105 protein-coding genes, 2 pseudogenes and 1 other annotated feature are annotated in these 115343 nt (G+C 43.8%); of the genes and pseudogenes, 68 read left to right on the forward strand and 39 right to left on the reverse strand.

Annotated features, from left to right (window positions below; translation table 11 throughout):
• Positions 1–132: 132 nt before the first annotated feature.
• Positions 133–303, reverse strand: coding sequence for a hypothetical protein (locus V7R55_RS10035; protein ID WP_334059341.1), 171 nt, complete (start codon positions 301–303; stop codon positions 133–135).
• A gap of 95 nt (positions 304–398) precedes the next feature.
• Here V7R55_RS10035 and V7R55_RS10040 point away from each other — a divergent pair, with 95 nt between their 5' ends.
• From V7R55_RS10040 to V7R55_RS10110, 15 genes are all read left to right on the forward strand, one after another.
• On the forward strand, positions 399–1139 hold the full coding sequence (locus V7R55_RS10040; RefSeq protein WP_334059342.1) for a transporter substrate-binding domain-containing protein: 741 nt from the start codon (positions 399–401) through the stop codon (positions 1137–1139).
• 198 nt (positions 1140–1337) lie between these two features.
• On the forward strand, positions 1338–1802 hold the full coding sequence (locus V7R55_RS10045; RefSeq protein WP_334059343.1) for an HvfA family oxazolone/thioamide-modified RiPP metallophore: 465 nt from the start codon (positions 1338–1340) through the stop codon (positions 1800–1802).
• Positions 1803–1951: 149 nt separating this feature from the next.
• Positions 1952–2803, forward strand: a complete 852-nt coding sequence (locus V7R55_RS10050) for an HvfB family MNIO-type RiPP peptide maturase (RefSeq protein WP_334059344.1) — start codon at positions 1952–1954, stop codon at positions 2801–2803.
• Positions 2800–3564: an HvfC family RiPP maturation protein gene (locus tag V7R55_RS10055; protein WP_334059345.1), complete on the forward strand. Its 765-nt coding sequence runs from the start codon at positions 2800–2802 to the stop codon at positions 3562–3564. The genes V7R55_RS10050 and V7R55_RS10055 overlap by 4 nt, the downstream gene beginning before the upstream one ends.
• A gap of 153 nt (positions 3565–3717) precedes the next feature.
• Positions 3718–3840, forward strand: a complete 123-nt coding sequence (locus V7R55_RS10060; RefSeq protein ID WP_256253717.1) for a hypothetical protein — start codon at positions 3718–3720, stop codon at positions 3838–3840.
• A gap of 22 nt (positions 3841–3862) precedes the next feature.
• Positions 3863–4399 carry an adenine phosphoribosyltransferase gene (apt, locus tag V7R55_RS10065; protein WP_014950051.1) on the forward strand — a complete coding sequence of 179 codons (537 nt, stop codon included), beginning with the start codon at positions 3863–3865 and terminating at the stop codon, positions 4397–4399.
• Between the two features lie 41 nt (positions 4400–4440).
• Positions 4441–7506 carry a DNA polymerase III subunit gamma/tau gene (gene dnaX, locus V7R55_RS10070; protein ID WP_334059346.1) on the forward strand — a complete coding sequence of 1022 codons (3066 nt, stop codon included), beginning with the start codon at positions 4441–4443 and terminating at the stop codon, positions 7504–7506.
• Between the two features lie 38 nt (positions 7507–7544).
• A complete protein-coding gene (locus tag V7R55_RS10075) occupies positions 7545–7874 on the forward strand; it encodes a YbaB/EbfC family nucleoid-associated protein (RefSeq protein WP_334059347.1) in 330 nt (109 codons plus the stop codon).
• Between the two features lie 396 nt (positions 7875–8270).
• Positions 8271–10832: an HWE histidine kinase domain-containing protein gene (locus tag V7R55_RS10080; RefSeq protein ID WP_334059348.1), complete on the forward strand. Its 2562-nt coding sequence runs from the start codon at positions 8271–8273 to the stop codon at positions 10830–10832.
• 4 nt (positions 10833–10836) lie between these two features.
• Positions 10837–13233, forward strand: coding sequence for an EAL domain-containing protein (locus tag V7R55_RS10085; RefSeq protein ID WP_334059349.1), 2397 nt, complete (start codon positions 10837–10839; stop codon positions 13231–13233).
• A 220-nt stretch (positions 13234–13453) separates the two neighbouring features.
• Positions 13454–14401, forward strand: a complete 948-nt coding sequence (locus V7R55_RS10090; protein ID WP_334059350.1) for a hypothetical protein — start codon at positions 13454–13456, stop codon at positions 14399–14401.
• A gap of 5 nt (positions 14402–14406) precedes the next feature.
• Positions 14407–15006 carry a recombination mediator RecR gene (recR, locus tag V7R55_RS10095; protein ID WP_039222833.1) on the forward strand — a complete coding sequence of 200 codons (600 nt, stop codon included), beginning with the start codon at positions 14407–14409 and terminating at the stop codon, positions 15004–15006.
• 235 nt (positions 15007–15241) lie between these two features.
• Positions 15242–17164, forward strand: a complete 1923-nt coding sequence (gene htpG, locus V7R55_RS10100) for a molecular chaperone HtpG (protein ID WP_334059351.1) — start codon at positions 15242–15244, stop codon at positions 17162–17164.
• Positions 17165–17511: 347 nt separating this feature from the next.
• Positions 17512–18156, forward strand: a complete 645-nt coding sequence (gene adk / locus V7R55_RS10105) for an adenylate kinase (RefSeq protein ID WP_334059352.1) — start codon at positions 17512–17514, stop codon at positions 18154–18156.
• A 149-nt stretch (positions 18157–18305) separates the two neighbouring features.
• Positions 18306–18701, forward strand: a complete 396-nt coding sequence (locus V7R55_RS10110) for an MAPEG family protein (protein ID WP_334059353.1) — start codon at positions 18306–18308, stop codon at positions 18699–18701.
• An 80-nt stretch (positions 18702–18781) separates the two neighbouring features.
• Here the strand turns inward: V7R55_RS10110 and V7R55_RS10115 are convergent, their stop codons facing one another.
• Positions 18782–21376 (reverse strand): TonB-dependent receptor, encoded by a 2595-nt coding sequence (locus tag V7R55_RS10115; protein WP_334059354.1) that lies wholly within the window; start codon positions 21374–21376, stop codon positions 18782–18784.
• 449 nt (positions 21377–21825) lie between these two features.
• Positions 21826–22500 (reverse strand): signal peptidase I, encoded by a 675-nt coding sequence (lepB, locus tag V7R55_RS10120; RefSeq protein ID WP_334059355.1) that lies wholly within the window; start codon positions 22498–22500, stop codon positions 21826–21828.
• 320 nt (positions 22501–22820) lie between these two features.
• Here lepB and V7R55_RS10125 point away from each other — a divergent pair, with 320 nt between their 5' ends.
• The gene (locus tag V7R55_RS10125; protein ID WP_334059356.1) at positions 22821–25718 is read left to right on the forward strand and encodes a M16 family metallopeptidase; all 2898 of its coding nucleotides are present in this window, start codon (positions 22821–22823) and stop codon (positions 25716–25718) included.
• Positions 25719–25787: 69 nt separating this feature from the next.
• Here the strand turns inward: V7R55_RS10125 and V7R55_RS10130 are convergent, their stop codons facing one another.
• The gene (locus V7R55_RS10130; RefSeq protein ID WP_334059357.1) at positions 25788–27923 is read right to left on the reverse strand and encodes a methyl-accepting chemotaxis protein; all 2136 of its coding nucleotides are present in this window, start codon (positions 27921–27923) and stop codon (positions 25788–25790) included.
• A 309-nt stretch (positions 27924–28232) separates the two neighbouring features.
• Between V7R55_RS10130 and V7R55_RS10135 the strand changes: the two genes are divergently transcribed.
• Entirely contained in the window at positions 28233–29078 is an 846-nt protein-coding gene (locus V7R55_RS10135; protein ID WP_334059358.1) for a formate/nitrite transporter family protein, read from the forward strand.
• A gap of 99 nt (positions 29079–29177) precedes the next feature.
• Here the strand turns inward: V7R55_RS10135 and hisIE are convergent, their stop codons facing one another.
• From hisIE to hisG, 8 genes are read right to left on the reverse strand one after another with little or no spacing between them, the layout of a single operon-like run.
• Positions 29178–29795: a bifunctional phosphoribosyl-AMP cyclohydrolase/phosphoribosyl-ATP diphosphatase HisIE gene (gene hisIE / locus V7R55_RS10140; protein WP_015067587.1), complete on the reverse strand. Its 618-nt coding sequence runs from the start codon at positions 29793–29795 to the stop codon at positions 29178–29180.
• Entirely contained in the window at positions 29792–30604 is an 813-nt protein-coding gene (hisF, locus tag V7R55_RS10145) for an imidazole glycerol phosphate synthase subunit HisF (protein ID WP_012518919.1), read from the reverse strand. Before hisF ends, hisIE begins: the two co-directional genes overlap by 4 nt.
• A complete protein-coding gene (gene hisA / locus V7R55_RS10150; RefSeq protein ID WP_334059359.1) occupies positions 30586–31323 on the reverse strand; it encodes a 1-(5-phosphoribosyl)-5-[(5-phosphoribosylamino)methylideneamino]imidazole-4-carboxamide isomerase in 738 nt (245 codons plus the stop codon). Before hisA ends, hisF begins: the two co-directional genes overlap by 19 nt.
• The gene (gene hisH, locus V7R55_RS10155; protein WP_334059360.1) at positions 31323–31952 is read right to left on the reverse strand and encodes an imidazole glycerol phosphate synthase subunit HisH; all 630 of its coding nucleotides are present in this window, start codon (positions 31950–31952) and stop codon (positions 31323–31325) included. Before hisH ends, hisA begins: the two co-directional genes overlap by 1 nt.
• Positions 31952–33022 (reverse strand): bifunctional histidinol-phosphatase/imidazoleglycerol-phosphate dehydratase HisB, encoded by a 1071-nt coding sequence (gene hisB / locus V7R55_RS10160; RefSeq protein WP_334059361.1) that lies wholly within the window; start codon positions 33020–33022, stop codon positions 31952–31954. Before hisB ends, hisH begins: the two co-directional genes overlap by 1 nt.
• Positions 33019–34098 carry a histidinol-phosphate transaminase gene (hisC, locus tag V7R55_RS10165; protein WP_334059362.1) on the reverse strand — a complete coding sequence of 360 codons (1080 nt, stop codon included), beginning with the start codon at positions 34096–34098 and terminating at the stop codon, positions 33019–33021. Before hisC ends, hisB begins: the two co-directional genes overlap by 4 nt.
• A complete protein-coding gene (hisD, locus tag V7R55_RS10170; RefSeq protein WP_334059363.1) occupies positions 34098–35402 on the reverse strand; it encodes a histidinol dehydrogenase in 1305 nt (434 codons plus the stop codon). The genes hisC and hisD overlap by 1 nt, the downstream gene beginning before the upstream one ends.
• 13 nt (positions 35403–35415) lie before the next feature.
• Positions 35416–36318, reverse strand: a complete 903-nt coding sequence (hisG, locus tag V7R55_RS10175) for an ATP phosphoribosyltransferase (RefSeq protein ID WP_334059364.1) — start codon at positions 36316–36318, stop codon at positions 35416–35418.
• A gap of 51 nt (positions 36319–36369) precedes the next feature.
• Positions 36370–36487: a sequence feature (His leader region), on the reverse strand.
• A 230-nt stretch (positions 36488–36717) separates the two neighbouring features.
• Here hisG and V7R55_RS10180 point away from each other — a divergent pair.
• Positions 36718–36957, forward strand: a complete 240-nt coding sequence (locus tag V7R55_RS10180; protein WP_334059365.1) for a hypothetical protein — start codon at positions 36718–36720, stop codon at positions 36955–36957.
• A gap of 15 nt (positions 36958–36972) precedes the next feature.
• Here V7R55_RS10180 and V7R55_RS10185 read toward each other — a convergent pair whose 3' ends face one another.
• A complete protein-coding gene (locus tag V7R55_RS10185; RefSeq protein WP_334059366.1) occupies positions 36973–37746 on the reverse strand; it encodes a ParA family protein in 774 nt (257 codons plus the stop codon).
• A 285-nt stretch (positions 37747–38031) separates the two neighbouring features.
• Between V7R55_RS10185 and V7R55_RS10190 the strand changes: the two genes are divergently transcribed.
• On the forward strand, positions 38032–39882 hold the full coding sequence (locus V7R55_RS10190; protein WP_334059367.1) for a TonB-dependent receptor domain-containing protein: 1851 nt from the start codon (positions 38032–38034) through the stop codon (positions 39880–39882).
• Complete coding sequence (locus V7R55_RS10195) at positions 39855–40904, forward strand: MBL fold metallo-hydrolase (protein ID WP_334059368.1); 1050 nt, start codon at positions 39855–39857, stop codon at positions 40902–40904. The genes V7R55_RS10190 and V7R55_RS10195 overlap by 28 nt, the downstream gene beginning before the upstream one ends.
• A 67-nt stretch (positions 40905–40971) precedes the next feature.
• On the opposite strand, the gene V7R55_RS10200 is transcribed toward V7R55_RS10195, so the two are convergent.
• From V7R55_RS10200 to V7R55_RS10215, 4 genes are all read right to left on the reverse strand, one after another.
• Positions 40972–41961 (reverse strand): hypothetical protein, encoded by a 990-nt coding sequence (locus V7R55_RS10200; protein ID WP_334059369.1) that lies wholly within the window; start codon positions 41959–41961, stop codon positions 40972–40974.
• 324 nt (positions 41962–42285) lie between these two features.
• A complete protein-coding gene (locus tag V7R55_RS10205) occupies positions 42286–42858 on the reverse strand; it encodes a YSC84-related protein (protein WP_334059370.1) in 573 nt (190 codons plus the stop codon).
• A gap of 182 nt (positions 42859–43040) precedes the next feature.
• Positions 43041–43286, reverse strand: a complete 246-nt coding sequence (locus V7R55_RS10210) for a DUF6482 family protein (RefSeq protein WP_334059371.1) — start codon at positions 43284–43286, stop codon at positions 43041–43043.
• Between the two features lie 178 nt (positions 43287–43464).
• Positions 43465–43947, reverse strand: a complete 483-nt coding sequence (locus V7R55_RS10215) for a DUF2244 domain-containing protein (protein ID WP_334059372.1) — start codon at positions 43945–43947, stop codon at positions 43465–43467.
• Between the two features lie 152 nt (positions 43948–44099).
• On the opposite strand from V7R55_RS10215, the gene V7R55_RS10220 reads away from it, so the two are divergent.
• The 3 genes from V7R55_RS10220 (at position 44100) to V7R55_RS10230 (ending at position 46726) form a co-directional block, all read left to right on the forward strand.
• The gene (locus tag V7R55_RS10220; RefSeq protein ID WP_334059373.1) at positions 44100–45008 is read left to right on the forward strand and encodes a sulfite exporter TauE/SafE family protein; all 909 of its coding nucleotides are present in this window, start codon (positions 44100–44102) and stop codon (positions 45006–45008) included.
• A 110-nt stretch (positions 45009–45118) separates the two neighbouring features.
• Positions 45119–46423 (forward strand): alpha-amylase family glycosyl hydrolase, encoded by a 1305-nt coding sequence (locus V7R55_RS10225; protein WP_334059374.1) that lies wholly within the window; start codon positions 45119–45121, stop codon positions 46421–46423.
• Between the two features lie 84 nt (positions 46424–46507).
• On the forward strand, positions 46508–46726 hold the full coding sequence (locus tag V7R55_RS10230) for a hypothetical protein (RefSeq protein WP_334059375.1): 219 nt from the start codon (positions 46508–46510) through the stop codon (positions 46724–46726).
• Between the two features lie 85 nt (positions 46727–46811).
• Here the strand turns inward: V7R55_RS10230 and V7R55_RS10235 are convergent, their stop codons facing one another.
• Positions 46812–47435, reverse strand: a complete 624-nt coding sequence (locus V7R55_RS10235) for a phosphatase PAP2 family protein (RefSeq protein WP_334059376.1) — start codon at positions 47433–47435, stop codon at positions 46812–46814.
• Between the two features lie 133 nt (positions 47436–47568).
• Positions 47569–48264: an EF-hand domain-containing protein gene (locus V7R55_RS10240; protein ID WP_334059377.1), complete on the reverse strand. Its 696-nt coding sequence runs from the start codon at positions 48262–48264 to the stop codon at positions 47569–47571.
• A 401-nt stretch (positions 48265–48665) separates the two neighbouring features.
• Here V7R55_RS10240 and V7R55_RS10245 point away from each other — a divergent pair, with 401 nt between their 5' ends.
• Together V7R55_RS10245 and V7R55_RS10250 are read left to right on the forward strand one after the other, a co-directional pair.
• Entirely contained in the window at positions 48666–49586 is a 921-nt protein-coding gene (locus V7R55_RS10245) for a cation diffusion facilitator family transporter (RefSeq protein WP_334059378.1), read from the forward strand.
• A gap of 103 nt (positions 49587–49689) precedes the next feature.
• Entirely contained in the window at positions 49690–50022 is a 333-nt protein-coding gene (locus V7R55_RS10250; protein WP_334059379.1) for a hypothetical protein, read from the forward strand.
• A gap of 194 nt (positions 50023–50216) precedes the next feature.
• Here the strand turns inward: V7R55_RS10250 and V7R55_RS10255 are convergent, their stop codons facing one another.
• The gene (locus V7R55_RS10255; protein WP_334059380.1) at positions 50217–50456 is read right to left on the reverse strand and encodes a hypothetical protein; all 240 of its coding nucleotides are present in this window, start codon (positions 50454–50456) and stop codon (positions 50217–50219) included.
• Between the two features lie 306 nt (positions 50457–50762).
• Here V7R55_RS10255 and V7R55_RS10260 point away from each other — a divergent pair, with 306 nt between their 5' ends.
• The 12 genes from V7R55_RS10260 to V7R55_RS10315 all read left to right on the forward strand — a co-directional run bounded on the left by V7R55_RS10260 (position 50763) and on the right by V7R55_RS10315 (position 62833).
• Positions 50763–52682, forward strand: a complete 1920-nt coding sequence (locus V7R55_RS10260) for an ATP-dependent DNA helicase (protein WP_334059381.1) — start codon at positions 50763–50765, stop codon at positions 52680–52682.
• Between the two features lie 78 nt (positions 52683–52760).
• On the forward strand, positions 52761–53477 hold the full coding sequence (gene tsaB / locus V7R55_RS10265) for a tRNA (adenosine(37)-N6)-threonylcarbamoyltransferase complex dimerization subunit type 1 TsaB (protein WP_334059382.1): 717 nt from the start codon (positions 52761–52763) through the stop codon (positions 53475–53477).
• A gap of 86 nt (positions 53478–53563) precedes the next feature.
• Positions 53564–53857 carry a hypothetical protein gene (locus tag V7R55_RS10270; RefSeq protein ID WP_334059383.1) on the forward strand — a complete coding sequence of 98 codons (294 nt, stop codon included), beginning with the start codon at positions 53564–53566 and terminating at the stop codon, positions 53855–53857.
• A gap of 349 nt (positions 53858–54206) precedes the next feature.
• A complete protein-coding gene (locus tag V7R55_RS10275; protein ID WP_334059384.1) occupies positions 54207–54854 on the forward strand; it encodes a Slp family lipoprotein in 648 nt (215 codons plus the stop codon).
• Positions 54855–54959: 105 nt separating this feature from the next.
• A complete protein-coding gene (locus tag V7R55_RS10280; protein WP_334059385.1) occupies positions 54960–55799 on the forward strand; it encodes an alpha/beta fold hydrolase in 840 nt (279 codons plus the stop codon).
• Positions 55800–55920: 121 nt separating this feature from the next.
• Positions 55921–57573, forward strand: a complete 1653-nt coding sequence (gene fadD, locus V7R55_RS10285; protein WP_334059386.1) for a long-chain-fatty-acid--CoA ligase FadD — start codon at positions 55921–55923, stop codon at positions 57571–57573.
• Positions 57574–57635: 62 nt separating this feature from the next.
• On the forward strand, positions 57636–58793 hold the full coding sequence (rnd, locus tag V7R55_RS10290; RefSeq protein ID WP_334059387.1) for a ribonuclease D: 1158 nt from the start codon (positions 57636–57638) through the stop codon (positions 58791–58793).
• Between the two features lie 76 nt (positions 58794–58869).
• Positions 58870–59166 (forward strand): YcgL domain-containing protein, encoded by a 297-nt coding sequence (locus V7R55_RS10295; RefSeq protein WP_334059388.1) that lies wholly within the window; start codon positions 58870–58872, stop codon positions 59164–59166.
• Between the two features lie 6 nt (positions 59167–59172).
• Entirely contained in the window at positions 59173–60255 is a 1083-nt protein-coding gene (locus V7R55_RS10300; RefSeq protein WP_334059389.1) for a lytic murein transglycosylase, read from the forward strand.
• Positions 60255–60923, forward strand: coding sequence for a fumarylacetoacetate hydrolase family protein (locus V7R55_RS10305; protein WP_334059390.1), 669 nt, complete (start codon positions 60255–60257; stop codon positions 60921–60923). The genes V7R55_RS10300 and V7R55_RS10305 overlap by 1 nt, the downstream gene beginning before the upstream one ends.
• Positions 60920–61414 (forward strand): YcgN family cysteine cluster protein, encoded by a 495-nt coding sequence (locus tag V7R55_RS10310; protein WP_334059391.1) that lies wholly within the window; start codon positions 60920–60922, stop codon positions 61412–61414. Before V7R55_RS10305 ends, V7R55_RS10310 begins: the two co-directional genes overlap by 4 nt.
• Positions 61415–61549: 135 nt before the next feature.
• Positions 61550–62833, forward strand: a complete 1284-nt coding sequence (locus tag V7R55_RS10315; RefSeq protein WP_334059392.1) for an alginate export family protein — start codon at positions 61550–61552, stop codon at positions 62831–62833.
• An 86-nt stretch (positions 62834–62919) separates the two neighbouring features.
• Here the strand turns inward: V7R55_RS10315 and V7R55_RS10320 are convergent, their stop codons facing one another.
• Genes V7R55_RS10320 through nhaB form a run of 3 tightly spaced genes read right to left on the reverse strand, consistent with a single transcriptional unit; the run spans position 62920 to position 65570 of the window.
• Positions 62920–63468 (reverse strand): GNAT family N-acetyltransferase, encoded by a 549-nt coding sequence (locus tag V7R55_RS10320; protein ID WP_334059393.1) that lies wholly within the window; start codon positions 63466–63468, stop codon positions 62920–62922.
• Entirely contained in the window at positions 63465–63992 is a 528-nt protein-coding gene (gene dsbB, locus V7R55_RS10325; RefSeq protein WP_334059394.1) for a disulfide bond formation protein DsbB, read from the reverse strand. The genes V7R55_RS10320 and dsbB overlap by 4 nt, the downstream gene beginning before the upstream one ends.
• 3 nt (positions 63993–63995) lie before the next feature.
• A complete protein-coding gene (gene nhaB / locus V7R55_RS10330; RefSeq protein ID WP_334059395.1) occupies positions 63996–65570 on the reverse strand; it encodes a sodium/proton antiporter NhaB in 1575 nt (524 codons plus the stop codon).
• 429 nt (positions 65571–65999) lie between these two features.
• On the opposite strand from nhaB, the gene fadR reads away from it, so the two are divergent.
• From fadR to V7R55_RS10350, 4 genes are all read left to right on the forward strand, one after another.
• Complete coding sequence (gene fadR / locus V7R55_RS10335) at positions 66000–66710, forward strand: fatty acid metabolism transcriptional regulator FadR (RefSeq protein WP_334059396.1); 711 nt, start codon at positions 66000–66002, stop codon at positions 66708–66710.
• A 313-nt stretch (positions 66711–67023) separates the two neighbouring features.
• A complete protein-coding gene (locus V7R55_RS10340) occupies positions 67024–69201 on the forward strand; it encodes a S9 family peptidase (protein WP_334059397.1) in 2178 nt (725 codons plus the stop codon).
• A gap of 170 nt (positions 69202–69371) precedes the next feature.
• Complete coding sequence (locus V7R55_RS10345) at positions 69372–69731, forward strand: phasin-related domain-containing protein (protein WP_025255732.1); 360 nt, start codon at positions 69372–69374, stop codon at positions 69729–69731.
• Positions 69732–69956: 225 nt separating this feature from the next.
• Entirely contained in the window at positions 69957–70709 is a 753-nt protein-coding gene (locus V7R55_RS10350; protein WP_334059398.1) for a hypothetical protein, read from the forward strand.
• 167 nt (positions 70710–70876) lie between these two features.
• Here the strand turns inward: V7R55_RS10350 and V7R55_RS10355 are convergent, their stop codons facing one another.
• From V7R55_RS10355 to V7R55_RS10370, 4 genes are all read right to left on the reverse strand, one after another.
• Complete coding sequence (locus V7R55_RS10355) at positions 70877–71266, reverse strand: hypothetical protein (protein WP_334059399.1); 390 nt, start codon at positions 71264–71266, stop codon at positions 70877–70879.
• A gap of 122 nt (positions 71267–71388) precedes the next feature.
• Complete coding sequence (locus V7R55_RS10360) at positions 71389–71925, reverse strand: DUF3592 domain-containing protein (RefSeq protein ID WP_334059400.1); 537 nt, start codon at positions 71923–71925, stop codon at positions 71389–71391.
• Between the two features lie 57 nt (positions 71926–71982).
• A complete protein-coding gene (locus V7R55_RS10365) occupies positions 71983–73416 on the reverse strand; it encodes a hypothetical protein (RefSeq protein WP_334059401.1) in 1434 nt (477 codons plus the stop codon).
• Positions 73417–73494: 78 nt separating this feature from the next.
• Positions 73495–74955 (reverse strand): DUF3336 domain-containing protein, encoded by a 1461-nt coding sequence (locus tag V7R55_RS10370; RefSeq protein WP_334059402.1) that lies wholly within the window; start codon positions 74953–74955, stop codon positions 73495–73497.
• Positions 74956–75368: 413 nt separating this feature from the next.
• Here V7R55_RS10370 and V7R55_RS10375 point away from each other — a divergent pair, with 413 nt between their 5' ends.
• Genes V7R55_RS10375 through V7R55_RS10385 form a run of 3 tightly spaced genes read left to right on the forward strand, consistent with a single transcriptional unit; the run spans position 75369 to position 78749 of the window.
• Positions 75369–76577, forward strand: coding sequence for a DUF445 domain-containing protein (locus V7R55_RS10375; RefSeq protein WP_334059403.1), 1209 nt, complete (start codon positions 75369–75371; stop codon positions 76575–76577).
• Positions 76578–76633: 56 nt separating this feature from the next.
• Positions 76634–77299: a TetR/AcrR family transcriptional regulator gene (locus tag V7R55_RS10380; protein ID WP_334059404.1), complete on the forward strand. Its 666-nt coding sequence runs from the start codon at positions 76634–76636 to the stop codon at positions 77297–77299.
• A gap of 10 nt (positions 77300–77309) precedes the next feature.
• Positions 77310–78749: a wax ester/triacylglycerol synthase domain-containing protein gene (locus V7R55_RS10385; protein WP_334059405.1), complete on the forward strand. Its 1440-nt coding sequence runs from the start codon at positions 77310–77312 to the stop codon at positions 78747–78749.
• Between the two features lie 24 nt (positions 78750–78773).
• Here the strand turns inward: V7R55_RS10385 and V7R55_RS10390 are convergent, their stop codons facing one another.
• Entirely contained in the window at positions 78774–79499 is a 726-nt protein-coding gene (locus V7R55_RS10390; RefSeq protein ID WP_334059406.1) for a DUF1439 domain-containing protein, read from the reverse strand.
• Between the two features lie 214 nt (positions 79500–79713).
• Between V7R55_RS10390 and V7R55_RS10395 the strand changes: the two genes are divergently transcribed.
• Positions 79714–81366: a GMC family oxidoreductase gene (locus tag V7R55_RS10395; protein WP_334059407.1), complete on the forward strand. Its 1653-nt coding sequence runs from the start codon at positions 79714–79716 to the stop codon at positions 81364–81366.
• A 194-nt stretch (positions 81367–81560) separates the two neighbouring features.
• Here the strand turns inward: V7R55_RS10395 and V7R55_RS10400 are convergent, their stop codons facing one another.
• Positions 81561–82166 (reverse strand): TetR/AcrR family transcriptional regulator, encoded by a 606-nt coding sequence (locus V7R55_RS10400; RefSeq protein WP_334059408.1) that lies wholly within the window; start codon positions 82164–82166, stop codon positions 81561–81563.
• 138 nt (positions 82167–82304) lie between these two features.
• Here V7R55_RS10400 and V7R55_RS10405 point away from each other — a divergent pair, with 138 nt between their 5' ends.
• The 3 genes from V7R55_RS10405 to V7R55_RS10415 all read left to right on the forward strand — a co-directional run bounded on the left by V7R55_RS10405 (position 82305) and on the right by V7R55_RS10415 (position 85808).
• Positions 82305–83144, forward strand: coding sequence for a crotonase/enoyl-CoA hydratase family protein (locus tag V7R55_RS10405; protein WP_334059409.1), 840 nt, complete (start codon positions 82305–82307; stop codon positions 83142–83144).
• 118 nt (positions 83145–83262) lie between these two features.
• Positions 83263–85305 carry an NADPH-dependent 2,4-dienoyl-CoA reductase gene (locus V7R55_RS10410; RefSeq protein WP_334059410.1) on the forward strand — a complete coding sequence of 681 codons (2043 nt, stop codon included), beginning with the start codon at positions 83263–83265 and terminating at the stop codon, positions 85303–85305.
• 143 nt (positions 85306–85448) lie between these two features.
• The gene (locus V7R55_RS10415) at positions 85449–85808 is read left to right on the forward strand and encodes a HopJ type III effector protein (protein WP_334059411.1); all 360 of its coding nucleotides are present in this window, start codon (positions 85449–85451) and stop codon (positions 85806–85808) included.
• Between the two features lie 64 nt (positions 85809–85872).
• On the opposite strand, the gene V7R55_RS10420 is transcribed toward V7R55_RS10415, so the two are convergent.
• The 3 genes from V7R55_RS10420 to V7R55_RS10430 all read right to left on the reverse strand — a co-directional run bounded on the left by V7R55_RS10420 (position 85873) and on the right by V7R55_RS10430 (position 88352).
• Positions 85873–87090 carry a retropepsin-like aspartic protease family protein gene (locus tag V7R55_RS10420; RefSeq protein WP_334059412.1) on the reverse strand — a complete coding sequence of 406 codons (1218 nt, stop codon included), beginning with the start codon at positions 87088–87090 and terminating at the stop codon, positions 85873–85875.
• Positions 87087–87536 carry an acyl-CoA thioesterase gene (locus tag V7R55_RS10425; RefSeq protein WP_334059413.1) on the reverse strand — a complete coding sequence of 150 codons (450 nt, stop codon included), beginning with the start codon at positions 87534–87536 and terminating at the stop codon, positions 87087–87089. The genes V7R55_RS10420 and V7R55_RS10425 overlap by 4 nt, the downstream gene beginning before the upstream one ends.
• A 105-nt stretch (positions 87537–87641) precedes the next feature.
• Entirely contained in the window at positions 87642–88352 is a 711-nt protein-coding gene (locus V7R55_RS10430; RefSeq protein WP_334059414.1) for an FFLEELY motif protein, read from the reverse strand.
• Positions 88353–88506: 154 nt separating this feature from the next.
• On the opposite strand from V7R55_RS10430, the gene V7R55_RS10435 reads away from it, so the two are divergent.
• The 3 genes from V7R55_RS10435 to V7R55_RS10445 all read left to right on the forward strand — a co-directional run bounded on the left by V7R55_RS10435 (position 88507) and on the right by V7R55_RS10445 (position 90694).
• Positions 88507–89121, forward strand: a complete 615-nt coding sequence (locus V7R55_RS10435) for an elongation factor P hydroxylase (protein WP_334059415.1) — start codon at positions 88507–88509, stop codon at positions 89119–89121.
• On the forward strand, positions 89118–90281 hold the full coding sequence (locus V7R55_RS10440) for an ATP-NAD kinase family protein (protein WP_334059416.1): 1164 nt from the start codon (positions 89118–89120) through the stop codon (positions 90279–90281). Before V7R55_RS10435 ends, V7R55_RS10440 begins: the two co-directional genes overlap by 4 nt.
• A gap of 119 nt (positions 90282–90400) precedes the next feature.
• Positions 90401–90694, forward strand: a complete 294-nt coding sequence (locus tag V7R55_RS10445) for a YfcL family protein (protein ID WP_334059417.1) — start codon at positions 90401–90403, stop codon at positions 90692–90694.
• A 456-nt stretch (positions 90695–91150) separates the two neighbouring features.
• On the opposite strand, the gene V7R55_RS10450 is transcribed toward V7R55_RS10445, so the two are convergent.
• Positions 91151–91492 (reverse strand): carboxymuconolactone decarboxylase family protein, encoded by a 342-nt coding sequence (locus tag V7R55_RS10450; protein WP_334059418.1) that lies wholly within the window; start codon positions 91490–91492, stop codon positions 91151–91153.
• A 376-nt stretch (positions 91493–91868) separates the two neighbouring features.
• Between V7R55_RS10450 and V7R55_RS10455 the strand changes: the two genes are divergently transcribed.
• Together V7R55_RS10455 and V7R55_RS10460 are read left to right on the forward strand one after the other, a co-directional pair.
• Positions 91869–96002, forward strand: a complete 4134-nt coding sequence (locus tag V7R55_RS10455; protein WP_334059419.1) for a hybrid sensor histidine kinase/response regulator — start codon at positions 91869–91871, stop codon at positions 96000–96002.
• Between the two features lie 67 nt (positions 96003–96069).
• Entirely contained in the window at positions 96070–97377 is a 1308-nt protein-coding gene (locus V7R55_RS10460) for a short-chain fatty acid transporter (RefSeq protein WP_334059420.1), read from the forward strand.
• Positions 97378–97538: 161 nt separating this feature from the next.
• Here V7R55_RS10460 and V7R55_RS10465 read toward each other — a convergent pair whose 3' ends face one another.
• Complete coding sequence (locus tag V7R55_RS10465) at positions 97539–98063, reverse strand: cysteine hydrolase family protein (RefSeq protein WP_039225252.1); 525 nt, start codon at positions 98061–98063, stop codon at positions 97539–97541.
• A gap of 125 nt (positions 98064–98188) precedes the next feature.
• Here V7R55_RS10465 and V7R55_RS10470 point away from each other — a divergent pair, with 125 nt between their 5' ends.
• The 3 genes from V7R55_RS10470 (at position 98189) to V7R55_RS10480 (ending at position 101114) form a co-directional block, all read left to right on the forward strand.
• Positions 98189–99145, forward strand: coding sequence for a GlxA family transcriptional regulator (locus V7R55_RS10470; RefSeq protein ID WP_334059421.1), 957 nt, complete (start codon positions 98189–98191; stop codon positions 99143–99145).
• A gap of 81 nt (positions 99146–99226) precedes the next feature.
• Complete coding sequence (gene zigA / locus V7R55_RS10475; protein ID WP_334059422.1) at positions 99227–100429, forward strand: zinc metallochaperone GTPase ZigA; 1203 nt, start codon at positions 99227–99229, stop codon at positions 100427–100429.
• Position 100430: 1 nt separating this feature from the next.
• Entirely contained in the window at positions 100431–101114 is a 684-nt protein-coding gene (locus V7R55_RS10480; protein WP_334059423.1) for a DUF1826 domain-containing protein, read from the forward strand.
• A gap of 134 nt (positions 101115–101248) precedes the next feature.
• Here the strand turns inward: V7R55_RS10480 and V7R55_RS10485 are convergent, their stop codons facing one another.
• The gene (locus V7R55_RS10485) at positions 101249–102775 is read right to left on the reverse strand and encodes an ATP-binding cassette domain-containing protein (RefSeq protein WP_334059424.1); all 1527 of its coding nucleotides are present in this window, start codon (positions 102773–102775) and stop codon (positions 101249–101251) included.
• Positions 102776–102899: 124 nt separating this feature from the next.
• Here V7R55_RS10485 and V7R55_RS10490 point away from each other — a divergent pair, with 124 nt between their 5' ends.
• The 6 genes from V7R55_RS10490 (at position 102900) to V7R55_RS10515 (ending at position 107163) form a co-directional block, all read left to right on the forward strand.
• Positions 102900–103388 (forward strand): GNAT family N-acetyltransferase, encoded by a 489-nt coding sequence (locus V7R55_RS10490; protein WP_334059488.1) that lies wholly within the window; start codon positions 102900–102902, stop codon positions 103386–103388.
• A 96-nt stretch (positions 103389–103484) separates the two neighbouring features.
• Positions 103485–103985, forward strand: coding sequence for a M23 family metallopeptidase (locus V7R55_RS10495; protein WP_334059489.1), 501 nt, complete (start codon positions 103485–103487; stop codon positions 103983–103985).
• 14 nt (positions 103986–103999) lie between these two features.
• Complete coding sequence (locus V7R55_RS10500; RefSeq protein WP_334059425.1) at positions 104000–104389, forward strand: hypothetical protein; 390 nt, start codon at positions 104000–104002, stop codon at positions 104387–104389.
• Between the two features lie 280 nt (positions 104390–104669).
• Positions 104670–105089, forward strand: coding sequence for a hypothetical protein (locus V7R55_RS10505; RefSeq protein WP_334059426.1), 420 nt, complete (start codon positions 104670–104672; stop codon positions 105087–105089).
• Positions 105090–105184: 95 nt separating this feature from the next.
• Complete coding sequence (locus V7R55_RS10510) at positions 105185–106057, forward strand: L,D-transpeptidase family protein (RefSeq protein WP_334059427.1); 873 nt, start codon at positions 105185–105187, stop codon at positions 106055–106057.
• Between the two features lie 41 nt (positions 106058–106098).
• The gene (locus V7R55_RS10515) at positions 106099–107163 is read left to right on the forward strand and encodes a YcbK family protein (protein ID WP_334059428.1); all 1065 of its coding nucleotides are present in this window, start codon (positions 106099–106101) and stop codon (positions 107161–107163) included.
• A gap of 86 nt (positions 107164–107249) precedes the next feature.
• Here V7R55_RS10515 and V7R55_RS10520 read toward each other — a convergent pair.
• Positions 107250–107471, reverse strand: a pseudogene (locus V7R55_RS10520) (glyoxalase); the annotation flags it as partial.
• Between V7R55_RS10520 and V7R55_RS10525 the strand changes: the two are divergent.
• Positions 107461–107619 (forward strand): annotated as a pseudogene (locus V7R55_RS10525) (DUF2938 family protein); the annotation flags it as partial. The pseudogenes V7R55_RS10520 and V7R55_RS10525 sit on opposite strands and share 11 nt — an antisense overlap.
• 50 nt (positions 107620–107669) lie before the next feature.
• On the opposite strand, the gene V7R55_RS10530 reads toward V7R55_RS10525, so the two are convergent.
• Complete coding sequence (locus V7R55_RS10530) at positions 107670–108281, reverse strand: chalcone isomerase family protein (RefSeq protein WP_334059429.1); 612 nt, start codon at positions 108279–108281, stop codon at positions 107670–107672.
• A 136-nt stretch (positions 108282–108417) separates the two neighbouring features.
• Between V7R55_RS10530 and V7R55_RS10535 the strand changes: the two genes are divergently transcribed.
• The 5 genes from V7R55_RS10535 (at position 108418) to V7R55_RS10555 (ending at position 111857) form a co-directional block, all read left to right on the forward strand.
• Positions 108418–109146 carry a hypothetical protein gene (locus V7R55_RS10535; protein ID WP_334059430.1) on the forward strand — a complete coding sequence of 243 codons (729 nt, stop codon included), beginning with the start codon at positions 108418–108420 and terminating at the stop codon, positions 109144–109146.
• 42 nt (positions 109147–109188) lie between these two features.
• Complete coding sequence (locus V7R55_RS10540; RefSeq protein ID WP_334059431.1) at positions 109189–109353, forward strand: hypothetical protein; 165 nt, start codon at positions 109189–109191, stop codon at positions 109351–109353.
• A 333-nt stretch (positions 109354–109686) separates the two neighbouring features.
• Positions 109687–110352, forward strand: coding sequence for a FlgO family outer membrane protein (locus V7R55_RS10545; RefSeq protein ID WP_334059432.1), 666 nt, complete (start codon positions 109687–109689; stop codon positions 110350–110352).
• A 4-nt stretch (positions 110353–110356) separates the two neighbouring features.
• On the forward strand, positions 110357–111121 hold the full coding sequence (locus V7R55_RS10550) for a FlgO family outer membrane protein (RefSeq protein WP_334059433.1): 765 nt from the start codon (positions 110357–110359) through the stop codon (positions 111119–111121).
• 10 nt (positions 111122–111131) lie between these two features.
• Positions 111132–111857 carry a FlgO family outer membrane protein gene (locus V7R55_RS10555; protein WP_334059434.1) on the forward strand — a complete coding sequence of 242 codons (726 nt, stop codon included), beginning with the start codon at positions 111132–111134 and terminating at the stop codon, positions 111855–111857.
• A 140-nt stretch (positions 111858–111997) separates the two neighbouring features.
• Here V7R55_RS10555 and mnmC read toward each other — a convergent pair whose 3' ends face one another.
• Positions 111998–114058 carry a bifunctional tRNA (5-methylaminomethyl-2-thiouridine)(34)-methyltransferase MnmD/FAD-dependent 5-carboxymethylaminomethyl-2-thiouridine(34) oxidoreductase MnmC gene (mnmC, locus tag V7R55_RS10560; RefSeq protein WP_334059435.1) on the reverse strand — a complete coding sequence of 687 codons (2061 nt, stop codon included), beginning with the start codon at positions 114056–114058 and terminating at the stop codon, positions 111998–112000.
• A 3-nt stretch (positions 114059–114061) separates the two neighbouring features.
• Positions 114062–115336 (reverse strand): Kelch repeat-containing protein, encoded by a 1275-nt coding sequence (locus V7R55_RS10565; RefSeq protein WP_334059491.1) that lies wholly within the window; start codon positions 115334–115336, stop codon positions 114062–114064.
• Between the last annotated feature and the right edge of the window lie 7 nt (positions 115337–115343).

Below are 115343 nucleotides of genomic sequence, written 5' to 3' on the forward strand. Positions count from 1 at the left end.
ATAAAAGAAACCCGCCTTACGGCGGGTTTTTTGCGTTTGGAAGAAACAAAAATAGTGGGGTCAGAGTACGTTATTCCCCTTTCTCCCAGCAACAAAACCTCAAATTAGGGTCAGAGTACTTTATTACCTAGGTTACCAGAACCGAGACAAAGTACCCATGCCTTCTGGTACAGCTAAATCAGAGAAAAGTACTCTGACCCCACTATTTGCTGGGGTTATGCTTCGGTTTGTGGGGCTTGCTTCTATAGCGCTTCTTTCAAGAGTTCGAAACTGCACCGTAAAGTAATTGATACCTGCTGACATGTATTGATTTCTTGCTCATCTATCTTTTATTCACTAGTTTTAATATAAAGAGTCTAACGATAGTAAACGCTTCGACTTTTAGAAAGTGGCTTCCAATGTTCTTGAAAATTAGTTTGGCTGTTGTCTTGTTGTTTTTGTCGAGTTTTGTAAATGGACAGGAAGCAAGCGAACCTCTCAGTAAAGATAATACCATCGTACTTGGGGTAGTTGAGTTCCCTCCGTTGGTTATTAAAAATAATGAAGGGTTTGGTTGTCACGGCGACGCTGTAACTATTTCTAGGACGATTCTTGAGTTAGTAGGGTATAAAGTAATAGTAGAGTGCCCGCCTCCCGCTCGTCTTTTTAAGCGAATTCGACAAGGTAAAGTAGACATAACCCTTAATGTTAAAAGCACCAAAGCATTAGAAGACCATGTAACTTTTGTTGAAAAGCCGTTTAGCTACCTATCGTTAGTGTTGTTGACAAATACACACCTAGAGGGTAGCAAAACTGTCGCTGCAATAAGAGGTTATGATTATGTTGGGTTGAGGCAAGAACTTGCAGATAGCGGCTATACATTTTTTGATATGCCTAATAGTACTGACGCTATTCAACTGTTTCAATTTGCTCGCACAACGCACCTAGTAAGTTATGAAGCGCCTTATCTCTATCACATAGAACGTGACCCCGATAATGTTAGTGGTTTAACGGTATCAATGCGTCGCGATATTCCAACTTTCTTTGCTGTATCTAACAAGAGTAAAAGGAAATCTGAGTTAATCGAAAAACTAACAGGTCTATTTAAGCTTTCTGAAAGTAATACGGTGATCGAACAAATTCAAACTATGAATAAGTAACAGAACCGTCACTTTATAAATGATGAAGTGCTAGTAAGCGCTTTTGTGTACCTTAATAAATTTAAACAAAATCATTGATATAGTGTTTACTTGGAAAAAAGTTAACTTTTATGAAATTTCGTTGCGGGTAGGAAGGTCTTCTTAAGTACACGTGCTTACTGTACGTCAAACATGACTAATATTATTGAGGGTAGAACAATGAAACAAATCAAAAAATCATCAGTAGCGACAGCGTTGGGTGCAGTTGTAATTGGCTCTTTGGCGTCAACGGTTGCAGTAGCAGATGTAAATCCATTTGGTATGCAAGCATTAGAATCTGGTTACAGCCAATTCGCTGCGGAAGGCAAGTGTGGCGAAGGAAAATGTGGCGGCGACAAAGCAGAGAAAGAAGGCAAGTGCGGCGGCGACAAGAAAGCTGAAAAAGAAGGCAAGTGTGGCGAAGGTAAATGTGGCGGCGACAAAGCAGAGAAAGAAGGCAAGTGCGGCGAAGGTAAATGCGGCGGCGACAAGAAAGCAGAGAAAGAAGGCAAGTGTGGCGAAGGTAAGTGCGGCGGAGACAAGAAAGCTGACAAAGAAGGCAAGTGCGGCGAAGGTAAATGTGGCGGCGACAAGAAAGCTGGTAAAGAAGGCAAGTGCGGCGAAGGCAAATGCGGTAGCATGTAACCGCCATTCAAAAAACATCGTGTAGCTTGAAAAAGAATGATGAAGGCTACACGAGTTACGCTTAGCAAAAAATGGCTGTCGAATGATGGCCTTTTTTGTCTAGTAACGTACGTTACTATTGTGCAATCCCATGCGGTAAAGGGGAAGATATGAAAAACATCTGTGGCGCAGGTCTTGGGTTTCGTCGGGAAATGCTAAAAGCGCTTTTACCTACATTGCCATCTGAAGTCGATTTTTGGGAAGTAGCCCCTGAAAATTGGATCCCACTTGGTGGGAAGTACCAAGAACAATTTCAGCAAGCGTCTTCGCAAGCTCCCTTTACAACTCATGGTTTATCTTTGTCTATCGGAAGTAGCGACAAACTAGATGTCGAGTTTGTAAAAACCGTTAAGCGATTTTTAGATGCAAACAATATTGCATTGTATAGCGAGCACTTAAGCTTTTGTTCTGGCAACGGTCATATGTACGATCTGATGCCAATTCCTTTTACTGAAGACGCAATTAAGCACGTAGTATCTCGAATTGTTCAAGTTCAAGATATCATTGAACGACCGCTGGTCTTAGAAAATGTCTCTTATTACATTGCGCCAGGCCAAGAGATGGATGAACTTGAATTTACCAAGAGCATACTAAATGAATCGGGTTGCAAAATGCTTCTCGACGTAAACAATGTTTACGTGAACAGTATCAACCATAAATACGATGCGAAAGCGTTTATTAACGGCTTGCCCTCAGACAAAATTGTGTATGGCCATATTGCTGGTCATTATGATGAAGCAGAGGATTTGAAAGTTGATACTCACGGGGCTGATGTCATTGAGCCAGTTTGGGCGCTGATGGAGCATGCTTACCTCACTCACGGCGTATTTCCGACTTTGCTAGAGCGTGATTTTAATATTCCCCCGTTAAGCGAATTATTAGCGGAAGTGAAGAAAATTAAGCAAATTCAAGCAAAATGCGAAGCTGTTCGAGCATCAAACGTTAAAGGAAGTGTCGCGTGACTCAGTCATTTCAAACCACTCAAAAAACATTCGTTGATGCGATCAAAGACCCACAGACATTTTGTGATACCGACGCTGATCACATTCGTCGGATGAAAATCTATCAATCCCTGTTTTTTAACAACATCGATAATTTCGTCAGTACCGGTTTTCCCGTTTTAAAATCTATTGTGGTAAAACAGTATGGTGAAAAAGGATGGGAGAGTATTGTGCGTCAGTTTTTTATTGAGCACGAATGCCGCTCTCCTTATTTTGCTGAAATAAGTAAAGAGTTCGTTGAGTACCTTTCAACAGAGCCAACCTTCGATATTACTCTGCCTGACTTTGCTGCGGAGCTTGCTCACTATGAGTGGCTAGAGCTTGACGTTAGTATCAGAAAAAATGAAGTTAATGTTGAGTTCTATCAGCAAGAAAACAATGTTTCCGCCATTAGGGTGTCACCGTATGCCTCGTTGGCGGCATATCAGTTTGAAGTCCATTTAATTGGTGAAGATTATATCCCAGAGCAACCTGCCCAAGAACAGCAGTTTTACGTTGTTTACAGAGACCGTGAGTTTGACGTTCAATTTACTCATGTTAATCCGGTGACGGCTATTTTAGTCAACACGCTGGAACAAAATGAACTGGGAATGGAAATAGAGCAATTAGCGGAGTCGTTGTGCCAACAACTTCCCCAAATTCCTTCAAACGTGCTTATAAATGGTATGAACCAGACCCTCACTGACATGTTACAAAAAGGAATACTGCTTCCAGTATCCTAAGTAACCATTACTATTTACCTGCTTTATATTAAACTTTCGCCAGGATCTGGTCTGAAAGTGAGCGATCGATCATATTAGCGCTGTCAATCGGGCTTGCTTTCGATTAACATTTAGCACCATTTTTTTGTTCACAAAATTGTTTAGGTAGTGCAAATGGCTGACAATTCAGATTTCAAAGAAGTCTATAACAAGTGGTACTTTCTAGCATCGCTAGTAACTCTAATCGCGTTCCCGTTGATGCATATCATCGCCGGCTGGTTCACCTTCTGGTTATAACGCAGACATTCAAGGCATAATTGTGACTGCAGAATATATTAAATCAGTAGTGAAAACCGTACCTGACTATCCAAAGCCAGGTATTTTATTTAGAGATGTGACTAGCGTTTTAGAAGATCACAAAGCATTTAGTAGCTGTATCTCGTTACTTGTAGAAAAGTATCAAGGTATGGGATTTACCAAGATAGCAGGTACTGAAGCACGCGGGTTCCTTTTTGGTGCGCCATTGGCCATCGAAATGGGCATTGGTTTTGTTCCAGTGAGAAAACCCAACAAACTTCCTCGTGAAGTAGTTAGCGAGAGCTACGAGCTTGAATATGGCATGGATACATTGGAAATCCATAAAGATGCCATTGAGCCAGGTGATAAAGTCCTTCTTATTGACGATTTACTTGCAACTGGTGGAACGATAGCCGCTTCTGCGAAACTAATTCGTTCACTAGGCGGTGAAGTAAATCATGCAGGTTTTGTTATTAACTTACCGGACCTAGGTGGCGAGAAAAAATTGAGTACGCTTGATATAGAAAGCTACTCTATTTGTGAGTTTGAAGGCGAATAATTGCTATAAAGCATAACTAGCAAAAGGCGAAATACGTAATAATGAGTTATCAGGTACTAGCAAGGAAGTGGCGACCGGGCAAGTTCAGTGAACTTGTGGGTCAGGAACATGTTGTCTCTGCCATTTCAAATGCTTTGGATAACGATCGTCTACACCACGCTTATCTGTTTACAGGTACGCGAGGCGTAGGTAAAACTACCATTGCACGTATTTTTTCGAAAAGCCTTAACTGCGAAGAAGGACAAGGGGCAAACCCTTGCGGTCAATGTAACACCTGTAAAGAGATAGAGCAGGGGAACTACGTTGATTTGTTAGAGATTGACGCTGCATCAAGAACCAAAGTTGAGGATACTCGTGAGCTTCTTGATAACGTGCAATATAAACCCACTCGCGGGCGTTACAAAGTGTACCTTATCGATGAGGTACACATGCTTTCAAAACACAGCTTTAATGCGCTGTTAAAAACGCTGGAAGAGCCACCTCCACACGTTAAGTTTTTACTGGCGACCACCGATCCTCAAAAGCTTCCGATAACCATCTTATCCCGTTGCTTGCAATTTAACTTGAAAGCTATGTCTCGGGAGCAGATTGTTGGACAGCTGCAGCATATTTTAGAGCATGAACAGCTACCTTTCGAGCCACAAGCGCTAGCGCTTTTGGCAAGAGCCGCCCAAGGCAGTATGCGTGATGCGCTGAGTTTAACTGACCAAGCGATTGCTCAGGGCGGGAATCAAGTGCTGGCATCGGTGGTAACCGATATGCTTGGTCTGATGGACAAGAACCAGTTGCTTAAAGTGGTTCATGCGGTAGTAAGTAAAAGTCCTGCTGATGTATTGCAGTTGGTCAATGACATCGCAGAGCAAGCCCCCGATTATGACAACGTACACAGCGAATTGGCTAGCCTGCTGCACCAAATAGCGTTAACCCAGTGGGTGCCTGAAGCATGTAAGCTAGAAACCACATCGGCTAAAGCGATATTTCAATTAGCGAAAACTATTCCAGCAGAGCAAGTGCAGTTGCTTTATCAAATCGCGCTGCAAGGAAGAAAAGACCTACCGTTTGCTGCGGATGGAAAAAGTGCGTTCGAAATGACATTGATGCGAATGATGGCATTTGCTCCAAACACCCCCATCGACGACACCGCAAGTGAAATTGAAAACGGGAGGAGTGAGCATAGTTTACCTGTAGATCATGCTTCTTCCAGTGGTGGCCCGGGAAACGTCGGTAAGCAGGAGGAAGCGCCGTTAAGCGAAACTTCTGCAACCAAGGTGCAGGAGGAGACGCCTTCACATCTATCAGTTGAATCTGCCTCTGCTCAGTCGTCAGAAAGTGCGCCATCTACCCCTGATTCACTCGCTGCATCAATAATTGAAAAAGAGAAGCAAGAACGGCCTCTATCGACGTCTCAATTTGAGCCACGGCAAGAGCAGGAATATGCCGTTGTTGATGAAAGCGAGTTGCGTGGTAGTGATACTCTGTCGGCGCTACCTCATTCAGAGTCAGGTGCAACGTCGATTCAAACAACAGCACTTGAGCGTGATGCTCCACATGATGATGAATCCGTAAAGCCAGCTCCAACTTCGTCTATTGAAGAACTACCCGTAGAAAACACCGCGGTACAAACAGAAAGCGTTGCCGCAGAGCTTAAACTATCGCCAAGTGAAGTCAGTGCGCCTCATAACGAAGCAGCACAACATTTCGATGGGCCTCCGTTAGATGCTTACATGGATGATATGCCACCTCCGTCAGAAGATGATGGCTCTTTAAGTATTGATGGTTTTCATGACGCTGAAGGCTCTTATGACGCTGAGGGCTCTTATGACGTTGAGGGCTCTCATAACGCTAAAGGCTCTGATAAAACCAGCGATTCGTTGGCGCACGAGAATGAAGCGTCCTCATTAACCGCCGAAGAGCAGCTTACTTCTACGGCTGATATGTTGGCACTTCGTCAGAAGTTAAAGCAAAGGAAAGTACAAGACGCAGAAGCAAAAAGTACCAGCGCAGCAAATGCTAAGACCGAAAGTGCAAGTGATATTCAAGCGCGTTTTACAAGAAGTAAAGCCGACGCTTTGAGCACAGCACAAGCTGCAAATGAAATTAGCAAGAGTGATGACAATAGTGCTGAGCAGGACAGTGCCGGTAACGAAATTGAGACTGATGATGTAGACCCTATTGGGTCTGGGGACAGCCCTTTGTCCTTAAATAGTGGCTCTGAGCTTCCAAGTCATAGACCTGAGCCTGCAGGCAAAAGCCCTGAGCCTATCGATGGTAATTCAGAGTACAAAGGCAATACCACTGCACACGATGAAGAGCCTCAACAAAGTGCAAATTCAGGCTTACCTTTAGACAGCTTTCAGGCTTACTCTTCTGACGCTTTGCAAACTGGTGAATCTGAAAGGAATCATGCTAGCGGAAACGACACGAGTGACTTTACTTTAGATGAATTTGAAGAGGATATGCCTTTTTCAAATGACGATGCTGAAGCGGAGCCAAGTCAAGTAAGGCCTAACGAAGATGTGCCTCTTTGGGCTACAGATTACGATAATCAGGCACCTCAACATGAGGCCCATTTAAATAGTCATGCAAATTACGACAATACTCCAGAACAAGCGAATAATGGCGGCGAGCGTTCTTTTGCACGGGATGCACTCAATTTTGACACGCCACTAAGCAGTACCTATGACGGGCAGTTAAAAGCCTACTTGAGTGATGGAAGCAAGTTAACTCACGCAAGCCAGATTGACGAGTGGAGCAATCTAGTTGAGCAAATGCCGGTTGCCGGTCTACTCAAACAATTGGTGCTGCACGCATCATTTTCTCGAGCGGGCAATCAAGTGTCCCTTGAAATTGACCACAGTCAGACGCATTTATTAAATGATAGTGCGAGAAAGCAATTGGTTGATGCAATTCATCATGGGGTGGGTGAAAACGTTGAAGTAAATATCACGTTAGGTGAACCAGCATCTACACCTTTTGCGTTACAACAAGAGATTCATGCCATGCGCCACGCGCATGCACACTCGGTGATTAAAACCGACGATACAATTCAAGCATTGCTATCGACTTTCGATGCGTCAGTGCTAACCGATTCGGTTAAAGCGCGATAGCAAAATTATTAACACCAAAACGAAGCGAGACAAAAATTATGTTTAAAGGTGGAATGGGCAATATCATGAAGCAGGCGCAGCAAATGCAAGAGCGCATGCAAAAAGCACAAGATGACCTAGCTAAAATTGAAGTAACCGGTGAAGCGGGTGCAGGCATGGTTAAAGTAACCATGACGTGTAATCATAATGTACGCCGTGTAGACATTGATGATTCATTGATGGACGATGACAAAGACATGGTTGAAGACTTGGTTGCCGCAGCCTTTAATGACGCGGTCCGTCGCGTTCAAGAGACGAGCAAAGAGAAGATGGGTGATGTAACTGGCGGTATGCCATTACCTCCTGGCTTCAAAATGCCGGGTTTCTAGACCTTAAACATTCATACGCGCTGGGCTTTAATGCATCAGCAAGTGGTAAGTTCTTATGAAGCTCTGGTTCTATACCGGAGCTTTTTAACATTCGCTCTTCATATTTGACGCACCTAATGATCTTCTAATTACACCCGGCGCTAAATCTAATTCGCCAGCATAGACTCGAGCAACGGCATTTCCATCCCATTATTCACGCTTTTCATCCTAAACACACACGTTTGTTTATATCTACACTAATATTAATAAAAGCGCATAAAAAGTTTAGGTTAACCAATTCCTAGTCTATATTTAAATTGCTTTGCTCTTAAAGTTTTTCTATGGAGTGTTTTCTAAAAATTGATAGAAGTTAGACTTTTGATAGAGTCGTCTAAAAAATGGGTTGGAACAAATATAATGCACAACAAAGCTAGCGAACTTTTATCATTAGTGAATCAATGCGATAAAGAACCGATTCATCTTTTAGGTAAGATACAGAAGCACGGTTTCATGATTATTGTTGATAAAGCGGGCGTGGTTACCCATTTATCCGAGAACCTAGAGCATTTCGCTAATGTGTCTCGTGATAACCTAATCGGTCAAAGTCTGTGGGACTTACTCGACCGCAAACTTGTGCATGCTATTCGAGGCGCGCAGAGCCAGGCGATGATTCTTAGTAAAGCAACCTACCTTCATTCAATTTCAATACCGTATTTTGAAGACAAATTCGACTTGTGTATTCATCAAAGTGCCGAACATTTAATTCTTGAATTTGAAAAGCTAGAAAGTGCTGGCAAATACGAGGGCGTTATCACTGCGCTTATGGCTCAAATGTCAATGTTTTCTGAGCTTGATGACCTTTATCAAGGTTTGGTTGAAAGTGTAAGAACAGCGACGGGCCATGATAGGGTAATGCTCTATCAATTTTTAGCAGACGGTTCAGGCGAGGTGATTGCTGAGTCTACCACTAGCGATATGACGCCTTTTCTGGGGTTGCGTTATCCTGCCTCTGATATCCCTCGCCAAGCAAGACAGCTTTATAAGAAAAACCTAATTAGAACCATATCTGATGTCAATGGCGAAACCTACAACATTGTAGGCAAAGGTAAAGAAAATACAGACTCTATCGACCTTTCACTTTCACGTCTAAGGGCGGTGTCCGAAGTGCATATTCAATATCTTAAGAATATGAAAGTTGGCGCTTCTATGTCGATATCGCTTATTGTTGAAGGCGAATTGTGGGGACTAATTGCTTGTCATCACAACAGTAAAAAAGTCATTCCTGGCCGGTTAGTCGCTCAGCTAGAGCTTTTTGCAGAAATGTTTTCACTAGAATTATCGAGAAGGCTTGTTAATGAACGCATAAGGGTTAGTGAAAAAGCGAATGCTACTTTTACCCGCGTACTTAGTAATCTTTCTTTGGGCAGGTCATTAAACAATGCCATTGCAGAACAACTTTCTTTGCTTAAGACGCTCATAGATATCGACGGCATAGGCTGTATTTTTAGCAGTGAATATACTAAATCGGGTGCCGCATTTAGCTCTCGGAAAATCAAGCGGCTCACAGCAATACTAGCCGAACTTCCCGATGAGGAAATTCACCAATTTGATAATTTGGCCGACATTGATGATTCGTTAGCAGATACTCAAGTGGCAGGGGTTTTAGCACTTAAAATCTCTAGTCAGCCAATGGACTATATTTTTCTTTTTAGAAACTCAGTGGTCAACCAAGTGTCTTGGGCGGGCAATCCTTCGAAGCGTGTTGAATTGAAGGACGGTGAAGAGGTACTTACTCCACGGGCGAGTTTTGAGAAATGGGTAGAGACTAATGAGTCAACCTCTACTCCTTGGACCACGCTCGATATTGAACGTGCTAAATCTATTAGACTCGGAGTGATGGAATTAACAATTCGCCATTTACACGAAAAAGAGCAATTGCAACGTGAGGCGAAAAAAAGGCTCGAGTTACTCATTGGTGAATTGAATCATCGAGTTCGCAATATCTTGAATTTAGTAAGCGCGATTATTGGACAGACATCTCAAAATAAGAAAGATATCGATGAATTTGTTATCTCCTTATCGTCAAGAATTTCAGCGCTTGCTCTTGGCCATGACCAGCTAACGCATGCCTCGTACAACAGCGTAAGATTCAAGGATCTACTTCATAACGAGCTTAAGGCTTATATGATCAAAGAGTCGTCTTTTAAAATAGAAGGGCCTGATATATACCTGGTGCCCTTTGCTGTTACGCCAATAGTGTTAGTTTTTCACGAGATGATTACCAATGCAGCGAAATATGGAGCCTTAAGTGCGACAAGTAACGATGGAAAGGTGGCGATAACCTGGGACTTAGATGAAAAAGGCTGCATTATTAAATGGGAAGAGCTAGGAGGCCCGCCCTTACATGGCTTAGGCGAAGAAGGGTTCGGGATGACGGTTATAAAATCAGTTATTCCCCATGAACTTAAAGGAAAGACGTCATTGAGTACTAAAATCACAGGGCTCAATGCAGAGTTTCTCATTCCCCGTAAATATATAAAGTTTGGAAATCGCCAAACAAGCACTCATGATGCGACTCATGACGAAAAGCCTCAAGCCGACAGTAAAGCTAACACCGAAAAAATCCTCACAAGCGCCCTTATCGTTGAAGACAACCTGCTTATATCGCTAGACCTTAAAAAACACCTCAAACAATTGGGCATTGATAAGATCGATATCTTTGGTGACATTAATTCAGCGAGAGCGGCATTAGCGAAAGTTAAACCTTCAATGATGTTTCTAGACGTTCACCTGGGGAATGAAAATACCTTTCAGTTAGGCATCGAGATACAAAAATTATCAATCCCTTTTCTTTTCATTACGGGCTATGGAGCAGCAATAGAACTTCCAGACGAGTTATCTGATGTGGATATATTAACTAAGCCCGTCGACACTGCATTGTTAAAGCGCTCTATCGAAGCTTTTGGTTTCAAGGTGTAAATTTGTGACTGATTTTACTCGCCCCCTGATACTTATTGTTGAAGACAATTTAGTAGAAGCGATGAACGTTAAAAAGGCGCTCACTGAAGCAGATATGCGGGTATTGGGCATAGCAAAAACGGAAAGCGAATTGTACGCGTTAGTTGAAAAAAGTATTCCCGACCTAATTTTGATGGACATCGATTTGGGTGGTTCAGATACTGGTATTAGAATTGCGAAAAGCGTTACAGAAAGGTTTAAAGTGCCAGTAGTATTTAGTACCTCTTACTGCGATGACACGACAATATCTAATGCGCTCGCAATCTCCCCTTATGGATATCTCGTAAAACCTTACGGAGTGCTATCGCTTACAACAACTATTCAAGTTGCGCTGGAAAGGAAAAAAACCGAGAAAGCGCTTGCCTCTTCTAATAGGCGTTTCGCAATGGCCTCAAAAATTGCGAAGTTAGGCGTACTAGAAGTTGATACTTCTACTCAGTCTGTCGTTATAGAAAGTGTAGAAAATCTTTTTGATTTTCCAAGCAAAATGCCAATATCCAGTTTCCTTTCGTTGTTTCCCGAAGAAAAGGAAGTTGAGTTAAAAGAGGTGATAAAGTTCAAGTCGAATTACCGTACAACGTTGCAGCTAAAAGGTGAAGGGCAACCGACTAAATGGTTTCAGATTGTCCTTTCTGATATAGGGTGGGGAGAAGACTATGTTCAGATTGGTGCCATACAAGATATATCAATCCTACAGAACGCTCAGTCAAACCTGAACGTTGCGGATAAGATTGTAAGTGAAATTAAAGAAGGTGTTTTAGTCTGTGATGCTGAAGGACTTATAGTAAAAGCTAACCAATCCTTATGCGAGATGCTAAGCACCCAAGCCGAGCATCTAATATCTACTCACATTAACAATGTTTTCCCTAACGCACGGAAACTAGACCCTCGCCCAGACTATCTGGTAGACGGTTTAAGGACAGAGCTCACTATTGTAAAAGAAGGACGAAGGTTTCATTTGACTATGTCGGTAACCTCATTCGAACTTGATAGCGGGGAAACTAATTTTGTCGCTATTCTAACCGATGTTTCAGAGCTAAAGTCATCCGAAAGTCAACTTAAGTACCTGGCATTCACTGACGCTCTTACCGGTGCAGGGAACCGTAACTTTTTGAACAATATTGTCGAGACTTATAGTGAATCATGTGAGCCCTGCTCAATCATTTTTATCGATATCGATGAATTCAAGCTAATAAATGATACTCATGGGCATGAGGTGGGAGACGAGATATTAAGAGCATGCGCGAGCCGATTTAAAGCTGCACTGCGAGATGATGATACTGTGATTAGGTTTGGCGGTGACGAATTCGTTGTTGTAACAAGCACTACCTGTCATAAGCTTTTGAAAAAAATGACCTCGCGGTTATCTTCTTCACTGAACAAAATGTTTAATACAACATCAGGCGACTTTCAAATTACAGCAAGTATTGGTCTAGCGTCATCTACAGAAAATATCTCGCCAACAGAGCTGCTAAAAAATGCCGATATCGCAATGTTTTCAGCAAAACAAGGCGGAAAAAACAATATTGTCACATTCAGCGAAAATCTTTCGAAAAATATCGAGTATAGGCTGTTTATCCAACAAGGGCTCAAAAGTGCGATTCAAAATAAACAAATTACCGCTTATTTTCAGCCTATAATAGATTCTAACGGAGAGGTTTTAGCCGTGGAGGCGTTAGCTCGCTGGCACATACCCAGTCATGGTCCAATTAGCCCCGATAAGTTTATTCCTATAGCTGAACGCACAAAGCATATTCACGATATTGGGTTACTAATGCTAGACGAAGTCTGTTTTGCAATCAAAGCATTAAACGGATGGGGTTTTTCAACCGTAAAATTTAACCTAAATATGTCAGCGGTACAGTTGCAAAATGATGGTGTTGTAGAGCTGTTTGCTGAACGTTTTGCTTTCCATAATATAGATCCTGGACGCATAGTCATCGAAATCACTGAATCCACGCTTCAAAGTGCAAAGGCAAGAGACGTACTTACCAAGATTAAAGCTCTTGGCGTCATTGTTTCTATCGATGACTTTGGTACAGGCTTTTCTTGCATATCAGAGTTAGCTGACGAAACGTATGACGCTATCAAAATTGATCGCTCACTTCTGCCTGGTTTCCCACTGCAAAATAAGCGAGAAAAACGCAGAGCGCTTATCATCGAGAATGTAGTATCTATGTGTGTGAAACTAGGTATGCCTTGCACGTTAGAAGGCTTAGAAACCATTGAGCAGGTATCTTTCGCCAAAGAGATTGGTGCCAAAGCCATGCAGGGGTACTATTTTACAAAGCCTTTGAACTTGGTCGGATTAATGGAATATCTTCAAGCGGAACATTCTTCACCGCTTGTCCACATTTCATAAAACGACGAGTTGTAGTGAAGGAGTAGCCACAAGTACTATTATTTTACGTCATCAGAAACTTACCTGTCGCACTAAATCGTTCCTTCGCTTAGAATTGGTCTTTAATCTGACCTTATTCGTTATATTATTGATTCTTTATTCCCTCCACCGTTTTGACAGTTTTTTCTCATAAACAGCGCAGGGAAAATGTAAAACCAATCACCCTAAATAGAGGTTTGTAGTGCTAAGGAAAGGCTTAGTTATCACCACGGTTCTTTTGCTTCCTATCGCCGCCGTGTTGTTTTTTATGAGTGTGCATGAACTGTTTAAGATGAAAACGGTAACGGTAGATCCAAAACTCAAGGAAATTTCTGGAATAGAATTCGACAAATATAAAAGGCTCTGGGCTATTAACGATAGCGGTGACGGTCCGATTCTATATATGTTGAACAAAGATGGCAGCATAGAAAGAGAGGTGACGGTTTCAAATGCTAAAAATGTTGATTGGGAAGACATGACACAAAACAGTTTTGGTCATTTTTTCTTGGGAGACTTTGGCAACAATGACAACAAACGTCGCTGGCTTACTATTTATAAAATTGAAAACCCTATCGATATCGAGGGAGATAGCACGGAAGCAGAGATTATTAAGTTTACCTATCCTGAAATGGGAAAAGGTAAAGTAAAGCCTGAAGATAAAAATTACGATTTAGAAGCTTTTGTGGAATACAAGCGCAACCTATACTTATTCACGAAGAATAGAACAAAGCCATTTGATGGCATTACTAAATTATACAAAGTGGGCGATCACGCGGCGAATTTCGACGCGCAGTTAATTGGAGAATTTAAAACCTGTACCACACTAGAAAAGCTATGTTGGATAACGTCTGCGGCGATAAGCCCTGATAGAACAAAGCTGGTATTATTAGATTCAACCAGCTTGTGGTTATTTGAGAATTTTGAAGGTGATAATTTCTTTAGCGGCGATGTATCTCGTATCGACCTCGGTGTAGTAACGCAAAAAGAGGCCGTAACTTTCTATGATGACAACACTCTTGTGTTCACAGACGAAGAATACAAAGGCCTGTTTGGCGGCAATGTATACGAAGTTAAACTCGACCAAGTGAAGCGTAACGTGATTAAATACCGCGAAAGCCCGAAACTAACCGAACAAATACCTAAGCAGTAAACATTATGAAGTTCAGCCCGCTACTCTCAGAACTAATACAGGCATTGACCTGTCTTCCCGGCGTAGGCAATAAGAGCGCCCAACGAATGGCATTTCACCTTCTAGAGCGAAATCGCACGGGTGCGATTGATTTAAGCAATGTGCTACATAATGCCATGGAGCACATTCATCATTGTAAGCGTTGCAGAACGTTCACGGAAGATGAGCTATGCGATATTTGTCGCCACCCAGAAAGAGAAGCGAGCGGTTTATTATGTATCGTAGAAAGTCCCCAAGATGTATTAGCAATAGAGCAAACGCTCAGTTATAAAGGCCAGTATTTTGTATTGATGGGACATTTATCTCCTATAGATGGTGTTGGGCCTGAGGAAATTGGTTTAACCGAGCTTGAGGCGCGCTTAGCCGCTGGTGGGATAAATGAAGTTATCCTAGCCACAAACCCAACCGTAGAAGGTGAGGCAACGGCGCACTACATCGCTCAGCTATGCACAAGTCACAATGTAGACGCTTCTCGCATTGCTCATGGTGTACCGGTTGGGGGAGAACTTGAATACATTGACGGTAATACACTTACCCACGCTTTTTCAGGTCGCCGCAAACTTTAACTAAGATACAGAGCGTTTTAAACATGTAAAATAACACGCTCTCTTTTTATAAAATCTTTGCTTCATTTCCAATTTAATTCCTACCTATTCGCTCGTTATACAAGTGGTATTGACCTTTTCTCGTAAAAGTTTGCGAATAGAAAATAAATTTTCGTTCTAAACGTTGAAAAGTGCGTTGAGTGACCTTACCTGTTTAACATCAAACGTGATCCATTCAACGAGGAGATATTGGATTATGGCTGAAGCAGCCCACAAAGAAACCCACGGTTTTCAAACAGAAGTAAAACAGCTTCTTCAACTGATGATTCACTCTTTGTATTCAAACAAAGAAATTTTTCTACGCGAGCTTGTGTCAAACGCGGCAGATGCGGCAGATAAACTGCGTTTTCGCGCGTTAGAAAATGATAGCTTGTACGAAAACGATGGTGAATTAAACGTAAAACTTAGCGTTGATAAAGAAGCGAACACGGTTACGATCACTGACAATGGTATTGGTATGACTCGTGATGAAGTCATCGCCAACCTAGGTACTATAGCCAAATCTGGTACGAAAGATTTCTTTAGCAAGCTTTCAGGCGATAGTGCAAAAGACTCGCAGCTTATTGGTCAGTTCGGTGTAGGTTTCTACTCAGCATTTATCGTTGCGGACAAAGTTACTGTACGTACTCGCGCGGCTGGTGCTGATGCATCTACTGGTGTTGAATGGGTTTCAGATGGTGAAGGTGAGTTCACTATCGCTGAAATCAACAAGCCGACTCGCGGCACAGAGATTACGCTTCACCTTCGAGAAGATGAAAAAGAATTTGCCGATACATGGCGTCTACGCTCAATTGTAAGCAAATACTCAGACCACATCAGTATTCCTGTACAAATGTGGAAAGATGAAGTGCCAGAGAGTGAAGGTCCGGATGGTGAGAAAATTGAAGCTCAGCCTGGCGAGTGGGAAGTGGTTAACAAAGCCACCGCGCTGTGGACTCGTGAAAAGTCTGAAATTACGGATGAAGAGTACAACGAGTTCTATAAACATATCTCTCATGACTTCGCTGATCCGCTAGCATGGGCGCACAATAAAGTAGAAGGTAAAACTGAGTACACCAGCTTACTTTACATTCCTTCTAAAGCGCCTTTCGATATGTGGAACCGCGACCAAAACCATGGTCTTAAGCTTTACGTTCAGCGCGTTTTCATCATGGATGACGCAGAGCAGTTTATGCCGACTTACCTGCGTTTTGTGAAAGGCTTGCTAGATAGCAACGACCTTCCGCTAAACGTGTCTCGTGAAATTCTTCAAGACAACAAAATTACCCAAGCTCTTCGTCAAGGTTGTACTAAGCGTGTTCTACAGATGCTTGAGAAGATGGCTAAGAACGACAGCGATAAGTACCAGTCGTTCTGGAACGAGTTTGGTAATGTACTAAAAGAAGGCCCAGCGGAAGATTTCAGTAACCGTGAGAAAATTGCTGGTCTATTGCGTTTTGCATCTACCCACGGAGAATCTGACGCACAAACGGTTTCATTAGCTGATTATATTGAGCGAATGAAAGAAGGTCAGGATAAGATTTACTATGTGACTGCAGACAGCCTGCAAGCGGCTAAGTCTAGCCCACACCTTGAGATTTTCCGTAAGAAGGGAATCGAAGTATTGTTAATGGGCGAGCGCATTGACGAATGGCTAATGTCTCACCTAACTGAGTTTAACGAGAAACAATTTGTTTCTATCGCGAAAGGAAACTTAGATTTAGGCGACTTAGAAGATGAAGAGTCTAAGAAAGCGCAAGAAGAAGCAGAAAAAGAAGTAGAAGGCGTTCTAGAGCGAGCGAAAACAGCACTAGGTGACAAGGTTGTAGACGTTAAGTTCACGCACCGTCTTACTGACTCTCCTGCCGTTATTGTTGCCGACGACAATGGTATGACTACACAGATGATGAAGTTGATGCAGGCGGCTGGCCAGACCGTGCCAGATGTGAAGTATCACTTTGAACTTAACCCAGAACATAGCCTAGTTAAACTGCTTGCAGACACGCAAGATGAAGAGCTATTCAACCAGTGGGTTGGTGTGTTGTTCGACCAAGCAGCACTGTCAGAACAGGGCAGTTTGAAAGACCCTTCTACGTTTGTTCAAAACTTGAACACATTGTTGATGAAGTTGGCTAAATAGTCGAGTGAACAATAAGGTTTACATTTAAAAACGGGCACGATGCCCGTTTTTTTATGTCTACTACTAACAAAAATAAATCGGGCTGCTTTATTGTGCTATATTTTGGCAGTCAAAAATTGCTAGTTAATCACTTAACACTTTCAAAATTCATGCTTTTAAGATGAATTATTGGGCGATTGGCTTATGGGTATAGACTTAAATTTATAAACACGCCTATAAGCTGAACATATATTCGCCATTAGTCTTAAGATTAACTTTACGGTACTTCTTACACTTGTCACTACAGTGTTGAATGTGTAAAGTGCCCGAAGTAAAAAGTTTAAAAATCATAAGCGGAGAACGCACTTATGCGAATCATTCTTCTCGGCGCTCCTGGCGCGGGTAAGGGCACACAAGCTCAGTTCTTGATGGGCAAATATGGCATTCCACAAATTTCAACGGGCGATATGCTTCGTGCTGCAATTAAAGCAGGTACAGAGCTAGGTCTAGAAGCTAAGCGTGTAATGGACGAAGGCAAGCTAGTGTCTGATGAGATCATCATTGGCCTAGTTAAAGAGCGTATTGCACAAGATGACTGCAAAGACGGCTTCTTGTTAGATGGTTTTCCTCGTACCATCCCACAAGCTGATGCAATGAAGGAAGCAGGTGTTTCTGTTGACCACTGCATTGAGTTTGATGTTCCAGATGATGTAATTGTTGAACGTATGGGCGGTCGTCGCGTACACCCAGCATCGGGCCGCGTTTATCACGTTGTTTACAATCCGCCTAAGGTGGAAGGTAAAGACAATGAAACAGGCGACGATCTAATTGTTCGTGACGACGACAAAGAAGAAACTGTACGCAAGCGTCTTGCGATTTATCATGAGCAAACTAAGCCGCTTGTAAACTACTACAGTGCTGAAGCTGACGCTGGAAACTGTGAATACCACAAGCTTGACGGTACACGTCCAGTTGAAGAAGTGAGTGCTGAATTAGCAGAGCGTTTAGGTTAATCGCCGACAACGTTTATAAAAGGTCGCTTAGGCGGCCTTTTTTGTTGCTTGTAACTTATTAGCGGATAACGTTTAATAGCCTCTAATAGACGTAAGGTTTAATCCCTGATTAAAACTACGCGTTATAACGATAACATGTGGAGTAAACCATGGTTTTGCCAATTACGGCGTTTTACGCCAGCTTATTGGGTATTTGTTACCTGTACTTGTCGTTTTTAGTTATTGGTGCCAGGCGTCGTCATCAAGTGGGTATAGGCGACGGAGGTCATGAAGATCTTAGTCGACTAGCCAGAGCCCACGGTAATTTTAGTGAGTACGTGCCTATTACTCTCATTATGATCGCGTGTTTCGAAGCCAATACGGGCCAAGTATGGGCTGTTCACGCTCTAGGAAGTGCGTTGTTATTTGGTCGTGTTTTCCATGCTTATGGACTAGGGCGTCACTCAGGCGTTAGCTGGCAGCGCTTTGCGGGCATGATATTGACGTTTCTTGCTATGTTATGTGCCGCGATTGGAAACCTCGTGCTTATTCACTTTGGTTTGTAAGGTAGTATCTGCCATAGGTTTATTTAAAAAGCGCTCATGGCAAAATAGTGCCAGCGAGCGCTTTTTCTTTTGAGCTACTTTTAGAAACGATAAGTTAGTTTAGAGTAAACAAAGCGGCCACGCGGGTTGTGCACGCCGCCTACATAACCGTAAAGGTCGCTATCACCGTTACCGATGGCAAATGGTGGCTCTTCATCCAGTAAGTTGTTTGAACCAATCACTAAGCGAAGGTTATCGCTGTAGTTGTAACCAATCTGCAAATCAACCAACATTTGCGAATCAACGGTTCTTGAGGTGTTTTCTTCAAAGTCCAATACACCGTCGAAGTTAATGTCTGGTGTATCTTCAAATTCACCAATAAAACTGATGTTCAAGTTGGCATCAAACGCGCCTTTTGACCATGTTGTGCCGAACAACCAGCGGTGTTCTGGATAACCATACTCACCTGTGTAGTCTAGACCATCTTTTTCAAACTCGTTCATATAAGACCAATCTAGGTTAAAGCGCACGTTACCGTATTCTTGAAGTTCCATGCTGTAATTAGCACTGAAGTCTACACCAGAGGCTTCCTGTGACGATACGTTTTGGTAAGTGTTGAAAATTTTCTGAATAACCCCTAGTGACTCACCTTGCTGCGGGTCTAGACGAACACAGATTGTGCTGTCTTGATTATTACACTCTGCGTCGTAAACCAACCCAAACTGCTGTTCGTCAATTTTGTTGTCTTGGGTAATGCTCCATACATCAATACTCAAGCCGAGTTCTTGAATAGGAGCGTAGATAACACCTACGTTCCAAGATTCTGACTCTTCTGCATCTAGATCCGGATTACCTGCAAACTCGATGTTGTAATCTAGGGATTCACAGTCTTGACCGGTGGCATCACAGCGATATTGATCTACAAAAAATACGCTTTTCTGCGATGGACCAAGGCCAACTTGTGCAAGAGATGGTGCTCTAAACCCTTGTGCCCAAGAACCTCGCACTGTCACTTCATCGCTTGGAGCCCAACGTAACGCAATCTTAGGGTTGGTAGTGCTGCCAAAGTCACTGTAGTGGTCATAACGGCCTGCTAACTGAAGTTCTAACTCATCAGCCAACGGAATTGAAAGCTCTAAATACGCAGCATACTGGTCACGTTCGGCTGAAGCTGATACTGACTCAGTACCAAAGATCAGACCGCGTTGGAATTGGACGTCAGGCACGTCAGATACTTGCTCTTCACGATACTCAACACCTGCAGCCATCATGACTACATCGTCGCCAAAATCAAAGGCTTCGCCCGTAATATGTGCATCGACACTGGTCATTCGAGACTCACCGCGGCGCACTAAACTAGTAGTAATTTCGTCTATAACGCTTTGCGGGTTAGTTACGCCGCCAAATGGGTTGTAGTTGCCAAGATCAATTTGCTCTTGTAACCAATCAACGCGAACCCAGCCCTGTGACTGATCGCCACTTTGCTCTGAACGGCTGCGCCCTTTTTGTACTGACGCTTCCCAATCATAATCGCTAAATGTACCGCGTAGCCCTGCGACTAAACGAAGGGTATCGGACTCAATGTCCCAACGACGTGCGCCAGCATCAACAGGTCGGTAGCGACCTATCTCAATGTCTTGACCAAACGGATTATCTGGGTGAGTACCTGGAACGGTCAAGCCAGCGTCTTCATCAAGTGGGGTTGCTGCACCGCCTGCTTCAGACGTGTTGTGCTGCATAGCTACTTCCATAAACGCTGTGGTTTCATCGCCAATTTTGTAATCAAATTGACCGATGAAGCCTACACGCTCCGAAGCGGGGATGGTAAGACCGAAAGGGCCGTAGTCGAACAAGCAACTACCAGAAGCCGTAGCGCTATCCTCTGGGCAGTCTGGATCGATGGTTTTGACGCCATCTACATAAAAGTAGCCAGGGTAACCTCGGGAAGAACGAAAATCCATACCGCCATAAGGCGATTGATTCGCGGTACCAAAACGTCCTATTTCATCAGCACCTAGCGTGCTGTTGTTAAAATAGTCAATGATAACAGTAGCACTGCTTTTCTCGCTTTGAGAGCCCCACAATAGACTTGCGGTTGTTTCATCGTAACTAGGGCCTGTAGTGCCACCGTAACCTGCATTAAGCTCTAGCCCTTCGAAATCTTTCTTAAGTACTACGTTAACTACACCCGCAACCGCGTCAGAGCCGTAAATTGCTGAAGCACCGTCTTTTAGAATATCAATACGTTCAATGGCTGAAACGGGAATAGAGTTAATATCTACAAATGAATTGGTAATACTTTCCGCAAATGCGCTGATGGCCACGCGGCGACCATTAATCAACACCAGCGTCGCATCAGGCCCCATGCCTCTTAGTGATACGGCTGCTGAGCCGTTGGCGGTGGAGTCTTGGCTGTTATTGCGCGTTGAAAAAGTTCCCGCGCCGGTAGCAGGCATACGCTCAAGTAGCTGCTGAAGGTTTTCGTAACCCATACCGTCAATCATAGTTGCATCAATTGATTGAATAGGTGAGGGGCCTTCCATATCTGTACGCTTAATACGAGAGCCGGTCACTGCAATTCGTTCAAGGTTGGCTGCTTCTTCGTCAGCTTGCTGTGCATATGCAGGAGAAAAAGAGGTAATTCCTGAAAGTGCTAATCCCACTGCAATTGCACTTACTTTACGACCTTGTTTCATTATTATTTCCTTATTGTCCATTTTACTTGTTGTGTGTTTTGCAGCTTATCTATGCTGCAAAATTATCAATAACATTCCTTATACTAAAGTTGCAATAGCGTAAAATGCGAAAGATGTGACACTTGGTTACAAAGTGTGTAAAGCAAGACTTACTTCAGAGTATTAGGCTCTTTTAATTAGAATAGTTAAAAGAAGATGTAGATAGCCTGAAAATAGCGGGATAGCGTGGAATGTTTCGACCATAAAACTATAAGCCTGTGGTTAAATTACAGGCAAAAATTAGCGGATATTTTGTAATAGTTTGAAGGAGAGATGATTGGTTTTAATTTTTCAACAGCCGTTGAAGATAAGCAGCTTTTGAATATCTAAGCAGCTCACTACTGACGCAAATTTAAGCGCATGTAAATGTCCTATAGTTTTTTTAAACGAAAGGCTTAACCTAGCTGCGCTTATTGAAGCGCAACAAAAACTCTGTCTTTTCTGGGTAAATACTTATTATGTGTGTCTAAAGAAAATGCAATGGACGTCGCTTTGCCTTGAACCTCCTCAACTGGAAAAAAACCATAGTAGCGGGAATCTACGCTATTGTTTCTATTGTCTCCCAGAGCAAGGACATGAGCTTTTGGTACGGTAACCACATCGAAACTATTAGCGAAGCTCGGTATTGGATTAAGCGCAATAGTGCGATGTTGGCCTAGAATGGTTTCAGAATACAATTGACCACCTGTCGGATTTAATGCTGCCTTTTCACCGTTTATAAAAAGTACATTGTTTTTTAGCTCAACTTTATCACCCGCTATGGCAATAACTCGCTTTATGAGCCTTGTATTAGCAGCGTTGCTGTCGATAATTACAATATCGCCGCGTTTGATACCGCCAGTTTGAGCAACGACAACATCGGTAAAGGGAAGTTCTAACGTATATGCCGATTTATCAACAACCACCCGATCCCCAACCATTATTGTTGGTTCCATAGAGCCGCTGGGAACGTGATACCAGTCAGCTACACTGCTTCTAAATGAGAAGAGCAAAACGATAAATAGAATAAAAGGCAGGTTGTTTTTAACGTTTTGCTTGATGTTTGTCACAATCGCATTCTCACTATTAGCATCTGGTAAATTCATTTAAAAGCTTTGAAAGCCTTCTCTATACTTGATATAGAGATCATTGTGGTGCGTTCGTTCAATTTTATGTTGTGACGAAAATGTAACTAACTGTGTCGCTGCATAGTTGAAATTACTTCAGTTTTTATGTTTGTCATTTCGTTTTCATAAATAAAGTCATTTTAAAATCAAATGTTTAATATTGGTTGGGCGAAAGTTGAATGTAGGTTCCGTAAGAAAGTTTTACTTAGGCAGTGCATAAGGGCTGGGGCTAATCTCGTGCAGTGCCTGCCCGCTTATGATACTTCTTACATAATTTGGTTAATAAAGAAATAAGAACAATGCGTGCGCGATTAAATTTAAAACGAATATATGCTGCCGTTGCCGTTAGTGCATTAAGTGCAGTGTCGGTGGGATGCATCTATAACACGAATAGTATAAATAAAAGTCAGCCAGTTTCTGTCGAAGAAACGAAGTTGAACTCTCAGAGCGAAACTTCTTTCAAGGTAGGCTATGAACGATTTACGTTAGATAATGGACTTACTGTGCTATTACACGTAGACAGATCAGACCCAGTGGCGGCTGTCGCGTTGACGGCGCATGTTGGTTCGGCCCGAGAAAAGGAAGGTCGTACCGGGTTTGCTCATCTATTTGAGCACTTACTTTTCCTCGAATCAGAAAATTTAGGAAAGGGAGGTTTAGACAAACTCAGTGCTAGGGTTGGAGGATCTGGGGCAAATGGTTCAACGAGTCGTGACAGTACCAATTACTACCAAACGGTTCCCATTGATGCTTTAGAGAAATTGATCTGGGCTGAAGCAGATAAGTTGGGTTTTTTCATTAACACCGTGACAGAGCCCGTCCTTGCGAAAGAGAAGCAGGTTGTAAAAAACGAAAAACGTCAGAGTGTTGATAATCGCCCCTACGGCCATAACCAATATGTCATAGATAAAAATCTCTATCCCGCGGGTCACCCCTATAGTTGGCAAGTGATTGGTTCACTCGAAGACTTACAAAACGCTACACTTGCCGACGTTAAAGACTTTTTTGAGACATGGTACGTCCCTAATAATGTAGTGCTTACTATTGCGGGTGACATAGATGTAGCTCAAACAAAGGCTTGGGTTAAAAAGTACTTTGAGGAAATTCCCGCAGGAGACCAAATCAATAAATTAGCGCCTCAAGCTGCAAAGCTTGAAGAGACAATAAAACGATTCCACGTTGATAATTTCGCTCAAGCGCCACTTTTAACCATGGTGTGGCCTACCGTGCCCGAATACCATAATGACTATTACGCCTTGCAAGTGCTTTCTCAATACCTAAGCGAAGGTAAGAATGCGCCACTTAACAAAGTGCTTATTGATGAAAAGAAACTTACCAGCAATGTATACCTATACGGTTATGACGCGGAGATAGCAGGACAATTGCAACTTCAGGTTATGGCGTTTAATGGGGTCAATTTAAATGCAGTTGCCCAAGGCGTTAAAGAAGCGTTTGCACGTTTTGAAGATGAAGGCATTTCTACAGAAGACTTAATGCGGATAAAAGCAGGGCAAGAAACCCAGTTCTATCAAGGTCTTTCCAGCGTGCTAGGTAAGGGGTTTCAGCTCGCCCAATACGAGATATTTGCGGGTGGCGCAGGCTACATAAGCCAAGACGTTGAAAAGATATTGGGCGTAACCCAGCAAGATGTAATGCGTGTATATAACACCTACATTAAAGATAAAAATTATGTTGCTACGAGCTTTGTTCCTAAAGGCGGACAAGACTTAGTATTAAACGGCTCTACAAAAGCTAAGGTAGTTGAGGAGCAGATAGTAGCGAACGCAGAAGAAAGCTTTGATGCTACGGTTGCTGCTGAATATGAGCGGACTCCTTCATCTTTTGACCGCACTCAAGAGCCTAGTTACGGTGATAGCATCGAAATAACACCTCCGAAAGTTTGGCAAAGCACAACTTCTTCAGGCATTGGTGTAACTGGCATCTCTAATGACGAAGTACCGCTTGTCGCCTTTGAATTACAGCTTGAGGGTGGGATGTTGCTTGACCCAGAAAACAAAGCGGGCACCGCAAATTTATTAGCCGAAACTCTTCTTAAAGGTACAGCTAATAAAACCGCTCAACAATTAGAGCAGGAAATTGAGCTTTTAGGTGCATCCTTAGACGCTAGCGCTTCTGAAACTGCCTTAACTATCAGCGGTACCGTGTTGTCTAAACATTACGGCAAACTAATAGAGTTAGTTTCTGAGGTTATTCTTTCGCCTCGTTTTGATGAGAAGGAGTTTGAACTAGCGAAAGACGATGTGATTAATCAGATTGAACAAATTAAAGCAAATCCGAACGCAATAGCATCTGTAGAGTTTAAATCACTGCTATACGGAAAAACGCACCCGTTTGCTCGAACAACTTTGGGTGACATTGAATCAGTTCAAAATATTACGCTTGATGACCTACGGAAATATTACACTAATAATGTCTCACCAATGGTCGCTAAACTGCGCATTGTGGGCGATATCAGTCAACAGGAAGCTGTAGACACATTATCCATGCTCAACGATAACTGGGACGCTAAAAATGTTATGCTTCCAACCGTGTCTGAGCCTGCTTCACCGCAAAAGGCCCAGCTGTTCTTCTACGATGTTCCTGGCGCAAAGCAGTCGATATTGTACTTCGGACACTCTGCACCCAACGTTCATCATCAAGACGCCTATAAAGCTAGTGTAATGAACTACCGATTGGGTGGGGGAGGTTTCGCCTCTCAACTGATGCAAGAACTCCGTGAAAATAAGGGCTACACCTATGGTATTCGATCGTCATTTTCTAGCGACCAGTATACCGGCGAATTTACTATTCGAAGCTCAGTTCGCTCAAACGTGACCCTTGAAGCGACACAAGCGATCATGGATATATTGGCGTCTTTTGATAAAGGCTACTCTGATGAAGATCTTGCCATTACCAAAGGCTTCACGCTCAAATCTGGCGCACGCGCGTTTGAAACTCTTGGAGCAAAGTTAAATATGGTAAGTGAAATTGGTGACTATGGCTTTGCTGACGATTATGTATTGCAGCAAGAAGCAGAGGTGAAATCGCTGACCGTTGAAGAGGTTAAACGCCTATATGGCGACTATGTGCATCCAGATAAGATGATTTATCTAATTGTTGGGGATAAAGCGACACAGTATGAGCGTCTTGAAGCTCTAGGGCTAGGTAAACCAGTACTGCTCGATACTTCACAGTGATAAAGCGTTTGCGAGAAACAGGCTATTTCCGCTACCGGTAATAGCCTGTTGTTATACTCGCGCTCGCTGCTATTGTGTTTTCAGTTTGGCCAAAAGCTGTTCTAGCGTGCTAACCGCGGTAAAAATGGCTTTTGAGCTTTCTGCCGATGCCTGCGAATTACTCGATACTTCAGTTGTGGCATTGCCTATTACTACCATGTTTCTGTTTAGCTCTTCACTGACTTGGCTCTGCTCTTCTGCAGCCGCCGCCATCTGAGTCATACGGTCACTTATCTCACCGATTTGAAGTACAGTGTTTTGCATTTTTTCCAGTGCTGACTGTGAAAGCTGTGCTGCGCTTTCTGCTTTCTGGCTGCCCATATGAATGGTGTTGACCGTATGATCAACTTCACTTTGCAACGCTGTAATAACTCTTCCAATCTCACCCACTGATTCAGCAGTCTTAGATGCAAGAGAACGGACTTCGTCGGCCACTACGCTAAATCCTCTGCCATTTTCTCCGGCGCGTGCCGCTTCGATAGCAGCGTTGAGCGCCAAGAGGTTGGTTTGGTCAGCTATTGCGCCGATAACGTCGAGGATTTTTTTGATATCAGCACTTCGTTGAGAAACCGCTTGGACTGCGTCAGATGCGTTTTCCATTTCCGTCGATAAGGCTATTACAGAATGTGTTGATTCTGAAATTTCGTTTTCCGTCTGTTTTACAGAACTTGTGGCGTTATCCGCATTTGTGGCTGCATCAGCAGCGGTCCCCGCTACTTCCTGCGCGGTTTGCGACATTTCCGTAATCGCAGTAACTACACTATCAATTTCGGCTTGTTGTACTTGAATAAGTGAATTTGTGCTTTGAGCGTGGCTTTGCGTTTGTTCACTTTGCGCTATAACTTGGGCGCATGACTGCTTAGCCTGTTCTAATAAATCACGTACTCGTTCTTTAAATAAGTTGAAAGCTTCGCTCAACTGAATAAGTTCCGCGTGGGAATTAACATGAATGTCTTGTGTCAAATCGCCGCCTTGCCCCGCAAGCTCTTCCATTCTTTGCGCGACTTGTCGCACTGGTTGAATAATACTCTTTGTGAAAACGAAAACCAGAGCTAGGGCTATAGCGGTACATATTATCGCTACAATTAGTTGAGTCGTTAATAATGAAGTTACTGATGAAGAGATCATTGCCTCTAGTGAAGTGATCGGTGCCAGCGCATGGGTTTTATTAACGCCAACAATCATTTTCCATTTCACCTTAGCGACATCAAGCGATATGTCTTTTGAAACATATAGCATCCCGTCACTTTCATAGAGACCTGACCGTGACTCTGCATCTAGCAGGCGACTACTTTTCTCTTTATTACTAAATACTTCAGAGAATGGACGCGCTAATTTACTTTTCGCGCTCGTTGCTGCAACTACCAAACCATTTTGGCTTACGACATAAACTTCAGCATTACCGTCGTAAAGCGATGCCTTTAGGCTTTCAGCTCGTTCTTGGATAATAGGGAGGTTTAAGTCAGTGCCTACCACTCCGCGAAAACGATTATTAGCAATGACCGGAACCGTAAGGCTTGTCATTAGTTCGCTGTAGCCTTCACGGATTTCGTATTTATAAGGGTTAGATACACACGGTGTAAGCGTTTCCTTGTTACACAGGTACCACTCTGCAGCCCTGAAGCCAAACTCATCTAAAGTAGCGTCATGTTTAAGCGTTGGATCGGTAATCAAAACCTGTTCGGGCAAATCATTAGCCCCGCGAATGAAATAGACTTCAAAGCTTCCTGTGCCAGGGGTCGAATGGGTCTTTCCGCTGCTGTTTTCTGCTGCCTTGCCATCGAACAAATTAGCCTCGAACTGAGCGTACATACTTGATGTAACATTCGTTGTTAGCACACTTTTAACCAGCCTCTCTGTCTGCTCTCTACTTAACGACAATTCATCGCTAGCTTCAATACTCGAGGTCAACTGGGTTGCAAGCGCAGTCGGCAAGTAGTGGGCACTGTTAAGCAGGGCTTCTGTTTGGGCTGCAAATTGTGAAGCCTTGGCCGATACTGTCCTCTCTATTTGGTCGACAACTTCTGAATTAACATGTTGATCGATTTTACGCTCTGTACTTTTAAGCAGCGCATAGCTTACGCCAATAAAAACCGTAGCAAGCAAGATAAAGAGTATGCCTACGACAGACATGAGTTTAGACGACAAAGAGTAGCTTTTTTTCATGGATACTAACTTAGCTGGAATGAGTGTAACCCGCATTGAGCGGAGCGTTCGAGTGAGAACTTTAACGGAAATACTTTTGTTTTAGCTTGCCGCAAAGCACAGTTTGATTGAGCGTAGGAGATTTTTAAATTTGACTGCCAAGTATACGTATGCCTCCTCTTAAGACACTGATTAAATGGTTTATCGATAAGTACACAGGTATTTAAATTTATACTTTTTGGGTGGGTATCATGACCGAAATAGGTGATAAAGCACGTAGTTATAATTAGCAATAATTTGTGTATTGAATAAAAAGGACGGGACAATCCAATGTCGAATAAAAAGAGTGAAGCGGATGATCGACGTGAAGATGTTGCACTGAGCTATACGGAAGAAAAAGATGTCAGAGATAATCAGGGCTTAAATTCTGTGTCTTTGTACGCGATTGTCCACAGGGAAGGGCTGGAAGAACTTCAACGGCCTATGATGTCGCTGTGGTGGTCTGGGGTTGCGGCAGGTATTTGCATTTCTCTTTCTATTTTAGCTGAAGGCATTTTGCACCACCTTTTTTCTCATTCTCCCTATCAGTTTGTAATAGAGAACCTAGGCTATACAGTAGGCTTTGTACTCGTAATCGTAGGTCGGCTACAGTTATTTACCGAAAATACGCTGTCAGTTATTTTACCATTGCTAAGTAAGCCATCTCTTCATATGGGAGTGTGCATTGCGCGACTGTGGAGTATTGTTTTTGCTGCAAACATGGTGGGAACATTTCTAGCGGCGTTTTTCAGTTATAGTCTGCAAGCTGTTCCACCAGAGCTTGTCGAAGGAATGACGGCAATATCTAAACATTACGCCAAGCTAACTCCATCAGACGCTTTTTCTTACGGCATTACGTCTGGCTTTATCATTGCCGCTATAGTGTGGATGAAGCCTTCGGTTAAGCATTCCCAAATATTGATGATCGTTATTTTTACCTACCTTATTGCCATCGGTAACTTTACCCACGTAATTGCTGGTTCTACTGAACTATTTCTATTGGCTCTGCAAGGAAATATCAGTGTTGCCGAAACTACTGCGCTAATAGGCGCAACTTTGATGGGAAATATTGTTGGCGGAACAGGACTTTTCGCATTGCTAGCTTATGGACAAGTAGCAAGGGAAATTGAGAAGTAGAAAGGTAAGGAAATCGACAAATAACACCTAATAAATAAAATGCCCTTAGCGCTAATCGCACTTAGGGCATTTTCAATAAAACGTCAGCGTACTATCAGATTACTTATGACGCTCACGAAGCACATCTAACGCATCGTTAAGCGACATATCGCTTGCTTGAAGTAGAACAGTTAAGTGGTACAGCAAGTCAGCGGCTTCGTTTTTAAGCTCTTCTTTGTCGTGTACAGTAGCTGCTAGTGCAGTTTCTACACCTTCTTCACCTACTTTCTGCGCTATACGCTTGATGCCTTTGTTGTAAAGGCTAGCTGTGTAGCTGCTTTTTGGGTCGGCATCTTTACGAGCAGCCAATACCCGTTCTAAGTCCGCAAGAAACGTAAAAGCTGGCGTGTTGCCGTCAAACCAACAGCTTTCAACGCCTGTGTGACATGTTGGGCCGTTAGGGTTAGCAAGTACCAATAGTGAATCTTGGTCGCAGTCGCAGGCAACGCTCACTAAATCTAGCGTGTTACCTGACGTTTCCCCCTTGGTCCAAAGGCGCTGCTTTGAGCGGCTGAAAAAAGTCACTTTACCCGTTTCAAGGGTTTTCGCTAGGGCGTCTTGGTCCATGTAGCCCTGCATTAATACTTTGCCTGATAGTGCGTCTTGCACTATGGCAGGTAGCAGGTTATCCATTTTGTCCCAAGCTAGTTTATTGCTGTTTTCATTAGTAATGATCACGGGTTTACTCCTTCTGCTTGCGCCGTTAAACCGTGACGCTTACGCATGGCAACGCCATTGCTGGTTAACTCTGCTTTAAGCTCATCAATGTTGATGATGCCCTTGTGAAATACCGATGCTGCAAGTGCACCATCTACATCAGCTTGTTGGAACACATCAGTAAAGTGAGCAATTTCGCCTGCGCCACCCGATGCAATCAAAGGCACTTCACATACATCGCGCACGGCTTTCAGCTGCTTCACATCATAGCCTTTGCGCACGCCGTCTTGGTTCATGCAGTTCAGTACAATTTCACCTGCACCGCGCGACTGCACTTCTTTAATCCAGTCGATAGTTTGCCACTGGCTTTTCTGCGTACGAGCTTCATCACCGGTGAACTTGTATACTTCGTATTGGTCGGTTGCTTCGTTATAAAAACTGTCGATACCAATTACTACGCACTGCTGACCGTACACATCATGAAGCTGATTAATAAGCTCGGGGTTATTAAGGGCAGGGGAGTTAATCGAAATCTTATCCGCCCCCATTTCCAAAATGCGCCCAGCATCTTCAATGCTTTTAATGCCGCCCGCTACGCAAAACGGGATATCTATAACCTGTGCAATACGGCTTACCCAGCTTTTATCTACCACTCGAGCGTCAGAGCTTGCGGTAATATCGTAAAATACCAACTCGTCGGCACCCGCTTTCGCGTATTGCTCGGCAAGAGGCACGATGTCACCAATAATCTCATGGTTTCTAAATTGAACGCCTTTAACGACTTTACCGTCGCGTACGTCCAAACAGGGAATTATGCGCTTTGCCAGCATGCAATAGCCTCCTTCACCGTGAATTTACCTTCAAGTAATGCACGACCTAAAATTACGCCACCAACGTTAGTGGGTTTGAGCGCTTCGATATCAGCGATGCTGCCAATACCGCCAGACGCTTGCCAGCTAACGTGTGGGAAACGGGCTGCCATTTCTTGATACAGCTCAGTGTTCGCGCCCTGTAGCGTGCCGTCGCGGCTAATATCGGTGCATAGCACGTGCTTTGCGCCTACTGTAGCGAAGTCTTCCAGCAGGCCTTCAAGGGCTACGCCAGAATTCTCTTGCCAACCGTGGGTAGCAATAAGCTTTTCGCCGCTGTCGCTAATATTAATATCAAGGGCTAAAACGATGTGCTCTGGACCGTACTTTTCTACCCAAGACTTCACTAGTTCAGGTTGCTTAACGGCCAATGAACCAATAACTACGCGGCTCACGCCAGTTTCTAGTAATTGCGCCACTTCTTCTTCGCTTCGAATACCGCCGCCGGCTTGAAACTTCATGCGCTTGGTATCGACCATAGACTTAATGAGTGAAAGCTGACGTTTACTGGTGTCTTTAGCGCCCGTAAGGTCAACAATGTGCAGCCAGGTAGCACCTTGGTCGGCATAGTCGTGAACCACGTCAACAGGGTCCAGTTCATATTGGGTTTTTTGCTCGTAGTCGCCTTGATAAAGGCGGACTACATGTCCTTCAATAAGATCAATCGCTGGAATAATCATTATAAGTTCACAAAGTTAGTCAGTAATTGTGCTCCGGCCTCGCCAGAACGCTCTGGGTGAAATTGCACCCCGTAAAAATTGTCTTTGTTAATGGCGGCTGAAAATACATTGCCATAAGTACAGCTTGCAAGCGTATGCTCGTATTCAGGAACGGCGAAACTGTGTACAAAGTAGAAGTAGGTATCTTGTGGGATGCCTTTAAATAAACTTTCTTCTTTGTGAGCGACTGTATTCCAACCCATATGAGGCAAGCGCACGCCTTTCGACTCCATGCGCGCCACGTGCCCAGGCATAAGGTTCAAACAGCCGATGTTGCCTGTACTTTGAAAACCACCTTCGGCACTGGATTCAACCATAAGCTGCATGCCCAGGCATACACCTAGTACAGGTTGGGTTAGCGTCTGAAGGGTTTCCACCAAGGCTTTTTGTTTAATGCTTGCCATAGCCGCTGACGCGGTACCAACACCCGGTAAAAACACTTTGTCAGCACTTTTAATCACGTTTACATCGTCAGATACGTCTACTTCAACGCCCAAGCGTTCAAGGGCAAAGCGAACCGATGAAATGTTCGCGCAGCCGGTATTCACTATGACTATTTTTTGTCGCTGGCTGGTGTTTACCACTGACATTACAGTGCTCCTTTACTGCTTGGTAATGCATCACCTTGGCGTGTAATGGCCTGGCGTAGTGCACGACCAAATACCTTGAACAGGCTTTCTACCTGGTGGTGAGCGTTACCTTCGCTGGTGGAAAGGTGCAGCGATAGTCCCATGCTTTGTGCAAGCGAGTAGAAGAAGTGCGGCACCATTTCGGTGGCCATTTCACCTACCTGGTCGCGGCTAAATTCAGCGTCAAACTTAAGGTGTGGGCGGTTTGAAATGTCCATGATACATTCAGCACGACACTCATCCATTGGTAATGCAAAGCCAAAACGGCCAATACCGCGTTTATCACCTAGGGCCTTTTTAAGGGCTTCGCCTAAAGCAAGGGCGGTATCTTCCACGCTGTGGTGATCGTCAATGTGCAAATCGCCATTGGTAGTCAGGTTTAATTCAAAACCACCGTGTGTAGCAATTTGATCAAGCATATGGTCAAAAAAGCCCATGCCGGTTTGAATAGTCGACTTGGCCTGCGAATCAAGATCTACACGCACGCGAATGTCGGTTTCAGAAGTGGTGCGTACTACTTCTGCAATACGTGAAGACGCCAGCAAGGTTTTCTGAATATCGTTCCAGTTTAAGCTTTCACGATTGTACTGAAAGCTGCGAATACCCATGTTTTCAGCAAGCTGTACGTCGGTAATTCTGTCACCAATTACAAAAGAGCGGGTGAAGTCCACTTTGCCCTGCTGCAAATATTCTTGCACTAAGCCAAGCTTTGGTTTGCGGCATGTGCAGTTATCAGCATCGAAATGCGGGCAAATAAGCACGTCGTCAAACACTACGCCCTGGCTTTCAAAAATCGCCATCATGGCATTGTGTGGCTTGTCGAAGTCTTCCTGCGGGAAACTGTCTGTACCCAAGCCGTCTTGGTTACTTACCATCACGAGTTTAAACCCAGCTGCCTTTAGTTTAAGTAGCACAGGAATAACGTTTGGTTCGAAAACAAGCTTCTCTAAACTATCTAATTGCTTATCTACTGGCGGCTCTTCTGCGAGTGTACCGTCACGGTCAATAAATAAAATGGCTTGCTGACTCATGCCGCATCCTCACTATTTTTAAATTCGTTAATCAATTGCATTAAACGCTGATTTTGTTCTTCAGTACCGATGCTCACGCGTAAACAGTTTTGTAAGTTAAGCTGTTTTGATTGGTCGCGAATAAGCATGCCTTGGCTTACCAAGTACTGCATTAACGCAGACGCTTTTGCGTAGCGGAACAAGATAAAGTTTGCTCGTCTGTCACCAACTAGCTCAAAACCTTCAACCGCTTCTAATGCTTCAGCTAAAGCTTCTTTTTCGCGGTTAAGTGTCGCAACTTGTAGCTCAAGTAACGTTAATGATTCTGCTGACAGCGCCTGTGCAGCAATTTGTGCAACTGGCTCTGGAATGGGATAGGGCGCTATCACTTTAAGTAGAGCTTGAATAACGGGTGCCTGAGCAAGGGTAAAACCACAGCGAAGTCCGGCAAGCGCAAACGCTTTAGATAGCGTGCGAAGCACGACGAGGTTCGGGTAATTGTTAATTTCATTTGCCCAGGTATTGTCTGCATCAAACTCAATGTAAGCCTCATCTACCACCACTAATGCCTTATCAGCAAAGTGATTAAGTACTGTCTTAATATCTTCGCGAGCGACCGGCGTACCGGTCGGATTATTGGGCGCACAGATAAAAATTACGTTAACGTCATCTTCAGCACACACGGCATTCACGTTGAGGCTAAAGTCATCGTTAAGCGGCACTTTCTTAATGCCCACATCACAGGTTTCTGCACTGATAGCATACATACCGTAGGTAGGCGGGCAGATAAGAATCTTGTCTTTACCCGGCGTACAGAAGGTACGAATAAGCAGTTCAATACCTTCATCGGCGCCACGAGTAACGATTAGCTGCGACTTATCAAGACCTGCATAATCGGCGTAACCACTGACTACCGCATCAGGTTGACAAGACGGATACCGGTTAAAATTACTGCTATCTACGCTGTATTCGTTAGCATAAGGTGATTCGTTGGCATTAAGCCAATCTTGACCACCGGAAAACAAACGACGTGCCGACTCGTAAGGCTTCAACGGCACTAAGTTTTCGTTGATTAGGTTATCGATAAGTGCCGACATTAGGCGTCTCCTTGCTTCAGTGCCTGCATACGAAGCGCAACGGCCTGTTCGTGTGCATCTAAGCCCTCGGCAGCGGCCAGTGCCATAATAGCAGGGCCTAAATTGCGCATGCCGTCTTCACTTAATTCTTGAATTGTGTAGCGACGCATAAAGTCTAAAAGGCCAAGGCTAGAGTAATTCTTAGCATAGCCGTATGTGGGCAGCACGTGGTTAGTACCTGACGCGTAGTCACCGGCAGATTCTGGCGACCAAGGTCCTAAGAAAATCGAGCCGGCGTATTTAATTTTTGGCAAATAATCACGGGCATTCTCTATTTGTACAATTAAGTGCTCAGCCGCGTAGGCGTTACTTGCTTCAATGGCTTGCTCGATTGAATCAGCCAAAATATAACGCGCATTTTCCATAGCCGGGCGAGCAATTTCAGCGCGAGACAGGGTTGCTAATTGACGTTCAACCGCGGCTTTTGCTTCTTCAATAAGCGTGGCGCTGTTAGACACCAAAATAGCCTGCGAGTCTGGACCGTGCTCGGCTTGGGAAAGTAGGTCGGCCGCTACAAACTCAGGGTTTGCGAACTCATCAGCAAGTACCAAGACTTCTGATGGGCCAGCCGGCATATCAATAGCTGCACCATCAGCACGTTGGCTTACTTGCTGTTTAGCTTCAGTCACAAAGCTGTTACCCGGGCCAAAAATTTTATCGACCTGTGGAATCGTTTCAGTACCTAGCGCCATGGCTGCAACCGCTTGTGCTCCGCCACATAAAAAAACCTTATCAATACCGCACTTTCTAGCTGCATAGGCAATTTCAGGCGCGATAAGCTGCTCTTTGTTTGGCGGTGTGCACAGTAGTTTGTTCTCACAACCTGCCACTAACGCTGGTACACCAAGCATTAGCACAGTAGAGGGAAGCGGTGCGCTTCCGCCTGGAATATAAAGACCTACTGCGTCAAGGGCAGTGAAGCGAAGCTCGCATTTAACGCCAGGCGTTGTGGTTAGCGCAATATCACTTGGCATTTGCGCTTCGTGAAACATTTTTATGTTGTTAAACGCAGTATCGATCGCACTCGCTACCTCGGGCGTTACCTTAGCAGCAAGGGTATCGATATTTTCTCGCGAAAGCACAAGGTCAGTGAGATCTGGGCAGTCAAATTTACGTGTGTAATCAAGTACTGCCGCATCACCATCTGCTTCAACGCGGGCGATTATCTCGCCCACGGTTTGCTTTAACTGTTGGCTATTGGCCATAGCCGGGCGGGCTAGCGCCTGTTTTTTCTCATTTGCCGAGAGAGATGACCAAGTAATCATAATTGTCTGCCTTTTAGCCCATCATTTTTTCGATTGGCATTACAAGAATAGAACTACAACCAAGGGCTTTAAGCTTTTCCATGGTTTCCCAAAATAAGGTTTCTGTAGAAACAACGTGGATAGCTACTTGCTCTTCATTTCCAGCTAATGGAAGCACCGTTGGGTTTTCAGCACCTGGAAGTAGGCTTTTAACTTGCTCTAAATAGGCTTTTGGCGCGTGTAACATGATGTACTTGCTTTCTTTCGCTAGTAATACCCCATCAACACGAGGCATAAGACGATTAACCAGTGTTACTTTCTCGTCGCTAAGTTCGCTGTCAGTACGCTTGATAAGTACCGCTTTACTGCGGAAGATGACATCTTTTTCTACAAGACCGTTTGCCTCAAGAGTTGCACCAGTTGAAACCAAGTCACAAATAGCGTCAGCCACACCAGCACGTGGTGCTACTTCCACTGAACCTTGAAGCATTACAGCTTTTGCGTTAATGCCTTGGTCTTTGAAGTAGCGCTCAAGAAGGTAAGGATAAGTGGTTGCTACTTTTTTGCCTTCTAAAGACTTAATACCGTCGTAATCCATCTCGTTAGGTACGGCAATTGACAGCCTGCAGCCGCCGTAGTCTAGACGACGCAATACTTCATACTCAAAAGGCTTGCCTGCCGCTTTGCGTTCAAGCATTTTTTCTTCAAGCTCATTTTCGCCAATGAAACCAAGGTCGCAAACGCCGTCCATAACAAGACCTGGAATATCGTCGTCACGTACGCGAAGCAAATCAATTGGCTCGTTTGTTGAGTGCGCAATCAGCAGGCGATCACGAATGTTCAATTTAATGCCGATAGCTTTAAGAAGTGAGATGCTGTCATCACTTAAGCGACCTGATTTTTGTACGGCAATTCGAAGTCTGTTGCTGTTACTCATTGAAACGTTCCTTACACGTTGTGTTTTAACTTTTTGATTGCGCCTAAAACGAAAAACCCCCGGAAGTTTCCTTCCGAGGGTCGAGAATTTTTCTATCTGCGCCGTTGGAAGGAAATATAGACCTTCCAGCACGAACCTGAAAGGTTATGCTTTGTGATGGTGATGATGTTTCGCTGCGCAGTTAATCATTTTGATGAATTTAATTCCTAATTTCGAACGGCTGAAACATTAGCGGTTTGAACATGGATTTGCAAGGCAAAAGTGAACTCTTTTCCTACATTAACTCTAAATTAATATACATATAATAAAACTATTCGTTATGAGTTATTTGTGAACCATAATTTTCAGAGCCACTTTGCCGATAAATTATATAAACATACATCTATTTAAGGAGGGCTTATGAGTAACGATTTACTGTTTCCCATTTTGCCTCGCAATACGAAAGTGCCCGTGGAGCCCGACGAGCGGGTTCAGAAAGTGCAAAAAACGAAAAAGTCAGAGTATCTCAGTGAAGAAGACCGCGATAACTTTAAAGACGTTAAGCGTACTGAAGTGGTTGATGCGTCAGCAGAGAACTCGAAAGACAAAGAGCGAGAAAATAACAGCGGCGGCCTTAAGCATATTGATATTGATGTTTAAGAGAACGCGTTAGCATCAGGCTTTATCTGCAGTTAGCGCTTCAAATAGCGCCTCTATTTGCCCGGTGACCTTGTGCTTTGGTAGATAGAATGGCAGCGGCACACGCCTAGAATGAGACTCTTTTACCTTCACCGTGGCACTTATATAGCTTTCTAACACTGGCAACCCTTGTTGCTTAAGCGATTGTACTAGTTCTGTAGGCAGCTTTGCCTGACTATTAAATTGATTAACTACAATGCCCAAAAGCTTAAGTTCTGGGTTGTGGTCCTCTTTAAGTTCTATTGCATTTTCGAGTAAGTGCTCGATAGCTTGTGCGGAGAAGTCATCGCAATCAAAGGGCACGCAAAAACCATCCGCAGCAATAAGTGCTGCTTTGGAATAGAAGTTGAAATTTGGTGGCGTATCAATAAAGATATGGTCGAATGCCCCCTTTAACTCCTTCAGCGCATCTTTAAGCTTAAAAATTTTATATCGAGATTCAAGTTCTCGCTCTACATCAGCTAAGGCTGGTGAGGACGGCATGACAAACAGATTTTCAAACGGCGTAGGGTGAACGAACGCATTAGATTTCTTTGCGGTTCTAAATATTCCCACCACTTGTTTGAACATATCGGCCACAGTAAGACTATGTTCGGCGGCGTCAAACCCTGCATAGTGGGTGCTATTTCCCTGAGCGTCTAAGTCTACTAATAAAGTTTTATGGCCCAGTTTAGCGCTTTGCGCTGCTAAATTAGTACTTATAGTTGATTTGCCCACGCCGCCTTTTTGATTAAACACCACGGTAATCATAAGAACTTCCTTTTTAAAAACACGCTTGAAATTAGTAGCAAACCTATAGCTGATTAAAATATGCCCAGAAATGGGTGTTGGTGTAAAGACAGTTTCGTTTTAATCGATAAACTTAGATGTGATATGCATCGATTAAAATAAAACGAAATCACACTTTACATTAAAATGATAATGATTATCATTAGCGTGTTGTTCTATTTTAATCGATTAAGTATGCGTTTTTCACCCACTTTACTGACAATGTCGTTGTGTTCTATTTTTTCTTCTAATCTGTTTGCCCAATCCATGGAGCAAACTACGGAACAAAACCAAGTAGAGAGCATCACTGTCACAGCCTCTGGCTTTGAGCAACTTTTGTCTCAAGCTCCCGCGTCAGTGAGTGTCATCGATAGAAAACAACTGGCGCAGCGAGCTTACAAAGATATCACAGACGCACTTCGAGACGTGCCGGGGGTTACTGTAACGGGTGGTGGATACCGACAAGATATCAGCGTTCGAGGCCTACCTGCACAATATACATCGATACTTGTTGATGGAAAAAAACAAACAGGTAGAGAATCCCAGCCAAATGGTAGCGGCGGGTATGAACAAGATTGGTTGCCGCCATTGGACAGTATAGAGCGTATTGAAATTGTTCGCGGCCCAATGTCCACCTTGTATGGTTCAGACGCAATGGGTGGGGTAATCAATATCATTACGCGAAAAAACTTCAGAAAATGGAGTGGTAACTTTCGCGCAGAAACAAAAATTCAAGAAAATTCAGACAGTGGCTCAGATAGTCAAGTTCAGCTGGCATTTTCTGGGCCGTTAATCGAGAATTTGTTGAGCATTACAGCCAGCGGCCTTTATCAAAAGCGAGAAGAGGACGATATTGAACGAGGCTACGCAGAAAAAGATCTGAGCAACATTCGTACAGCGTTTCACTTAACACCAAATACCACAGATACACTCACGTTCGAGTACATCTTCCAAGATCAGACACGCACATCTACGCCTGGTAAGTCGTTGCCAGAAAGAAATTCTTTAGCAGAGACTGAAAGCGAGAGACATTCATATGCGCTGACTCACGAAGGGAAGTATGATGATGTGACGGCTCGAAGTTACATTCAGCAAGAGTCGGTTGAAAATGTAGGGCGAGATATCACTATTGATAATCTGGTCTTCAATTCTCAATGGTCTTGGGCTGCCAGCGATAGCCACATGCTTACGGTTGGCACAGAGTTTCTTGAAGAATCACTAGATGATTTCGATACAAACGGTGGCGAGGCGACCAATATTGAAAACAGTCAATGGTCTTTATATGGCGAAGATGAATGGCGTGTTAACGATAGTTTGGCCTTCACGCTAGGTATTCGTCTTGATGACAATGAACAGTTTAGTTCCCAAGTTAGCCCTCGTGCATATGCGGTGTACAACCTCAATGATAATTGGGTAGTGAAAGGTGGTGTCTCTACCGGCTATCGAACCCCGGAATTAAGAGAAATGGCTGATGGATGGATTCAAGAAAGCCGAGGGGGAGATGTTTACGGCAATCCGGACTTGTCACCTGAAACTACGTTAAACAAAGAGCTCGCGCTTTACTATTCGGGTGATGCGGGCTTGGAGTACAGTATTACCGTCTTCCATAATGATTTCGATGATAAAATTGCCATCGCATCGTGTGAACTATCAGTCTGTTTAGATGAAACTGACCGCTATAATATCAATATTGACGAAGCTGAATCGTACGGTGCAGAGTTCGCGGCAAAATATAACGTTGGAAACTGGTCATTTAACGGTGCATACAGCTACACGCGTTCAGAACAAAAAACAGGTTCAAATGAAGGCCTACCTTTGGTGCAACAGCCTAAACATTTGTTCACGTTAAACACCACATATCGTCTATCTCAAGAAAGCGAAATTTGGTCTAGATGGACAGTAAGAGGGGAAGAAACGGCGCTAACGTCAGTATCTTCACGTTCTATTTTATCCCCAGGGGTCGGTTTGTTTGACATAGGTTACAACACCAAGCTTACGCGCAATATTAAATTGCAAACGGGGCTCTACAATGCATTTGATAAAACAATGCGATACGAAGAGTTTGGGTATGTTGAAGACGGAAGAAGATTGTGGCTAGGGTTAAATTGGACGTTCTGAAAATAGCGGTTATTACATGGGCTGTTTGTGTGTGCGCTAGTTGCACTGCTAACTCTTCGCTCACCGCTCAGGATTACGCCCGAAAGGGCCTAGAGAGCGCTACGCATTTTCCTGGTTTGGCAAGCCTCTGTGATATTAGTGCTCCACCTAGAGATATGTTTAAACTCGATGAAAAGCGACGAGAAAGACCTAAGCGTGTCGAGAGTGCAGGCAAGCCCGGTCGCAAAGGCAAGGCGCGGCGCCAAATACCACCCCAGCAGGTCTTTGATAACCTCTATTACGTGGGGGCAGGAAACGTTGCAAGTTGGGCAATCGACACGGGTGAAAGCATTGTTCTGGTGGATGCGTTGAATAATGACGACCAAGCTCAACAGTACATAATTGATGGCCTCTTTGCGCTCGGATTGGGCAACAAGCCCGTATCTCATCTTATTATTTCTCATGGTCATGGCGATCACTATGGTGGGTTTGAACTCATCAAGTCAACATATAATCCTCGAATAGTCATGAGTAGTGTAGAGTGGGATTACCTCGAAAACGATAAATTTGCCAGTTATCGTTGGGGTAAAAAGCCAAGCCGAGATGTGGCGGTAGACGATGGTGAAAAATTGAATGTTAACGGTACTGAACTATCGCTTTATGTTACGCCGGGCCACACACCAGGTACTTTAACTGTCATTTTTTCCGTAGTTGACGGAAACGAAAAATATCGGGCTGTGCTGTGGGGCGGTACTGGGCTCAACTACGGTCCTAATGTCTCGCGCATTCAGTCTTATACCGACTCTGCCATTACGATGAAACGATTAGTAAAAGAACAAGATGTTGATGTTTTTTTATCGAACCATCCTGGGCGTGCTGGAACAAGAGAAAAGCTTGAAGTCTTGAGTAACCGGCAGAGTAATGAAAAACATGCCTTTGTTCAAGGTCAAGATGTCGTTGTTGAAGCATTTGAACTGCTTGAAAACTGCACGCGCGCACAGTGGATGAGAATTGAGGAAAATCGAAGCTCCCGAGCCAAATAGTCCTCGAGAATTAAGGCAAGAGGAAAAGAGTGAATGCCCAGTCTTCTTGCCTAATCGCTAGCGGTTGCTACCTGTATGCAATGAGGTGCGTGTTAAATCTTCTCGCACCGAGTAAGCCCACGGCGATAAGAAAGAGTGCAAACGCAGAGGGGGCATTGACTTCAGTTGGAGATGAAGTGGTAGCAAAGGAACTTGCAAGTATGATTTCTCCGTTAACAATGGGATTATTAGTTAGACTGAGCACTGGCCCGTTAAGCGGAGTACCCGTAGGGAAGAGTGCATCGTAGAGAGCGTTTAGCGAGAAATCCTCGAACGATACTCTAACCGCGTTTCGAGATTCAGTGCATGTAGAGTCAGAGCAAGTTCTCTCGACTTCATTAACAAATATACCCAAGCCGAAGTCAGCAATATTCAACCCCGCAAATAGAGACTGATTTTCAAGTGCTGTTGCCTTCACGCTATTTCCCCAAAGGCTTACCTCCACTTCCGCAATGTCTGAAGTACCTGCTGTAGATAGGTTTACGCTCGAACCAGATGTGGCGTCTCCGTTAATTCGCGATACGGTCGAAAGTACATCAGCACTTAGCGTTAAAAAGCCACTTATTCCAAGTAAGTCTGAAAATAAGTCAAGATTAAGGTCGTTTATGGTTCCGCGTCCTGACGTAAAAAAGCTTGCTGGAACGAAACTCGTTAAAGACGATTGAGATTCGCCTTCAATAATGGCGGTGGATAGCGCGCCATCAAACTCTGTTACGTCGATGGGGCTGCCCAACGTACCCGAAGTATCTGCGCTTGCGCCAATGATAGTGTCAATCTGTGAATAATTTTCAGGGGCACTTCCGCTGGTATGGGCTAAGTTGATAGTTGAGTTAGCGACAGCAGAGACCATACCTCCTATATTACTTGTAATGGAAAGATCGACATGGACTGCATTCCCATAACTGCTGCCTATTATTGCAGCGTTGGACGAAAAGCTGATTGCTGTTGAAGCGAACATTGCGCCCGTTAAGATTGTTCCTGCTACTGCTCTTATCGCTTTTTTATTTTGTGGTTGCATGATGAAACCCTCGTTTATGGCTTAGCATATTGCTAAGCGAGACTTTTACACACAAAGCGTAGTCAGTAGCGTTTGAGTTAGTTATGGGGAGTTACCCCTAACTTTAAACTTTTGTGAAGCAAAATAGTGGCAGGTAAAGAAAGCTGTTATGAGATACCTTTTTGAAAATATAACGATCTGTGTTTGTCTGTGTAGAGTGACGATGGGTCCATAATGTAAACAAGGACCCAGAGCAGAGAAAGTAGAAAGGCTTCTTGCGACCAAGAAGCCTTTTAAAAAGAAATATTCTCATCCCTTAATTGATAAGGCAGTAGCTATGAAAGATTAATTGAGCTCTTTATCTACCCAAAATTTTGTGCCTTTCACAGTGGCCTGTAACGTAAGACCGCTTTCAGTCATGGTGTAAACCGTTACATTACCAAGATAACCTTCACCTTCTGCAGATGCTCCTTTATTACCTGCTTTTGCGGCTACATCTGCATTTCCGCCGACAGTCCAACCGTTTTCAATGAAATAGCTCATCGCTTTTTGAGTGTGGAAGACCATAACCACACGGTAATCTTTAGCTCCTAACCCTAAGCCAACACCACCCTCAGCCATATTCATATAGGTTTTTGCACCGGTCATGTTATTATTAACCACACCGTAGCCTGTACCTGCGGCCACAAAAAATACATTAATGTTGGCGTTGGTGAATACAGCGTAGCCTGCGGCATCCCTTATTTGAGAACGAGTGTCTGGCTTTTCAGTATAGAGGCGAGCCAGTGCATTATCTTGCATGTCTAAAATCGCTTGTTGCTTTTCAGCGACAGTGCCATCGCCCATAGAAGCACAAGCAGTCAAAGCCAAAACAGCACCTATAAATATAGACTTAATCGCTAACTTACTAATTTTCATGCAATTCTCCTTAGCATGTAGGTATCTTATTACTAGCGATAAAAGACAGTTTCTATCGCTAGTAATTCAATAAAATACCATTTTTATTTACGTCAAATGACTTGTACGCAAAAACTGTGCTAAGTGTTGCGTTTAAAATTAAATAAAACGAAATGTGCTATTAGCTGTTCCCTAATAGAAGTTTACCATTCAATTTCAAGCTCTAGCGCGCCAGGATGATCGGTTTGACCGACCATTTCCTCATACGGCGTACTCTGTCGAAGCCACACATGATCAAATGCCTGTGAATCGAAATGTTCTCTAATCTCATTCAAGCAGTGAAATGTTTTAGGTTGTGATTTTTTGTCTCTAACCAGAGTGCGAGATGCACCCATGCCGGTGGACGCTAGGTAGTTACCACCCTCTAATGACTCGATGTATAAATTCATAAAGTAGCCCTCGTTAGGTCGCAGCTAACTTTGGCTGCGTCTTATAGTTAATTAGTCGAAAACGCCCACAATGATCATTAATTTTGTGTCATGAAGGTTTCCGTTTGAATCAATCGGTACTTAAAAACACAAGAGCAGCAGAAGAGTCGCTTGAAGCAAAATATAAGAAGATAGTTTTTCACCACCATTTGTTAGTGCACACCATGATCCCAGCTCGATGCAGATTATCGTGCACCTGCTTCTTATCCTCAGAGTTTAAAAATGCGCCCAACTCAAATTGCTGCATAGGCGTCTGTAAAATCAATCGTGAAATTCGTTTAAAACTTACATCTTTTTGATAAAACAAGGATGTGTCTGGCCGTGGGAAGCATAAGCTAGTGCCGTTCGAGCATGATATGTAAATGCGGTCAGCAGAAATTAAAATGGTTTCCCATCGGTAGGTGGATTTAGATACCAAGTACATAACTAGCGCGAGCAACCCCACTTCTAACCCCGCAAAAGGCAAGATTACCCAGGCTCCCACTATTGACCACGCAATAGCGATTAGGCCAATAAACAAGGTAAACGCCATAATTAGATATTTGGTCTGCCGCCATGTTGCTGAGCGGTTTGGCGAAAGATGCAGTTGCACCTGCTGCTCAAATGTAGATACTTCAACCATATTTTACAAAGTGCTGTATATGATAATTGTGTAAGTAAAAGCTTATACGTTTCGAGCTAACAATAGTTTGAAAAATATACTGATGCGAATGGTTAACGTTTCAATAGAATCTATTTTCTGACAATTAACGTGTTTTTACAGAAAGGACTTGCGTGATTTCTTTTTTAAAGCGCCAAACTGGCAAATCAATTGTTGTTCTACTTCTCCTTATTTGGTGTAGCCTCTTGTTAGCGCAGCCCGCAACTATTGAGCTTGTTAAGGAGTTTGGACTTTTCACCGGATTAGGTGTGATAGGCGCTATATTTGCAAACGCTACAGGTGCCGGTGGTGGTGTGGTATTTGTCCCGTTTTTTAATTACCTGTCATTTTCTGCGCAAAGCGTTGTTGCAACAAGTTTCGCCATCCAGTGCTGCGGCATGACCGCAGGGGCACTAACCTGGGCCGCGTACTACAAACACCAGCACAAGCAGGATAACTACTGGAAAGCATTGCCGAACGCGTTAGTGCTTACCATACCCTCATCAATTTGCGGTATAGGGTTTGCCCAGTATTCCTCGCAAAGTAAGTCGTTGTTAGAGCATTTGTGGGGTGGTACTAATAACCTCCATATTGCTTTTGGAAGTTTTTCCGTTTTTTTAGCGATTGCAATTTTTGCTTCTATCCCGTTAATGAAGCGCACTCACTTTAAAAAGGACCTGCAAACAAAGGACCTAGTGATTCTGCCCTTTATCGGCTTTCTAGGCGGCATTATTACGGCCTGGCTTTCGGTGGGAGTGGGGGAGTTAGTGGCGGTTTATCTGATTATTCGTGGGTTTAATGTCACCATGTCTATCGCTGTAGCGGTTATTTTATCCGCGTTTACTGTCTGGTCAGCGCTGCCGTATCACGCCTTTATAAATCCGTCTGTGGTATGGCAAGTTGTTTTGTTTGCGGGGGCAGGTGCAGTTGTCGGTGGAATGATCGCAAAATATGTAGTTTTGGCCTTTTCTGTTCAACGTTTAAAACTTTTTTTCGGCCTTTGGGTACTTATTTTAGGTGTTACAAGTTTACCTATTTTTTAAAGTCATGAGCTTGCAACAGCAAATAGCCCAGCTCACTACAAATTAAAGCCTAAAGGTAACGCACACGATTTAGATTCATCTAAACGCTTATCTCGATAAGGAAAGGTAATATGGATATCAATCTTGCTTCCCAAAAGCGATACAAGGTGCTTCAGCCTAAATGGTCATCTCACGCGGTTATTTATCAGGTCAATACCCGTCAGTTCTCAGAGGAAGGCAATTTTGAAGGAGTGAGAAAGGGGTTATCCCACATTAAATCACTTGGCGCTGATATTGTTTGGCTTATGCCTGTACATCCTATTGGCGAAAAAAATAGAAAGGGAGAGCTTGGAAGTCCTTACGCAGTAAAAGATTATCTGGCCATTAACCCAGAATTTGGTAGCGAAGAAGACTTCAAAGCACTGGTGGAAGAAGCGCACAGACTTTCGCTTAAAGTCATCATAGACTGGGTGCCAAATCACAGTGCGTGGGATAACCCTTTGGTTGAGCAGCACCCCGAGTGGTACGCCAAAGACTACAAAGGAGATTTTCGCCCGTCTCCCTGGTGGGACTGGAGCGATATTATTGAGTTCGATTACGAACAAATAGGTCTTCGCAAATACATGATTAACGCGCTCTGCTATTGGATTGAAAAATTCGATATTGATGGGTTTCGCTGTGATGTAGCGGGGTATGTCCCCAACGATTTTTGGCAGCAAGCAGTGCAAACGCTAAGCGCAATCAGGCCAGTTTTCATGTTGGCTGAATGGGAGAATCGAGATCTTCACGAAAATGCATTCAATATGACATACGCATGGAGCTGGAACGAGACGCTACATGAACTCGCTCATGGAAAGTGTTCACTGGATAGGTTGCGCAAGTATTATTCGTGGAACGAACGCAGCTGGCCTCACTCGGCTTACAGAATGACCTTTGTGAGTAATCATGACAAAAATGCTTGGGACGGCACTCAGAGTGAACAATTTGGTGATGCGCTTGAAGCCTGCATTGCTTTATCGGTAATAGGTGAAGGCATGCCGCTCATTCACAACGGGCAAGAAGCTGGGGAAACCAAGCGTTTAGCGTTTTTTGAGCGCGACCCTATACACTGGCAAGAACATGAAATAGGCAACTTGTATCGCAAGCTAATTGCTCTTAAAAAATCCAAAGCCGTGCTCGGAAATGGAGAATACGGGGCAAGAATGATTCAGGTGCCAAACTCTCAGATGGAAAAGGTTTTTAGTTTTGTACGTTGTAGTGAAAACGAAAAAGTATTAGTCGTGATTAACTTCTCAAACGAGCAGCTTGATGTAACGTTTGAAGAACCATTGTTTAAAGGTGCATATACGCATTGGGAGCGAGACGAAGCTAAGACCTTTGGCGCTGACTCAGTGTGTAGACTCGCGCCTTGGCAGTTCGAGATATGGATTGCTTAACCGTGTGATCGTTTAGTGTCATCTCTAACTACAAAAGGTAAAAAGCGCAATATTTTTTTACTAAGTGAAAATTAAGGATGAACTATGACTGCGAATGATTCAGCTAAAAAAAACGAAGACCGCTCGTTAAATAATCATGCTGCGCTTAAGACTTCCATTGCCAATGGTGATGTAGAAGAGGTAAAAGCGCGACTTGAAGGACACACTTTGGATAAGCTAGAAAAAGGTTATCTTATCGATCTCGCACGCTTGAGTGGTAACAGTGAAATCGTGGAAGTGATAAACTTCACACCCGAAAGTTAGATGCCAAAGTAATCCGCATAATGTAAGTGTGTTCCCCCTAAAAAAGTGAGGGGACACACCTTAACTTGTATTTCAGTGATTAGTATTATTTGAATCTATTCGGCAAGTCAGAATTTTGCTTCAGCCCTTCAACTTTATCTTCAACGGGCTTTTCGAGTTTAGACACGGCGTAGGCAACGCCAAAGCCCAAAAAACTTCCCACCAAAACATCGGACAAGTGGTGTGCATCGCGCTTAGTCCTCGACTTTCCAATAACTGCTGTAGCAGCTAAACCTGCCGCTGACGCTAATAGTAAAGGTCCAGAACTACGAGGTATTGAGCCAGCAACTGCAGCTACTGCTGAAGCGTGCCCTGAAGGCATAGAATTAAACTTATCTTTTAAAGCAGGGCCTTTTATCTCAGGGCCGATCTCTGCTCTTGGGCGCTTTCGTCCAATCAAACGTTTAAGCCCAGCGTTAAGTAATCCCGCTACTGAAGCTGATAACGTCGACTTTAAAAGAAAACGCTGCACCTTTGGTGCATGCGTCATCTTAGATAGCGCGTAAGCAGAACCCGTAATGGCGACGACAGATGGAGGCGTTGTTGCGTTGCTCAAAGTGCTAGATGTTACAAAACTCTCGTTATTTTGCGTTGTATTAGCACTTGGCTTGTTCATTTTTCGCAATGCTTGATACGCAAGTAAGCCTTTGACTCCTGTGGAAGCTAACATAAAAATCCCTCTTCGATAAAGTGATGAACTGTTAAGGAAAGTCCTTGCCGTGTACAACATCGAAGGCATGTGTACATAGCATTCGTAATCGTAGAAAAAGAGCCGCATTTGCGGCCCTTATATTACTTAGTCATTACTCTTCCGAGTTATCGTCTAAATTTCCTTCAGATGTACGTTGATAACGCTTAAATTCCGTGCGTGTAATCAATTCATCATCATTTAAATCCATCTTATCAAAGTTGCGTGTGACGCCACTTCTTGATGCTTCAGCTTTAGTAAGCTCACCATCGTTGTTCGCATCCATCATCTCGAATTTACTGCGTGCAATTACCGCTTCATCTGCGATAACAGTCTTATCGTGAACGACAGTATCTTTCGCCACTCGTTCGACAGTTGTCTCTTTTAGATTCTCATTGGCTAAGAGCTCCGTTTCAGCTCTTAGCTCGTGAGTTAGCCTTTTATCTTTCGTTGCGGCAACTACTTCATCTACATCGGTATCAACTTTAACTTTCGTTTCTATCGTACCGTTTACGCCCATGCTTTCTTTCATCGACTTTATGGTAGATAAAACTTCATCATCAAAATGTTGAGGGTGCTTCATAACATGAGTATTAAACTCTTTAGCTGAAAGCTGCATGTCTGAATTAGTATCAATTTTAGAGAAGTGCTCATAAATTTCATCGTCGTCTGCCTCTTCTCGTGAGATGTAGCCGTTATCATCGTTGTCTAAATCAACAAAGGTTGTATCGATTTTCTCCATGTCGTCGCCAGCGAATGCGCCTGCAGATAGAGCGGCACTAATTAGTGTAGCAATAGTTAACTTTTTCATATCTTACTCCTTGGTTTTTCGGCCTCCATACTGCTTAAAAACGGAGGAGAGAATTCACAAAGGATCATTCACAGCATATGCCATCCCATTAAATTTTAATTAAATCAAAGTTTTATTTTTTTTTGGAGTTGGCGGGCATTACACTGAATTGTGAGAAATATAGAATGTTATGCAAAAGTTACCCAATATTTTTAACGAAAGTCGCACAAGCTCAGCGTGTCGTTGTAAGTAAAAATTGGTTGCTTCACCTCTGATTAAAAACGCAGTGCCTTAAGTCGCAATTATATAGGCGCTGTGCACCACTGAATTGATTAAAAAAATAGCAATATTTTTGTTCAAAGCACTATTTTTTTTAAAATATCGGAGTAGAATCCGCGCACCTTAATTTCGATGTGACTTTCATGGACATTGGCTTCCATCACCTTGAAGAAAAGCGTCTATTAACGCTTTCTTTTTATATTGCCGGCGCGTTTGTCGTTATTGCGCTTGGTTTTGCCATTTTAACCAGCTCTGGCGCTATTTTATTTGACGCCGCTTATTCGTTAATTGCTTTTGTTATGTCAATGCTAACGCTCAAAGTAGCTAGCTTAGTTCAACGTCCAGATGATGACCGGTTCCACTTTGGTTACACGGCAATAGAGCCTACGCTAAACATGTTTAAGTCGCTTATTATCATTGCCACGTGTGTGTATGCCGTCGCGAGCTCTGTTCAGAGTTTATTAGCAGGTGGTCACGCTGCTGAGTATGGTATTGGTATGGTTTACGGTGGAGTGGCAACGGTGGGCTGTTTTAGTATCTCTCTTTACATGCGTGTCAAAGGTAAGCATTTACTGTCCGACTTAGTAAAAGTGGATTCCCACACCTGGATGATAGACGGTGTGCTAAGTGCATCCATCTTGTTCGCTTTTATATTGGCCTACGCGTTAGAGTTAACGGAATATAGAACGCTGTCGCCGTACGTAGATCCTGTTTTATTGATTATTCTTGGTTCGGCAATGTTGCCGGTGCCTTTTAAGATTCTGCGTGAAAGCCTTAATGAAGTGATTAACAAAGCGCCGCCTGAAGCTATCTCGGCGGTAATCGAGAAAAAATTCAAAAAAACGTTAGCTGACGTACCGTATGAGCATGTGGAGGTGCGAATTAGTAAGCGGGGTAGAGATGTTTATCTGCTAGTCCATATTATTGTGGATGATGCATTCTCGTTTGCAACGATCAGTGAGTTAGATGAAATTCGACTAAAATGCGAAGCAGAGATGCGCGAGTGGGACCCAGCAATTATCATGGATATTTTATTCATCAAAGATCCTGAGTTAGCAGAGTAATGATATGGGGTGAATATGACATTTCTCGTATTCACCCTTAGCGTGGCTGGCAAAATTCTCCAAATTTTCCGATAATCAAGTCTTTAAACTAATTGAAGATGTGATGGATAAGCGACTTCCGCTATATAAAAAGCTGCTGGTGATGTACCGCATAGAACCGGGGTGTCTTGGGCCGCAAGGTGCTGACTACGTCGAGGAATTCTGTGTATTCGCCAAGAAAAAGCTAAAAGACAACCATGGTCATTGTTTGCGATGGACCATTAAGCCCCGCTATGACAAAACACTGCCTGAGCTTGAGTTTCAGATAAAAAATGCCGTACTTTCCCGTGACAATACGGCCAAGTATATGGACAGTTTCGGCATTGATATCGACGCTTTTGAAGAGGAGTTAGAAGAATCACTCGCCGATTTGGTTGACGCATTTTTTGAGCGCTAACTTTCACATTGAGCAGCTATGGTATAAGTCGCCGTCTAAGACTCTAAACAGCGAAAAGTTTTTCTAAGACCAGAGCCCTAAACCACGCCCCAAAAAAGAAAAGTAAAAAAAGAAAAGTAAAAAAAGCCCCGCCATTTCTGGCGAGGCACGTTTATTCATTTTGTTCACGCGAATCAGCAAACTAGCTTGTTAGACTAGTTTAAAGATTTAAGCTTCTTATAACCTTCAGCTTCTAGCTCATCGTTTACGCACTCTAATACGAATACGTCTTCCGACTCGCCTTTTGTACCTTCTTCTTCAGCGATTTCTTTACAGAACTGGGTTAATTCCACTACTAGTTCTGCAGGTGCCTCTTCCGATGCAGCTGCAATTACAGAAAACGCCATTGCGCTTAAACCTACCAAGCCTAAACCTATAAAGCGTAAACCTTTCATAATTACCTCGTTAAATAGTTGTGTAAATATTTACGAGCGGGATATTGCGCCTAAGTTTTACTATTAAAAAGCTAATTTTTTTGTTCTAGAAGACAAATTCTTTTCATCAAAAATTTAACAATTTTTGACTCTTAAAGCGTCAGGAAGCGAATAGTGAAGATGGGAAATTTTTTGATATCTTGGTAGTTCAGGATTTAAAAGAGTGGGCTAGACCGACGCTAAAGTGTAAACCTTTGATGGGCATTCTAAAGGCTTTTTGGCATAATGCGCGGCCTAAAGTAGAAAAGTAACGACAGCGCTGAAACCATGCCCACAATAAATAACGTATTCTCTTCAGATGGCCTCCTTGCTGGTGCTATCAAGGGGTTTGTACCTCGCGAAGCTCAAACTGAAATGGCAAAGGCGGTTAAGCGCGCTATTGATACCACAGGTAGTTTAATAGTAGAGGCGGGTACAGGAACGGGAAAGACTTTCGCTTACCTCGCTCCTGCATTGTTGAGCGACGGAAAAGCCATTGTTTCCACAGGAACTAAAAACTTACAAGAGCAGTTATTTCACCGCGACTTACCGCTGGTAAAAAAGGCCTTAGGCAGCAAGCGAAAAACTGCACTGTTAAAAGGCCGTTCAAACTATCTTTGTCTACACCGTGTAGCGCAGCACAGCGGCAACTCTACGCTGGTTGAAAAAGAGGTATTGGGCCAGCTTTCAGAAGTGAAACGTTGGTCTAGTACCACCAAAACAGGTGATATGGGTGAGCTAAAAACCCTTCCCGAAGATGCCCGCGTTTTACCGCTGGTTACCTCTACAGTGGATAATTGTTTGGGTCGCGATTGCCCAGATTATGAAGATTGTTACTTGGTTAAAGCACGCAGAAAGGCGCTGGATGCTGATATCATTGTGGTAAACCACCACCTTTTCTTTGCTGATATGGCACTGAAAGACACAGGGTTTGGCGAACTTATCCCAGAAGCTGACGCGATTATATTTGATGAGGCTCATCAAATTCCCGATATTGCGAGCGATTACTTTGGCGAGTCACTTTCGACAAGACAAATTCACGACATTGCGAAAGATATCACGCTGCTGTTCAGAACAGTGTTAAAAGATGCTGGGCAGCTAGATAAAGCAGCTGACAAATGCAGAATGATTGCCTCTGATCTACGCTTATTGTTCCCGGATACGGCCGAACGCGGCAACTGGGCCGAGGCGCTAGACCGTGACGACGTGCGTATGCAGGTGGGCAAATTAGCCGAAGCACTGGGTGTACTGCATGAAGTGTGTAAGTTACACATTGGCCGTGACAAAGATTTAGACAACATGTACGAACGTGTTGTGGCTGCAAGAGAGCAGTTAGATGCGTTAAGCGACAATAAGCAAGAAAATGTAAGTTTGTGGTATGAAACTACTCAGCGCCACCTCATTATGCATTTAACGCCCTTATCGATTGCCGCTAAATTCAGACGTTTCGTATCATCGCCGCCGCGCGGGTGGATTTTTACCTCGGCAACCTTAATGGTAAACGGCGGTTTTGATCACTTTCAGCGCCGCATGGGCTTAGAAGACGCAGAAACGTTAGGATTGGATAGCCCGTTTAATTATCCTGAACAGGCTATGTTGTGCGTGCCTCGCTATTTACCAGAACCAAACAGCTTCGCTATGCGCGAAACTTTGCTAGAAACAGCCAAACGGCTAATTAAAGCGAGTCGCGGCAGATGTTTCTTGCTGTTTACTAGTCACGCTATGCTCAAGGAAATTGCGCAGAAGCTAGAAGGTGAAATAGACAACCCGTTGTTAGTGCAGGGAACAACAACCAAACAGGCTCTTCTTGATGCCTACCTTGCCGATGAAAAAGCGGTATTGATGGGCACAGGCGCGTTTTGGGAAGGGGTAGACGTGCGCGGCAACGACTTGGTTTGCGTGATGATTGATAAGCTGCCTTTTGCGTCACCTGATGACCCGCTGCTTCAAGCGCGTATGGAAGATGTAAAAAAGCGGGGAGCAAACCCGTTTGGTGTTATTCAAATTCCCCAAGCTGTTATTACGTTAAAGCAGGGCGCTGGACGACTCATTCGAGACCCGACTGATAAAGGCGTTCTTGTCATCTGTGATAACCGGTTGGTGACAAAACCATACGCCAAAACCTTCGTCGGTAGTTTGCCAGATATGAAGCGAACAAGAAGTTTGGATGAAGTAGAAACATTTTTAGCCGGCATTGATGAAGCCTAAGTTAAAGCACTGAAAATGCAGTTGAAGAGAGCTCATTCTCTAACGCTTTTTTCAGTTGATATGAAATAAGAGAAAAACATGAATATTTTAGCTATAGACACCGCAACCGAAGCTTGTTCGGTAGCGCTTCAATTCAAAGACACTGTGATTACGCGTTTTGAAATATGCCCTCAGCAGCATAGTCAGCGTCTTCTACCCATGGTTGATGAAGTGTTAAAGGAAGCTGAGGTTTCGCTGGGCGACTTAGATTTATTGGCTTTCGGTCGAGGCCCCGGAAGCTTTACTGGTGTTCGCATAGCGACGGGTATGATCCAAGGGCTTGCGCTAGGAACTGGGCTAAAGGTCGCCGGTGTAAGTACGCTTGAAGCTATGGCGTTTGAATTGGCGAGTAAAGACGAAAACCGAGAAGCGATGATCGCTGTTGCATCGGATGCACGCATGAATGAAGTGTATTTTGCTGTTTATAAGCAGACAAAAGAAGGTGTTTTACTCACTATTGAAGAGCAAGTTTGTCCGCCGGAGGTAGCTATTGAGCAGCTAAACGCCCTGCGAGAAAATAGCAGCGCGGCTGTGATTGCCGTTGGAACAGGCTGGTCTGCTTATGATGAGCTTACGAAATGGAAGTCTGAAGTAATTGGGGAATCAACGTGTGACGTTACCCTCCCAAACGCGAAATTCATGTTAAAGCTTGCACAAGATGCCTATGGCAAAGGTGAAGTGTCTGAAGCTGTGAATGTGGAGCCTGTTTATTTACGCGATAAAGTAACGTGGAAAAAGTTACCGGGAAGAGAGTAGTAGTACTAAAAGGCGTGCCTTGTTAAAGCAAACGAAATACTGTGGTTTGCTCTTATCTGGTACGCTTTTTGCGTATCTAACCTCGTATGATTATCAATAATAATTTTGCACTACCGTCCTCTGAACCTTCGCAAGGACGAGTCGCAAAGATCAACAAAGACCCCGAACAGCAAAGCAAGGGGCAGAGTGAATCGTCGGTAAAGGCGATCGTTGTTGCACCCGATGAACAGGGTACGGATAACGCCAAGGCCTACCAGCAATTTATCCGCGAGGATGGCAATACTTATTCTCAAAATGCGATAGCCTCTTACACCAGCTTTGAAAAACAACAGCAACGTGAATCTATCCAATCAATGTTCGGTGTAGATATCTACGCATAATCTTTTGCAAGCTGCTGCTTTTTGCCTTGTACATTAATTCTAACAAATTGTTAAATTTCGCAAACAGGCTTGAACAAAACCTAGTATATCTGCTCTAAAGTGTGTGTATTACAGATACGCCTTCTTATTTATGCGTTAGATTAGTTGAACGACAGTGGCTGTCGTTTCGTAATAATGCTAATGTTTGGTTGCTGGAGTGCGGTTTTTCTTTGTAACTTAAAGAGATACGTAAAGGTATATAAGAGTTTTTAGATGTGTATCGCACGTGGACTTCATTTGGAACACTTGCTGTTTTATTTGTAATCCATACAAGCGCAACATTTTTTCTAGGGTTCACAGGAGCGCTTTAATGTCTCGTTATTTAGTTTTACTTACGGTCATGTTGTTTACTGGCTGTACCATAGTTCCAGACAGTATTGATGTACCAGAGGGCACACAGTTAGTCAGCTACTCTAAAGCGGTCACTTCCGGTGCTAATGCGCAAGGTCAAAAAGCGCGTTGGGGGGGGATGATTGTAGGTGTCGAAAATAAGCCTAACAAGACTCTTATCGAACTTGCTCACTTCCCTTTGAACCACTACGGTAAACCTTCCACTAACGGCGAAACATCGGGTCGTTTCAAAGTTCAAATAGACGGGTTCGTTGACCCTATTGTTTTTGAAGAAGGACGTTCTGCAACATTTTTAGGCAGTATTACTGTGCCAACTGCGGGTATGGTGGGCGAGCAACCTTACATCTATCCAACGATTATCGCAGATGACTACCATATGTGGAGAAAACAAGAGGTTTACGATGTAAACACTTATTTCTTTAACTACCACACAGGGTGGTACTCGCCATTTTATGGTTTTAACGGGCCGTGGATGTTTCCACACTTTAATCGAACCCGAGTTATCCGTTATCAAAACGCGCCTAGTAAGGCCAAAATGCCATCTCGGAAAACAGGTGTTAGCAAAGCAAAGAAGACGTCTGCTGCGCAGTCCGTGCAAAGGCATTAACATAAATAGTGGTTATTTATAAAGCGGCATATTTTTGCCGCTTTATGTTTTTTGGCGGAATAAAGGAATAAGGGAGGCGGCAACTATTTGCCTGCATGGAGTGTTATGATTGAAACAGAATTTAACATTGGGGCAATACACTTAGCAGCGCTAGACAATCAAGGTGTTGGTAAGGTTGTGATTGGTTTACACGGGTATTTGGATAACGCAGAAAGCTTGAGATTGCTCGCGCCTTATCTACAAACCCACCGCTTTATTGCAATCGATCTTGCAGGCCATGGTCGTTCATCTCATCGCGTGCATGGAGCGCATTACAACCAAGCAGATTACCTGCAAGACTTGTACGCCTTAATTGAGTCCCAAAATTGGGAAGAGGTTATTTTACTGGGACATTCACTTGGGGGAATCCTTGCTAGCTTATTCGCCGCTCTTTTCCCAGATAAAGTCTCTGCCGTTATTAGTATTGACGCATGCGGCCCGCTTACAGAAAGTGAAGAGACTACTGCATCGCAAATGCGTGAGTCTATTATCAGTCGCCATGCCAAATCTCGCAATAAGTTACGCATCGTCGATTTAGAAGATGCCGTAAAAGCGAGATGCAAAATTTCAGATATTCCGGAAGAGCACGCCCGTTCAATATTGTCTAGAAACTTAACCCAAGATGCAGGCGGACACTGCTTTTGGTCAAGCGATCCTAAACTTCGTACAAAATCATCGCTAAGGTTCACAGAAAAACAGGCAGAAACTCTCATGCGTGCTATTGTATGTCCTGTACTTTTTATCGGTGCATCTAATAGCTTTAAAAATCTCGAGTCAGTCTTTCCAAAAAGGAAGCGGTGGTTTTTAAATGCACAATACGAACAATTAGTAGGCGGTCATCATATTCACATGGAAAATACTGATGATGTAGGGCTATTAATTCGCAATTTTGTTGAGCAATTGTAAATTGTGGCGTTTATTTTTTTTTACACTTCCTATACTATTCGCAAGTTATCAGACCAGTTACATGGGTACGTCTTCAAAAGTGCTCATTAAATAGTATAAGAATAAAGTAGAGGAGGTTTTGGTGGAAAAAACCTGGCTTAAGCATTACGACCCTCGCGTTTCCGCAGAAATCGATGCCGATCGTTACGCATCTGTAGTAGACATTTTCGAGCAGTCGGTTAAGAAGTTTAAAAACAAAGAAGCCTTCATTAACATGGGGCACTCAATTTCGTTTGAGGAGCTAGATACCTTATCAGCGCAGTTCGCTGCATACTTACAGTCTAGCGGCTTAAAACGCGGTGATGCTGTGGCAATTATGATGCCTAACCTCCTTCAGTACCCCGTTGCTATGTTTGGGATATTGCGCGCAGGTATGGTTGTGGTTAACGTCAACCCTCTTTATACCGCTCGCGAGTTGAAGCACCAGCTAAACGATGCTAACGCTAAAGCTATCGTTATAGTCGAGAACTTCGCTTGTACCCTCGAAGAGGTCATTGCAGATACTAACCTACAAGAAGTCTTTTTGACTTCACTGGGTGATATGTTGCCTGCTCCTAAGCGATGGGTTGTCAACGCGGTGGTTAAGTACGTCAAAAAGATGGTGCCTTCATTCAACCTGCCTGAAACGACTTCATTTATGTCGGCGGTTAAAAAAGGTCAGTCTCTTGAGTATAAGCGTCCAGATATTGATAGTGGCGATTTGGCATTCCTTCAGTATACAGGTGGAACAACCGGTGTTTCTAAAGGGGCTATGCTTACTCACCGCAATATGGTGGCAAACTTAGAGCAAGTGTCAGGCATTCTAGAAACCGTGATTGAAGAAGGCGAAGACTTTGTTGTTACTGCGCTTCCGCTCTATCACATCTTTGCGCTTCTGGCGAACTGCTTGATGTTCGTAAAATACGGTTGCCGTAACTTGCTTATTACCAACCCCCGCGACATGCCGGCTTTTGTAAACGAACTTAGCAAATATCCGTTTACCATTTTACCTGGCGTAAACACGTTATTTAATGGCTTGCTAAACACGCCTGGGTTCAGCGAACTTGATTTCAGCAAGTTTAAGTTTGGTTTAGGCGGCGGCATGGCAGTTCAGCGCCCCGTTGCTGAAAAGTGGGAAAAGGTTACTGGTACCGTACTTCTTGAAGGTTACGGCCTGACAGAGTGTTCACCTGTTGTTGCGGTAAACCCTCCACAGATTGAAGCTTACAAGGGCGCAATCGGAATGCCGGTTCCTTCTACGGATATCAAGCTTCTAGATGACGACGGTAACCCTGTAGAAAAGGGTGAGCCTGGTGAAATGTGGGTGAAAGGTCCTCAGGTAATGAAAGGCTATTTGAACCGCCCAGAAGCAACAGAAGAAATTCTAAAAGACGGTTGGTTAGCTACAGGTGACATTGCAACGGTAGATGATGAAGGTTACTTCTATATTGTTGACCGTAAAAAGGATATGATCCTAGTGTCAGGCTTTAACGTGTTCCCTAACGAGATTGAAGAAGTTGCAGCAATGCATGACGATGTTGTTGAAGCGGCTGCGGTTGGGGTCCCTCACGAAGTCAGCGGTGAGGTTGTAAAGCTATTTGTAGTTAAAAATAACGAATCGCTCACTGAAAAAGATGTTATCGCGCACTGCCGTAATCATTTAACAGGTTACAAAGTGCCTAAGCAAGTTGTCTTCAAAGATGACTTACCAAAAACCAATGTAGGTAAAATACTGCGTCGGGAGCTTCGAGACTAATTTCATTGAAATAGTTTTTTGAAAGCCGGCGTTAGCCGGCTTTTTTATTACTGTGCAAAAATATGCAATATCAATTAATTACAACAACTGAACAACTCGAAAAAGTGTGCACTGCAGCACAACGTCAAGAGGCAGTAGCCTTAGACACAGAATTTGTAAGAACCAGAACTCTTACTCCTCATCTAGGCCTCATTCAGCTTTATGATGGCCATCAACTTGTGCTTATTGACCCGCTTGCTATAGATAACATGGGCCCGTTTATCGAGCTTATGGAAAATACCGAAGTAGTAAAAGTACTGCACTCGTGTTCAGAAGATATAGAGGCGTTTCTTACCGCCTTCGATACGGTACCAACGCCCGTGTTTGATACACAGTTGGCAGGTAGTATTTTGGATATGGGGCCATCGCTGGGCTACGCAAAGCTAGTAGAGTTGTTATGCGATATAACGTTAGATAAAGGTGAGTCGCGAACAGACTGGATAGCCAGACCCCTTCGCGAATCGCAGCTTAGCTATGCAGCAAACGACGTATTGTATTTACTACCATGCTACCAGCAGCTAGCCAGTAAAGTGCAAGAGGCGGGTAAAGTGCATTGGATTTACCAAGAAATCGCATTACTGGTTGATAAAAAACGCGCTCAAATGCCAGAAGATTTTGCCTACTTAAGCATTAAGAACAACTGGCGATTAAACAGCGAGCAGCTTACGGTATTACAAGCGTTAGCCGCATGGCGATTAAACACAGCGCGCAAGAAAGACTTGGCTTTAAACTTTGTTTTCAAAGAGGGGCATCTGTTTGAAGCAGCCCAGCGTCTTATTGATAGCAAATCTGGCCTTTCGCGCATTAACGGCGTGAATCACCAGTCGGTGCGTCGCTACGGTGACACTATTATCACGCTGATTGAAGAGGCGAGAGCAAAATATGCGCAAACGCCAGAAAAGCTTAGGCTTCCCGTTGTGCTGCGGCTAATCGATATTGCTAAATACAAGAAGACCCTTGCCGAGCTTAAAGTCATCAGCGACAAGATAGCGAAAGACAATGCCGTTAATAGTGACGTTATAGCCTCTAAAAAACAGCTAAATCAATTGTTAAAATGGTACTGGTTTCCAGTTGACGAGACCCGTGTACAAGGTTTAATACCTGACGTGTTGTCTACTTGGCGTGAGCCATTATTTCGTCCTCACGTAACCCGACTGTTAGGCGACGCGCCTTCCCAGTAACCGTCTACAAAACAACGTGGGCGTGCAAAAGTGAAAAATTCACGGCCGCGCTCATTACTAAGCGAGTAAATTATTTATGTTATGCGCAGTTTATAAAACGCGAAAAAAAGAAGGCATGTATTTATATGTGCCCAAAAAAGATCATTTTGAAGATGTACCTGAAGCGCTGATGCAAACCTTTGGTCGCCCGGAATTAGTGACCATAATCGCTTTAGAAAAACGGGAAAGACTAGGTATGGTCGATAAGCAAAAGCTCATTGATGAACTTACTGAAAAAGGTTTTTACCTACAAATGCCTCCTAAAGAAGACAACCTATTAGAGCAGCATCGCGAATCCCTCGGCTTGTCTAAAAATCCGGATAAAAAGTTTTAAATATTCATGTTAGTAGAGATAATAAACCGCTTAGTCGCTCGACTGATGGTTCACACTAAGCGTAGTAGCTATAGTTTGCTGGACAAGCCGCTAAACGTGGCCGTGCTTATATCGAGCATCACCTTAAGCCTTTCGGTTTCGGCTTACGCTGAAAACAAGCCGAGTAGTGACAATGGGCTTAGTGAAGAAGGCTTTAAACGCTATGTCGCTCAGCTTAAAAACGAAGCAGCTGCAAAAGATATAGATAAGGCTACGCTAGAGCGGGCGTTCATGGATATCACCTTTAGACCTACCGTCGTTAAATCTGATAAAAGCCAGCCAGAGAAAAAAATCACTTTAGATGACTATCTAGCAACGCGAGTCCCTGACTGGAAAGTAAAGCAAGCGGTTGAACAGTACAACGAACATAAAGCTCTACTTGACGAGATTGCTGAAAAATATGGCGTTCAAGCACGCTTTATTGTTGCGCTTTGGGGTAACGAGTCTAACTTTGGTAAAATTCAGGGCAATTTCAGCGTACTGTCCGCATTGGCATCTTTAGCCTATGAAGGGCGAAGAGAAAAGCTGTTTAAAGATAATTTTTTTGCCGCACTTCGCATACTTGATGAAGGGCATATCGATGTAAAAGCCTTTAAAGGTTCTTGGGCTGGCGCGATGGGCCAAACTCAGTTTATGCCCATATCGTTTCTAAATTACGCGGTAGACTACGATGGCGACGGCAGAAAGGATATTTGGGGCACCAAAGCTGACGTATTTGCGTCAATCGCTAACTACTTGTCATCTGAAGGGTGGGATAGTGAAGGGACATGGGGACGCCAAGTAACACTGACCAAGCCCGTGCCTTTTTCAGGCCTCTCAAAATCGAATATGAAGCCGCTATCTTTTTGGAACTCAAATGGCGTTAGACGGTATAACGGCAGCGAGCTTCCCAAAGCTAATGTTGATGCGTCACTGATTATGCCGGATGGTGAAAAAGGCCGAATCTACTTGGTGTATAACAATTTCCATACGCTAATGAAGTGGAACCGTTCGTCTTATTTCGGCGTTTCGGTTGGGTATTTATCTGAACGAATAAAGCGAGGTTACTAATGGTATATCGTCATATTGATACCCAAGGTAATGAAATACCATTACCGGTTGGCAAAGTGCTATGCATAGGTCGAAATTACCTCGACCACATTCAAGAGATGAACTCTACGGTGTCTGAAGCACCGCTGCTGTTTATGAAACCGAAGGCTGCTTTGTGCCATATGCATGAGCCCATTGCTATTCCCACTGACAAAGGCGAATGCCATAACGAACTTGAAGTGTCAGTACTGCTTAAGTCACCGCTTAAAGATGCCAGTGAAGATGACGTAAAGGCCGCAATATGGGGAATTGGCCTTGGGCTTGATTTAACCCTTCGCGAAATCCAAGCAGCGCTTAAAAAGCAAGGGCAACCTTGGGAAAGGGCCAAGTCTTTTGATAACAGCGCGCCATTGTCTGGCTTTGTTCCCTACAGTGACGTGGGGAATCTTGATGATCTACGCTTTACCTTAATTATAAACGGAGAGGTCAGGCAGCAGGGGCATACCGAACTCATGCTGCACAAAATCATTCCTCTAATCGCTCATATGTCATCCATATTTACCCTAGATAGCGGAGACGTGATCCTTACCGGTACGCCAAAAGGGGTAGGTAAGTTGAGCCCAGCAGATAAAGTTGAAGCATCGCTACATAGCTTACTCGCTTTAAATACAGAGGTAGTAGCAGAATGACGGTAGCATTTTGGGAAAATAAATCGTTAGAAGAAATGACCCAAAAGGAATGGGAGTCTCTTTGTGACGGTTGTGGTAAATGTTGCTTGCAAAAGTTTATCGACGATGAGGCTGTTGAAGAATACGAAGTCACCGATCACATTAACGATAACGAAAAAATTCACTACACCAACATTGTTTGTTCGTATTTGAATACTAAGAAGTGTGAATGCACTCAGTATGAAAGACGCACCGAGCTTGTACCAGATTGTGTAAAGCTAACGAAAGAAAACCTCAAAGATATTTTCTTTATGCCTAACAGCTGCACTTATCGACGCCTTTATGAAGGGAGGGGGATACCCTCGTGGCACCCTTTACTAAACAAAGGTAAGAAACACGTAATGCACGCGAAAGGCATGTCGGTACGTAACAAGACGGTGTTTGAAAGCGATGTAGATCTCAACCATTTCGTAGATTATATCGCTATTTGGCCGTTAGAAGATTTAGACTAAACATAGCGAGTGGTCACTGCACAAGTTCAATACCTCACTTTTGTAAGTTTTGAACTTAGATTAAAGAGCGTGAGTGTAATGCGGTCGCCTAGATTATACTTGCGCTTTTATTACTAAATTTTCAAAGGCTTGAAGATGAGAAAATTGAGCACTAGTGTTTCGATGTTGTTGTTATCCACTACTTGTTTGGACACATCAGTAAAAGCACAAAGCCTAGATGCTAGCTACAGCGGCTCAGTGAGAGTGCGTTATGAAACGCTTAATAATCCAATTTTCCCTACCGATGAAAATACCCGCGACAAAACAAATGAGCGCCTCTCAACCCGAATTAGGCTTAAAGGTGAAGCGACCTATGGGAATTGGCATTCCGTCGCTGAGATAGAAGATTCTCGCGCATATCTCGATGAAAATGATCCAACCCTCAAGTCTTCGCAGGTGAATACGCTTGAACCAGTGCAGTTATATATTTCCTACGAGGGCATTAGTGAATACATAGATAGCGTTACTATTGGGCGAGTAACGCTCGATCACGGTAGCCGTCGACTGATTGGGCGCACACGATTTAGAAACGCTACGAATAGCTTTGAAGGGGCACTCATTGATGCAAATTGGTCTGGGTGGCAAGTTCGTGGTTTTTATTTATTGCCACTGTCTCGCTTTCCGAACGACTCAGCCTCAATCGATAGTAATAAAAGGGCTTTTGATAAAAGTTTTAGTAATCAGAAGTTTTTTGGCGTTTATGCTGAATCAGAAGATAACACTTGGAAAGTACATAGCTATTGGTTAAAAGAGTCCGATTCAAAGGAGCTTGCGACAAAAAATCGCGACCTGTTTACCCTGTCTCTGGATTATTCAAAAACCTTTTCCGAAACTTGGAAATACAATATAGAGGCGATAGGGCAAACTGGTCAGGCTAGGCAATCTGCATCGACAACGGACATTGACGATAAGGACGTTACCGCTTGGATGATACATAGTCACATCGGCAAGCAAATCAGTGCTGGTACTTTTATCAGAGCAGAAATTGATGCAGCAAGCGGTGATGATGATAACACCGATGACACGATAAAAGCCTTTGACTCTCTTTATGGTCTACGGCGGTTTGATTTCGGCCCTACGGACGTTTACCAAACATTTTCTCGTAGCAACATATTGGCACCGGGGCTAAGAGGCGTTACAAAGCTAAATGACGCTAACACGCTTATGCTGGGGTACAAAGGACTCTGGCTTCAAAAAGTGGCTGAAGGTGAAGAAGACTTTCTAGGGCACCAAATAGAGTTTCGCTGGCGATATCAAGCATCTGCGCCACTAAGATTCGAGCTAGGAGGTGCATACCTTGCCAAAGGTGAAGCGTTAGAAACAGGTGCATACCCCGATAATTCCATGTACGCCTATACGGGCGTCATGTACTCGTTCTAAGTGTAATTTCAGATAATCGTAAAGCACTGCCACGGAAGCAGGAAATGTTAGACTTGTGGATGGCCTGCTTTTCACTATTCAGTTGTTTAGGCAGTAAGTGCATAGAGTAGCGCGTCTCTTCCAAATACGCGCTTTCTACACAGCCCTTCTTTCACTCCACCAATTCGTTCGGCGACGCGCAGACTCGCTTTGTTGTTTGGTTCGACAAAGCACTCAAGTCGATGCAGATTCATTTGTGAGAATGCGAGTTTTTTTAGCGCTTCACACAGCGCCGTCGCTAAGCCTCTACCGCAAGCATCGGGTCTTAGCCAGTAGCCGAGGTTAGCGGTCAAGTGGGTGTGGTGGATATGATTGATAATACCCATGCCTAAACACTTTTCGTTATGGATTAATAAATACGTCAGACCGTAACCTGCCTGACGGGCCTGCTCCATATTAGTAATACACTGCTTTGATAACGCAGGCGTGACAGGGCACACCGCAGCGCCAAACCAAGGTTTTACATGATGAATCGACTGTTGTCCCGCATCGCAAAGTGCATTGCAGTGTTTCTCTGCGATGCGCTGTATGCTAATTGGGCCTTGCTCAGTATGTATGGGAGGCAGGCGAGAGGGCAGAATGGATAAGTCGATCAAAAGGGTTTCTTATCCAGCAAACGGCAGGCAAATACAATTGCAAATACAGCAAAATAAGCAGCAAAGATAATTTGCATCCACTCTGCCATTCCCATAGACAAAAACTGCCACGAGTCTTCTAAACAGTCACCTTCAGCAGCAAACACTGCGGGCAACCACTCATGAAGTTGAAGCCAAGACGGAAAGTTAGGCACTATTTCGCAACTAGCAAAAAATGGATTCGCAGCGTTAAGAATACCTACATGCTCTTTGGCAATTAAAAAGCCCCAGCCAGCAGATACCGCCCAGCCAGCAAAGCCAAGCATGCGGGTAAACCCGTTGTTTTTTATAATTACCACTAATGCCGACAACACAATGCCGTACATAGCAGTGCGCTGATAAATGCACATAATGCAAGGTTTAAGGCCCATACCGTATTGAAAGTACAGGGCAGCAATTTCCAATGCTAGTGATGTAGCAAATAGCACAAGCCACGAAGACTTGTGCTCTGCCCACTGGCTTATGCCGTGAATAATACCTCGCATGGCTTAGTGACCCACTGCTTGTACGCCTGCTTCAGCAGCGGTGTGATGCTCAATGAGGTGCATGTCATAAAGCCACTGAGTAGCGTCCGCTAGCCCAATATAGGTTGCGACTAAGCCTACAATAGTAAGTACAATTGTGTAGGGCAGCGCCATCATCACCATGCGGCCGTAAGACAAGCGAAGTAGCGGAGCAATAGCAGACGTTAGCAAGAACAAGAATGCCGCTTGACCGTTTGGCGTCGCAACACTTGGTAAGTTAGTACCTGTGTTAATTGCTACCGCAAGCATATCGTATTGGTCACGAGTAATTTGACCTGCTTGTAAGGCCGCCGTTACTTCCGTGATATATACTGAGCCAACGAATACGTTATCGCTCACCATCGAGAGCACACCGTTAGCCAGATAGAACATCACCATTTGCGTTTCGCCCTCAAACGACAGCACCCAATGAATAACTGGCTGGAATAGGCCTTGGTCAATAATAACCGCTACAACACCGAAGAATACGCAGAGCAAAGCAGTAAACGGTAATGCTTCTTCGAATGCTTTTCCTAGCGCATGCTCTTCGATTACACCGCTCATCGATGTGGCTAGCACAATAACAGACAAGCCAATTAAACCGACCGAAGCCATATGTGTAGCGAGACCGACGATTAACCAAACGCCGATAAGCGCTTGTACTACTAATTTAGCGGTTTCACGCTTACTGCGACCCTTGTCCATGTGGTCGTTATAATCGACCAAAATTTGTCTAACCGCGGACGGTAGTTTTGCGCCATAAGAAAACATGCCGGTCTTTTCTAACACTACGGTGGTTAACAGACCAAATACAAAAACAGGTAAAGTAACAGGCGCCATGCGTATAAAGAACTCAACAAAGTCCCAACCTGCTTTATCAGCGATAATTAGGTTTTGAGGTTCACCTACCATGGTCATAACGCCGCCAAGTGCTGTACCTACCGCTGAGTGCATCATTAGGTTGCGCAAGAACGCTCTGAAATCTTCTAGGTCGTGACTTCCTAGTTCGTCGTCACTGGTGTGATCGTGATCAGAATGGAACTCTTTGCCTGACGCCACTTTGTGATAAATAGAATAAAAGCCCAAGCCCACGCTTATGATTACTGCTACTACCGTTAGCGCGTCGAGGAATGCAGATAAAAACGCAGAGGCAAAAATAAACGAAAGCGAAAGTATTAGCTTATTGCGTACCTTGATAACCAGTTTGGTAAACAAGTACATAAGTAAATCTTTCATAAAGTAGATGCCTGCTACCATAAATACAAGCAGTAGCAGTACTTCTAAGTTCACTTCAATCTCATGCATCATATGACCGGGTGTTGTCATACCGATAAACATGGCTTCGATAAGAAGGAGTCCACCTGGTTGAAGCGGGTAGCACTTAAGCGCCATTGCTAGTGTAAAGATAAACTGAATGACAAGCGTCCAGCCAGCTATATATGGGTCCACCATAAAGATGAAGGGATTAACAATGAGAAAGGCAATAATGGTTTTTTTATACCAGTCGGGCGCATGTCCCAGGAAATTCTTATAGATCGCCGCGATCATTGAGGTTTGCATGAGTTCCTGTTCCTTTTACAACAAAGCACGCATTTTGCGCATCTTTATACTGTGTAGTTCCGGTTATTGCATACTTAAACTGCTGGTGCTGTACGATTTAATTCGTCTAACCGCCGTTTCGTTGCTGTCATTATAGTCGGAAATTAAGCGTACATGATATTACCGCCTTGAGAAAGCAATTCACAGACCCCACCATATGAAAGTCACTGAATATTTATCACTTTTTTGACGATAAATATCATTAAGATAGAAAATGCTGACTATTTCGAACATAAAGTGAACAGCGAATGCTTTAGTGTCTCTGAAATAACACTTAGATTTTAACAAGTTGTTAAAAGCTTCGGTGGACTAGGCATAATTCATTGTGATAATAAAAGAGCATCTGGTACAATCAGTTGTAAAATAACAAGAACGTGCAGGCGATTAGTTATGATTTATAAGGCACAGAGTCCAGCCGGATTCGCCGAAGAATATATTGTTGAATCTATTTGGAGTGGAAGGTTTCCACCTGGCACCATTTTGCCTGCAGAGAGAGAGCTTTCTGAGCTAATTGGTGTAACGCGAACCACTTTGCGAGAAGTATTGCAGCGTTTGGCACGTGATGGCTGGTTGACTATTCAACATGGCAAGCCGACCAAGGTAAATAACTTCTGGGAAACGTGCGGTCTGAACATTCTTGAAACCCTGGCTCGCTTAGACCAAGAGGGCATTCCTGAGCTTGTTGATAACTTGCTTGCCGCGCGTACTAATTTAAGTGCTGTTTTCATTCGAGGTGCAATCCGCAACAACCCTCAAGCGTCTGCAGATATCATAGCTAGATACAAAGACGTTGAACAAGAAGGCTTAGCTTTTGCGCAATTTGATTACCAGATGTCTCATGATTTAGCGCTTGCCTCTAATAACAACGTTTTCGTTTTGATGATGAACGGCTTTCGCGGGCTTTACTCGCGAATTGGCGGCTACTTTTTCTCGCACCAAAAAGCACGGGATGTTGCAAACAAGTATTATGCTGACTTGCTTGAGGTCGCTGAAAAAGGCGAATACGAAAAAGTGCCAGTAGTGGTAAGGAACTACGGTATTGAGAGTGGCAAAGTCTGGCTTTCTATTCGCGACGAAATGCCAAACGACTTAGTAGATTAAAGGTTCTGAACTCTCATTCTGGTTATCAAAGCTGCGCCCTGTAGTCGACCTGTAGTCGTTAAGAGAGCTAGATTGAAAACACCGCATGTTCTAAAGAACCTGCGGTGTTTTTGTATGTGAGCTAGATGGATTTAACTTTTAGTAGAGCTGGAATATTTCGTAACATTTAATTTTAAACTCGCTATCATTCACGCTAGAACCCCATTCTCATTTATATATACTCAAATAAAAGAACACGGCTTAGTGTTTCGTTGGGCATTTTTGAATGCTGGTAAATACAAAGCGTTAGCAAAGCCTCTAAAAGGAAGAATTGATGAAATATATATGGATAGCGCTTGCTGCAGGCGGACTGATGTCAGGCTGTAGCCTTGAGAACAAAGCGGAAAGCGTTCAACAGGAATTAGACAACACGGCTCAATCGGTTATGTTAAATACGAAAGTAAATGCACCAGTTGCGAAAAAAGTGCCCTATGAAATGTCGGCGCATGGGGTTACCAGAAGGGACAATTATTATTGGATGCGTGACGATTCTCGTACTGATAAAGAGATATTGGCGCATTTAGAGCAGGAAAACAGCTATTTAGAAACAGTGCTTGCTCCGCTCAAAGAAACTCGTGAAGCGCTTTATGAGGAGCTGGTTTCTCGCATAGAGAAGGATGACTCTACAGTTCCAGTATTCGATAATGGCTATTGGTACTACACCCGTTATTCGGGAGAAAACGAGTATCCGGTATATCTGAGAAAACCAACGCTGGATGCAGATCCACAAGTGTTGCTTGATGCGAACGTCATGTCCGAAGGACATGACTACTTTAGTATTGGAAGTTACTCGGTGAGCAGTAACAACACGCTAATGGCGTACTCCGAAGACACGCTTAGTCGTCGAATTTATACCGTTTATGTAAAAAACCTGGAAAGTGAAGAAAAGCTCAATGACGTACTTGAAGGCACATCAGGCAGCGCGGTATGGGCAAACGACAATGAACATTTGTTTTATGTGAAAAAAGACCCGCAAACCCTTTTGGGTTATCAAGTGTATCGCCATAAGTTGGGTACGCCCCAGAAAGATGATGTACTAGTTTACGAAGAAAGCGACCCAACGTTTTATACTTACATAAGTAAAAGCAAAGACGACAGCGTCATTTATATCCATCATTCAAATACTGAAAAAACTGGCGTGACCTTGATTGATGCAGATAAACCCACGTCTGAATCGGAAGTATTCCTACCTATTAAAGACGGTCAGGAATATAGTGTAGCAAAAGCAAGTGACGGTTATTATGTTTTAACTAACATCGATGCAAAAAACTTCAAAGTAATGAAGGCACCATTAGATGCAACAAGTGACGTGTCGAAATGGCAAGAAGTAGTCCCACATCGTCCAGAGGTATTTCTTCAAAGTATTGAAGTGATGAAAAATCACCTAGTAGTAAAAGAGAAAGAAAACGGTATGCTGCGCATGGTTGTGCATAACCTTATTTCAAATGAAGAAAAGGTTATACCAACTCAAGACCCTATTTATGGAGCGTACTTTAATGCTAATCCTGAAATGGACACTAACAAGCTTAGAATTTATTACAGCTCGTTGACTACGCCAGGCTCTATTATAGACATCAACCTTGATACGCTTGAAAGTGAAGTGATGAAGCAAACCCGTGTATCTGAGACCTTCGACTCATCCGCTTACGCATCAGAGCGAGTGATGATTGAAGCGAGAGATGGTGCACAAGTTCCGGTTTCTTTAGTTTACCGCAAAGATAAATTTAAGAAAGATGGCACTAATCCCCTATATCAATATGCTTATGGTTCGTATGGCGCAACTATTGACCCTACATTTAGAAGCAGCTGGCTTTCACTCATAGACAGAGGTTTTGTTGTTGCTATTGCACACATTCGCGGGGGCCAAATGCTAGGGCGTGAATGGTATGAAGACGGTAAAATGCACCAGAAAATGAATACATTTACTGATTTTATCGATGTATCAAAAGGCCTGGTTGCTAAGCAGTATGCTGATGAAGATCGCGTATTTGCGATGGGCGGCAGCGCAGGTGGCTTGCTTATGGGCGCAGTTGTAAATATGGCTCCTGAACTTTACGAGGGGATAAGTGCTCATGTACCCTTTGTTGATGTAGTAACCACTATGAGCGATGCGTCTATTCCTTTGACCACGGGCGAATATACCGAATGGGGTAACCCAGCAAATAAAGACGAGTTTGACTACATGCTCTCTTACTCGCCTTACGATCAAGTAGAAGCCAAAGATTACCCACACATGCTAGTGACGACAGGGTTACACGATTCGCAGGTTCAATATTTTGAGCCTATGAAGTGGGTTGCTAAACTTAGAGAATATAAAACCGACGACAACTTGCTTCTGTTTAAAACCGACATGGAAGCGGGTCACGGCGGCGCGTCGGGACGTTTCAAGCGGTTTGAATCAACCGCTCTGGAATATGCCTTTGTTTTGCATCTTGCAGGTGTACCACTTTAATTCGATGCTAAGATTTTGAATTTAGCTTTTGATTATAAGCCCGAAAAAGTTGCCACTTTTCGGGCTTTTTAAATTTTTTGTGTTTTTAGTATGCGGATTCTAATTGTTAAGCGTACAGTTTAAGCATGGTGTTGAAACACACTCAAATTTAGCATTCATAGGAGCTGAACATGACTACTACTGACACAATTAAAGGCAAAATTAACGAAGCTGAAGAAATGGCACGTAAAATTTGGTTAGCAGGCCTAGGCGCTTATGGTAAGAGCGTTGAAGAGGCGCAAGGGCGTTACGAGAAACTAAGTGAAGAAGCGAACAAAATGTTCGACGAACTAGTGACTAAAGGCGAAACTCTAGAAGACGATGCTAAGAGCAAATTCAAGTCGACCACTAACGATGTAGAAAATCGCGTGGCTGACGTTCGCAAAAAGCTGGGTCTTGATTCTGAGCCTGCAGATCAACGTATCGAAGAGCTTTCAGCTAAAATCGATGCCCTAACTGAAGCTGTTGCTAAACTGGCGGCAAGCAAATAAAACGATAGTCTGTATTGGGTGCCGCTTGCGGTACCCAATACACAGTTTTTGATGACTCCTTCGCTAGAGAAGGGGCATACAGAAATTGAAATTGAGTGGCAATGAAATCCGGACGTACAATCTTAAATTAAGCTCTTATACAAAGCTTCGAGAATAAGTTCTGACACTAAGCTCTGAATAGCGCTTACATTGCCATGCTTACTAAATCTCCATATCGGAGGCGTTATGAGCAACAAAAATATTCCTAACCCGGAAGCTGTGCCTGTTGTCGAAACAGACTCAACCACGTTAAACGGCACCACTGTTTCACCTCTTAAATCGTCACCCTTTTTTGGATGGCTTTTCGCGGGTTCAGACCTATTATCTGCAAAGTTAGACCAAGCTGCAGGTGTGGTTAGCCAGAGAATCGACGATACTCACGAAACTATTAATGCCATGCAAGTTAAAGGGCTTGAAGTGGAAAGTGAACTTAGACGTAGACTTAATCCATTGGCTTTGGTCGATACTGCACAAAAATTGGTGACATCAACGCCACTATTTTCAGCATTATCAGGTGGTCAAAAACGTCAAAAGAAAGAACAGCAGCTTGAAATGTTGAGTGCAAAAGTGGATTTGCTCGTCGAGCAAGTAGCCCTTTTAGCTGCAAAAGAGGCGGCTAAAAAAGCCGAAGCGGCAAGTACTGCAAGCAAAGCTACTGCCACTAAAAGAGCAGCATCTAAAAGTGCCTCAGCTAAGTCGACCACGACTTCATCAACTACTACCGGCACTCGCAAATCGAGTACAGTAAAAACAGCCACTACAACGGCCGCTTCATCGTCTAGTTCGACTAAAAAGGCCGCTACTGGAACAGCTAACAAGCGCACTAGGGCAAAGTCGACGACAGCTAAGAGCACCGCACGTAAGACAACGGCTAGTACTAAAGCGACACCGACTAAAACTACATCTAGTTCGTCTGAAAGCACTAAGAACGGCGACTAAAAACGTTCAATAAAGATAGTTATTGGTAGTAGCGCCAAATAAATACGCGTATATTTGGCGCTGCTTCATTTAGGCTCGTTTGAGTTATCTTTTTGTTTGGTTAGTAGTTCGGATACTCAGTTCGTGACATGTCAGTGAGCGTTCAGATGTATATATTTGTGTCGTTACTAAAAGAAGCTTTCAAAAGAATCAAAAGCAACTGTAGTTTTCGGGTTGTTCAAACTGCCGATGTTTAACACTTTTTCTTTTAGGCCAAAATAAAATGTTCTTCTGCTTCTTCTGAGTATAAAGGCCGTGCCTAAACTAAAGAGTCCCCCTAGTGTAAATACGACTATAACAAACTCGGCTTTGGAATTAAGGTTGGGTTCCAACTGCCAAACTTTAATTGACATGTATATGCATATTGTCCAGCAGAAAAGATGCATTCCCCATTCAAATAAATAGCTTCTAAGGTTAGGAGTGATAGCGACAATATCGTTATTTATCTTCAATTTAGCGTTGCAGTAACTAGATGCAGCTATTTCTTTTGTAATCGTAATTTCGTCATCCGTTTCCATACAAAAATTCCTTTTGAATAATAAAAACGAGTATAAGAAATATTAATGCCGTAGGCTACGTATAGAGGTGGTTGTATTCGCTTACAGTAGTTTTTAAATGCAACTAGATAAATTCAAAGTCATCAGCGCTTATACTTTAACTTAAAAATAAGAACGTAAACTAACCAAAGAAAGCCCGACCAAGAAATAATAAAACCGACAAGCAACGTCGACATATGTTCCCAAATAATATCTTTAATCATAACGGATTCTGCCGTGTTATTAGGGTTTATGTAAATTTCAATTGGTTCAGAAGCTGAAAACTTTCTCTTTAATTTACCCCCCAATTCAAGCATAAAGCCATCGTCATAAATATCATACCAAGTAACTTTTTTTCCGGTATGTTCTTGGCCACTAGTATTATATTTGTAAAGGATACGAGGCGTGTATAAGGTATATTGGCTTCGATTATCTCTAGTCGTTGTTGTAATCATTTCGTCAATATATACATTTATTATAGTTGCTTTGATGGGAACCCAATTCATTGAAGAGACTGGGCCGGCTAGCCTTTGAAATACTTGTATTGAGAAAACGATGACAAAAACTAGAGCAATTGAAGCGACAAAATAGACCCCCCATCTAGCTTTTCTAAGTTGTGCTCGGCTTACCTCAATAGTCATAAAAACGTCTCATTCAGCCCGTGTCTTATCATATTTTCATAGAAGAATACTTACTCGCTAATTGTTTTTAGCCCACAAATTCTGGTGTTTTTTAAAGCCGAAAAAGTCGTAGGGTTCCCAGAAGCTCGGCACTAAATCGTCAAGGGCATCGGGTGTAAAGTTGTTCGACAGCTGGCTCATGATCTCGCCCAATCTGTCTTGACCCACTCGCATTAACTTTTTCCTGTTCGCAGGGAAGTACAGGTTTCTTCCTTTGGGAATAATTTCTTGCGCACCGCTGGTTATGTACTTCTGGTTTCTTGTCACCACTTTACATAAAGGCTCGGCTGGATTTGTTGGGTTGAGACCAATCACTATGGCGCATTCGTATTGGTCCTTTTCTTGTCCTTTTTCATTTACCGGAATATAAGTAATACCGAAGCCTTGAGGGAAGTAGCCCACAAGTTCAACAAAGTCCTGTGCTAATTGTTTATTTAGGCCCCCTTTCTTCGCAAGTTGCTCAATTAGCATATACCCCTTGGGTAGGCTCATTCGCGAATAGTCTGACTTGGTTGAAAGTACGATGGAAACGTAAATTTGAGGGATCTTTACAATCTCGCCCAAGCCGGATTTTGACACAAAGGCGTCTTTAACCAAACTCAGCAAAAACTCGCTAGCGTCTTTGTGAGTTTGATTGAAACGCTTTCTCTCTTCTTTATTGTTACCAATATAGTTGGGCTGTCCTAAACCATCTGATAAATAACGTAGCGTAAAGTGATAGTTCAGCTTCAGCAGGTCTTTGCGCTGCGACTCTTCTAATAAACGAAACTCATCGAGGTCGCCGTTTTCACCTTTTAAAATGGTTTGAGCCGCAGGGCTTTGTAAACCAATATCTTGCAGAAGAGCTGCGGTAATGAGAGGGCGACCCAGCTCAACTTTCCATTTATCTCGCCAATAGCGGTTTCCGCGAAAGCGAGAGGCGGCTTCGCGGTACTTGGATAAATATTTGTGGGCAATTGTATCGTGCTCTAAAAGTCTATCTACTAAGCGCAACGTTAAAACAGCTTTGTAGAGAGGTTTGAAGCGCATATGTACACTAGCGAAATTGCCCTCAGGGCCTCGCGTTAGCAACATTATTGTTCCAAGCAGCTTGGCGCTTTGTTGTTGTGTTTCTTGCCAGTTATCGCCTTCACAGAGTTCGATGATTTTAGTGCTCACAACGTCCAAACGCTCTAATCTTGCTAGGCGCTCTTCCTCAAGTTTTTCTGAACTATTTTGTATTTGTCGGGCAAGCTGTTCAGCCAATACTTCTTTCTTTTTGTTGCCTTCAATTTGTTTAAGCTGCGCTTTTAAATCTTCGATATGCTGCTCAAGGGAAGGAGTGACTGAAAAATAATGGCTGGCATCCTCAAAAATTGAGCCATAGCCCGTATCTTTGGGATAAATCATATTGATGAGTTGTTTTACCTGCTGCGTGTAAATGCTATCGGGGTTTTGACTTTGTGCGCTCACCGTCTTCCTTTCAAATGATGATGCGAATTGCTATTACTTTGCTTGAAGCAATTCAGGACAGACCAAGCATTACACAGATTATCTAACCTCGTGCCCAAGCTCTACTGCCTCACGTTTTTTCAATTGACTTAAATGATACCGTAAATTTTCACTAATTTTGGTATTTCTTTTAATAACATGCAGTTGCGGCCATGATGCTCGCTCTCCACTTACAATTAGCTGGCTAATGCTTTCGCGGGTTGGGTTAGCCAATACCTGGGATAAATTCCTTATTTGGCGCTTGGGTAAAATATTGATATTGCCTACGTACTGCTGATCAATAATAGAACGTACTTTGTGAATTGCTAGCTTGGCGCTCTTATTTCCTGTCAAACGTTCAATGATATCAATAGCGAAAATACTATTGGTTTTCGCAAGTTGTCCAATATGACGGGCCGACATATCCCATAGCGAGTTAGGATCGATACGGTTTGATGAAATGAACGGCACCGCCAAAGGGTTTGTTTGGCTTACAATACTATGGTTCACGCCATATAAACGAGCCAAGCGCTCGAAGGGGAGATCTGCCATTAACGAACCGTCGGCAAAACGTCGGTTAGGTATGTAGGGGACAATCTCTCCAGCCGGGGTTTTCGCTCTTAGCTGCACTGGGCTAAAAATAACAGGTACAGCACATGATGCACGTACCGCTTGGGTAATAATTGCATTAGGCGATGTTTTGGCATTTAACAGTCGCGAATGCTGATGCAAGTCAGCGGGGGAAACGGTGACAGTTATGTGTCGCCCCGTCTTTTTAAACGCTTCTTCAAAGGTTGTAAGGTCGAACAGTTCAATCAGCGCGTTTTCAAGCACTGAGCTATCGAATAACCCTTTTTTCCCAAGCCCTGCGAAACTTCGCCAGTGCTTAAAGGTTTCGTAAATAAAGTCGGCGCTGAGTGCTTCAAGCAACTGGCCGTGTGTTCGCGTACCTAACATAGCTGCAATAATTGACCCAGCGCTAGAGCCAGATACTACGGTAGGTAGTAAATTCTTTTCGTTTAAAGACTTAACCACGCCAGCATGGAAAAAACCTAAGCCCGCTCCCCCGGAAAGCATAAGGCAACTTCGCCCGAAGGCATGGGCGGTTTCATCAAAAAACGACAGTTTTTCATAAAAATCAACGTCGTGCTCATCGGCGTTATAGATCTGCTCTAGTGCCAATATGACTTCATCAATAAACTGTTCAATAAGGTATTTAGTGCCGATTTTGCAATGGGTTAGCAGAATAGGGTTGGCGATATTGCCTAGATTGCCGTGCAGCCCCTCGTGCAGTATGGACATCAGCGCATGTAAATCGCCTCTGCTTCTAGCCAGCTGTAGGCGTTGAACCCGCTTTTGGATAAGTTTGTAGTCATAGTCATCGCTAGCATCTTTTGTTTTCCATTCTTCAGCGCCAGACAGCGCATCGTGAGCTAGGCATGCGGCCTCATATTCATCGTAACTGCTCGCATGTTCAATCTCATGCTCAAGCTTTTTTAAACGCAAATCGAATACTGCCATAACGATAACCTATTTAAGTTGATGAGCGCTGCTGCCTTTTCTTACATGACAAGCGAGCAAGCGCGGTTAACACCAGCAAAAGGAACAATACGTATTTTGGACGCTGTTTACTAAGTGGCGAATTTCTCGACATTTGCTGGAAAGCATGTGGTAAGCCTGTGCGCACCAACAGCTGTCTATACGCTGACTTGAGTGTATGGTGTAAATTTAGAATCCACTACCTAAACCTTTATGCTAAATCAACCGCTTGGTGCTTTTTGCATGTGACTCAGGCGGTACCTTTTAATTGATAGACTTTCAGAGGATTGTTTTCAATCAACAATTAGCAGTAATTTTGTTTTTTAGATTGACCATTTCATAAGCACTCAGTAGCCTGAGAGAGAAAATAATAATGTGGACCTCTTTTTTGTAGTATGGAATGGAATTTTCAAACGCTAAGCCTGCTATCAATTCCTTTAATTAGCGCCATTGTCGGGTGGCTGACTAACTATTTAGCGGTAAAAATGATGTTTTACCCCATAGAGTTTGTTGGTATTAAACCTTTCTTTGGATGGCAAGGGCTTATTCCCGCTAAACGTCGCCAAATGGCAGAGATTGAGGTTGAGCTAGTTTTAGGCAAACTCCTTAGTGTTGAAGAATTAGCGCAGCGTTTAGATGCAGATGAACTAACCAGGGCTATCGAGCGCCGCTTAGGGCAGGTTATACGAAAAGTCGTCAATGACGTAATGGCCGAATCAGCGCCTCAGCTTTGGGCTGCTTTGCCTGTGCAAGGCAAAAACCTAGTTTATCAGCGCATTGAAAACGACATTCCCAATGTGGTTCACAAAATGGTGGATGATTTCCAACATAACGTTTCAGAAATTTTAGATATTAAAGAGTTGGTGGTAGAGCAGCTGGTCAACACTCCAGAACTTGTCAATGAGATTTTCTTGACTGCCGGCAGCAAAGAGTTTCCGTTCATAGTGCGCTCTGGCTTCTATTTTGGCTTTTTGTTTGGTTTGCCTACCATGCTGCTTTGGTACTTTTTTCAAGCATGGTGGATCTTGCCTCTAGGAGGCTTGCTTGTAGGTTATGCTACCAATTGGATTGCCATCAAAATTATATTTGAGCCCAAGCGCCCAAGAAAACTAGGTCCTATAACTATTCAGGGTATGTTTTTAAAACGGCAAAAAGAAGTATCTGAAGTTTACTCAAGCATTATTGAAAAAAAGCTAATAACACCGAAAAACATTACCCACGTCATCTTACACGGTTCTGGTTCTGCGCAGCTTTTAGAGCTTATTGAACTTCATGTTAACGACGCCATTGAGCGCTATGTTGCCATCGCTCAACCTTATTTCGCGTTGGGTGTAGGTTCAGAAAACTACCATCAAATGAAGGCGCTAGCGGTACGCCAAATATTTGATAATTCTGATAAATACTTACTTTATGCCTTTGATTATGCCAACAATGCGATGCAGATAGGGCACGATTTGAGTGAACGTATGCAGGCATTAAGTGTTGAAGAATTCGAAGGTGTGTTGCGCCCAGCGTATCAGCAGGATGAGTGGAAACTTATCGTAACAGGGGCTATTTTGGGTATGGTAGCTGGTGTAGCTCAACTCTATCTGGTGTTTATGTAACGTGTTTCACGAGTAAAAAATTAACGCACTGGGTTGGCAAAGGATTGGACTAATTTATGAAAACCGCGCAGAAAATACTACTTACCGCGTTAACGTTATTTAACGAGCACGGCGAAAACACGGTCACCAGTGTTGATATCGCCGTCGAGATGGATATCAGTCCGGGGAATCTTTATTACCACTTTAAGGGTAAAGACAGCCTCGTTAGCGCGTTGATGAAAATGCATGAGCAGCAGATGCAGAAGGTACTAAGCCGAGAAAAGCTCGATACACTTAACCCTGAAGAAATTATGTATTACCTGTATTTGCTTATAGATAGCATTCATGTATTTCGCTTTTTCTATCGAAGCCCAGCTGATTTAGCAGAAAAATATCCCAGTATTGTGCGTCCTAGACAGCACATACTATCAAGCCTAAATAAACAATTAGCGTTTCTCTTTGAGTCACTATCAAAGCGTGACATTCTTATTGCCTCTAAAGCAGATAGAACGCTTTTAGTGGACTTGATATCTTTAATTATTACCCAGTCTTGCCAGTTTGATGAGTTAAACAGTCATATGGATAGCACAATGCAGCGTTATCATGCTTTATCACTCATGATGGTAAGTGTAATGCCAAGGCTGGCGATGCCCGATGAACAAAAGTATCAGCTAGAACAGATGCTGCACTCTCATGACTTTATGAGAAATGCCTCAACCCTGTCACCCCTCGACTTCACGTAAAGGAATAGTAATGGCAAAAACGCTCAGTTTCTTAGATAAGTCATTTTGGATAACCGAGTCAGACGAGAATCCAAAACACGTAGCTTGCTTGCAGCTACTTGCCATACCTAAAGGGGCAAAAAGTACCGAATATGTCCCTCAATTATTCCAAGAAATAAGAAGCTTTGCCCGTGCTACTTCTCCCTTCAACTGTGCGGTAAAAACGGTATTGGGGTACCCGGTGGGGTTTGCGCCGGTAAAAAAGCTCAACATGGATTATCACGTTCAAATTCATCGTGTGGCTGATGTTACAAACCGCGAAGCACTCGATGCGTTTGTAGCAAGATTACATGCTTCGCGGTTAGATCCCGACAAGCCGCTTTGGCAATACCATTTCATTTTTGACGACAACAGCGAAACATTTGCCATTTATGCTCGCGTTCATCACATGTATGGCGATGGTGCCACCTTGGTACGCTGGTTTCAGGCTGGGTATGTTTCCAATTCTCACGAAACAAAATTTACACCTGTTTGGGCAGTAAAGCGGCTTCGTTATAAGCGTAGCGAGTCGATAAGTTTTTATAAGCGCTTAGTTGGGGTGGGCTATGCATTAAAGACCGCCTTCGATTTACTCATCATTTTTATTCGCATATTCATGAAAGCGCTGCGAGTGAACCCACATTACATGCCTATTCCTTTCACGGGTACGAAAACAGTGCTGACTGGACAAGTGAAAGCGGGAAGGGCTGTGGCTACCATGGACTTAGACTTTAAGCGAGTGAAAGCCCTGGCAAGGCGAACGCGCTCTACTGCGAACGAGGTGTCGCTATGCGCCTTTGATATTGGCGTACATAAATTGCTGCAAGATCATGGGCAGGTATTTAAAAAAGCCTTATTCACCAATATGCCGATTAACTTGCGCAAACCAGGCGAGAAGACCACAGGTAATAAAATAGCTATTGTGCCGGTGGAGTTAGCACATGGCGAAAATGACCCCTATCTTAGGTTGCGTCAGATTGTGGTGAATCATCGTATTGTTAAAAACGCAGCGCAGCATGCGCGCCCTGCGGCATTTAGTGGCTATACCATTGCAATTCAATCTCTTGCACTGGTCTTCGAATGGTTAAAACTATCTAGCGTAGTTAAGCCTATTGCAAACATTCTAATTTCAAACGTCCCTGGCCCCAAAGATACAAGATATTTAAAAGATGCGGAGTTATTGGCCTGCTATCCCATTTCTACCATGACGCCTGGGGGCGGGGTAAATATTACGCTTATGACCTACGCGGGCACTGCGAATGTCGGATTGGTGTGCTGCAATAAAAATATCGAGTCCTTACAACCACTAGCACGCTATGTCAAAGAGGCGTTCGATATGTTAGAGGCGAGCGTGGACGACCCTAGGCTAAATATTGATGATATTGGTGAGCAGGTGGATACCGTACCTGTCTCTATTGTTTCAGATCACTAGCATGAGTCACTTTGACACTCAGAGCTACTCAATAAGATAGAAGCGCAATACGTCGTCTTCTACACGAACGTTTTGACCTAGTTTCGAAAAGAGTACTTCGCGCCAATGGTCGCCACGCATAGTATGGCTTAAGTCTTCTTGGGTAATTTGCTTTTTTATCGCCTTATTTATGTGCGGAATGTGGTATTCCAACACGGCTTGTTTTGAGCCCGTTAAATAGACTTGTAAATAGTCTGCAGCAATATCAGATGTTCCTGCACTAAAAAGCGAAAGGGCCGACTTTAACGACCCGCCAAGAAGTGTGTTTACACCTTTAGGAAAAAAACGCGAAATTAAAAACTGTGTGTCTTCAATAAGCGCGTAATCATCGTTAACTAAAGTGACACTGTCAGTGAAAAGGTCGGTTAAATAAAGCGTGCTCATGTTTTTGTCATAATGAGGTGATGCTGACACAGTGAACACCACGTGAGCGCGGTAAATAGTTGTAGACGCCACTACCATGTTAAGGGCGGCAAGGCATTGAAGACCAATACGGTTGTTTACATTATCTAATGTAATGTTGCCTTCGAGGACGGTTACTGTACCCGTACCCATAGGAATGTCGAAAGTGAAAGTGTAAGGAAAGCTATCGTTTATAAGGTGTTGGAGTTCACTTTTGGTAAAGTCGTCGTGCGTCAGCTTACCCCATTTCACAAGCCATTGTGCCAGGTACACTTTGCATTTGTCTTTGAAGGATAAGTTATTGGTCAAGATGTATTCTTAGCCTAATGTTGCTAGGCAGTGGCATTTAGCTAGATAGTCTAACGTAATGCATATACCGATATAGCACTTAAGTTATCAGGATTATTAGATTTTTTAAATCTTACAATTTAATTCTTTTATTGATGAAGTATTGTTTGCTAATCTGGTCGTACCACAACGTTTTATTAACATTTAAAAGTCTTGCCCTCAAGGAGTTGGCGAAATGAGCGAAGTACTCAGCAAATACGATTACATTATTGTAGGCGGCGGTTCTGCCGGGGCGGTGCTTGCCACTCGATTATCGGAAAATCCTGCATTAGATATTTTGCTATTGGAAGCTGGCTCGAAAGATACCAACCCACTTATTCATATTCCTTTTGGTTTATCTTTGCTTAGTAGGTTTGAGGGTATAGGTTGGGGTTATCATACGGCGCCACAAAAAGAGATGTATGACAGAGAACTGTTTTGGCCCCGCGGTAAAACTTTAGGCGGCAGTAGCTCGGTTAACGCCATGTGCTATATTCGAGGTCAACAAGAGGACTACGACCGCTGGGCCAATCAAGAGGGGGCCGAGGGCTGGTCATTTGAAGATGTGTTGCCTTATTTCAAGCGCTCAGAAAATTTTGAAGAAGGTGCTGATGAATACCACGGCACAGGTGGCCCATTAAATGTTAGCAAGTTAAGGCATACCAGCGTGCTGTCAGACGCATTTGTTAACTCAGCCTCGTTTGCCGGCTATCAACAGCTTGACGACTTTAACCGAGACGATAGGGAAGGGCTTGGATACTATCATGTTACACAAGCCAACGGCCAGCGCTGCTCAACAGCAAAAGGCTACTTAACGCAGGCAAAGCATCGCAATAACTTAACTGTTTTAACAAAAGTTGCTGCCGAAAAAGTGCTCTTAAAAGAAGGGCGTGCAATTGGCGTTCAGGTACGTGAAAAAGGCGCAGTAAATCGCTATTTCGCTAAAAGCGAAGTCATTCTTTGTGGCGGCGCGATAAACTCTCCACAACTTCTAATGCTATCAGGTATTGGACCAAGAGCAGAGTTAGAAGACAAAGGTATTTTTGTTCAGCAAGACTTGCCTGGCGTAGGCCAAAATCTACAAGATCACCTAGATGCCATCGTGCAATATACCTGTAAAGCCAGAGAGGGCTATGCAGTGGCATTCGGAGCGCTACCTTCTTATGTTAAAGCCACCGCAGACTACGCGTTTAAGCGCAAAGGTATTCTTTCTTCAAATATTGCTGAAGCCGGTGGTTTTGTTAGTTCAAGCTTAGCAACACAAGGTCCTGACATTCAGTTTCATTTCTTACCTGCAATCTTAAATGATCATGGAAGACAGTTGGCCTTTGGGTATGGTTATGGCCTACACGTATGCTGCCTATACCCGAAAAGCAGAGGAACTATATCGCTTCAAAGCAATCACCCTGGTGATCAGGCGCTTATTGACCCCAACTACCTCTCGGCAGAGGAAGATCAGCAAGTCATGATTGAAGGCGTGCGTATCGCTCGTAAGCTACTGTCTGCACCGGACTTCGACAAGTTTCAAGGCAGTGAACTATACCCGGGGGATGATGCGCAAACAGATGAAGAAATATTAGAGTTTTTGCGTGAGCGCGCTGAAACCATCTATCATCCAATTGGTACCTGTAAAATGGGCAGTGATGACGACGAGATGGCGGTGGTTGATACTCAGTTGCGGGTAAGAGGTATAGCAGGTCTTAGGGTCGTAGATGCTTCGGTGATGCCAAGTTTAATCGGCGGCAATACCAATGCACCCACCGTCATGATTGCCGAACGTGCTGCAGAGTTTATTAAGGCGACGCACGAAGGTCAGCCTGTTTCTCTGGCTAAAGCTGAATCGGTGTAACTAAAAAAGTGCTACGAGCGAGGCTTCGTCTCGCTCTGGCAATTCATCTGTTTTAGGCACCCATTTGCTTGCAGCAGTTTTAGCACGCAGTGCAGATCGAATCTTAAAGGCTATTTTTCCGCTCTAGGCAGTTGAACGCGCTTCGCGGCGTACAAGCGCAACGCTGTATTCAAGTTGTTGTGTCGATAAGACGTTTACACTTGCTTTTGCATAAACAAATCTGCTGCACAATCACACATTTCCTCGATATGACTGCTGTCAGCGTATATACCATCAATAAGCAAACGCGCTATACCGTGTAACGTGCCCCACGTCACCTGTGCGAGCCTCAGCGCATCCTGATTGTTTGGAAGTAGTCCTTTATCTTGCCAATAGCGCGTCATCGTAACTTGAAACTGAAAGCAGGGAAATGCAACATCTTTCAGGTCGTTGGTCGCCGCTTGGTTTTGCCAAATAGTGCGACCAAACATCAATTCGTACATCTCTGGATTGTCGGCAGCGTAGCCAATGTATTCGTGCACAAACTCACGGAAGCGCGCCTTTGGCGTTTTGTCTTCTTGTTCGAAGATTCGTTTAGCTGCGCTATGCCAGTCGCTAAAGCCCTTTGCCGCGATAGCACTTAACAGCGCACTTTTATCTTTAAAATGATGATACGGTGCAGTACGTGAAACCCCGGCATCTTCTGCCAGCTTTCTAAGGGATAAACTATCAACGCCGTGCTCAGACAAACGCACAGTTGCTGCCTCTATCAGGGCGCTGCGGAGATCTCCGTGATGGTAGCTTTGTACTGCATTAGCCATAAACCAAATGTTTCCAACTTTATTATTGAGACGAATAGATAACGTTTTATCTTGACAGTGTCAACATAGCCTTTTATCTTGACGCTGTCTAGTTTGCAAACTTGTTAACAGGAACAGCCCAAGGAGACAGCGCAAACCATGAAGTACTCTACATTAGAAGTAAAACAAGAGGGTCATATTGCCCACGTAGTACTTAACCGCCCCGATGCAATGAACAGCATGATCCCAGAGTTCTGGACAGAGCTACCGGCAGCCATTCGTAAAATAGATGATGAAGCCAAGGCACGGGTAATCGTTATTTCATCAACGGGTAAGCATTTCTCTGCCGGTATGGACTTATCGGTGTTCCTGAATATGAAAGAAGACTTTAAGGGCGACCCGTCGCGCAGAGCAGAGCGTATGCGTCGTATGGTGATGTTGCTGCAAGATAGCTTTACCGCCATAGAGCAGGCACGTATGCCGGTTATTGGCGCCGTGCAGGGTGGGGCGATTGGTGGTGCAGTAGATTTACTTAGTGCGTGTGACATGCGCTATTGCACACAAGATGCTTTTTTTACTATTAAAGAAACCCAATTAGGCATGACAGCTGATGTCGGCACGCTTCAGCGTTTACCAAAGCTTATCCCTATCGGTATTGTGAAAGAACTCGCCTATACAGGCCGCAATTTCGGAGCTGCAGAAGCGCAGCAACTTGGCTTTGTAAATCAGGTATTCGATGATCAAAGTTCCATGCTAGACGCGGTAATGAAAATAGCGCAGCAGATTGCAATGAATTCGCCGCTAGCGGTTTCGGGCACCAAGACTATGATTAACTACGCGGTAGAGCATACGGTAGCGGAAAGCTTAACCTATATGGCTACGTGGCAAGCGGGTATGTTCCAAATGGAAGATGTGTTTAAAGCCATGGAAGCACAAAAAACGAAAACGCTGCCGGATTATCCGCCGTTACACCCAGCGATTAAAAAAATGAATTCGTAAGTGAATGTAATTAACTGAATTATAAAGCGCCTTCAGAGAAAGAGCGCATTAGATAAGAATATTTAAACAGGTTTTTTAACGGCTTTTACCAAGCCAAAACGACTTTCAGGAATGTATCATGAATCAGACCGTTACCGATCATCCCGTTTACCCCCATTTATTTCGCCCGCTAGATTTAGGTTTTACTACTCTTAAAAACCGTGTCCTTATGGGCTCTATGCACACGGGCTTAGAAGAATTGCCTGACGGCCACAAACGCATGGCAGCATTTTATGGCGAACGTGCTAGAGGCGGCGTAGGGCTTATCGTTACTGGTGGTATTGGGCCAAATGAAGAAGGCGCTACTCATCCATCGACGTTTCGTTTAGATACAGACGAAGCGGTTAAAAACCATAAAGAAGTGACTGACGCAGTGCACATTGCTGGCGGTAAAATCTGCATGCAAATTCTGCATACAGGCCGCTATGCGTATAGCCCTAAGCTTGTGGCACCTTCTGCGGTTCAGGCGCCTATTAATCCGTTTAAGCCAAAAGCGCTTGAAGCTGAAGAGATTGAAAAGCAAATTAAAGATTTTATTACTGCCGCAACCCAAGCACAGCGCGCTGGTTATGATGGCGTTGAAATCATGGGTTCTGAGGGCTATTTCCTTAATCAGTTTATTGCACAGCGTACAAACCACCGCGACGATGAGTGGGGCGGTGAATACGAAAATCGTATCCGCTTGCCTATTGAAGTGGTGCGCCGCGTGCGCGAGGCGGTTGGTAAAAACTTTATCATTATCTATCGTTTATCCATGCTTGATCTTGTCGAAGGTGGCTCTACTTACGAAGAAGTCGTGCAGCTGGGTAAAGAAATTGAAAAAGCGGGCGCCACTATTATCAACACCGGTATAGGTTGGCACGAAGCGCGTATTCCAACCATTGCGACTAAAGTACCGCGAGCGGCATTTACGTGGGTTACCGCTAAATTCCGAGAGGCGCTTTCAATTCCAGTTATTACGTCAAACCGTATCAATACGCCTGAAGTGGCTGAAGAAGTACTGTCTCGCGGCGATGCAGATATGGTATCTATGGCTCGCCCATTCTTGGCGGACCCTGATTTTGTGCGCAAAGCTCAGCAAAATAAAGCCGACGAAATTAATACCTGTATTGGCTGTAACCAAGCCTGCCTTGACCATGTATTTAACGGCAAAATGACTAGCTGTTTGGTGAACCCACGTGCCTGTCACGAGCTTGAAATAAACGTTAAACCAGCCGATACCAAAAAGCGTGTTGCAGTGGTAGGCGCAGGCCCAGCTGGATTAGCAGCGGCAGTGACTTCAGCCAAGCGCGGCCACGACGTTGTGATTTACGACGCGTCTAGTGAAATTGGTGGGCAATTTAATATTGCCAAACAAATTCCAGGTAAAGAAGAGTTTTACGAAACGCTGCGTTATTTTAAGCGCCAGATTGAGCTTCATAAAAACATTACCCTTAAATTGAATACATATGTTGACGCAGCTGCGCTAAATGATGAAGGGTTCGATGAAGTGATGATTGCGACGGGCATTAAGCCGCGCACGCCAGCGATTGAAGGCATTGATCACGAAAAAGTACTCACCTATATCGACGTATTGAAGGAAAAGAAACCTGTCGGCAATAAAGTGGCCATTATCGGTGCTGGTGGCATTGGTTTTGATACCGCTGAGTACTTGTCGCATGGCAAAGAAACGCCAAGCCAAGACATCCCAGCGTTTATGAAAGAGTGGGGCATTGATATGACATTTTCTGCTCGCGCGGGCATTGAAGGTGTTAAGCCACAGCCAGAGCCATCGCCAAGAGAGATTTTCCTATTGCAGCGCAAGACAACCAAAGTTGGCGCAGGTTTAGGTAAAACAACGGGATGGGCGCACAGAGTGGGTCTACTAGCCAAAGGCGTGACCATGATCCCTGGTGTAAGCTACGACAAAGTCGATGACGAGGGGCTACATATTACCGTTGACGGCAACAGCCAAGTATTACCGGTAGACAACATCATCATTTGTGCAGGCCAAGAGCCAATGCGAGATATCGTTGAAGGCTTAAACATGCCTTATCACTTAATTGGTGGTGCAGACGAAGCACTAGAACTAGACGCAAAACGGGCCATCGACCAAGGCACGCGTGTGTGCGCAGCGGTTTAACGACCGAGTAAACCCAAACTTGTTACAATTATGAGCGCCTCATAAAGAGGCGCTTTGTTTTACGCATAAAAAAAGCTAGGCTTGTTGCGTTCTGTTGTAGCAACGCAAATCTGCTATCATCGTTTTCTTTTTTCGAGACAAACATGTCATACAGCAGCACCCAAGACTTAATTCAAGCAGTCACCAATTCTCCAGAAACAATTGAGTTTAAAGACGTTATCGCGCTTGTTGATAGCGCCTTCGTTTTCACACCCTCCGCTTTTATTAATGGTGATGTGAAAAACGAAGCGAACCAGAACAACGGCTCTTGCAAACTGCTCGCACTCGGTCAGCATTTAAACCTAAACCAAGCTCGAACGCTGGCCCTATTTGGGCGGTTTTATCGCGAAGACGTACTTAATAACCCTAACGGCGACGACCACGCCAATATCCGCAACTTTATAAAAACGGGTCACGAAGGGGTGGTGTTTGAGACGTTTCCTTTAATTGAGCTGCAAAATTAATGCACAGCGCTATAGAGGTTTGAAAGGCGAGAGGCGTAAAGCTCTTGCCATTGCGCAATCAGCATTAATCACGCTCAGTCAAAACCAATTCACTAGACTGGGGCATTATCGCAAAGTCAAATTGCCCTAAGACGTTCATTCCCAATAATCCATCAGAATCGGGTAATGCGTTTTCGGGCAGCACGATGGCTGAAACATCGTTGAACTCATAGCCTGCGAAATAAAAGCGCGGTATTTGTACCAGTGGGGCTTCAATAGTTCCTGAGGCGGTTCTCACGTTGAAGTTACCGATAAACGTGAGGTTTCGCATACGACCCAAGCGAGCGAACAATCGTGACGATATTGCTGTGGTACTGGCACCCGTATCTAAAATCATGGTGGCTTTTTGGTTAAGCGCCTTTGCTTCAAGGCGATATTGGTCACCAATGCGCTCTAAAGCTACGCGAGTTTCATACCGCGCCGCCTCAGCGCCTGTTGGCACTAGTTCACTTTCGCTTGGCATATTGTCTGTGTTGGCAATATCACGCATCTCATAGGCTTTATTGCGAATAATGTTGGCGTCTCTATCGTTTAATGGCAGGGCTGCAAGCACATCTTCCATCAAGGTAAGCTTTTGCTGATAGGCGTAGGCTTCAGCCAAGTTAAGGGTGTAGTGTTTCGCGTCGGGGATGCGCTGATACAAAGGTTCATTTAACCTTGCTACCAATTCCCATTGTTCGTCTTGACTCAGTTGCGTCTGCGCTTGTTGATATAAGGTAGCAATTTTTGTGTCTATAAACGTGAGTGTTTCGTTTGAAAGAGGCAGTTCAGCCAAGTCGTAGTAGTGCACTAGCACAGTGGGAAGGGGCTTGGTTAACTCAATTAATTCAGCTTCTAGTAACAGCAGCGATTCGTTGAGAGAGTCATTTTTTAATAGGTTTGTAAGCTCAGTGGCAAGTAATGCATATTGCCCGTTGTTAAGTAAAGCTGTTAGCGCTGATAGCTGGTCTTGGTCTAATTGAGATGAAGACAAGCCCAACCCCTTTATCTCACTTGATACCGTATTTGACCTGTTGATGTCAGAGCGAAAGTCAGCAGAGCGTGGGTCAGAAGAAGGCTCTGCCTTGCTTCCTACATTTACATCGCTTTTGTGTTTTTCACTATCTTCTAGACGATGTTCGTAGTTTGCCTCTAATTCATAAGCTTTATCATTGTGCTGCTTTAAGCTAACCCACAGATATATGTTAAAGCTTAACGACATACAAAGAATAATCACAAGCAGTGCTGCTAGCCAGGTTTTCATTTGGATATACAAGCCTCGCCGTATATGTCCACAAATTGCTTAGGCATCCGCTTTGGCGCGCCGGTATCAAGGCTAACACACACGAATGTTGTTATAGCATCGAATACGGTTTTATTCCGCTTAGGGCAGATGAACTGAAATTGGCGTTTCAAGGTCAATTTTTTATCACAGTGGACTATCCAAGTTGCACACTCTAACGTATCGCCAAGATGCGTAGGAAGATGGTAGTTAAGCTCGTGACGTTTTATCACCATCCCACGGTTTAGCGCTTGATAATCGGCAAATTGTAAGCCAAGGGCGTTTGAGTGTGCCCACGCGAGGCTTTCTAGCTGCGACAGGTACGCCACATTGTTCACGTGCTGATAGTGATCGATGTGTGTTTCATCGATATGCCATTGTTGCACATAGGGGGTGTCTAACATCCAATTTAGCGTGGTGGAACTCAAACCTCTTCCTCATTCATACATCTTGGTTCTATTCTAGCTGCTTCATTACCGTTGGTTTAGCGCTGTTGTTCAAATGGCCTGTTTTTGCGCTTCTGTTTTTGCAACTTATACCACAGGCAATGGGTTATCTTCTGGTAAGGTTAAATCGTCACTTAACAGCGATTGCATAATTGCTTTTTCTCTTACCAAAACAGGCTGTATAAAGCTTTGCACATCACCTAGTGCTTTAAATGCATTAAAACCACGCTCTAAAAACTCATGCAGAGCAAGCAAACCGGCTAGTTTGGCTGGGCGACGCGAAAGCGAAATCAACATACCTATACCACGAATCTTTATTACATCAGAGAGCTGATCGCCCAAGTGCGAAATAATATCGATTTGGTGCGCTCTGTCTTCCATCCTGCCTACGTTGCGATAAGCAAGGGCATAGTTATCTCGGTTGATGGGCTCCCCAGGAAAATGGTTTTGTAAATATTGGGCCATTGCCATGTCTAAATCGAACGACAGTGCATTTAACGATAATGCATCGTCCATGGCGTTCATGGCTTTGTCGGGCAATACTTTTGCGAGCTTGGGAATAACGCGCACTAAGTCAGCGTCGCGCTGGCTGAAATCTTTTGGCCCGTACAATTCATCTACAAAGAACGCCATGGCTTTTTGATAGCGTTTTTGTTTTGCCAGCTCGTCATGCGTGATTAGTAAACGCTCGCACTGCCAATGCTGAAGCTGATGAATTATAGGCATTACTCCCAACTGATTGGCCAAATCACGAAGGGCATTTACCCGATGAATATGTTTAATTATCTGTTGCGCCAAATGAGAAACTCCCTGTTGAACTAATGTGACTCTTTCGCTCTTGTAAACTTAGATTGACCTATGCAAGCATGCCTTTCAAGTGAGAAGACAAAGTTTTGCTGGTATACTCCATCACCATTGATTTAGCTCACTTGTATAGAACTTATTTGCCGACATGAAGATTGCAAGTCATCACGCTCTTCCAGACCCAGACGTACCCGCGTTAATAGCTCTGTTTAATTCTACATTTGAAGATTTTAATACGCGCTTGGTTTTAGGTGATGATGAACCCATTTACCTCCCTGCAAATGGTGAAAGGTCTTACCATCAAATCGTGTTTGCCCATGGATTCTTTTCAAGTGCTTTGCATGAAATTGCGCACTGGTGTATTGCCGGAGAAAAGCGCCGACTATTAGAAGACTACGGCTACTGGTATTGCCCAGACGGTCGCGATGCAGCGCAGCAAGCCGACTTTGAAAAAGTAGAAATAAAGCCCCAAGCGATTGAATGGGCGTTTACAGAAGCCGCGGGAAGAAAGTTTCAGGTAAGTACGGATAATTTGAATGGTGCTGAGCCTGACAGAGAAGGCTTTACCCGAAATGTTGCTGCTCAGCTAGAAGCCTACGAAGCTAATGGTTTTCCACCTCGCGCTGAACGTTTTAAACGAGCGCTGTCATTTGAGTTTGGCAAAAGTAAATTATCTGCTTTACCTAGCAATTTGGCTGAAAATGCGCCAACAGGTCTAGAAAGAAGCGAAATAGGTTGCGGGATAGGAGTTGTTGCTGAATGAGTCAAGTTAGCACTAGACAATCAGTGTCTGATCACAAGCCTACATTCAAGCTAGGCGTCATAGTTAACCCCTTTGCCGGTATTGGCGGAGCGCTTGCGCTTAAAGGTAGCGATGGTGCTGATATTCGTGAAAAAGCCCTCGCTATGGGAGCAGAGAAAAAAGCTAACGAAAAAATGGCCAAAGCGCTAAGTATTTTAGAAGCGTTGTCAGGTCAGTTCACAGTAGTTACAGCCTCAGGCGACATGGGCGAGACCGTATGTGAATCTCTAGGTATCCCTTGTGAAGTCATCTATACAGCCAATGCCGAGCAAACCGAGGGCGAAGATTCAGAACGTGCAGCCAAAGCAATGGTGGATGCAAACGTCGACTTGCTGCTTTTTGCTGGCGGGGACGGCACAGCCCGTAATATCTGTAGCGTAGTTGGAACACAAGTGCCCGTGCTAGGCGTGCCTGCAGGGTGCAAAATTCACTCTGGCGTTTACTGTGTATCGCCGTCGGCGGCAGGACAGGTAGTAAGTCAAATGATCGCAGGCGAGCTTGTAAGTGAAATGGACGCAGAAGTCCGTGATATTGACGAAAACGCCTTTCGCGAGGGCAAAGTTATTGCCAAACACTATGGTGAAATGCGCGTACCCGCTGAACTCACTTACGTTCAAGCTGTAAAAATGGGCGGTAAAGAAGACGAGGCCTTGGTGCTTGACGATATAGCGGCATATGTTAGCGAGATCATGGACGATGAGCCTGATACGTACTTTGTTATGGGCTCGGGCTCTACGGTAGGCGCTGTCATGGAGTTCCTTGGCTTAGACAACACCTTGTTAGGCGTTGATGTGGTGAAGCAAGGTGAGTTAATTGCAAGTGACGTGACCGCCAGTGAACTGATTGCGCTGACAAAAGACAAACCCACCAAAGTGATTTTGACGGTTATTGGTGGTCAAGGGCACATCTTAGGGCGTGGAAATCAACAGTTAAGCCCAGCGTTTATTCGTCAAATTGGCAAACAAAATATGCTTGTTGTCGCCACTAAGCAAAAACTGCAGGCATTAAACGGAAAACCGCTTCGCTTAGACTCAAGCGACGCTGCGCTTGATACTGAATTAGCGGGTGCCTTTACGGTTATTACCGGCTACAAAGACAAAGTACTTTGCCAAGCTGTATAAAGGCATTACGCCATATACCAGAGCTAATTCATTACCTTTTGAGCAACAAGTTTTTTCTTGAACTCAGAACTTAAATTTAGAGAAAAAGAACTGAAATTAACAACAGAAAGGAGTAAGACGTGTTACCACCTGCTGCAGCACCAGAAAGTGTCGTTAACGCTATCGCAGATATTGAAGCATCGCTCGATGACGTGGTAAATCACGGGAGTGATGACGAATTGTTTATTGCCAGCTACTTGCAAGGTCATTTCGCGGTAGAGGCGCGCCAAATCGAAATGCAAGAAGACGCTACCGTTGCGATGCTTAATGACAAAATGCTTGAAAGCCTTGATAGTGCTTTTGCTAACAACGAATTAGAAAGTGAAGATGCTCAGCAAGTAAAAGCACTTTGGGCACGGTTAGTCGCAATGTAATTGCGGCTTTCCTCTAATCTGCCCACAACCACTATACTCCTGTTCGTCGTTATTTCTTTTTTCAATCCGTTACAGTTTTATCAGCGAAACCCTTTATTAGCCGCCAGGTGGGTTTATGTTTAATATTGGCGAAAAGCTGCTTTGTGGTGGCTGGTCAGTTCGAAGCGGTCAATGCGGTCATGTATAGCCTCTTATCAAATCAAAGATTCAATAGAGAATATAATCATTCAGAGTCTTTGGTCGAAAAGTATAATAGCTGACCTTTGGGCGATTTAAGTAGTGCTGCATCCAGAAAAATTAACTTGGACAATCATTGGTGATGCCGAACATATCAAATCGGATGTTGAAGCAGCGGAACTTGGACCTGTCAGTGTCCAAAGTATGAATTCACTGTAATAGGCGGCACTGTAAATTAAGCGAAAGGGCCGAGAAATTACTCGGCCTTTTTATTCAGAATTATTCACTAAATTCGTCAAATGCACGTAAAGCATCAGCAGCATACATAAATGATGGGCCGCCTCCCATATAAACGGACATACCGCACACTTCTTCTATTTCTGCACGGGTAGCACCTAAATGCACTAACGCTTTTGCATGAAAGCCTATGCAGCCATCGCATCGTGTTGCGATACCAATCGCAAGGGCAATAAGTTCTTTCGTTTTTTTATCCAACGCGCCATCGGCGGTCGCCGCCTTGGCCATATCAGAAAACCCCTTCATGACTTCTGGTACGCCTTTTTTAACCTCAGCTAGGTACGGATTTAAGTTATCTGTAATTTGTTTATATGACTTCGTCATAGTGCTCCCCTGATGAAAAAATAATGGATTAATAGGCTTCAACATCTATTGATATTCGGGCCTAATCTTAATAAAGTTCAAAGCAAATCTTACCGGGTAATATACACTTATTTTAGTTTAAAGCTGAAGGTGCGTTATGACCTATGTCAATAACTGTCAAGGTTACAGTACAAATGCGCCTTTTGTTGAATGGCTCGAAAGACCAATATGCACTAAAGTAAGGGTAGTTTAACTTATCGCCTCGATTCTTATTTTGAAGCTCCCCCTACCTGTGGCCACAGCAAAAACTTTACGTTCTTTCGAGCGCATATTTGCAACTTTTCTAATCAACCTGCTTTGTGCTTCGTTAGTGTTTGCTTCGGGGTCAAACAAGTTGATGAATGAATACTCCGTCGAACTATTAACCGATGAAGATGGCTTTGTGTCATCAGAAATCTACTCCGTTATTCAAGACCACCAGGGCTTTCTTTGGTTTGGCACGGCAGAAAATGGCGTCATGCGTTACGACGGCCGCAACGTTAAGCTCTTCGAGTCGAATAGTGAAAACGAACAAAGTCTTTCCCATAACGATGCCGGCAACTTAATGTTGGATGCTGAGGGCAATATTTGGGTGGGTACGTGGGGCGGTGGTGTCAACCGATACGACCCTACATCCGGTCAATATGCGCGCTATTCAAACGTGCCTGATGATGTAAATTCCCTGTCATCAAACCGAATTCAGTCGCTTTTTCAGGATAACGCAGGTGATATCTGGCTAGGCTCCTACGACAAAGGGCTTAACCGTTTTTTAGGCAATGGGCAATTCCAGCGAGTTCAAAAAATACCGGGGGATAAAAATAGTCTCTCGCATAATCGCATTTGGGACATTATTGATAACGACGCCAATAGTCTGTGGGTAGCGACCAGCTATGGGGTAAATTTACTCGATAAAAAAACGTTAAACGCAAAGCATTTCTTGCCCGAACCAAAAAATAAAACAGCAACAGGCGCAAATGAAATACGCAGCTTGCTTCGTACATCTTCTCACCAGTTATTTGTTGCGACGCAAAATGGGCCCTTCTTGTTTTTTCCAAGTTCCGGTGTTTTTCTGCCTCAAACGACACGAGAAGGTAAACCACTAAGTCAAGTAAACTCAATGATTGAGGACCATGATGGTCAAATATGGTTCGTCACTACCGAGGGATTGTATCGTCATACCGGAGAGGGGAACTATGTTGAAAAGGTCGACTTTGGTTATGAAAATGGCCTTCGCATAATTTTTGAAGATCATACTAAAACCAAGTGGATAACCAGTGAAGTTCATGGAATTTTTAAATTTTCCCCTCGCGGTAAAATGAAACAAATTAATAGCGAATTATTAACCGCACCAAGTGGTATTGCACTTGATAAAGCACTTGATGACAGTGATAAAAATGGTGATGTGCTCATTGTTACGGCAAACGCCGACGTGTTCAAATGGAAAGTGAAAGAAGAGCTTTTGCAAAAAGAATACGACTCGGTATTCAAAGAGCTAGGCGGTTATAAAGAGCGTGGGGTTATTGAAAGACCTATCATAGTGCCAGACCAAGAAGGGTTGCTGTGGGTGGCACAGGATGACTTTGTAGTCAGAGTTGACCGACGCACTAGAGCAATAAGCCGAATTGAATATCCCAAAACTGACAGTAATTATCGTCAGTTTCGTGAGTTCAGAGCGCTTGAACTAGACAATGATGGCAACGTTTGGATTGGTACCTATAAGCACGGTATCTATGTTTACAACAAACTTTCAGGGGATTTCAAGCATTTAACGACCAAAGACGGCTTAACGCACCCAGAAATTCACAGCCTATATAAAGACGCCAGCGGCAATATATGGGTGGGCACGGGCGGTGGTGTGAATCTTTGGTCAGTTGATAGTAAAAGTTTCGCGTACTTCAGTGGCGCAGAAGGCCAAACGGGAAGCTTGGTCGATAGCATTGTGGAAGATATCCATCAAACGAGCAACGGGCAAGTATGGATAGCTACGCAAACGGGGTTGTACCGATATTTAGCAGAGTCTAAGTCCTTCAAGCATTTTAGTGAGAAAAATGGGCTGCCCACCACCTTAATAAGAGCTATCGCCGATGGCGATGACGGCAGGCTATGGCTTACCACCAACAAAGGTGTTTTTCTTTATAACCCCGACACACAAAATGTTATCAGCTACAACAGTGTTAAAGATTTAGCGGGCAAAAACTTTTACTCAGATAGCTTAATTAAAGCGGATGGGTCTACCTATTTTACGAGTAGTCAACGGGGGATAGAGTACTTCAAGTATAGCCGAGAACAAACCGACACCGCTAACGCAAATATAGTTCTCACGGGTTTTAACAAAATGGGGGAATCGGTAGAGCTTAATAAGCCACTGTCCTATGTCACTGATATCTACCTTTCTTATGAAGACTACTTTTTTTCATTAGATTTTACTCTTTTGGATTTTTCAGACCCCAAGCGCGCCCACTTTGCATACAAGTTAGAAGGGTACGATGAGCAGTGGATTGATATTGGAAATCATACTTCGGTGTCGTTTACCAATTTAAATGGGGGGGACTACCGATTACTCGTAAAAGCCATGAAACCAAATGGGGAGTGGGGTGATGATACCCTATCCTTAAATTTACATGTGGCAGTAGCACCATGGAAAAGCTGGTGGGCTTACACTATCTACAGTTTATTTTTGTTAGGTATTCTCGTGTTGGTGATTTATCTGCGCACCCATCTACAGCAAACCGAAATCACTAGACAAAAACGCTTCGTTCAAACCCTAGAGCAGCAGGTATCTGAAAAAACTGCGTCGCTGAAAGCGCAGGCGAACGATTTAAAGCAAGCGCTTGAAAGTGCTGAAGAGGCCACGAAGTTGAAGTCTGAATTTCTTGCTAATATGAGCCATGAAATTAGGACGCCAATGAATGGTGTTATAGGTATGCTGGGCCTGTTGAAAAAAAGCGACCTAACAGCAGAACAAAGCCAGCGTGTGAGTATTGCTAAAACCAGCGCTAACTCATTGCTTGTGCTTATCAATGACATCCTAGATTTTTCAAAGATTGAAGCAGGCAAGCTTGAACTAGAGTCTTTGGATTTTGACCTAAGGGAGCTGGTGGAAAGCACTGCGCTGTCAGTAGCGCACTCAGCGCAAGAAAAAGGCCTGGAAGTGATTGTTGATGTCTCTGAAATCACTGAGTCAAAAATATATTCTGACCCAAGCCGAATTCAACAAATCCTGACTAACCTTTTGAGTAATGCAGTTAAATTCACTAAGAAGGGTGAGATATACATTACTGCAAAGCTAACCCCAAGTAATGTTGAAAGTGAAAACACGCTTTACCTAACGGTAGAAGATACGGGTATAGGCATCCCGGAATCAAAACTTCCTCATTTGTTCGACGCATTTACCCAAGTCGACGCCTCTACTACAAGGCGCTTCGGAGGTACAGGGCTTGGTTTAAGTATAACTAGAAAACTGAGTCAGCTACTGGGAGGTGACATAAATGTTACCTCTGAACTTGGCAAAGGTAGCTGCTTCAAGGTTATATGTAGAGTTACGGGCTCGGAGGAAAGCGTGACACCGAAACCTGAACTTGCCAAAGAAAATACGTGCTGCTTAATAGTGGATAGGAATGCGTCAACAAGGCATGTAATGCAAAATCAACTGAAGCTTTGGGGAGTAAATACATTATGTGCATCATCGCTAGAAGAGGCGGCAACGCTTTACTTAGCTGATGAGGGTAGCGGACAAAGCAAGTTAGATATTGATATTTTGTTTCTGGAAAAGGTCGTTGATGAACACAAGCGAGACAACCAATTACTGAACCTCAACGGTGCCGAAAGTTTAAGGTTCAGTCGTACTATTCTTATGACCAAATTAAGCGATGTCGATAGCTTCAGCGAGTTTAGAGGGCTGCCAGTTGACGAATGTCTGCCCAAACCCATAACGACAGCAGATTTAATAAGAATACTAGAAAATACGGTTGATAAGTCCTGTACTCAAAACGATGTGCGTCCACGGCAGCTGGGTGTGGATACTGCAAATTTTGTAGAGCAGCATCTTGATGAAGGCCTAACTGGACAACAGCCGGCGAGTTGCTCACTTCCTATCGAAGCCGCACGGATTTTGTTAGTTGAAGACAATGTGATAAATCAACTGGTTGCTACTAATGCGCTCGAAAGCGAAGGGTATCAGGTAGATGTGGCAAATAATGGCTTAGAAGCGTTAGACATGTTGAAGCGCAGCGAGCTTGAAGCACAATACAGCGCAATTATTATGGATTGCCAAATGCCCGAAATGGATGGGTTTGAAGCAACGAGATGCATCCGTGAAGGGGCGGCGGGAGATATCTATAAAAATACGCCTATTATTGCGGTGACGGCCAATGCCATGCAAAGCGACAAAGATATGTGCATGGCAGCAGGTATGGACGACTTTCTTACCAAGCCTATCGATAATCAGAAAGTAACGTCGACCTTACGGAAATGGCTAAACAAAAATAACTAGTCACTCGCCAAAAAGGAAATAAACGCGTTAATATGCAACAAATTTTTAACATGTTGTGAGAGCGTTAATGCTAAACAGAGCATCAAAACCCTTCGTCAAACTCGTCGAAAGGTATCTTCCTGACCCCTACATTTTCGTTTTATTACTTACCCTAATTACGTTTGCTTTTGCGGTGGTCATTCAAGAGCAAACTCCACTTACCACAATTCAACAGTGGGGAGACGGATTTTGGGGGCTGCTAACTTTCTCAATGCAAATGCTCTTGGTATTAGTAACCGGGTTTATGCTGGCATGCACGCCGCTAGTCAAGACACTGCTGGAGAGTCTCGCCCGTCTAGCTAAAAGCCCTGGAAGTGCTATTGTACTGGTTACTTTAGTGTCGCTTACGGCCAGTTGGATAAACTGGGGCTTTGGCCTTGTTGTAGGCGCGTTGTTCGCCAAAGCACTTGCAAGAAAAGTGTCGGTAGATTATCGGCTATTGGTGGCGAGCGCATATTCAGGTTTTGTCGTATGGCATGGCGGCTTGGCGGGCTCTGTACCGTTAACTATTGCAACCCCGGGTCATTTTTCAGAGGCACAAATAGGCGTGATTGGTACCAGCGAGACCATTTTTAGCGGTTTCAACTTACTGTTGTTGGCAATTATGTTTGTAGTTATTCCCCTTGTGAATCGCTTGATGCTGCCCCCTAAATCTGAAAGCGTGATTGTGGATACCACAAAGCTACAAGACGACGCATTGCCTTCGGCGACAAACGAGAGGCCTGCCGATAAACTCGAAAACAGCAAAGCTCTTGGTTTACTTGTTGGTTTCGCTGGGCTTGCTTATCTTGCGAACTATTTTATTTCCGGCGGCGGGTTAAACCTAAACATCGTTAATACGTTATTTCTTTTCCTTGCTATTGCCCTTCACGGTACGCCACGCAATGTTTTACATAGTTTGCAGCAAGCGGTTCAGGGCGGCAGCGGAATAGTAATACAGTTTCCGTTTTATGCTGGCATTATGGCGGTTATGGTGCAATCTGGATTAGCGCAGACTATGTCAGAATGGCTAATTAGTTTTGCGTCTGCAGAGTCGTTGCCCGTATGGAGTTTTATTAGTGCAGGCATTGTTAATATTTTCGTACCTTCGGGAGGAGGGCAGTGGGCGGTGCAAGCTCCCGTAATCTTGCCGGCTGCCGCTGAACTGGGTGCGGAAGTAAATAGGGTTGCAATGGCAGTGGCGTGGGGTGATGCGTGGACCAATTTGATTCAGCCGTTTTGGGCACTACCCGTACTTGCCATAGCTGGCCTTAAAGCCAAAGACATTATGGGCTTTTGCTTGGTTCAGCTTATCGTAACCGGTGTCATTATTTCCTTGGTATTGCGGTTTGTGTGAGGATGGTTACTTTAGGTACTGTATGAATTGAAGAGCGCACGGATCAGCAGTTTTGAGATGACACTTTTTGGCCTTTTAAAATCATGCCAACATCCAAAATTCCGAGAAGTGTTAGCGCTCATCAAGTAGTCGAACAACGTGATGAGCGAAACAAGTCGGAGCTAAGCGAATGCGGTTTCTATCGATACAATGTCAATACCACGCACTTGCATAGAATCCAGCGCCAATAGATGACCAATGGCGTCACGCGTGCAGGTGCAAGGTTCAATGACTTTGGGGGAATACTTGGCAGCAGCTGGTGATAATGCTGTGTGAGTTACGCAGTTGTGGGTCATCATACCTGCAAGAAGAATTTCATCCACGCCCAATGACTGTAAGGTTTCGTCTAAATTGGTGTTTTCAAAACAATCGGCGTGTTGCTTTGTGATGATGGGCGCATCCGGGGCAGCGGCTATCACCTCTTTATGAATTTCAGCGCCATGAGATCCTTCATAGAAAAACAACCCTTCTCCGGCCTCAACAGGCACAAGGTGCTGTATGTGAATAATCGGAATGCTCTTTTCCTTTGCAATAGCCATCGCTTTAAGTGTTTCTTGCATCGCAAGCTCTGGTTTGTGTAAAGGATACTTCCCTTCAGGAAAGTAATCGTTTTGAATATCTATAACAATAAGTGCTTGTTTAACCACGGTCTTACCCTCTTTTTCCAAGAAATAGTCTCTAGCACGGTTTAAGTTGTGCTTACTCGATATTGACTATTTTGCAGATTTTCACGTGTAATAGAGAGTGACGATAATGACAAAAAGCGCGCCAAATGCGACAGCGTTCACAGAACGACAATGAAACGATGAAAGAAATAAAAATAGCAGTAATAAACTATCCAACCGCAAGCCAATCTGCGCTTTACGGCATCGTTGAGATGTTAGAGTTAGCAAATACGATGTGTGAGCAAATCAACGCTGATGTGGCATTTAGCGCGAGTATTTACAAAGCGGAACAGTTGAATTCAAATGCACTGGTTGATGTCGTCATCTTGCCGCCAAGCATGAGTGAAACATTTTTTGAGCATAACTTCACATCACTTATCAACTATATGGGAGTCATGCAGTCCCAAGGTGCATTGCTCGCCTCTGCTTGCGTAGGTGCATTTATTCTTGGCAAAGGGGGCTTTTTAGATAACAAAGTGTGTACTACACACTGGCGAATTGCCGATCACTTCATGGCAGCCTTTCCCACAGCAAAACTAGACGCCAAGGCTATTGTGGTAAACGGGGAGGGCGTAATAACGGCTGGCGGGAGAATGGCTTGGATTGACCTTGTGTTTGAAATCATATCGACCTTAAGTTCACCTACCATTGCCTTGAGTCTTTCTAAAGAGATGGTGGTGGATACAGGTTACAGGGAGCAAGGCTTTTATCACCAGTTTTCACCTAAAAAAGATCATGGCGATGCTCTCGTTGTTAAAGCACAAAATTACTTGGAAAACCATTACAGTCAGACAATTTCTCTTAGCGATTTAGCAAGCCACACTTTCGTTAGTCAGCGAACCTTACAGCGAAGATTTACGCAAGCGTTAGGTATGTCAGTCATCGACTATCTGCAGAAGCTGAGACTTCATCATGCTTGTCAGCAAATTGAAGTATCTACGCGTAGCATTGCTGATATTGCATTCAACGTGGGCTATCAAAACGTCAATGCGTTTAGGAAGATATTCCGTAAAGAGTATGGGCTTAGTCCGGTGGAATACCGCAAGCGTTTTGCAATAAATTAATCATATCGTTATTTTCATTTTAATTGTTATGTTATAACATTTATTAAATTCGAGATTTAAAATGAAACTTAGCGAGTCGTTATGTCAATTCAAACTCAGCTTCCCGTTACCGTACTTTCGGGCTTTCTAGGCGCCGGTAAGACCACGGTTCTAAATCATATTCTGAATAATCGTGATGGATTAAGAGTAGCCGTTATTGTTAACGATATGAGTGAAATCAATATCGATGCTGCTACGGTGAAAAATGAAATTAGCTTTAATCGAGCCGAAGAAAAGCTGGTGGAAATGAGCAACGGCTGTATTTGCTGTACGTTGCGAGAAGATTTACTTGAAGAGATAGAGCGTTTAGCGCACGAAGGTAAATACGATTACCTGGTTATAGAGTCTACAGGCATTTCAGAGCCTCTGCCTGTAGCAGAGACCTTCACGTTTGCTGATGAAGACGGTAAAAGCTTATCTGAAATATCGCGCCTCGATACCATGGTTACCGTTGTTGATGCATTGAATTTTCTTAAAGACTATGACGAAGCTAAGTTTCTCAACGAAGTGGGTGAGAGCTTGGGTGAGGAAGACGAGCGTAGCGTAGCAGACTTGTTGGTCGAACAAGTGGAATTTGCTGATATATTGCTAATTAGCAAAACCGACTTAGTCTCTGAACAAGAGTTGGCGCGCCTTAAGAGTATTCTACAAACCCTTAATACCGAGGCTATTCAAGTGCCCATTGAGCATGGAAAAGTGCCCCTTGATAAAGTGCTGAACACGGGGCGATTTAGCTTTGAGCGTGCTCAGCAATCGCCTGGTTGGTTGAAAGAAATGCGTGGCGAGCACGTACCAGAGACTGAAGAGTTTGGTATAAGCAGCTTTTCGTACGAAGCGCGACGTCCGTTTGATCCGCAAAAGTTTTATGATTTTATCCATAGCAAAGACATTGCAGGTAAGTTAATTCGTTCAAAAGGCTTCTTCTGGTTGGCAACACGCCCACAGCTTGCGGGCAGTTGGAGCCAAGCAGGCGGTATGGCGAGATACGGAGCCGCTGGACTGTTTTGGAAAGCCGTACCAAAAGAGCAGTGGCCTGAAGACCCTGAGTACCTTAAAGCAATTGAAGAGCAGTGGATGGAGCCTTTCGGTGACATGCGTCAAGAGCTGGTGTTCATTGGACAAGGGCTTAATAAAAGCGACATTATCGAGCGGTTAGATCGTTGCTTGTTAACTGACGAGCAGCTTATTCAAGGCCATCATGTTTGGGCTGAAATGCCTGATCCATTTCCTGCGTGGGAGCACTAGTATGCAGGCGCTACAAGACGACAAAATTGTCTTCGAACGTAGCAGTTCGTGGCGCTCAAGCGCCGATGCTATGGTATTAGGCGATATCTTTGATAAAGGTATTAGCGTTGCGGTATGGACAAGGCCCGAAGTACCACTTGTCACGCAATATTATGTCGACGTTTTTAAATCATTAGGAATGGGGATTCGCGGTGTTTTCTCTTTAATATCACTGAAAGAGGAAATCGCAAAGCTTTTACCTGATGGAAGAAATAGTGCCGGAAAGCAGGCTGCCATTGACGATATTTATTTGCTGTCAGACATGCTTACCACGCTATTTGATTGTAACAGCGTAGGTATAAGGTTAGTGCCCCTTTCATCAGCAATGTGCCCAAGCTTTCATGTGGACAATATACCTGTTCGGTTGGTGAATACCTATTTGGGCGAAGGTACTGAGTGGCTGCCGAAAGAAAGTGTGGTAACTAGCCCGATGATTGGCCTTAATGACGCAAATATTCAAGGGCTTACGAAGAATCGGTTGGGGCAGCACTATCAAGAAAACAGCGTTAGGCAAATGAACGCACTCGATGTGGGCTTACTTAAAGGAAAAGCGTGGCAGGGTCATGAAGAATTTGCTGCAGTCCACCGTTCTTGCAAAGTAATGCCTGAAACTCAACGCGTACTGCTTACTCTTGACCCTATGTAGTTTTAAAAAAACAGTGCAATTTTATAAACCGGGCGTAACTTATTATCAGTCACTTTGGCGCTATCACTTTTTCCATAAGTTTTCCCTTGTGATAGCGCTTTTTTCTTTCTTAGTACCTAGCCTCTCAAATCTTCTTAAACGTTATAATCTTTCATATTTAACGTATTGTGAATGCTAGGAATGCGTTCTTCTGCATGGTGATTTACATACAGCAGTGTACTTGTGCCTGCTTTAGCCAATATATCAATAAGCTTAAGCGCTTTTTGGCGGTTGAAGTCGTCTAAACCATTACAAGGTTCATCCAAGATAAGCAGTGCAGGGTGTTTTACCATAGACCTCGCTATAAGCACTAATCGCTGATCACCAAAAGACAGTGACTGAAACGGTGTGTTCTTCTTCTGTTGTAAGCCTAGTACAGCAAGCCATTGTTCTGCCACCATGCGTTCTTCTAGCGTGGGGCGGGTGTACAGACCAATACTGTCGTGAAAGCCTGAAATGATAACGTGTTCAACACTTGCGTTCACTTTGTACTGCATATGGAGCGCATTCGACATAATTCCAATGTGCTTTTTAATGTCCCATATGCTCTCGCCTGTGCCACGTTTTATGCCAAACATTGTTAAATCGTTGGTATAACAATGGGAATTATCACCGGTAAACATTTGAAGCAAACAGGTTTTGCCTGATCCATTTGGACCAGTGATCTGCCAGTGCTCATTTTTGTTAAGCGTAAAGTTAAGCTTTTCAAATACGGTTCGTTCATCGAAGCGCACGAACCCATCTTTAAGCTGAATTAAGGTATGAGGTAGTGAATCTAACTCACTGTTTTGATCATTGAGGTTTCGGTCATTACGATTGGGATCATCGCCGTGTTTGTCTTTAGCGTTAAGCGCTGAGGGAACATTGATATCATCAGACTCTAATGCAAACCACGTGCTTAATTCTGAGCGCAAACCGTCATAGTTAAGTTTATCTTCAGATTTCCACGTAATGGCCAAGTCATCCATGACAATCAACTGGGCTTGCATATTCTTGGGAATATCTACGAGTTTGTTGGCGGTAAGTACTAAAGAAGCTTGCTGCTGAGAAACAAGAAAGCGACTAAATGCGCTTATCGCTTCAACATCTAAACCTTCGAAGGGCTCATCAAGCAAAATAATAGAGGCATTACTTAACCATGCCAACATGATAATAATCTTGCGGGTTTCACCTGTTGAAAGTGAAAGAAACGCATTATCTAGCAAATGCTCAATTCTAAGAGCAGAGGCGAGTTCATCGTAATAAGGGTGATTTTGATAATCCACATTAGTCTGTGCGAATAGTTCACAAACCTGTGATGGCTCAGCTATTACGTCTAAAATATCCGCACTGTCTTTTTGTTTTTCTTCTTCAATTATCGCTTGCTGTTTAAAAACCGAAACCTCTGCAACAACCGAACTACATTCACGACTACCGCTTGCTGCCTTCCCACTACCGGCAAGCGCGGAAATTAAGAGTGACTTCCCGCTACCGTTTCTGCCTGCAATAAGGACGTGCGAGGGTGGTTTTTCGTTATTTAGTGTTAACGAAAATGCAGGGGTAATATATTGATTAGGAAGCTTTGTTTGAAATTCGGAAAGGTACAGCATTAATGATCGCGAGTGAATATTGAGTAGAACCATTGTGAAGTTTTCTGTTTACCTGTCAATGGTGAATAAGACTTTCTGAAGACAGAGCCAGCTGGTAAGTTAGTCGTATAAGGTAAATGCAGCATTGGATGGTTGGTAAGGGAATAAATTAGTGAGCATGGTAACACTCAGAGATTTTAAAACGAGAGATGTAGGTAGACTGGTAGATATTTTAAACCAACCCTCGGTCACTCAATATCTTTCGACAAAAATTCCTAACCCTTATACAAGAGAAGATGCTATGTGGTGGGTTCAAGAGGGGAGCAACCAAGGCTTTACAAGAGCTGTTGAGTATGAGGGCGAGTTAGTTGGGTGTATTGGTGTTAACCCGGGTAACTTTGAATATGAGAGGTCTGGAGAAGTTGGGTACTGGCTTTGTTCATCACATTGGCGAAAAGGCATTATGCGCGAAGCGCTGCGCCAAATTATTGCGCTTACTTTCTCGAACACAAATATAGAGCGCATTTTTGCCTGCGTATTTTCATCTAATTTTGCTTCGCAAAAGCTGCTGCTAGATGCAGGGTTTAGTGAAGAAGCGATATTGCAACGCGCCATCTTCAAAAATGGACGGTTTTACGGTAGCCATATTTTTGCCATCTTGAGATAGCTAAAAGGTAATTCCCCAATAAAGTGTTTTTCTGTGTCTGAGAAAACAACCTTCATAAGATACATTCTATAAAAAGGAACTTTTGTGAAAAAAACGATGATATCAATTCTACTCGTTTTTCTGGTCATCATTTGCGCGGGGCTAGTAGTGCCAGAAAAGCTCGTAATTCCAGTAGAGGGGGCATCTTCTAACGACTGGAATCACAATACGTTTTGGTACGAACCATGGGGTAGCTCTGGTGTGCACAAAGGGATAGATATCTTCGGGGCAAAAGGTACACCTGTTCAATCCGCCACCTCAGGTTATGTTATCTACACAGGCGAATTGGGTAAAGGAGGGAACGTTGTCGCGGTTCTAGGCCCTAAGTGGCGTGTGCATTATTACGCTCATATGCAAGAAGTTACAGTGAAGAAAGGGGCTTGGTTGTCTCAAAAAGAGCAAGTGGGAACCCTTGGCGATACTGGCAACGCCAAAGGTAAGCAACCCCACCTTCACTACTCGATAGTTTCTCTTATTCCTTTGCCATGGAAAGCAACGTCTGAACCTCAAGGTTGGAAAAAAATGTTTTTTCTTAATCCTCACGAAAAGTTGCTGTAGGCGCAAATGCAAGGATGAGCGCTTCTTTAGGTAAATACATACTTCACATTGATGGTATCGCAGGAACGAGCGCTGGCTTATTGCTACTGCTTTTCCGAAATATAGCGAGCGACTACTACCAGCTGCCGAAAGGGCTAATTCTATTTTTAGCGGGTGCGAATTTATGCTATGGCATAAACGCATTAAGGCTTGCCCTAATGCGCAATAGAAAGCTTAATGAAGTAACGGCTTTAGCTATTGCAAACTTTCTTTGGGCGGTTACATGTGTAGGAATTCTTCCCACTTACTACGAACAAGCGAGTATATTCGCACTGCTATTTATTAGTGCCGAGTGCATATTTGTAGCGATACTTGGTCTGTGTGAGTGGCGCTACAGATTTCTATTAGCTGCTAGTGGTGATTGATTTTCGCTTAAAGCAAATGCGATTTTCAATCGTAAAAACTCTATCTAACATCATTCTGAAAGATATCTAGTTTGTAAAATTTACGGCTATTTTCTAACCTTTTCCCGTAAAAATATTACTGAAGCGCTGAATTACCTACACATAATAATTCTATTATCTAAACCCTGTCATTTCCTACTTATTTAAATAAGTCATATTTTTCAATCGCTTGCGCTTCTTCTTATTCCTTGGCACTCGTTTTGCGATCTTGTCAATGTGTGTATTTTCAAGGAAAAGATCAATGGAAGCCGAACATCGAGCCGTTAAGCAGACTATTCAAATGCGTCAAAGTAACCAATTGGAAGTGAACGCTTTTGGTCGCTCCTTAACGCCTAGCAAACGAACTTCTAGCACAGCAAGAAAACTCGTTATTGCTGCAGCTTCTTTCTGGTTACCTTTGGTAGGTGTTGCCTCGACCGTCTCCACTCCAACACCAGCAGCTTTGGAAGAGGCGCATACAACCTCAGCGTTACAAGCACAGTTAAAGCAAATGAAAAGCGCTTATGCTTTCTATTCTTCTATTGCCCAACAGGGCGGCTGGAAAACCCTAGATTCAGAATCAGTTCTTGAAAACGGTGCGCTAGAAAGGCCACACGCAATAACAATACAACTAATGGCGAAAAGCAGAGTCAAGTTATACGTGCGCTTATCTCCCGCTTAGGAAGAGAATACTCATCATTAGACACCAGTTGTGTCCATGCTTTAACAGCGGTTAATTCCAAGTCATGCGTTTTTAGTGAAGATGTTGAAGAGACAGTGAAAGATTTTCAACGCCGCCACGGACTGTTAGTTGATGGCGTAGTGGGCAGAAAGACAATTGCTGCACTAAATGTGACGGCAGATGAAAAAGCCCAGCAATTAGCACTGAATATAACACGCTTAGAAATGTTCGAAGAAAAAGACAGCGATGCTTACGTGTTAGTTAACATTCCAGAATTCCGCCTTCGTTATATTAGTCAAGGTAGAGTAAAAGCCACTAAAGATGTGGTAGTAGGCAAGCCAAGCTGGGCTACGCCTTCATTTAGCGATCATATCGAAAAGTTTGTGGTTAACCCGGAATGGCGTATACCACTTTCGATCGCGACTAGAGAGATCGCGCCTAAAGTAGCAGAAAACGCTAATTACTTAGAAGAGAACAACATTGTTATTCGCAAAAACAGTTTTGTTGATGATGAGTTGGTTGACCCCAATACAATTGATTGGAAAAACATAAAGCCTTATCAGTTTGACCATTTTTTAGTAAAGCTTCCCAACGAAAAAAATCCGTTAGGCAAGGTTAAATATCTATTCCCGAATCGACACGCTGTGTACGTGCACGATACGCCTTATCAACAGTGGTTTAATGAAACAAACCGCGCTGCGTCACACGGCTGTATTAGATTGGAAGACCCTTTTTCACTAGCAAAGTTAATTGCAGAAGAGCAGGGCGTAGAGAGTCTAATGGATAACGTAATATCAGCCCGTGATTTAAGCCAGTCTAAAACCTTTCACCTTGAAGAGCCTCTGCCTATTCATTTGGTGTATTGGACCGCGTGGGCTGACCAAGACGGTAAGGTGAACTTCAGAAATGATATTTATCAGCGCGATCGACGCGACGCTAAGGCGCTTACTCAGGTAGCGTCTCTGTAGAAGAATACAAACGAACGATAGTGGTAACAAGGTATATGAAGATGATAGTGAATAACTTAGCAGCTTCGGTAGTGGCATTCGCATTACTCTTAACTGCACATAATGCAAATGCTCTTTTGCAGGGCGCAGATGCAAAGAGTGCCGAAATGGTTCAGAAGAAAGTTTCTCAAAGAACCACTCAAAAAGCGCCACATGAGCCAGTTGTTGTTGAAAATAAAGCTCACCTAGAGGACGCGGAATTTAGTTTAAAGATCAACAATATTGTGGTGCCTTATAACGTCTTTTCTTTATTTGTGCTACCTGAAGAAATTACTGAACTAGAAGTTATTTATCCGCAACCGGACAAAACCTATCAGTTGTTTGAAAACGGGGTAATGGTTGAGAAATCCGAGTCTATGACCTGGCACTGGCGGGCGAAAGATACGCCGGGTGAACAGCGCCTGGAAATAAGAAGCGAAGACGGGCAGGTTAATATGTCACTGAATGTATTTGTGATGGTTCCTGCCGAGGAAGTCCAAGGAGGACGCCTAAAATATTATCATATAGGGCCTTACCCAGATGAAAGCGAAGTTAAAAATAAAGACGTTTACGTTGAACCCGAAGGCTTTATTGAAGTTACCCAAAAAAACCAAGACTTATTGTTGTCTCCCCATTTCACGTTAAGAGAGTTTACCAGTAAACAGCGCTCTGGCTATCCTAAGTTCGTATATCTTCGTCCATCTCTACTTTTAAAGCTGGAAATGCTTAGAAGGGAAATGAATATGAACAATATTCACGTTTCAAACATGGTGATCATGAGCGGATACAGAACGCCTCAATATAATAAAGCAATCGGTAACGTTAAATTTAGTCGACATGTATATGGCGATGCTGCCGACATTTTTGTCGATAATGACGGTAACTACAGAATGGACGACTTAAACGGCGATGGGGTAGTAAACATTGCAGATGCTGACGTTATGGCCAATATGATAGCAGAGCTAAATAAACGCAGCGAATATAAAGGCTTAATCGGTGGTATGGGGGTTTACGGGCCTAAACCTCACCGAGGTCCATTCATTCATATCGACACCCGTGGTATTAAAGCGCGATGGAGAAAGCCTTAAGCAGATAATCGGTGTCTTTCAATTGCATTTCATTTTCAGTTAGCTAAAACGCCCGTTACATGCGGGCGTTTTAACGAATACAAGGCTTACTTATAAGCACCACTAGCGTAGTGAAGTTCGTAGCTGTGGCTGTAAATTTCGATGATGTTACCGAACGGGTCTTCCATATAAATCATACGATATGGCTTTTCACCAGGGTAATAGTAACGCGGTTTTTCCATACGGCGCTTACCGCCGGCATCCACAATTTTATAGCTGCCCCATCCCTTGCCGAATACGTCGGTGGACATTTTGCCAATTGCACCGTTCTTGATATTGCAGCCAGGTATGGGCGCAGGAGTTGCTGCGTCTAAAACGCCTAATCTTAACGCTGTCCGTCTACACAGCGTTTTAAACCATGCTGTATTTGGCGTTGGGCTGTACCTTTCGGCATTGATAGTGAAATTTGTTTTATAGCAATAGCTAATAAGCGGCTAAAGCAATATTGGCCGCTTTTGCCTCACAGTTTAATTTGCCAAGAGGTTTTGTACTAAGTCTTCTGTATCTACAATTGGGTCTTTGCCAAACCATATAGACCACAATGCGTTAGCCAACGCTTTGTTTTCAGTCTCGACAACCAAGGTATTGTTGAAAAACACACTTAGCTTATCTGAAGGAGCTCGAGAAAGTGTTAAGGTCGAATGTTTTTTTACTTCATCCTGAAATCCAGCAGATAGTCTTTTAATATCCTCTTTAATTTTACTAAGGTCAGCATCGACGTTATTTCGCTCAATGCCTTCCATTAGTGCTTCCTCTATTTGCTCTCGGGTCACATCCCTCAAGAACTCCAATTCTAGGCGCTGCTGTGTGTCTGCATTTAAAATAAACGTGATCAGCACTTCTTTCGATGCAAAGTTAACACTAGGCTTTGCCATGAAGTGGCTCAATTTGTAAACGCTAAAGAAAAAGCGCTTTTTAACGGTGGTACCGCTTAACTTAAGAGCATCTGAAATAGCTGTAGAACTGTTTTCGACTGAGATGCTGTGGGAATATGTCGAATCAATCACTGCTTTGGCTGTCACACTAAAACAAGTCACCATTAAAAGAATTAGACCGCGGTTTAAAATTGCTTTCGACAAAACTATTCCTCTGATAAAGCTATTAAAATATCTATTTGTAGCAGTACTGCTAGCGTTAATTACAGTTAACGACAATTTGCGATCAATATCTATACTTTTTCAGTACGAAGATAGGTGACAATAGATAGAGACTCTTTTGAAATTTATAAGCTTTCTTCTTTATGTGCTCCTTTTGTTTACCTTGAGTAAACAAAGTTACGCAGATTACCTGCACGGCTGTAACGACCCTGAGTACCTAGAGTATGTTGAGAAACGTTTTGCACACCTTGAATCAAGGAATCGTCGATTGCTAAATGAGACATGGAAAGACTACCAACTGAGTTTGTCGCTCAACAGTAATCCATATCAAGTGCTCAACAACTTAAGTAGGCACATAAAATATAGTGCGCAATTTGAGCCCATTGAATTAGCTGAATTGAAGATTGAGCGGGCATTTGAATATGCTGATGAGATGAGCACAGAACAACAGATAGCGGGCGATGTGTACGATGGTTTCAGTAGTGAAAATCATTATGTGAATATCGCTAGAGCGTGGATAGCCTATCGGCAAGGCGATGTTGAGGGGGCATTTCATGCGCTACATAATTCTATAAAGAGTGTTGATTCTGCGCTGCTGGGTGCTTTTGGCCCAGACTTTGATTTGGTGCGTCAGCTTTATAATGATGGTTATATTGACGTTGTGGTCGCTTACATCAATAAGACCGAATCATTTTGGACTGGCAAGCGACCCGATGCACTACGCAGTGCGTGGCTTAATATGATTAAGGCCGGCTGTAAAATACAATTTGACTCTATCGATACAATAAAAGCTGAGCAATTAGGGCTTACCGTGATTGACGTTCAAAAGGCGCTTGGTTTCGATTAACAGGTATGTTTGCTTATGTAGATGGAATTGGCGAATAACTTTATGCTACAAATATGTGTAGCAGACATTCAGGGCGCTTTTGATTTGTGCTCGCGCTCGCTACATAGAACGAAAATTTCATCAATTGAGCAACAACATTGGGGAAGTGTTTTCTATCTATGGGGCCCGTCGGGCGAACTACTTCACATTACTGAATTAGGTAGCTAGCCGTTTAATTATCGGCAGCTTTCTGTCTTAAGGCGGCAAGACGCCTCCGCTTTTAATAAAAAACCTGACGATAAACATCAAATTCTTTTAGCGCTGAAAATGGCACATCTTCTAGAACTAGGCGCTTTACGTCACTTGGTTATCAGCAATTTTGTTCAATGTAACCTTCAATGTAAGGTCAATGCTGCTTGTTGCCTCTCTTTGGTGTGAATATTGCAAAAGCCTGCTTAAAGACACTGAAAATGTCGGTTTGCGTAGTAGCTGATCACTGTTTTTCGATGAGCTTTTGCTTCTTTCCGATAGAAATTTGACGTTTTTCACTGGACACGTGTAATGAAAAGTATGACAAAACCTGTCTCTCACGCTTTGCTGACAGAAAATGGTCGCTTAGTCGCGAAAGCCTTGGCATATACGGCGCTTCTCTTGGGCTTACTCTCTGGTTGCTCTTCATCTGACGAACCTAAGAGTCAATTTGCGCAAACCGATGCCAGCGACGTATCGGCATTAGGTAACGTGGAATATCATACCTATATGCTGGCGAACGAACTTTTCGCTGATGTGGGTCCAGCACGTCAGTCTCGTTATGCGGTAGTTGGCTTTGTACCTGCGGATACTATGAAATACAGTGCTGATCATCAACATCCGCTAATGTTGTTGGGCCATCAACTTGAACAGGGAATGATTACTGAGGCCACGAAAAGAGGCTTTTCTACTCAAGAATTCAAGCTTTCGAACGATATAATTGTTAGTGACGAAAGCGACAGAGTGTTAACGCGCAATATCGACCAGCTTTCCAACATTGAGCGCGTCGATTTTTATATTACCGGCACCATGGTGTATCAAGAGTCTGGTGCGGTGGTTAACGCTCGAATTATCAACGCTAGAAACAAAAACATTGTCGCTGCAGCAACACGCTTTTTCCCTGCCGAACTATTTTGGCGCGAAGAACAAGTAACCACCAGAAACGGCAAGTTATACAGAACTGAAGGTACGAGGTAACCCCATGAAAAGACGAAATCAATACGCGGCGCTTTCGCTTTGTGCTTCACTGCTAAGCGTTAGCGGGTGTTCTATGATGATGGGGGAAGAAGAGGTAGCCGAACAAGCGCCTCAGCGCCCGGCTATGAATGTGATTGATATTACTGCCGCCGACCGTGCTCCTTCAAAGCCAGTTGAAAATACCAGTGATACCCAGTCTCAGGGTATGGACGCATACGGCGCTATTGGTCAACCTCCTTTGTATTCGAGCGTACAGGGCGCGTATAAAGGTCGACCTCTTACCAAGCATATTGGCGACTATGTTAAGAACATGGCGCAAGACTTAATTTCCAATATGGAGTACGTAAATAATAAAACGCCAATCGGTGTAACCCATTTCGCATTGCTAGATACTGACTTGCAAAAAACGGATTTGCTAGGTCGTCAGATGGCGGAATCTTTTGTTCACGAACTGCATAAGTTCCGCGTGCCGGTTATCGACTTCAAAGCCACAGAGTATATTCGCATTACTGACGATGGCGATTTTGTATTAAGCCGCGATTATTTGGAATTGAGCAGCAGCCTTCCTATAGAATATGTACTTACCGGAACCATGACCAAGCACCAAGGTGGCGTGTTAGTTAACGCTCGTATTTTGGGCATGGAGTCGCGCGCAGTAGTGGCAACTGCGCAAATGTTAGTGCCGTTTTATGTGGTAGATGCACTTATTCCAAGTGACGGTAGCCAGCAAAACGGTATGCGCGATGGCGTTAAGCTAAGTCGCGGCTAGGAGTTTCAGTATGGTGTTTACTAAGAAGCTTGTTCAAAATAGCTTTGTAGCCGTCGGCCTTATGCTGAGTGCATGTATGACAGGGTGCACTAGCACACAATCTATTGGCTCATTTTGGTTAGGTGAAGACGGTGAAATTACTCATCACGCCAAGCCAGTGCCTGTACCAAGCCGTTCAGGGCTGGAGTACACACCTGATTCTCGCGATAGACAATATCAACAGCACGTGGAAGTCGCCCCCGGTTATAAAGACCCTCTACACCATGGCTATTCTCCTTCACAAACGCATAAGCGCTTAAATGATTACGCCTCGCAACTTGCGATGGAGTTAATGGACAATGCAACCCGTCTTACGCAGCAAGATATGGTGGGTGTGGCGAGCTTTGTGAGGCTAAATCAGTCGTTGAGCGACAGCACCGTGTTAGGCAATCAGCTTTCAGAGTATCTAATAGCCGAGCTACAAGACTTTGGGTTAGCGGTTGTCGACTTTAAGCTTGCAGGTGGCATTACCGTAACGCCAGTGGGCGATTTCGTGCTTACTCGAGATGGTACTGCACTCGCTAAGCAGGTTGAAATGGACCATGTTGTAACCGGCACCATCATTGAAGATGACAGAGGCGTACGCGTAAACGCCCGTATTGTGTCGCTGGAAAATAAACAAGTGGTAGCAAGCGCCAACGTATATATTCCCGCTTTTATCGTGATGGATTTAAATAAAATGGCTAGCGTAAACTAGCCATTTACTTCGATTTGCGCTCTGCATTTTCAAAGCGAATGCGCTTCGTGTTCGCTTTAAAACCTCTAAACATCCGAACTTACGTATTTAGCTAATAAGAGCTAGCTAATAAGAGAATGTTGGCAAGGCTGAGGCGCATTTTAACTCTGACTTCTAATCGCTTCGCGAGTCATAAAGCGGCTTGTGTTTACAGCATTAAGCAGATCATTGCTTAAAGGTAGCGGCTCCTTACATAGACTGCTCACCAAGATCTCTGCCATTAAAGGCGCTGTGGTTAACCCTCGTGACCCTAAGCACGTAAGCGTGGAAACTACGCTTTCAGGCAACACTGGCGCGCGGGTTAACGGCTTGCCCACGCCTAGCATAGTGTAGTGCTCTTTTAATGAGTCAAAGTTATGAAGCGCACCGACAACAGGCTGGTGGTCGGGTGAACCTAAACGGGTAGCCGCTCTGGCTTTACCGTCATGTTGTAATGCTTGCACGATGTCGGTGTTTGCCAGCGCCTGTTCATGTGTGGCAAGGTTCGTTTCAGTTTCATCGCCTCGTACATCGGTACTTAAGTCGTTTTTAACGTAGGTTGAACCTAACGCATGCCGACCTTCGAATACAGGTGTCATATAGCCTTTGTGACACAACACAGTGTTAAGCTGTTCAATTGGCATTTGGGTGGGAATAGCTTCAACCTGTCCGCGAACAGGGCGAAGGGACAGACTGTCGAAAACGCTCGCGTTTACCGCACCTGCACCAAGGGCAAGAATAAGGTGATCGGCAGTAATAACTGCTTCACTCTCAGCGCTATCTAAGTCAAAACGAATTTGCACCTGCTGCTTTGCTGTCTCAACTGCCTCATGAGATACATAGGTATGATTGGGTTTCAGCTCAAGCTTGCCACTTTGAAGTGCTTCTTCAATCATGGCGGTAACTAGCTGCGGAGGAGAAAGCCATCCGCCGAGGCCAATGTATAAGCCTGAATAGGGAAGGGGCAGGTTAGCGATATCGCTCACTTCTTTACTGTCCACGGGCTTAATCAAAGCTTCAGGCCATACGTCCGCTGCTGCCAGTTTATTTTGGCGTTCTGCTACTTTGTCGTTAAAGCTTAGTTGAATAACGCCACAGAAATCATGGGCAACGTCGGCTAGGCCACAGGCTTTTGCATGTTCAATAGTGTGGTCGTAGGCCTGTCTAGCATACAAAAAACTGTGCGCCTGAATGCGACTGGCAATACTTGCTTCGCTATGAAGCTGCGGGTAAAAACCGCCTTGCGGGTTGCCAGAAGCGCCGCTTGCAAGGGTGTCACCATCAAAATACAAAGTAGTGCTAGTGCCGCGTTTTACTAAAGCCAGGCATGCCGTAGCTGCTGCAAGGCCGGAGCCTACTACTGCAACTTTACTTGTTTTATCTAAACTGTCGTTCGCGTACCTATAGTAGGGGCCAGCAGGCAGACGAAGTCTATGCTGTACATTCTCATTGTCTTGGTTAAAAACGCCGGTCAGCATGTCACGCTTACGGCCAAAACCGTTGCGTTTTTTAATGGTAAAACCCACACCAGCTAGCCCACGCTTTACGATACCTGCGGCGGTAAAGGTTCCAAAGGTTGTGCCGGTTTTTGACAAGCGAGCCATTTGGCTAAACAGAGCATCTGTCCACATATCAGGGTTCTTACTTGGTGCAAAACCATCTAAAAACCAGGCATCGATGAGGCCATTTACAGGAGAATGCCATTGAGGTAAAAGTTCGTGAACATCACCAATCCACAAGTCGAGTGTGGTTGAATGGTTATCAAAATGAAGGCGATGACAACCTTCTAGGCCCATGGGGTAAAGTGAAGCGAGTGATTGCGCTTCGTCCTTAAGAGCAGGAAAAGCTTCTAGCGCTCGCTGCATATCCTGTTGAGGCAGTGGAAACTTTTCCGTGGTGATAAAATACAGGCGCTTTAACGGATGGTCAGGGTTCGCAGCTCTAAACTCGTTAAAGGCGCGCATGGCGACCAAAAAGTTCAGCCCAGTTCCAAAACCTGTTTCGGCGATGACAAAAGTAGGGTTGCGCCACTGTTGCCAGCGCTCAGCAAGGTCGTTGCCTGCAACAAAAACGTGTTGGGTTTCATCAATTCCGCTGTCGTTAGAAAAATAAACGTCGTCAAAATGGTCGGCGACAGGCGTACCGCTCTCATTAAAATGAACCTGTGCATGCTTAGATTTCACTGTTTACTTTTCTCCGTTTATATTGTTTTGGTGTTGGCACTTTGAATTAGAGGCAGTTATCACTAATTCAGCAGCTTGCCCATCCGATCCTTGTTTTGGAACGCCAGAGCTAGCGAGGCTTTTAGATGGACAGGGCACTTCTGCACGTGTTGAAAAATGCGTGATGACTTTACTAATAACGCGTTGTGCGCCAAGCATACCGCCAATGGTGACCCAAGAACCGTTAACGTTAATTAATCCGCGATGATCCATCGAGGGTGCTTCAGCATCTGTCTTTGATATAGCCCAGGTTTCTTCTGCAATATTAAAGGTCCATATGGCGTCATCCGCAGTTGAAGGCTCGCCGTTATAGCCAACGCCATTATAGTTGTACGGATTAGTTGAGCCGCCAACAAAATAGATTTTACTGGTGGCTTCATCGCCCGCTGCGGCCATGCGATAGCGCGCAGTACCCGTTGGATGGTCAAGTGTACGCCAGTCAATCTTAAAAGGGTTTTTCTTATCAATTACACCTTTAAAGCAGGCGGTTTCTGCAGCAAAGCTGCGGCGTTTATCACTGTGCGGTGTTACAGAAACGCCGTCACAAATTACCATAGTGTTATTAACGATGCCGCCAGCTTGTCCAAATACCGGACTGCCAAGAAAAGGGCTGGCCTGTTGCCATTGGCCGGTTTGCGTATCATAAACTTGCACAAGATTTACGTTGCCATCGTTGTGCCAGCCTGAAACTAAATACACGTAGCGGTTTTGGTAAATTAGTGCAGTTGCATCATCAACAGGGACGGGCATAGGCGCCAATAGGGTATATTTCCCCGTCGTAGGCGCGTATTTATAAACATCTGGTGTACTAATTTCATTGTGATCTTCATCCACCGTGTAACCGCCAAAAATATAAATGCTGTCTTTTACGCCCACTGCTACGGAAGCCAAACGACCTTTTAGTGCAAGGCTGGATGGAACTGGGGGAAGAGCTTGCCACTGCAAAGGTTTATCGGTGTTGTTAATCACAAGCTGCCAAGCACGGTTGTGTACGTCTTTATGGGTTTTGCCATTGCCCAGTCCCATAAAACTAAATACATATTGTGTGTCTTGTATGGTTACAGAAGCTACGGCATTGTTTGAAACTGGCTCTGGTAGCGCAGGGAGGGCTATAGGCGCAGCTGTTGCTGAGACAGTCGCTGCAGAAGCAAAGATAAAGGCAGCCACCACGAAAAAAAGTCGGGGCACTGCACTTTGGAAAATGCGTAGAGCAAGGGGGCTTGGCTTTTTTAATAACACAGCAATC

This window comes from Alteromonas sp. S005, from assembly GCF_036864475.1.
Classification (GTDB): domain Bacteria; phylum Pseudomonadota; class Gammaproteobacteria; order Enterobacterales; family Alteromonadaceae; genus Alteromonas.

Coding starts and splice junctions, on each gene's coding strand:
- V7R55_RS10035 (WP_334059341.1), bottom strand. CDS start 303: ATGTCAGCAGGTATCAATTACTTTACGGTGCAGTTTCGAACTCTTGAA.
- V7R55_RS10040 (WP_334059342.1), top strand. CDS start 399: ATGTTCTTGAAAATTAGTTTGGCTGTTGTCTTGTTGTTTTTGTCGAGT.
- V7R55_RS10045 (WP_334059343.1), top strand. CDS start 1,338: ATGAAACAAATCAAAAAATCATCAGTAGCGACAGCGTTGGGTGCAGTT.
- V7R55_RS10050 (WP_334059344.1), top strand. CDS start 1,952: ATGAAAAACATCTGTGGCGCAGGTCTTGGGTTTCGTCGGGAAATGCTA.
- V7R55_RS10060 (WP_256253717.1), top strand. CDS start 3,718: ATGGCTGACAATTCAGATTTCAAAGAAGTCTATAACAAGTGGTACTTT.
- dnaX (WP_334059346.1), top strand. CDS start 4,441: ATGAGTTATCAGGTACTAGCAAGGAAGTGGCGACCGGGCAAGTTCAGT.
- V7R55_RS10075 (WP_334059347.1), top strand. CDS start 7,545: ATGTTTAAAGGTGGAATGGGCAATATCATGAAGCAGGCGCAGCAAATG.
- V7R55_RS10080 (WP_334059348.1), top strand. CDS start 8,271: ATGCACAACAAAGCTAGCGAACTTTTATCATTAGTGAATCAATGCGAT.
- recR (WP_039222833.1), top strand. CDS start 14,407: ATGAAGTTCAGCCCGCTACTCTCAGAACTAATACAGGCATTGACCTGT.
- htpG (WP_334059351.1), top strand. CDS start 15,242: ATGGCTGAAGCAGCCCACAAAGAAACCCACGGTTTTCAAACAGAAGTA.
- adk (WP_334059352.1), top strand. CDS start 17,512: ATGCGAATCATTCTTCTCGGCGCTCCTGGCGCGGGTAAGGGCACACAA.
- V7R55_RS10110 (WP_334059353.1), top strand. CDS start 18,306: ATGGTTTTGCCAATTACGGCGTTTTACGCCAGCTTATTGGGTATTTGT.
- V7R55_RS10115 (WP_334059354.1), bottom strand. CDS start 21,376: ATGAAACAAGGTCGTAAAGTAAGTGCAATTGCAGTGGGATTAGCACTT.
- lepB (WP_334059355.1), bottom strand. CDS start 22,500: ATGAATTTACCAGATGCTAATAGTGAGAATGCGATTGTGACAAACATC.
- V7R55_RS10125 (WP_334059356.1), top strand. CDS start 22,821: ATGCGTGCGCGATTAAATTTAAAACGAATATATGCTGCCGTTGCCGTT.
- V7R55_RS10130 (WP_334059357.1), bottom strand. CDS start 27,923: ATGAAAAAAAGCTACTCTTTGTCGTCTAAACTCATGTCTGTCGTAGGC.
- V7R55_RS10135 (WP_334059358.1), top strand. CDS start 28,233: ATGTCGAATAAAAAGAGTGAAGCGGATGATCGACGTGAAGATGTTGCA.
- hisF (WP_012518919.1), bottom strand. CDS start 30,604: ATGCTGGCAAAGCGCATAATTCCCTGTTTGGACGTACGCGACGGTAAA.
- hisA (WP_334059359.1), bottom strand. CDS start 31,323: ATGATTATTCCAGCGATTGATCTTATTGAAGGACATGTAGTCCGCCTT.
- hisH (WP_334059360.1), bottom strand. CDS start 31,952: ATGTCAGTGGTAAACACCAGCCAGCGACAAAAAATAGTCATAGTGAAT.
- hisB (WP_334059361.1), bottom strand. CDS start 33,022: ATGAGTCAGCAAGCCATTTTATTTATTGACCGTGACGGTACACTCGCA.
- hisC (WP_334059362.1), bottom strand. CDS start 34,098: ATGTCGGCACTTATCGATAACCTAATCAACGAAAACTTAGTGCCGTTG.
- hisD (WP_334059363.1), bottom strand. CDS start 35,402: ATGATTACTTGGTCATCTCTCTCGGCAAATGAGAAAAAACAGGCGCTA.
- hisG (WP_334059364.1), bottom strand. CDS start 36,318: ATGAGTAACAGCAACAGACTTCGAATTGCCGTACAAAAATCAGGTCGC.
- V7R55_RS10180 (WP_334059365.1), top strand. CDS start 36,718: ATGAGTAACGATTTACTGTTTCCCATTTTGCCTCGCAATACGAAAGTG.
- V7R55_RS10185 (WP_334059366.1), bottom strand. CDS start 37,746: ATGATTACCGTGGTGTTTAATCAAAAAGGCGGCGTGGGCAAATCAACT.
- V7R55_RS10190 (WP_334059367.1), top strand. CDS start 38,032: ATGGAGCAAACTACGGAACAAAACCAAGTAGAGAGCATCACTGTCACA.
- V7R55_RS10200 (WP_334059369.1), bottom strand. CDS start 41,961: ATGCAACCACAAAATAAAAAAGCGATAAGAGCAGTAGCAGGAACAATC.
- V7R55_RS10205 (WP_334059370.1), bottom strand. CDS start 42,858: ATGAAAATTAGTAAGTTAGCGATTAAGTCTATATTTATAGGTGCTGTT.
- V7R55_RS10210 (WP_334059371.1), bottom strand. CDS start 43,286: ATGAATTTATACATCGAGTCATTAGAGGGTGGTAACTACCTAGCGTCC.
- V7R55_RS10215 (WP_334059372.1), bottom strand. CDS start 43,947: ATGGTTGAAGTATCTACATTTGAGCAGCAGGTGCAACTGCATCTTTCG.
- V7R55_RS10225 (WP_334059374.1), top strand. CDS start 45,119: ATGGATATCAATCTTGCTTCCCAAAAGCGATACAAGGTGCTTCAGCCT.
- V7R55_RS10230 (WP_334059375.1), top strand. CDS start 46,508: ATGACTGCGAATGATTCAGCTAAAAAAAACGAAGACCGCTCGTTAAAT.
- V7R55_RS10235 (WP_334059376.1), bottom strand. CDS start 47,435: ATGTTAGCTTCCACAGGAGTCAAAGGCTTACTTGCGTATCAAGCATTG.
- V7R55_RS10240 (WP_334059377.1), bottom strand. CDS start 48,264: ATGAAAAAGTTAACTATTGCTACACTAATTAGTGCCGCTCTATCTGCA.
- V7R55_RS10245 (WP_334059378.1), top strand. CDS start 48,666: ATGGACATTGGCTTCCATCACCTTGAAGAAAAGCGTCTATTAACGCTT.
- V7R55_RS10250 (WP_334059379.1), top strand. CDS start 49,690: ATGGATAAGCGACTTCCGCTATATAAAAAGCTGCTGGTGATGTACCGC.
- V7R55_RS10255 (WP_334059380.1), bottom strand. CDS start 50,456: ATGAAAGGTTTACGCTTTATAGGTTTAGGCTTGGTAGGTTTAAGCGCA.
- V7R55_RS10260 (WP_334059381.1), top strand. CDS start 50,763: ATGCCCACAATAAATAACGTATTCTCTTCAGATGGCCTCCTTGCTGGT.
- tsaB (WP_334059382.1), top strand. CDS start 52,761: ATGAATATTTTAGCTATAGACACCGCAACCGAAGCTTGTTCGGTAGCG.
- V7R55_RS10270 (WP_334059383.1), top strand. CDS start 53,564: ATGATTATCAATAATAATTTTGCACTACCGTCCTCTGAACCTTCGCAA.
- V7R55_RS10275 (WP_334059384.1), top strand. CDS start 54,207: ATGTCTCGTTATTTAGTTTTACTTACGGTCATGTTGTTTACTGGCTGT.
- V7R55_RS10280 (WP_334059385.1), top strand. CDS start 54,960: ATGATTGAAACAGAATTTAACATTGGGGCAATACACTTAGCAGCGCTA.
- rnd (WP_334059387.1), top strand. CDS start 57,636: ATGCAATATCAATTAATTACAACAACTGAACAACTCGAAAAAGTGTGC.
- V7R55_RS10295 (WP_334059388.1), top strand. CDS start 58,870: ATGTTATGCGCAGTTTATAAAACGCGAAAAAAAGAAGGCATGTATTTA.
- V7R55_RS10300 (WP_334059389.1), top strand. CDS start 59,173: ATGTTAGTAGAGATAATAAACCGCTTAGTCGCTCGACTGATGGTTCAC.
- V7R55_RS10305 (WP_334059390.1), top strand. CDS start 60,255: ATGGTATATCGTCATATTGATACCCAAGGTAATGAAATACCATTACCG.
- V7R55_RS10310 (WP_334059391.1), top strand. CDS start 60,920: ATGACGGTAGCATTTTGGGAAAATAAATCGTTAGAAGAAATGACCCAA.
- V7R55_RS10315 (WP_334059392.1), top strand. CDS start 61,550: ATGAGAAAATTGAGCACTAGTGTTTCGATGTTGTTGTTATCCACTACT.
- dsbB (WP_334059394.1), bottom strand. CDS start 63,992: ATGCGAGGTATTATTCACGGCATAAGCCAGTGGGCAGAGCACAAGTCT.
- nhaB (WP_334059395.1), bottom strand. CDS start 65,570: ATGCAAACCTCAATGATCGCGGCGATCTATAAGAATTTCCTGGGACAT.
- fadR (WP_334059396.1), top strand. CDS start 66,000: ATGATTTATAAGGCACAGAGTCCAGCCGGATTCGCCGAAGAATATATT.
- V7R55_RS10340 (WP_334059397.1), top strand. CDS start 67,024: ATGAAATATATATGGATAGCGCTTGCTGCAGGCGGACTGATGTCAGGC.
- V7R55_RS10345 (WP_025255732.1), top strand. CDS start 69,372: ATGACTACTACTGACACAATTAAAGGCAAAATTAACGAAGCTGAAGAA.
- V7R55_RS10350 (WP_334059398.1), top strand. CDS start 69,957: ATGAGCAACAAAAATATTCCTAACCCGGAAGCTGTGCCTGTTGTCGAA.
- V7R55_RS10355 (WP_334059399.1), bottom strand. CDS start 71,266: ATGGAAACGGATGACGAAATTACGATTACAAAAGAAATAGCTGCATCT.
- V7R55_RS10360 (WP_334059400.1), bottom strand. CDS start 71,925: ATGACTATTGAGGTAAGCCGAGCACAACTTAGAAAAGCTAGATGGGGG.
- V7R55_RS10370 (WP_334059402.1), bottom strand. CDS start 74,955: ATGGCAGTATTCGATTTGCGTTTAAAAAAGCTTGAGCATGAGATTGAA.
- V7R55_RS10375 (WP_334059403.1), top strand. CDS start 75,369: ATGGAATGGAATTTTCAAACGCTAAGCCTGCTATCAATTCCTTTAATT.
- V7R55_RS10380 (WP_334059404.1), top strand. CDS start 76,634: ATGAAAACCGCGCAGAAAATACTACTTACCGCGTTAACGTTATTTAAC.
- V7R55_RS10385 (WP_334059405.1), top strand. CDS start 77,310: ATGGCAAAAACGCTCAGTTTCTTAGATAAGTCATTTTGGATAACCGAG.
- V7R55_RS10395 (WP_334059407.1), top strand. CDS start 79,714: ATGAGCGAAGTACTCAGCAAATACGATTACATTATTGTAGGCGGCGGT.
- V7R55_RS10400 (WP_334059408.1), bottom strand. CDS start 82,166: ATGGCTAATGCAGTACAAAGCTACCATCACGGAGATCTCCGCAGCGCC.
- V7R55_RS10405 (WP_334059409.1), top strand. CDS start 82,305: ATGAAGTACTCTACATTAGAAGTAAAACAAGAGGGTCATATTGCCCAC.
- V7R55_RS10410 (WP_334059410.1), top strand. CDS start 83,263: ATGAATCAGACCGTTACCGATCATCCCGTTTACCCCCATTTATTTCGC.
- V7R55_RS10415 (WP_334059411.1), top strand. CDS start 85,449: ATGTCATACAGCAGCACCCAAGACTTAATTCAAGCAGTCACCAATTCT.
- V7R55_RS10420 (WP_334059412.1), bottom strand. CDS start 87,090: ATGAAAACCTGGCTAGCAGCACTGCTTGTGATTATTCTTTGTATGTCG.
- V7R55_RS10435 (WP_334059415.1), top strand. CDS start 88,507: ATGAAGATTGCAAGTCATCACGCTCTTCCAGACCCAGACGTACCCGCG.
- V7R55_RS10440 (WP_334059416.1), top strand. CDS start 89,118: ATGAGTCAAGTTAGCACTAGACAATCAGTGTCTGATCACAAGCCTACA.
- V7R55_RS10450 (WP_334059418.1), bottom strand. CDS start 91,492: ATGACGAAGTCATATAAACAAATTACAGATAACTTAAATCCGTACCTA.
- V7R55_RS10455 (WP_334059419.1), top strand. CDS start 91,869: ATGAATGAATACTCCGTCGAACTATTAACCGATGAAGATGGCTTTGTG.
- V7R55_RS10460 (WP_334059420.1), top strand. CDS start 96,070: ATGCTAAACAGAGCATCAAAACCCTTCGTCAAACTCGTCGAAAGGTAT.
- V7R55_RS10470 (WP_334059421.1), top strand. CDS start 98,189: ATGCGACAGCGTTCACAGAACGACAATGAAACGATGAAAGAAATAAAA.
- zigA (WP_334059422.1), top strand. CDS start 99,227: ATGTCAATTCAAACTCAGCTTCCCGTTACCGTACTTTCGGGCTTTCTA.
- V7R55_RS10480 (WP_334059423.1), top strand. CDS start 100,431: ATGCAGGCGCTACAAGACGACAAAATTGTCTTCGAACGTAGCAGTTCG.
- V7R55_RS10485 (WP_334059424.1), bottom strand. CDS start 102,775: ATGGTTCTACTCAATATTCACTCGCGATCATTAATGCTGTACCTTTCC.
- V7R55_RS10490 (WP_334059488.1), top strand. CDS start 102,900: ATGGTAACACTCAGAGATTTTAAAACGAGAGATGTAGGTAGACTGGTA.
- V7R55_RS10495 (WP_334059489.1), top strand. CDS start 103,485: ATGATATCAATTCTACTCGTTTTTCTGGTCATCATTTGCGCGGGGCTA.
- V7R55_RS10500 (WP_334059425.1), top strand. CDS start 104,000: ATGAGCGCTTCTTTAGGTAAATACATACTTCACATTGATGGTATCGCA.
- V7R55_RS10505 (WP_334059426.1), top strand. CDS start 104,670: ATGGAAGCCGAACATCGAGCCGTTAAGCAGACTATTCAAATGCGTCAA.
- V7R55_RS10515 (WP_334059428.1), top strand. CDS start 106,099: ATGATAGTGAATAACTTAGCAGCTTCGGTAGTGGCATTCGCATTACTC.
- V7R55_RS10540 (WP_334059431.1), top strand. CDS start 109,189: ATGCTACAAATATGTGTAGCAGACATTCAGGGCGCTTTTGATTTGTGC.
- V7R55_RS10545 (WP_334059432.1), top strand. CDS start 109,687: ATGAAAAGTATGACAAAACCTGTCTCTCACGCTTTGCTGACAGAAAAT.
- V7R55_RS10550 (WP_334059433.1), top strand. CDS start 110,357: ATGAAAAGACGAAATCAATACGCGGCGCTTTCGCTTTGTGCTTCACTG.
- V7R55_RS10555 (WP_334059434.1), top strand. CDS start 111,132: ATGGTGTTTACTAAGAAGCTTGTTCAAAATAGCTTTGTAGCCGTCGGC.